This is a genomic window from Erwinia sp. B116 (genome assembly GCF_002865965.1).
In the GTDB taxonomy this organism is placed as follows: Bacteria; Pseudomonadota; Gammaproteobacteria; order Enterobacterales; family Enterobacteriaceae; genus Erwinia.
Genome location: NZ_JRZZ01000003.1, coordinates 217,439 through 302,116 on the forward strand (window position 1 = coordinate 217,439; position 84,678 = coordinate 302,116).

The window sequence follows — 84,678 nt, forward strand, 5'->3', positions numbered from 1 at the left end:
CTTGCGTTCCTCCTTGTGTTCCCCTCCCTGCCCCCGTATTCTCTGCCAGATGAAACCTCAACGACTTCCCATCGCCCTGCAGCAGGCCGTGATGCGCTCGCTGCGCGACAAGCTGCAGCAGGCCAACCAGCGGCTGGAGCGCAATTATCCGGAACCGAAGGTGGTCTGGCAGCAGCGCGGCACCGCCGCCGGTACCGCATGGCTGGAAAGCTGGGAAATCCGCCTGAACCCGGTGCTGCTGCTGGAAAACCAGCAGGCGTTTATTGATGAAGTCGTGCCGCACGAGCTGGCTCACCTGCTGGTGTGGAAACACTTTGGCCGCGTGGCACCGCACGGCAAAGAGTGGAAATGGATGATGGAGAACGTGCTTGGCGTTCCCGCCCGCCGTACCCATCAGTTCGCCATCAACTCGGTGCGCAGCAACGTGTTTCCTTACCGCTGCCGCTGCCAGCAGCATCAGCTCACCGTACGCCGCCATAACCGCGTGCTGCGCGGCGACAGCCAGTACCGCTGCCTGCAGTGCGGCGATATTTTACAGCCCGGCGAGTTTCCAAACGCGTAAACACGCCAGATAAATCCGTAATACAGACGAAAAATGGCTGATTTATAAGCCCATTATTCGCAATTTCCGGCACTTCTGTTACTCTCCAGCCCCCTTATGGATGACAGATTTTCCGGAATATGCTGCACAAAACAATCCTCCCGCTGGCGACCGTGCTGGCCTGTTTACCGGGGCTGAGCCATGCCCTGAACCCCGATAAATTTCAACAAAACAGCTTCAGCCAGGCCAAGGCCTATGCGGTAGAGATCAACGCCGATGCGCCGGGCAGCTTTTACTGCGGCTGTAAAATCAGCTGGACCGGTAAGAAAGGCACGCCTGACCTCGCCTCCTGCGGCTATCAGGTGAGAAAAAATGCACAGCGCGCCAGCAGGATCGAGTGGGAACACGTGGTCCCGGCCTGGACCTTTGGCCACCAGCTGCAGTGCTGGCAGGAGGGCGGGCGCAAAAACTGTGCGAAAGACGCCGGTTACCGCCGAATCGAGTCTGATTTACACAATCTGCAGCCATCGGTTGGCGAGGTTAACGGCGACCGTGCTAACTTTATGTACGGCCAGTGGCGCGGCGGCGAAGGTCAGTATGGCCAGTGCGCGATGAAGGTCGACTTTAAGAACAAGCTGGCGGAACCGCCGCAGCAGGCGCGTGGGGCGATTGCCCGCACCTGGTTCTATATGCGCGACCAGTACAAAATTTCTATGTCCAGCCAGCAGACGCAGTTGATGACGGCCTGGTCAAAGCTCAATCCGGTTAATAGCTGGGAGTGCGAACGTGATAAACGTATCGCCCGGGTTCAGGGCAATCATAACCCCTATGTACAGCAGGCCTGCCAGCGGTAGAATGGCTTAACCGCGCTGAACAAAGCGACTTTTTTAACTTTTACAGGACTTCCATGCGTATTCCCCGCATTTATCACCCCGAGCCGCTGCAGCCGGGTAGCGAAACGGCGCTCTGCGATGAGGCCGCTAACCACGTCGGCCGCGTGCTGCGCATGGTGCCAGGCCAGTTTCTGGAGTTATTTGATGGCTCCGATCGCGCCTTCAGCGCTGAAATCGTGCAGGCGGATAAAAAAAACGTGCGCGTGCGTATTGGTGACGTCCGCGCCGACAGCCGTGAATCGCCGCTGGATCTGCACCTGGGCCAGGTGATGTCACGCGGTGAAAAAATGGAATTTACCATCCAGAAAGCGGTAGAACTTGGGGTTAATGTTATCACCCCCTTGTTTTCTGAACGCTGTGGAGTAAAGCTGGACGCCGAACGTATGGCGAAAAAGCTGCAGCAGTGGCACAGGATCGCCATTGCTGCCTGTGAGCAGTGTGGCCGCAACCGCGTGCCGGAGATCCGGGAGGCGATGACGCTGGAAGCCTGGTGCAGCGAGCCGGAAGCCGGCCTGAAGTTAAACCTGCATCCGAGAGCCGAACACAGCATCAACACGCTGCCGCTGCCGGTGGAACGCGTGCGGCTGCTGATTGGCCCCGAAGGCGGGCTGACCGCGGCTGAGATTGCCATGACCGCCGGGCATGACTTTACCGATATTTTGTTAGGGCCGCGGGTGCTGCGAACGGAAACCACCGCGCTTACGGCCATTACCGCGCTGCAGGTTCGCTTTGGCGATCTGGGCTGAACACCGTTAATTTCATCAAATCTGAGCGTCAGAATACGCAAAGCGGAGAAAAGAATGATAAAGCTTGGCATCGTGATGGACCCGATCACGTCGATTAATATCAAAAAAGACAGCAGCTTTGCCATGCTGCTGGAAGCACAGCGCCGTGGTTATGAAATCCATTATATGGAGATGAACGATCTCTATCTGCGCGGCGGTGAAGGCCGGGCGCGCACCCGCCTGCTGAGCGTTGAGCAAAACTATGAGCAGTGGTTCACCTTCGGCAGCGAGCAGGATATTGCGCTGTCCGACCTGAACGTGGTGCTGATGCGTAAAGATCCGCCGTTTGACACCGAGTTTATCTACGCCACCTACATCCTGGAGCGCGCCGAAGATAAGGGCACGCTGATCGTCAACAAACCGCAGAGTCTGCGCGACTGTAACGAAAAACTGTTCACCGCCTGGTTTGCCGAACATACGCCGGACACGCTGGTGACCCGTAACGCCAGCCAGATCCGCGAATTCTGGCAGCAGCACGGCGACATTATCCTTAAGCCGCTGGACGGGATGGGCGGTGCCTCTATCTTCCGCGTGAAGAAGGAAGATCCTAACCTCTCGGTGATTATCGAGACCCTGACGGAGCACGGTAATTTCTACTGCATGGCGCAGAACTTCCTGCCGGCGATCAAAGATGGCGACAAGCGCGTATTAGTGGTTGATGGCGAGCCGGTGCCTTACTGCCTGGCGCGTATCCCTAAATCCGGCGAAACCCGTGGCAACCTGGCCGCCGGCGGCCGTGGTGAAGCGCGCCCGCTGAGCGAAAGTGACTGGGCGATTGCCCGCGCCATCGGCCCAACGCTGAAAAAGAAAGGGCTGATCTTTGTTGGCCTCGACATCATCGGCGATCGCCTGACGGAAATTAACGTCACCAGCCCGACCTGTATTCGTGAAATCGAAGCGGCCTTCCCGATCTCGATCACCGGTATGCTGATGGATGCCATCGAGAAACGCCTGGCCTGATAGCCGCCGTGGGGCCGGAGTTGCCCCTGTGCCCACCCCTTCACCGCCCGTCTGGTTTCAGCCGGGCGCTGGAACTGCAAGACGACTAAGTATGAATTTACAGCATCACTTTCTTATTGCTATGCCCGCGCTGCAGGACCCCATGTTCCGGCGCTCGGTGGTTTATATCTGTGAACATAACGATGACGGGGCAATGGGGCTGATCGTCAATAAGCCGATGGAGAACCTGACCGTCGAAGGTATGCTGAAGAAACTCAAGATCGACACGGACTCGCGCGATCCGGCCATTAAGCTGGATAAGCCGGTCTTTTCCGGCGGCCCGCTGGCGGAAGATCGCGGTTTTATTCTGCATTCGTCGCAGGGCAGCTTTGGTTCAAGCATTCGCGTGTCTGACAATACGGTGATCACCACCTCACGCGACGTGCTGGAAACGATGGGCACCGCGCAGCAGCCGCAGCAGGTGCTGGTGGCGCTTGGCTACTGCGCCTGGGAAAAAGACCAGCTGGAAGAGGAGCTGCTGGAAAACGCGTGGCTGACCGCCCCCGCCAACAGCAACATCCTGTTTCGCACGCCGATCGCCGAGCGCTGGCGCGAAGCGGCAAAAAGCATCGGCATTGATATCCACAATATTACCAGTGAAGCGGGTCACGCCTGATGAGCCATATGACGTTGTTAGCCTTTGATTTTGGCACGAAAAGCATCGGCGTAGCCATTGGTCAGCAGGTGACCGGTACCGCCCGTCCGCTGGCTGCGCTGAAGGCGCAGGACGGCACGCCCGACTGGGGCAAAATTGAGGCGCTGTTAAAAGAGTGGCAGCCCGATCGGGTGATAGTTGGCCTGCCGCTGAATATGGACGGCAGCGAACAGCCGCTGACCGCGCGTGCACGCAAGTTCGCTAACCGCATCCACGGCCGCTTCGGCGCACAGGTCGACCTGCATGATGAGCGGCTCAGCACCGTTGAGGCCCGTGCTGAACTGTTCGAACGCGGTGGCTTTAAGGCGCTAAGCAAGGGCAGCGTAGACTCGCTCTCTGCGGTGATCATTCTGGAAAGCTGGTTCGAGAATCACTACGCCTGAACACGCCGGCGGCTTGCTCAGACGTTGGTGATGATGGCATCCAGCGCCGCCACCACGCCAGCAATAGTTTTCGGCCAGGGATCCACGCTGTTGATCCATCACTTTTCTGATGCTGGTCATACAATAACCCCCGCTTTGCGCCGCTCCGCCAGGCTCTGCTCAAAGGTCTGCATGCCCTGCTGGCTGCCGGTTTGAATCAGCGCCGGCAGCTGATGGGTTTTGCCTTCACGGATCAGATTGGCCACCGCCGGTGTATTAACCAGCACCTCAAACAGCGCCACCCGGCCCTCAGGTGCCGCCACCAGCTTCTGCGCCAGCACCGCCTGCAGGCTGCCGGCCAGCTGGCTGCGTACCAGATTTTTCTCACTACCCGGAAACACGTCCACCAGCCGTTCCACCGCCTGCGCCGCGCCGCGGGTATGCAGCGTGGCCAGCACCAGGTGGCCGGTTTCTGCGGCGCTCAGCGCCAGCTGAATGGTCTCGGCATCGCGCAGCTCGCCCAGCAGGATCACGTCCGGATCTTCCCGCAGCGCCGCACGCAGCCCGTCGCTGAAGCGGCTGAAGTGCAGACCCAGCTCGCGCTGCTGGATCAGCGAACTTGCGCTGTGGTGAATAAATTCCACCGGGTCTTCCAGGGTCAGAATATGCCGCTGCTGCCGCTGGTTCATCGCCCCCACCAGCCCGGCCAGCGTGGTTGACTTGCCGCTGCCGGTCGCGCCGACGATCAGCACCAGCCCCTCTTCCTGCAGCAGCAGCGCGTCGGCTATCGCCGGCAGGCGCAGCGAAACCAGCGGCGGGCAGTCGCTGGCGATCAGCCTCAGCGCCAGCGACAGCCCCAGACGCTGGCGAAACAGGTTGGCGCGCAGCCGGGTGCCCTCCGGCAGCGTCAGGGCGAAATCCACCTGACCATGCAGGTGCAGCGCCTGATGCTGCGCCGTGCTCAGCCAGCGCATGGCGAAGGCCTCCAGCCCGTCGCCCGTCAGCGGCGGCCGCTCGCCAATCGGCTCCAGCCGGCCATGACGACGCCAGAACGGCGAATAACCACTGCAAAGGTGCAGATCCCCGGCATTTTGCTTTACACTGAGGGCCACTAACTCTTCAATATCCATATTAATTCCCTGACTATGAGTTCGACAGAGCACAACCTACAGCAAGTCCGCCAGCGGATCTCAGCGGCGGCACAACGATGCGGGCGCGATCCGCAGGAAATTACGCTGCTTGCAGTCAGCAAAACAAAACCTGCGAGCGCGGTTCAGGAAACCGTCGCCGCCGGGCAGCTGTGCTTCGGTGAAAACTACGTGCAGGAGGGCGTGGATAAGATCCAGCAGCTGGATAACCCGGCGCTGATCTGGCACTTTATCGGCCCGCTGCAGTCGAACAAAAGCCGCCTGGTGGCGGAGAACTTTGCCTGGTGCCACACCGTCGATCGTCTGCGCATTGCCGCACGGCTGAACGAACAGCGCCCGGCTGAACTGCCGCCGCTTAACGTGCTGATTCAGGTCAATATCAGCGATGAACAGAGCAAATCCGGCATCGCGCTGGCAGACCTGCCGGCGCTGGCCCAGGAGATTGCCCGGCTGCCGCGGCTGGCGCTGCGCGGGCTGATGGCCATTCCGGCACCGGAAGCCGACTATGACCGTCAGCTGGCGGTGTGCCGGCAGATGGCCGATGCGTTCCATCAACTGCAACAGGATTATCCGGACGTGGACACCCTGTCACTGGGGATGAGTGACGATATGGACGCGGCGATTGCCGCGGGCAGTACGATGGTACGCATTGGCACCGCCATCTTTGGCGCACGTGACTACACGGCGCGCAGTTAACCCCAACTACTAAGGAACCCCATGCTAGCGTTGAACTTTCTGGTCACAACGGTAATTGCTATCTACATCAAAGTGCTGCTGCTGCGCATCTGGATGCAGTGGGCGCGCTGTGACTTCTACAATCCGTTTTCACAGTTCGTGGTTAAAATTACCCAGCCGGTGGTGAAACCGCTGCGGCGCGTTATCCCGTCCATCGGGCCGCTGGATACCGCCTCGCTGCTGCTCGCCTGGGTGCTGGCGGTGCTGCTGGGGCCGATCACCCTGCGCCTGTACTATCCCGATCCGATCTTCCTCTATCTGGGGCTGGTGATCGTCGCCAAATCAGCCGGTATGCTGGTGTTCTGGGTGATCATCATTCGTTCACTGATGAGCTGGGTCAGCCAGGGTCGCAACCCGGTCGACATGGTGATGGTGCAGCTGACCGAGCCGCTGATGGCCCCGATTCGCCGCATTATTCCGGCAATGGGCGGCATTGATTTCTCAGCGATGGCGGTGATTTTGATCCTGTATATGCTGAATTTCATCGGACTCGAGTATATCCCCGGCTGGGCCCAGTTCTGATTTAACCGGCGTCTTTTCCGCCGTGGGTGCGTTGGCTGCCCTCGCAAACCCCGGTCACTTACTTGTGTAAGCCCCGGGGTTTACTCAGTTGCCGCCTTCCCACGACGAAAAATACTTGGTTAAATCTGTGCGAAATGCGCAATGTGACATGCTGAACGATTAAACGGTTGATTCAGGCGGATTTGGGGGGTAGGTAAATCTGTGCTGAAGGCATATTTTATATGGCGAGATGGGTGATGTTGCAGGTTGTTCGGCAGCAAGCCGATGCCAGATAACGATTTTCTGCAAAGCAGTGGGGGATCAGGCATTCATTGCCAGCCATGTTCTTTTACCGTTGCTGCATCTTTCACGTCCCCCTGGTTAAAGCTCTGCAAAATCCCCGCGTTTTCCGGTAAAATCGCCTTTATCACTCATATTTTTTGGTTTGCCCCCTGTCGTTTTGCGAAGGCGCGCTGAGCCGCTATCTGTTTACCAGCCTGGATTAACTATGCAAAAAGTTGTACTTGCCACCGGTAACCCCGGAAAGGTTCGCGAACTGGCCGACCTGCTGGCCAAGTTTGGTCTTGATGTTGTCGCGCAGACCGATCTGGGCGTGGAGTCCGCCGAAGAGACCGGCCTGACCTTTATCGAAAACGCCATCCTGAAAGCGCGCCATGCGGCGCAGATTACCAGTCTGCCGGCGATTGCCGACGACTCCGGGCTGGCGGTGGATGCGCTGGGCGGCGCGCCGGGCATCTACTCCGCGCGCTACGCCGGTGAAGACGCCTCCGACCAGCAGAATCTCGACAAGCTGCTGCAGGCGCTGGAAAACGTGCCGGACGGCGAGCGCCAGGCGCAGTTTCACTGCGTGCTGGTCTACGTGCGCCACGCCGCCGATCCGACGCCGCTGGTGTTCCACGGCAGCTGGGCGGGCGAAATTGCCCGCAGCAGCGCGGGCGCGGGCGGCTTTGGCTATGACCCAATCTTCTTTGTGCCGGCGCTGGGCAAAACCGCCGCCGAGCTAAGCAAGAGCGAGAAGCAGGCGGTTTCGCACCGTGGTAAGGCGCTGAAACTGCTGTTGGATGCAATGCAGAATGGTTAATCTGCCTCCGCTCAGCCTGTACATTCACGTGCCATGGTGCGTACAGAAGTGCCCCTACTGCGATTTCAATTCGCACGCGTTAAAAGGCGAAGTGCCGCACGAAGAGTACGTGCAGCACCTGCTCAACGATCTGGATGCCGACCTGCCGCTGACGGCAGGCCGTGAGGTGAGCACCATTTTCATCGGCGGCGGTACCCCCAGCCTGCTCAGCAGCGCCGCAATGCAGATGCTGCTGGACGGCGTGCGGGCGCGCCTGCCGCTGTCACCAACCGCTGAAATCACCATGGAAGCCAATCCGGGCACGGTGGAGGCTGACCGCTTCAGCGCCTACCAGCGCGCCGGGGTGAACCGTATCTCGATTGGCGTGCAGAGCTTCAGCCCGCAGAAGCTGGAGCGCCTTGGGCGCATTCACGGGCCGGAAGAGGCGAAGCGCGCGGCGAAGCTGGCCGAAGCGCTCGGCCTGCGCAGCTTTAACCTCGATCTGATGCACGGCCTGCCGGACCAGTCGCTGGAAGAGGCGCTGGACGACCTGCGCCAGGCGATTGCCCTTAATCCACCGCACCTGTCGTGGTATCAGCTGACCATAGAGCCGAACACGCTGTTTGCCTCACGGCCGCCGCGCCTGCCGGACGACGACGACCTGTGGGATATCTTTGAACAGGGTCACCAGCTGCTCAGCGCCGCCGGCTACCAGCAGTATGAGACCTCTGCCTACGCCAAACCCGGCTACCGCTGCGAGCATAACCTCAACTACTGGCGTTTTGGCGACTATCTCGGCATCGGCTGCGGCGCGCACGGTAAGCTGACCCAGCCGGATGGCACCATTATCCGCACCACTAAAACCCGCCATCCGCGCGGTTTTATGACCGGTAAATACCTGGATAAGCGTCATGAGGTGGCCGACAGTGAGAAGCCGTTCGAGTTCTTTATGAACCGCTTCCGACTGCTGGAAGCCGCGCCACGTGCCGAGTACCCGCGCTACACCGGGCTGGACGAGCGCAGCGTGCGCCCGCAGCTTGATGAAGCGCTGGCAAAAGGCTACCTGACGGAAACCGCAGAGCACTGGCAGATTACCGAAAAGGGCAAACTGTTCCTTAACTCGCTGCTGGAGCTGTTCCTGACGGAAGAGGAGTAAGGCGTCGCCGCCTTACTTCAGCCCCGCCACCAGCGCCTGGCGCTGACCTTCCAGCACCGTGACCCGGTTACAGACTTCATGGCCGAAGTTCTGGAAGTCCTGCTCCTGGTTGCTCCACTCGGCCTGAATTGCCTGCTGTAAGCCGCCAAGGTTGCCCATAATCGCCTGCAGCGGATTGTCGCCGCCGGTCTGGCGGGTGCCCATCTCGTTGAGGCTGTCCTGCACCACGCCACCCATGGCGTTCTGCACCAGCCGTTCACCGTCCTGGCGCACCTGCGCCACCGCCTTATGGTGGAAGGTGAGGCCGTCGCTGCGGTGCTCGATAATGCGGTTCATCTGCTGCTTAAGCTGGCCGTCCAGCGTGGTCAGGCGCTGGCGCACGTTGCTGTTCTGGCCGAGCTTCTGCACGATCACCCGGTCCAGCGCCACCCGCCCCTTCTCCAGCCGCTGCTTCGCGCCGTTATCAATCCACGGCAGGTCACGGCGCAGCGCGTTCTGGTAATCAATGGCTTTCTGCCGCGAGCTGGCGTCAACGCTGAGTGGCTGACCGTTGCGTTGCACGTCGCCACCCGGTGAAATGACCAGGTTACCGCTGGCCCCCACCACCTCAACCTGCTGGGGAGAGATGACGATATCGTCCTGGGGATTAACGCTGCACTGATAGTCAGCCAGAGCCGGGCCGGCGGCCAGCAGCAGTACCGTGGTGATAAGCGCCTTGCGCATAGTGACTTCTCCTTAAAAAAAAGGGCCACGCATGCGTGGCCCTGGCCATCAGCCACCCTGCGGCGAGCGCAGGAGAACTGACGGTGACATGGTCGGATGATTGTTTACTTAGTCATACCAGACGTCAAAAAGTTCGGTCACTTTCACGTCGTTCAGCTTGTGCGCTTCCAGCCACTTAGCGACCAGTTCACGGTGTTCGTCGGTGCACTTACCGGTGTGCTGCATGCAGACCAGGCCTTCCCACTGCAGGTAGCCGCTGGCGTCGAACGCCAGGCCGTTTGGCTCGATCACTTCGGCGATAAACGCATCGAGGGTGGTATCGATGGTTTCATCACTGGTACCTTCGGCAAAGGCAAAACCAACCGAGAAGCCCACTTCCTGGAACTCATCAATATGCATTTTTTTACGAAGACGACGACTGCGCTGTATAGCCATTATTTAACCCTCTCAAACATCAGATCCCAAACACCGTGGCCAAGACGCTGACCACGCTGCTCAAATTTTGTTAACGGCCGCGATTCCGGGCGCGGCACCCAGTTTGCCGTTTCCGACAGATTTTTGTAACCCTCAATGCTGCTCATCACTTCCAGCATGTGCTCAGCGTAGGCTTCCCAGTCGGTGGCCATATGGAATACGCCGCCCGGCTTGAGCTTGCTTTTAACCAGCTCGGCAAAGGGAAGCTGCACGATGCGGCGTTTATTATGCCGCGCCTTGTGCCACGGGTCCGGGAAGAACAGCTGCACCATGCGCAGCGAGTTATCCGGGATCATGGTGTTCAGCACTTCCACCGCATCGTGGCACATCACCCGCAGGTTGCTGACGCCGGCTTCTTCCGCACTGGCCAGGCAGGCACCGACGCCCGGTGAATGCACTTCAATACCGAGGAAGTTTTGCTGCGGATTGTTAGCGGCCATCGCCACCAGCGAGGCCCCCATGCCGAAACCGATCTCCAGCACCACCGGCCCTTCGCGGCCAAACAGTTCGGTGAAATCTACCGGCTGCGGCTGATACTCCACGCCCATCACCGGCCACAGCGTATCCAGCGCCTGCTGCTGCCCTTTGGTCAGGCGGCCCTGGCGGCGCACAAAGCTGCGGATGCGGCGCATAGCGCGGCCATTTTCATCAAACTCCGGTGAGATAACATCGTTTTTCATGTTTATGCCTGCGGCTGTGCTCTGTATAAAGCGGGCATTATGCCCTCAGGGTGGCAAAACTTAAAGGCCGGCCGATCCTGGCAATCAGTATAGACAGCATTTGGCCGCTTCCCGGCCCGGATTGCATTCCCCGGTAAATATGGGGTTTTTACTGCGCACCGGGTCAATGCAGCGATTATCCGGTTTACAGCCCCGATTGTCTGTGCTGGAATTCCTGCCTGATTTTTAGAGAAGGTTCGCAGTTCAATGATGCAGGCGTCGCAGTTTTCACAGCAGGTACTGGACTGGTATCAGCGTTTTGGTCGCAAAACCCTGCCGTGGCAGCAGGAAAAAACGCCCTATAAGGTCTGGCTGTCTGAGGTGATGCTGCAACAGACCCAGGTCGCCACGGTGATCCCCTATTTTGAACGCTTTATGGCGCGCTTCCCGACGGTGGCCGATCTAGCCGCCGCGCCGCTGGATGAGGTGCTGCACCTGTGGACCGGGCTGGGCTACTATGCCCGTGCGCGCAACCTGCACAAGGCGGCCCAAAAGGTGGTCGAGCAACACGGCGGCCGCTTCCCGGAGACCTTTGAACAGGTCGCCGACCTGCCGGGTATTGGCCGCTCCACCGCCGGCGCGGTGCTGTCACTCTCCTTAGGCCAGCACTTCCCGATCCTCGACGGCAACGTCAAACGCGTGCTGGCACGCTGCTACGCCGTTGACGGCTGGCCGGGCAGGAAAGAGGTGGAGAAACGCCTGTGGCAGATCGCTGAAGAGGTGACGCCGGCCGTCGGCGTCAGCCAGTTCAATCAGGCGATGATGGATCTTGGGGCGATGGTCTGCACCCGTTCGAAGCCGAAATGCGAGCTGTGCCCGGTTAACAGCGGCTGTATCGCTTACGCCCATAACAGCTGGGCCAGATATCCGGGTAAAAAGCCGAAGCAGACCCTGCCGGAGCGCACCGGCTGGCTGCTGCTGATGCAGCAGGGCCAGGACGTCTGGCTGGAGCAACGGCCCCCGGTCGGCCTGTGGGGCGGCCTGTACTGTTTCCCGCAGTTCGCCTGCGAAGAAGAATTACGCCAGATGCTGCGCCGCCGCGGCGTCGACGATCGCCCGTTGCAGCAGATGATCGCTTTCCGCCATACCTTCAGCCATTTTCACCTGGATATCGTGCCAATGTGGCTGGATCTGCCTTCTGCCCGTGCCGCAATGGATGATGGCCCGGGTCTCTGGTATAACTTAGCGCAGCCGCCCGCCGTAGGGCTGGCCGCGCCGGTAGAGCGCCTGTTGCAGCAGCTGCGTCACCCGCAGCAGAGAGCACTGAGCGCACGCGCCACAGAAGAAGAGGAAGAGTAATGAGCCGCACAATTTTTTGCACGTTCCTGCAACGTGATGCCGAAGGGCAGGATTTTCAGTTGTACCCTGGCGACACGGGCAAACGTATCTACAATGAAATCTCGAAAGAAGCCTGGTCGCAGTGGATGACCAAGCAGACCATGCTGATTAATGAGAAAAAACTGAGCATGATGAACCCGGATGACCGTAAGCTGCTGGAGCAGGAGATGATCAAATTCCTGTTCGAAGGCAAAGACGTGCATATCGATGGTTACACCCCGCCAGCAGAATAAGCACCGGGCCCCGCTGAGGGGCTCTTTACACCGTGGGCACTGCACGAAAAGATGAAGAAAAAACTGATAGGTTTGCTGATTATTGCTCCGCTGCTGGTTTCCTGTTCTGGTAAGAAACAGAACACCAACCAGGAAGCCTGGGTGAAAGATACCAACGGCTTTGATATTTTGATGGGACAATTTGCCCACAACATCGAAAATATTTGGGGAATCAACGAAGTTCTGATCGCCGGACCGAAAGATTATGTGAAGTACAGCGATCAATACTATACCCGCAGCCACATCAACTTTGAGGCGGGTAGCATCACCATCGAGACCATCGCGGGTACCGACCCGACCGCCAGCCTGCGCCAGGCGATCGTGACCACCCTGCTGATCGGTGAGGATCCGGGTAACGTCGATCTCTACTCCGACGCTAACGACATTCAAATCAGTAAAGAACCGCTGCTCTACGGCCAGGTGCTGGATAATACCGGCCAGCCGATCCGCTGGCAGGGCCGCGCGGGCACCTTTGCTGACTACCTGATCCAGAACAAGCTGAAGCGCCGCACCTCCGGCCTGCATGTGATCTGGTCGGTAACCATTCCGATGGTGCCGAACCACCTCGACAAACGTGCGCATAAGTATCTGCCGCTGGTGCGCCAGGCGTCCGAGCGCTACGGCGTCGATCAGTCACTGATTCTGGCGATCATGCAGATCGAGTCGAGCTTCAACCCCTATGCGGTCAGCCACGCCGACGCACTGGGCCTGATGCAGGTAGTGCAACACTCCGCCGGGGTGGACGTATTCCGGATGAAGGGTAAATGGGGTAAACCAAGCCGCAGTTATCTGCTGGATCCGGAAAACAACATCGACGCCGGTACCGCCTATCTGTCGCTGCTGCAGGGCACCTACCTGAGTGGCATCAGCAATACGACATCGCGCCGCTATGCGGTGATCACCGCCTACAACGGCGGTGCCGGTAGCGTACTGCGGGTGTTCTCCAGCGATAAGGATCAGGCGTTTAACCGCATCAACAACCTGTCGCCGGCGGAGGTTTATCAGCGGTTGACCAACAACCATCCTTCTGCCGAGTCCCGTCGTTACCTCTACAAGGTTAACAACGCGCAGAAGAGCTATCACCGCTACTAACCCTCCCCCGGGAAACGTCCCGGGGATCGGCAGGCCGGTTACGAAGCCCGTCATCCCGGCCTGCCGGTTACGAAGCCACGGCGACCAGGCCGCCGTTACCCTCACCGAGGCGCAGATTATCGGTTTCACCCTGCAGTTCATACACCTGGTGCTTCAGTGATTCCGAGGACGCCGACAGCGCACCAACCAGAGAAACATTACTCTGCGTCACCCCTTCCAGTTCAGACAAAGCAACATTAATTTGTTCGATACCTTTTTCCTGTTCATCAATGGATATCAGCATCTGTTCCATCAAGCTGTTAACATTGGCTGAGTTAGAAACAATGTCCAGCATGTTTTTCTCTGCATCCGACACCAGCTCCACACCCTGACGGATGTTTTTGTTGGTTATCTCAATCAGCGATTTGATATTTTTTGCCGATTCCGAACTTTTATGGGCAAGGTTTCTTACTTCGCTGGCCACCACCGCAAATCCCCGCCCATGTTCACCCGCCCTGGCCGCTTCAACGGCCGCATTAAGCGAAAGAATATTGGTTTGAAAAGCGATACTGTCAATCATGCCGATAATTTCATTCATCCTTCCGGCACAATCCATAATCGAGGTCATATTGCTCGTCAGATTTTTCATCAACTCGCCGCCGCGATCGGCAGAGGTATGCGACTGACTGGTAAAGCTTTTAAGCTGACGGGTATTCTCGACGTTGTTTTTGGTTCCGGCAGAAATCTGTTCCATGCTGGAGGCCGTCTGCATCAACATCGCTGACTGTTGCTCGGTTTTCGAGGAGAGGCTGGCGCTCTGGTTCTCCAGCGTTTCTGATAAAACAAATACTGATTTCGACGATGCGCGAATATTACTGACCAGATGGCAGAGCTTATCAGAAAGCTTGTTGATGCCTGAATTCAGCCGGCCGGCACAGTTGTTGCCAAACTCAGGGATCTTCAGCGATATCTCGCCAGCATTAATATTGTCTATCGCCACTTTTACCTGGGTAATCGGTACCACCAGATACACGGTGAGATAGACCCACAGGCCAATCAGCAACAGCAAACCTAACCCATTAAAGAGGTAAAAAGCCGATGCTTCCCGCACAAAAAAGTAGAAAGTGACGTTAACCACCATCAAAAATATCAACAGAAATACAGCGACAAGCGTTCTCACACTGGTGTTTTTGAACATTCTTCATCCCGCCTTATGTTTCGATGACCTTTCCATTTATCTACCATTTGTGCGGGAAGTCTACCGGGCAGAACAAAAAACAACCAACAGCGAACTTAACACAAATTACCGATATTAAACGCCAGTTAACGGGTGGTTTAGGGCGTTCATAAAACGTTGAGCATCCGCGCCTCTGCGACCTCCCCCGGACCAATCAAAAACCGGGCTTATTAATAGCTGATAAAAATCAGCAGGTTTCAGCCATCGTGCAGACCAGTTTCCCACAACCTTTTGCCCGGTAGCACACTATCCGCGGGGGATTCGTCATATCAGTAAAAGCACTAAATCAGTCACTAAACTTTAGTATCTGCAATTTAAGAAAAACAGATAAAAACAACGAACTTCCTCACTTTCTTTACGAAAAGACGAAAATATAACAATAAACAGTTGATTAATTTGAGTTAAGATCGAGAATAGTTAAGTATCAAGCAGAGGTTGTGTTGTTCACCATCACTTCAGCACCCAATCAATTGTTCAATAAAATGAATGAAAAGATCATGCGTGATATTCTGCTGAACGTGACTGACGGGAGAGAGGGTAAGCGCTGCTCCTGAAATCAACACTGGCAAACGGTGACAGGGCTGCCGGTACTATTCTCATACCGTAACAACTGTAAAGATGAGGTTATCGTGGAGCAAAGGGATCAGGCTAATGTGTTGAAACTGACATCAACACGGACAAGAACACGTCGCTTACTGATTGAAACCGCAATGAGGCTGTTTGACAGCGATGTTTTTCCATCTATCACCGAAGTGGCTCAGGAGGCACAACTGTCACGCGCCACCGCCTATCGCTATTTTCCTACCCAGAGCGCGCTGGTCTCGGCGGCAATGACGGAAATCCTTGGCCCGATAACCAGCTGGCAACCCAAATCGCAGGATGCCTCCGCGCGCGTTGACGAACTGCTGGGTTTTGCCTTCCCGCGGATGCTGCAGCATGAAGGTACCCTAAGGGCGGCTCTGCATCTTTCACTCAGCCAGTGGGCGCAGGCGCGTTCTGCTAACCCGATTCCGCTGAAGGAACGGCTGATACGAGGTAACCGTAAGGCGTCACTGGTGCAGGCGCTTGAGCCGCTAAGAAAAGAGATGCCCGCCCCGCTGGTCGAACGTGTATTACGTGCTTTATCACTGGTCTACGGATCGGAGATTTTTCTGGTGATGAAGGATATCTGGGGCTGCAATAACGATGAGCTGCAGGACATGAGTAAGTGGATCGCTAACGCTATTCTGCGCCAGGCACGTGAAGAGGCTCAGGTGGCGGCCGGGTAAACCCGCACCCGGAGCAGTACCAAGAGGTGAAGCGCAGCAACAGGGTGATAAACGCCCTGTTGCTGCCTGCGTGTTACCCGCCACTTAACGAGACAATACATAGCCCTGCAGATGCTTCACGCCCTGCGCATCGGTATCCACATACACGCCCTGCAGCTCGGGTGAGAAGCCCGGCAGCAGGTTGAGCCCCGCTTCCAGCGCGAGGAAGTAGCGCTGCACCGCCCCACCCCACACTTCACCCGGCACCACGCACAGCACGCCCGGCGGGTAAGGCAGCGCGCCTTCAGCCGCAATCCGTCCTTCAGCCTCGGCAATCGCCACCAGCTCGACGTTGCCACGAATAAATTCGCTGTTAGCATCCTGCGGGTTCATCGCCACCGTCGGCAGACTGTGCTGACGGAACATCGCCTTCTGCAGATCTTTCACGTCGTGATTCACGTACAGATCGTGCATCTCCTGACACAGGCGGCGCAGCGTGTAACCCGCGTAGCGCACCGCGTTTTTACGGTAGATGGTCGGCAGCACGTCGCGCAGCAGCGCATCTTCTTTAATATGCTGCTCAAACTGCGCCAGCTTCGCCACCAGCCGTGCCATCTTCTCTACGCTCTCCGCCGGGGTCAGCAGGAACAGGATCGAGTTAAGGTCGCACTTCTCCGGTACCACGCCGTTTTCACGCAGGTAGTTGGCGAGAATGGTCGCCGGAATGCCGAAGTCGGCGTATTTACCGCTGGCGGCATCGATCCCGGGCGTGGTCAGCAGCAGTTTGCATGGATCGACCAGATACTGATCCTGCTCATAGCCGGCAAAGCCGTGCCAGCGGGCACCGGGTTCGAAGCTGAACCAGCGCGGATCGCTGGCGATGGCCGCCGTGGGCGCATCCTGCCACGGCAGGCCATCAACCTCAGCGGGGATAAACGGTCGGATCAGCTCACAGCGGGCGAGGATCGCTTTACGTGCATCAATGCCCAGCACCACGCACTCGTGCCAAAGGCGGCGACCGGCCTCGCCCTGATGCATTCTGGCGTTGATATCCAGCGCGGCAAACAGCGGATAGAACGGGCTGGTGGAGGCGTGCAGCATAAAAGCGTTGTTCAGCCGCTTGTGGGGGCAAAAACGCGGCTGGCCGCGCAGATGGTTATCTTTCTTGTGGATCTGCGAAGTCTGCGAGAAGCCCGCCTGCTGCTTGTGTACCGACTGGGTAACAAAAATTCCCGGATCGGACGGCTTAAGATCGAGCAGCAACGGCGAGCAGGCCTCCATCAGCGGAATAAACTGCTCATAGCCGACCCACGCCGAGTCAAACAGAATGTAGTCACACAGGTGGCCAATGCTGTCGACCACCTTACGCGCGTTATACACCGTGCCGTCGTAAGTGCCCAGCTGGATAATCGCCAGCCGGAACGGCCGCTCCAGCTCTGCCCGTTCAGGAGCCACCTGACGGATCTGCTCACGCAGATACGCTTCATCGAAGCAGCGCGCGTCGATGCCGCCGATAAAGCCAAACGGGTTACGCGCGGTTTCCAGATAGACCGGCGTGGCGCCGGCCTGAATCAGCGCGCCGTGATGGTTAGACTTGTGGTTATTGCGGTCAAACAGCACCAGGTCACCGCGGGTCAGCAGCGCGTTGGTCACCACCTTGTTGGCGCTGGAGGTACCGTTAAGCACAAAGTAGGTTTTATCGGCGTTGAACACCTTCGCGGCAAACTTCTGCGCGTGCTTGGCCGATCCTTCGTGGATCAGCAGGTCACCGAGCTTCACATCGGCGTTACACATATCGGCACGGAACAGATTCTCACCGAAGAAATCGTAGAACTGCCGACCCGCCGGGTGCTTTTTAAAGAACGCCCCGCCCTGATGACCGGGGCAGGCAAAGGTGGTGTTATCCATCGCCACGTATTTGGTCAGCGTCTGGAAGAACGGCGGCAGCAGGTTAGCCTGGTAAGCGGAGGCCGCTTTTTCCAGCAGCGTGGCGTCATCGTCATCCCCGGTCAGCAGGCCGTCAGCCTGCGGCAGATCGTCAGCCTGTGACGCATCATCCAGCGCGATAAACACCGGCAGTTCAAAACCGGTGCGCTTAAGCAGCGTCAGAATGCCGCTGCGCGAATCGGAGACGGAGACCACCACCGCGGCAACGTCGGTGAAGTCGGTGTTATCCAGCGTAACGACTTCGCGCCCGGTGCGCAGGTGGATAGCGACGGTGGTGCTGGCTGCAATTTTCAGTGGGGTCATAACGCTAATCCTCAGGCGTCAAGGATAAGGGTGCCGGAGCACATTACAGGAACGCTGGCGATGCGCCGCACTCCCGACGAAAAGTCAGGCCTGGTGAGCAGAACGGAGTCCGGCTTCAACCGAAAGGCATGAGTAAAATCAGAACGGGTCTGTTCTTACTGATGGCCAACAGTTAAGCGTAATAAGACCTCACCGCACGGTGAGAGAGTGTATCGACGACGCGTGACAATGCGAGGGCAGCCGCGGGCGCAACATCAGCAGATGTTGGTGGCAGGTACTGACTGGCAACAGTAAACCTGGCATGGCGGTGGCCTCAGCAAAACGGGGATGGGACAGCAAATTTTGCGCAATCATGGCATTTTTTACCGGCAGGTTCAACCCATCCCGCGCGGTTAATTATGCATGATTATTGCTAAAAAATTCACTTCAGCCGGTAGCTGAACTGGCGTAATGCACCCGGTTTCGCCCGGCGTGTTTTGCCGCGTACAGCGCCACGTCAGCCTCGGCGTACAGCTGTTCAAAACGGCTGTGCTGCCCGCCCCAGCTGACGCCGAGGCTGACCGTCACCAGCCGCTCAGGCAGCACCGACAGCGGCGACATATTCAGCGAGGCGTGAATATAGCCCGCCACCACGCCCGCCTGCCCCAGCGTCGCCCCCGGCAGCAGGATGGTAAACTCTTCGCCGCCAACGCGGCCAACGCTGCCGCTGGCCGGTACCGAACGTTCAATACGGCGTATCAGCTCACCGATTACCGCATCGCCGGTCGGGTGACCCCAGGTGTCGTTAATCACCTTAAAGTGATCGATATCCAGCAGGATCAGCGCCGCTTCATCCTGCAGCAGCGCGCTGCTGATGCGGTTGATAATGGCGCTGCGGTTATACACGCCGGTGAGCGGGTCGTGGCTGGCTTCATACTCCAGCCGCTGCGCCAGTTCACGCAGCTGTTCATTCAGCAGGGTCAGCTCGCGTTCGGCACGGTCGCTGCGCGAGATCACCCGCCATGATTCGCGCATCAGCCGCTGATAGTGGCCGTTCAGCTCCAGCAGCGCGTTGCGGTAGGTTTCGGCGTCGCTGCCGGACCGCGCGGCGATCTCCCGTGAGCGTTCCAGAATGGCATTCTCATCCGTGAACAGCTCGGCCAGGCCGCTCATCCCGCTTCCCCCGGGTGGAAAATCACCTCTAGCGCCGGGAAATCGACGCTCAGCTCCTGACCAAACTCTTCCGCCACGTCATCTTCCGCGTCGTAATACCAGTGCAGCTCTGTCGGCTGCCTCCCCTCCGCCACGCCGTTCAGCAGCGCAAACAGCCCGAACAGCATCTTGGTGCTGGAGCTGTTGAAGTAGCTCAGCGCCACGTGAATGCTCAGCATCGGCTGCGGCTGCGGCTGCTCTGCCCAGCCCTCCACCGCGGCCAGCAGCGGGCGGTAAAAGGCCGCCGCGTTCTCCGGCCAGGACTCGCCGCTCAGCGACAGCCTTCCGGCGGAAAAATCAAACTCAACGGCCGGCGTGGTCGCCGTCGCCGGAATCGAAATTGTGTGCATAGTCAGACGGTTCCCCGTTTAAAGTATCGCCTTCAGCCAGAACGCGGAGAGATCCGTCGATTCCACCCGGCGAAAAGTAAACTCCAGCGGCTGGCTGGCATCGCGCGCCAGCGTCAGTAACCCGACGTGCGCCCCTTTACTCCAGGCCGGACTTTCGCTTTGTAGCGCGTGTTTATAAGCCGCCTTAATCTCTGCCGCATCCATCGCGAGGATCTCTTCCAGGCAGCGGGTCAGCCTCGCGGCCTCGTCGCTGCGGATCAGGTTTGCGCTCTCGCAAACGTAGCGCCCGTCACGGGTGCCGACGCAGATGGCACCAAAACGCAGCTGGTCGTTGTCGCGGCACAGCGCGCGGCTGTCCGACGAGTAACGCATGATATTCTGCACCATCTCAACAAAGGTGGAGAACAGCCGGCGGCGCAGTGGAAACGAGGCTTCATGCTTCTCCAGATACAGGCGGATCACTTCACCCATCGCCACCACCCCTGGCTGCGAAAAAAAACCGGTGTAGTGCAGTGCCACCGCGTCGTGTGGCGTATCCGCCAGCAGGCGGCTAAGGATTACATCGCTGGTTATCATGCTCGTTGCCCCGCGGCCCTGGTTACTCAGTATCGAAAGCCTAAAAAGGTCATATCATCACGCCGCGGCTGGTGCCCCTGCCAGCCGGCGTATGCCGCTTCTACCGCCTGCATCAGTTCACTGGCCGGGCGGTGGCGATGGGTTTCCAGCAGCTGCTGAATGCGTTTACGGCCAAACATAATGTTGCGATCGCCGCCAACCTGATCGCTCAGGCCATCGGTGAAGGTAAAAATCAGGTCGCCGGGGCGCAGCGGCCGCTCGTGACGCGTCCACTGGTAGTCGGCCGGGGTATCGGTGTAGCCGACGCCCATCCGGTCACTGCTCAGCCAGCAGGGTTCGCCGCCGTCCGCCGCCAGCACCAGCGCCGACAGACGTGCACCGGCCCAGATCAGCCGCTGCTGCGCGTTATCGATAAACAGCACCAGCGCGTCGCAGCCGTCGTTGGACAGCGAAGTCTGCTGCGCCGCCTGCTGCTGCCCCAGCGTCTGCTTGATGTAGCCGTTGATCTGCTGCAACAGCAGATCGGGCTGGTCCGGTCCGCAGCGGGTCAGCGCTTTTTCCAGCGCCGACGAGAGGATCACCGTCATAAAGGCACCGGGCACGCCGTGACCGGTGCAGTCACCCATCAGCAGCAGCCAGCCGTGCGTAAAGGGCTTAAAGGCATAGTAATCTCCGCCGACGCAGTCGCGCGGCTGCCAGCACAGGCAGCTGTCCCGCAGCTCGCGGCTTAACAGACGTCGCGACTGGTCGAGCATCGCTTCCTGGATCACCCGCGCGTACTCAATGCTCTGCATTATCTGCCGGTGCTGCTCCGCCTGCAGCCCGGAGACGGTCTTAATCAGATCGATGCCCAGCCCCATGCCGATATAGTCGCCGTTATCGGTGAGAATAAAGCCGTCGGTCAGCGACTTATCACCGGAGGCGACCATCTGCTGCGCGACGTTTTCCAGCGTGCTTTCGGCATCGATCACCAGCGGACTTTTGTCCATAAAGGCGATGCAGCTTTTACGATCGTAGAGTTCGTGAAAGAAGGGACGGGCCATCTGCGACAGAAACAGATGGCGGTTGATTAAACCAAACGGCCTGCCCTCTTCCACCACCGGCAGCGCGATCAGCCCGTGGTGCCCGGCAAACAGCGCCATCACCGTCAGATTATCGCTTTCCGGGGAAACAACGGGCACGCGAATGCACAGCTCACGCGCGGTGTGCGGGCGCGTAGCCGGGCGGCGAGGGTCAGTGTTGCCTGATGCTAAGTCCATGATCTGTTGCCGGTTGAACAAAGTGAGCACAGCCTGGCAGGCAAATGTGACACTTTTATATCAGCGCGGAAGAAAGTCGGGATTTACCCCGTTTATGCCGCCCTAACACCGAACGTCAGCAGATAACAGGGGAAATTTTGCGCACGCTGCATCAGCGACAGGCGACGGTACGACTGTGCGACGTTGCATAGGTACATAGGTACATAGGTACATAGGTACATAGGTGCATAGGTACATAGATACACAGGGAAAAGCATAAGAATCGTGCCTTCTGAGCAAAAAGAGTGCAAACGGTCGCGTTTTATAAAGAAAGCCGTTGACGCCCTACGCCGGTTACGGTTTAATGCGCCCCGTTGCCCGGATAGCTCAGTCGGTAGAGCAGGGGATTGAAAATCCCCGTGTCCTTGGTTCGATTCCGAGTCCGGGCACCACTATTTAAAGAAACCAGCCTATGGCTGGTTTTTTGCTTTTCTGCGATCCGGACTCGTCATCGAACGGCGTTCAATAAATCCCTTATGAAAGTGTAAATATTCTGGCACTTTAATAGCCATAAAGCTGAAATATTATCACCAGCCCTGCCCCACTGGTTTCTTTACATCGCCACAACTCAAAAAGTGTTAATATTATGGCGATAACCAAACCATAACGATAAAATACTTACACTATGGCGAAAAAAACGGCTCCACTACTTCCTCATACTGACCAGTTGCTTGCTGACTTTGGCGAACGACTCAAGCTGGCTCGCCTGCGGCGTAAACTGACGGCTAAACAGGTTGCTGAACGTGCAGGCATGTCGCCGATGACCCTGCGCTCACTGGAAGCCGGGGGTGCAGGCGTTACACTGGGGGCTTATGTAGCCGTTATGCAAATTTTAGGGCTGGAGAAAGATCTGAACAAACTGGCTGCCGAAGACGAACTGGGACGCCAGCTTCAGGATTCCCGGATGATAAAAAAAACGCCTGTCGCCCGTCCCCTGGCGGCGGGCAGGAAACGCGATACCGGAAATACGCCTGACGGTGCTGCAGATAAACAGCGCACCTTGAGCCTGCGGGAACCTTCTCACGCAGAAGTATCTTCAGAACACGTGCGGGCAGCACCATCGGGCATCACCTCTGAAGCGCTGGCAGCCCTGTTAAAACCGCTAAAGAAACCCTGAAAGGGAGCTTATGATGGCAACAATCAGCGTATATGCAGACTGGGAGGGGCTGCGGGGCCCAAGGCGAATTGGCTCACTGTAATGCACTCGATCTCGAACTGGCACGAGAAGTAGCCGGGTACTTTCGCATCAATCAGAAAGAGGCGAATGCGATTATTGCCAGTTTCTGCGGGATAGTCAGCCAGTGGCGAACGATTGCGGATACTTTACACCTGCAACCCCGGCAACAGGAGCAAATGGCTGATGCGTTCAGAGTGGCGGAAAGATAGCGTTTAGCATCTGGATAACTTGTTCAGGAACTCATGAAGGCGTTCGCCGTTGTATTAAGTAAGCCAGCGCTCTGTGATTTCCCTTGCTTCGTTCAGCGTTCTGTCCCCTGCGAAGAAAAATTCAGATAGCCAGCGGATATTCATTCCGGCTGCTGTCAGGCTACCCGATGAGGGATATGGGTGACATCGCCACGCCCTTCAAGCAATCCTGCAACAGAAATATCTTCGTCCAATGCATCCCAGTGGATACCCCGTGGGCTAAGCTCATAGCGGTTACGCTGTTCAGGTGAGGCATGCAACAGGCGGGGAAACCATGCCAGTGGCACACCAATTGTCCGGGCATCACTAAGTTCAACCCACATCGTGACCTCATCGAAGCTGACATTTTTAGCTGAAATAGTCATTCCAGGCCTCCAGAAACACCGTTTGGTTAACTTCAACGATTGCAGCCAGTTCTTTCAACGTTCTGGCGTTAAACCCATCGTTACTGGCTAGTGCCACTAAAGGCGTTAACCAGAACTTAGCTTCATTACCTGCTTTCATCACGTGAACGTGGGCAGGTTCGAGCGGATTGCCCTCGTTAGAGTAAAAAAAGAATCTGAAACCACTAATTCTCAGTATAACAGGCATGTCAGTTATCCTTAAATGCTGAACGGATCAGGCATGATTTCAGAGCAACCGGCCCGTTTCTCTCCCATACCTATACATACCTCATGTCTCACGCTGATGTCATTCCGCGCACCACTACTGCCCTTTTAAAATCCCAGCCGTTCGTGGCCGCCAGCCCCTTGTGCACTGACTGCTCCCAGCCCTCACCTCAGCTCAAATCCACCTGTCTGTGCCCGAAGAACCACGTCACCACAAAGCCGGCGATATAAGAGATCGCCACACCCGCCGCATACACCGCCATGCCGGCCCAGATCCCCTGTGCGGAGGTCATCAGCGGCAGCGACACCAGCCCGGACGGGCCAAACACGGTATTCAGGCCGACCGGCAGCCCCAGCCAGGCGACCAGGCCGATAAAGAAGCCGCCGCAGGCGCCGCCGATACAGGCGGTAACGAACGGCTTCACCCGCGGCAGCGTCACCGCGTAGATCAGCGGCTCCCCTACCCCCAGCAGACCGGGAATAATCGCCCCCTTCACCTGGTTGCGCAGCACGGATCCTTTTGCAGAACGGCAGTAGAGCGCCAGCGCCGCGCCGACCTGGCCGCCGCCGGCCATCGCCAGAATCGGGAACAGCGAGTTAAAGCCCTGCGCATCCATCAGCGCAAAGTAGACCGGGATAAAGCCCTGATGCACGCCGAACACCACAGCAATCAGAAACAGCCCGGCGAGAATGGCGGTGCCGAACGGATTGCCGTTGAGGTGCAGGAACAGCCACGACATGCCCTTAAACAGCTCGCCGCCAATCGGCATAATCAGCGTAAAGGTCAGCGCGCTGGTGATCAGCAGCGTCAGCGTCGAGGTAAGGATCATATCCAGGTTGTCCGGGATCACCTTACGTAGCTGGCGCTCCACCCAGGCGCCGAGAATGGCGGCCAGCAGTACGCCGATAATATTGCCGCGCGGATCGATGGGTAAACCGAAGAAGTTATCGGTGCCGGAGAAGATGCCGGTGGTGGCTGCCGGGTTGTAGCCGAGCAGGAACAGCGCGGCGATAATCGCACCGTTGACGCCGGAGCCGCCAAACGCCTTCTGCGCGTTATAGCCAATCAGGATCGGCAGGAAGGTAAACAGCCCCTTACCGAACAGCTTCATCCAGGCAACGATATGCACCACGGTGGCGTTGCGTTCGCTCTCCGCCACGCCGGCCAGCATCCCCTGCTCGATTAAGGTCGCGAAGCCCAGCAGCATCCCGGCGGCGATAAACCCCGGGATCAGCGGCGTAAAAATGGTGGCAAATTTAGCCAGGAACTGGTGCACCGCGCTGGTCTGCTTCGCCTTCATTTTCCGTCTGGACTCACCGGCCAGCGCCGCTGCGCTCAGCGGTTCACCGCCCGTTGTAGGGGTGCCGTCCTCGCCCCTGCCCCCTGCGGTGCCGTCATCCCCCTCTGCCAGCAGCGCGTTCATCATCTCCGCGGCGGTCTGCGCCTTGCCAGGGCCGAGGATAATCTGCAGCTGGTCGTCGCTGTTGATCACGCCCAGCACGCCCGGCAGCGCCTTGAGCTTATCCCGCCGGACTAACCGATCGTCACTGAGCGTCAGACGCAGGCGGGTCATGCAGTGGCCACAGAGGCGGATATTATGCTTGCCGCCTGTCAGCAGCAGAATGTCTGCCATAAGCTGCGGGTTGATCTTCGCCATTATTTACTCTCCGTTTATACCCGATCGCCGGATGTTAACAGCCAATCCCCACGTCAGTTCTGCCCGTTGCAGGCTGACCGGGGGCTAAACGTCGTCTGATGTTCTCACTGAGATCGTTTTACGATATGAGTTACCGGCACCCACACATTAATGGAATAATTGATTATCAAAAACAAAAAATAAAGGAATATTTTATTCACCCGCAAGAATTTGTGAACTGTATGCGGATCCTTCGTTAGCTGACGGGCTAAGCAGTCAGTGCCCTGTGACCGGGATCCCCCACAAGCCCGTAAGCACCTCCCGTGCTCAAAACCGGGTCCCGATGAGCCTGCGGGCCGGGGCGCTCCGGTTTCGTAGCAAAGCTCACCTTATCACCGGCAGGTTTCAACTATCATCCGCAAAACTTACAGGGATGAACGATGGCAAATTACACACTGCGTCAGCTGAGGTATTTCGTCACCACGGTGGAGTATGGCAGCGTGGCGGAAGCGTCGCGCAGGCTGTTTATCGCCCAGCCTTCTGTCTCAGCGGCGATCAAAACGCTGGAGGATAACTTTGGCGTGCAGCTGCTGATCCGCCACCACGCGCAGGGCGTCTCGCTAACCCCTTCCGGCAGCCGTTTTCACCGCAGGGCGGTAAAGCTGCTGCGGATGGCCCATGAGTTTGAACAGAACGCGCTGGCGGATAGCGATAGTGTGGCGGGTAAAGTTGACGTCGCCTGCTTTGAAACCGTGGCACCGCTGATTCTGCCGAGGCTGATCTGCGGTTTCAAAGCGCGCTATCCCGGCGTGGAGGTGATGATCCGCGACGGCGAGCAGGATGAGCTGCTACAGGGGCTCGCCACCGGCCGCTTTGACCTGGCGCTGCTGTATCAGCATGAGCTGGGCGACACCCTGACCATTGAACCGCTGGTTGCGCCGAGAAAGCCCTACATTCTGCTGCCTGCGAACCACCCGCTGGCAGCACGGTGCGAAGTGTCGCTGACCGATCTCGCCACTGAGCCGATGGTGCTGCTGGACGTACTGCCCAGCCGCAACTACTTCATCAGCCTGTTCACCCGGGCCGGTATCACACCGAATATTGTCTTCAGCTCCCCCTCCCTTGAGCTGGTGCGCGGCATGGTCGGCTGTGGTGCCGGCTTTGCCGTTCTGGTTACCCGGCCAGGCGGCGACCGCAGCTACGATGGCCAGCCGCTGGCGGTGGCAGAACTGCAGGATGAGGTGGAAGGCTCTGCCCTGGCCGCCGTCTGGCTGGCGGACGGGCGGCTGACCAAACCGGCTGAGCTGTTCGTGGCCTTCTGCAAGTCTGAGCTGCCGGGAATGCTGTAACTGTGTATTAAACATACTAACGTGGTTGTGCATGGGTTGGGTCACCGGTCAACTCCTGTAACGGGGGTATGAAAGGCCAGCGCAGGGATAGCCAGCGCAGAGCATTAACTGCCCGGATCAGGCTCGCCGTGCGGCCTGCGGCGGCGGGCGCTGCGTGCCAGCCGGTAATAGAGTGGTGACGTCACCAGCAGGCCGATAAGCCAGGAGAGATCGGCCCCGTGAACCCAGGCCGCTACCGGGCCGGTATACAGCGGCGTGTTCATAAACGGCAACTGCACCAGAATGCCGATGGCATAAGCCAGCAGCGCCTGCGGGTTGTAGCGGCCGTAGATCCCGCCATCGGCCTGGAAAATAGCGCTGATGTCGTACCGGCCCTGGTGAATGGCGTAGAAGTCGATCAGGTTTATCGCGGTCCAGGGCACCAGAACCACCAGCAGTGCCAGCACCAGGTTCACGAAATGGCCGATAAAATCCGTCGAGGCAAAGAGCGCCGCGACCGAACAGCCCGTCAGGGCGATGACCGACAGCACCGAGCGGCTTTTACCGCCGGGGATCCAGCGCCAGAAAAAGGTCTGCACCAGGGTGATTACCGACATCACTGCGCCATACAGATTCAGCGCGTTATGGCTGATAACGCTCAGCATAAACAGCACCAGCATCAGCGGCCCGATGGCCCCGGTGGCTATCCTGACGGCATCCATGGTCCCGGCCCCTGCGGGAACGGCCAGCACCGCGACGGCGCCAAAAATAAATGACAGGCTCGAGCCGAGCGTTGAGCCAAAATAGGTCGCCCGGAAGGTCGCTGCGACGGGCACTCCGGCAGGCAGATAGCGGGAATAGTCGGAAACATAAGGGGCAAAGGCGATCTGCCAGAGCGCCGCCAGTGATACCGTCGCCAGCCAGCCGTAGAGCGAAAAGCTGCCGCGCGTCAGAAAGTCGGCGCTGTGGATGTGGCTGAAGATATAGCCAAAACCGACAATAATACCGGTGCCCAGCACCCAGCTGGCAATACGGTTAAGCAGATGAATAATGCGGTAGCCAATCATGCCGATAATCCCGGAACCCACGGCGGCAAGAATAATGCCGGCAGGCAAAGGTACGCCGGGGGCAATACCGTGCAGCGATTCACCTGCCAGGACGATATTTGAGGTAAAAAAACCGATATACATCACCCCGGCAATAACCACCACCAGCAGCGCCCCCCGCGAACCGAACTGCGCACGGCTCTGAATCATCTGTGGAATACCCATCTGTGGCCCCTGGGCGGAATGCAGCGCCATCAGCGCGCCGCCTGCCAGCTGCCCCACAACAATCGCCACAATGCCCCACAGCAAATTCAGATTAAAAACCTGCACGCCAAGTGCACCGGTCACCACCGGCAGCGGCGCGATATTTCCGCCAAACCACAGCGTAAAAAGATCGCGGGTTTTGCCGTGGCGCTCGTTGAGGGGGACAAAGCCAATGGTGTGTTTCTCAAGCAGCGGCGGCGATGTTTCCGTTGTGGACATAGCAGGCTCCGGATTCAGAGAAAGTACAAAAAATAGCGGATGCTGGCGTAGCGTTATTGATGGCACCGATCATGCGCAGCGTTTTTTCGCCGGGTAAACCACTATATTTATGGTCAGAAATAATGAAAAAACTGGGAAGAAGAAGATAGGCTTGTCCATGATTCACACTTGCTTCACCTCAAACCCGGGTCTCATTGCACCATTTTAGTGCTTTCCCTCCAGGCCTGCCCCCGCTCCGCCCGGTTATCCCCTTGAGCCCACCTGATCCCGCCTAAGCCCACTCCCCTGGCACACTTTATGCAGCTGATTCTCCGGGCTCCTGGAACAAGGAAGGGATCATGAATAAGAACTATGAAACAGCGCCGCACTTTTATGATGAAATGGTGCTGAGCAATGGACAGTACCGCCCACATTACCGGGAATACTGGCAGTGGCTGCAGCAGGCTGACCGGCAGGCGGTGGCCCGCAAACGTGAAGAGGCAGAGCTGCTGTTTCACCGCCTGGGCATCACCTTTAACGTCTACAACGACGATGGCGGGGCGGAACGCTTAATTCCCTTCGACAGCGTACCGCGCATTATCCCCGCCAGCGAGTGGGCGATGCTGGATAAAGGCATCCGCCAGCGGGTGCAGGCGCTCAACGCCTTTCTGCACGACATCTACCATGAACAACATATCCTGAAAGCCGGCATCGTCCCCGCCGAACAGGTGCTGGTGAACGACCAGTACCAGCCCTGTATGCAGGGCATCAATCTGCACCGCAATCTGTATGCGCATATCGTCGGGGTGGATATGGTGCGTAACAGCGACGGTGAGTGCTACGTGCTGGAGGACAACCTGCGCACCCCGTCCGGCGTCTCCTACATGCTGGAAAACCGTAAGATGATGATGCGGCTCTACCCGGAGCTGTTCGCCGACCAGCGTATCGCGCCGGTAGAGCGCTACCCGTCGCTGCTGCTGCAGACGCTGCGCGAGAGTTCACCGGTCAACGATCCGGTGGTGGTGGTACTGACCCCAGGCCGTTTCAACAGCGCCTACTTCGAGCACAGCTTCCTCGCCCAGCAGATGGGGGTGGAGCTGGTGGAGAGCGCCGATCTGTTCGTGAAAGACGGCGCCCTGCTGATGCGCACCACGGCCGGCCCGTGCAAGGTGGACGTGGTCTACCGCCGGGTTGATGACGCGTTCCTCGACCCGCTGGCCTTCCGCGCGGACTCGATGCTTGGCGTACCCGGCCTGCTGTCGGTGTACCGCAGCGGCAACGTGGTGCTGGCTAACGCCATCGGCACCGGCGTGGCGGATGATAAGTCGATCTACCCCTATGTGCCGGACATGGTGCGTTTCTACCTGAATGAAGATCCGATCCTCAATAACGTACCCACCTGGCAGTGTCGCCGCCCGGATGAACTGTCGTGGGTGCTGGCCAACCTTGAACAGCTGGTGGTGAAGGAGGTGCACGGTGCCGGCGGCTACGGCATGCTGATCGGCCCGGTGGCCAGCCGGCAGGAGCTGGCAGACTTCCGCGCGCGCCTGCAGGCCAAACCGCACAACTACATTGCGCAAAACACCCTGGCGCTCTCCACCTGCCCGACCTTTGTTGACCAGGGGCTGGCACCGCGCCATATCGACCTGCGGCCGTTCGCCCTCAGCGGCGCGGAGATCCGGCTGGTCCCCGGCGGGCTGACGCGCGTGGCGCTGACCGCCGGTTCGCTGGTGGTCAACTCGTCGCAGGGCGGCGGCACCAAGGATACCTGGGTTCTGGAGGATGACGCATGCTAAGCCGCACGGCCAGTGGCCTGTACTGGATGGCGCGCTATTTAGAGCGCGCCGAGAATATTGCACGGGTGCTTGACGTCACCCACCGCCTCTCCCTGATGCCGGTTCGCGGCAGCCTTAACGATGAGCTGCGCGTGCCGCTGAACCTGACCAACACCAGCGACCTCTACTGGTCGGTCAACGATCGGCTGGCGATGCCGCAGCTGTTCAGCTTTTTTGCCCTCGACGATCGCAACCCCGGCAGCATCTACCACTGCTGGCAGGCCGCGTGGAATAACGCCCATGCGGTGCGCGGCAGCCTCTCTTCTGAACTGTGGGAGAGTATTAACGCCAGCTGGCTGGAGCTGCGCAAGCTACGGCGCGGAGGGATCGACGGCGGCGGGGCCGACGCCTTCTTTGACTGGGTCAAAGCGCGTTCACACCTGATCCGCGGCGCGATGTTCGGCACGCTGATGCGCGGTGATGCGATGAGTTTTATCCGCCTGGGCACCCTGCTGGAGCGGGCCGACTGTACCGCCCGCCTGCTCGACGTCTATCAGTACCTGACCGACGCGGATGATGACACGGTGCGCGAATACTACCGGCTGGATACGCTGCTGCGTTCGGTATCGGCGCGCGAGGCCTATCACACCATCTACAGGCAGCAGCTGGCCGCCGACGGCGTCAATGAGATGCTGATCCTGCGTGAGGAGAGCCCGCGGTCGCTGCGATCCTGCGTGGAGGAGATCGCCCGCCAGCTCGATCTGATCGGCGGCAGCGGGGACGATCGTCCGCGCTATCTGCTGACGGTGCTGCATGCCCGCCTGCGGTTCAGCAGCTGGCCGTCGCTGCAGAGCGACGGGCTGCACGTCTGGCTGCAACGTTTTCTTGCTGAGCTGGCAGAGATCGCCGACAGCATTCATCACACCTATCTTGAGGCGAAGTAAGATGAAACTGACCATTGAGCACAAGACCTGCTTCAGCTATCAGCATCAGGTTAAACAGAGCACCCAGTACCTGCGGCTGACCCCGCAGGACTCCAGCCACCAGCAGATACTCTCGTGGGAGCTGGAGCTTCCGGAGCAGGCGGTGTGCACCACCGATGCCTATGGCAACGTGCTGCACGTGCTGACCCTCGACCGTCCGCATCAGCAGATTGAGATCGCCGCGCGCGGCGTGGTGGAGATAATCGAAGGCGGCGATCGGTTTGCGCCAGCGGACGACAGGCTGTCACCGCTGGTGTTTCTGCGCCTCAGCCCGCTGACCCAGCCGGATACGGCCATCCGGGAATTTGCCTGCCGTTATTATCGCGAAGAGGCGCCGCTGGCCAGCCTTGAACGCCTGATGGGAGAGCTGCTGTTGAAGATGCCCTATCAGCCCGGCAGTACCAGGGTCACCGACAGCGCGGCCGAGGTGTTTGCCGCCGGCAGCGGCGTCTGCCAGGATCACAGCCACGTGTTCCTCGCCTGTTGCCGCAGCCTGCAGATCCCGGCGCGCTACGTCAGCGGCTATCTCTACAGCGATAATGTGGAACATGTCGCCACCCATGCCTGGGTGGAAGCGTGGCTGGATGGCCACTGGCACAGTTTTGATATTACCAACAACACCCGCGACGTCCGTCAGCACCTGCGGCTGGCGATCGGCGTTGACTATCTCGACGCCTGTCCGGTGCGCGGCATGCGCATCGGTGGCGGCAGCGAAGAGATGCAGGCCGTGGCTGCGGTGCAGCAAATGGCTTCCCAGCAGTAATTTTTATCGGATAAATTATGACCTACTGTGTGGCAATGCGTTTATCGTCAGGGATGATTTTCGTTTCCGACTCCCGCACCAATGCGGGCGTTGACCATATTTCGTCGTTTCGGAAGCTGCACGTTTTCCAGCGGGATGGAGAGCGGACGCTGGTGCTGCAGAGCGCCGGTAATCTCGCCACCACCCAGAGCACGCTCAGCCTGCTGCGGCGCGGCTGTGAAGATGACGGCGCGCCAAACCTGATGAACTGTACCAGCCTGTACGACGTGGCGCTGCTGGTCGGCGACACGCTGCGCGCGGTTATCCAGCGTGACGGCGAGGAGTTTGGCGGATCGCTGATGCTGGGCGGGCAGATCAAAGGGGAAGCCCCGCGGCTGTTCCAGATCTATCCGCAGGGCAACTTTATTGAAGCCAGTACCGACACGCCCTACTTCCAGATTGGTGAGAGTAAATATGGCAAACCGATTATCGATCGGGTGCTGCACTATCACACCCCGCTGGAACAGGCGATGCAGTGTGCGCTGATTTCAATGGACTCAACGCTGGCGAGTAATATCTCGGTGGGCCTGCCGCTGGACGTAATGATCTACGCCAGCGACAGCTTCAGCTGCGAGCAGCAGTACCACCTGACCGAGAAGCACCCCTACTTTTCACAGCTGCGTCAGCGCTGGAGCAGCGGCCTGCTCAGCGTCTTTTCACAGCTGCCGCCGTTAAAGCTGGAGGAGTAAGAGAGACAAGGTAAAGGAGGCAGAATTTCAGACCGTCTGAACGGGTATCTCCGACCGGAAATACCCGTTATTGATTAATCCGTTTACTCCACTTCGATCGAAGACAGCAGCGCGTTCTGAATAATGCGCTGCGCCAGCATCGCGTCCTGCTTATCCTGCGCGGCCTGCAGCGCCGGGATATCCAGCTTGTCCAGCGCGCGGTAGATATGCTTGAGGAAGCGGATCGACAGCTTGGCCGCCTCCACGCTGTCTTCACGGAACGGGAACTGATCGAGCTGCCAGACGCCGTCCCAGTTGTTGATCTTCAGCACGTAGAAGAACTCGAAGATCTCGGTCATATGCACGGTGCCGACCACCAGGTCATCGTCCCAGCCGCGCAGGTTGTCGTTGACGTCCATACCAAACAGGCGGCCGCGATCGATAATCAGCTGGGCGGAGTCCGCCGGTGACTCGCCGCCAAACAGCGCGTGGCCGAAATCGAGCAGCACGCCAACGTTATCCAGGCCAATTTCCTCAATGCCCAGCAGAGTGCGCGCCGCCGAGTCCCAGGTCATTTTGACGCGCGGTTCGCGCGGCTTGTACTCGATGGCAAACTTCACGTCCGGGTTGGCCGCCGCCAGCTCGCGCATGCCGTCCACCGCCAGCGCCCACAGCTGCTTGTGGTTGACCTGGAACGGATAGTCCCAGCCGTCCTGCCCCGGCCACACTTTCACGTAGCTGGCACCCAGCTCACGCACCACGTCCGCCGCTTCGTTCATCAGCTTCAGCGCGTCGGCACGGGCCACCGGGTCCGGGTTGGTAAAGGCACCGCGTGACCATTTACGCAGGTAGATCTCGGGGGTGATGCCGATCGCCTGCAGGCCGGCGGCGGCCAGCGCCTCTTTTACCTGAGCCACGGTCACGCCCGGCGAGAACGGATACGGCACATCGACGTAAGAGAGGTCGCCGACCTCCGCCGCCAGCGCGATCTGCTCCAGCGTGCTTAACGCCGGGCCGTAGCCATCCACCGCGTAACGGTCGATATAGTTGGCGAAATGCCATAAACCTGCGCCAAACTTCGGATAGTTGTAAGTGCTCATCGTGGTTCTCCATTAGCGGCTAAATGTGTTTGCCTCAGCGCAGCTGCGGCGTTATCAGTCTGTAGTCTGTTAGCAGTGTGCCGTTGCCCTGTTTTCTCAGCCCGGCCTTGCCGCCCCGCCCTCTTCAATCAGGGCCTTCTGCGCCACCACCGCGGCCTTCTGCTGCATGCGGTTCTGCATCTGGTCGATAATCACCGCAATAATGATCACGATGCCCTTAATCACCATCTGCCAGAACTCGCTGACCCCCATCATAATCAGGCCGTCGGCGAGGAAGCCGATGACAAAGGCACCGACCAGCGTGCCGAGGATGGTGCCGCGCCCGCCGGCCAGCGAAGTACCGCCCAGCACCACCGCGGCGATGGCGTTCATCTCAAACGAACTGCCGTTGGCCGGGTGGCTGGCCACCAGCTGCGAAGAGACCACAATGCCGGCGATGGCGGCACAGAGTCCGGAGAGCGAATAAACGAGAATTTTCACCCGCTTCACCCGCACGCCGGAAAGCTCTGCGGCACGTTCGTTATCACCGATGGCGTACACCTGACGACCAAACGGCAGGCGGCGTGCGATGTAGGCAATCACCAGCGCCAGCACGATCATCATCCAGATGGCGTAAGGCAGGCCGAGGAAGTAGCCGGCCCCGATCTGGTCAAAGCCGGTATTGCCCAGCTGCGGATTGCCCTGCAGGCCGGGGAAGGTTTCACCGCCGGAGGTGAGCATCGCCGCCCCGCGCAGGATGTACATGGTGCCGAGGGTGCAGATAAACGGCGCAACGTTATAGCGGGTAATGATCCAGCCGTTGGCCGCGCCGATCAGCCCACCGATCAGCAGCACGACCGGCACAATCACCCACACGCTGGGAAAAATAGCGATGCCGAACATCGGCAGCACGATGCCTTTGGTAATCATCCAGCCGGCGATCATCCCGCACAGCCCCAGCGTGGCACCGATCGACAGGTCAATGCCGGCGGTGATAATCACAAAAGTGATGCCCAGCGCGAGGAAGGCGTTGATGGCGATATGTTTCACCATAATCACCATGCTGCCGACGGCGAGAAAGTCCGGTACGGTGATGGCAAAAAAGCCGACGATCAGGAACAGGGCGATAAAGGTACGCATTTTTAACAGCAGCAGGATCAGACTCTCCCGCGAATTGAAGGCTTTTGCCGCCGACGCGGGCAGCGCGGTGCCTTGACTGGTTTTCATCTCAGAACCCCTTTGCACTTGCTTTAACCAGCGCCGATTCTTCAGCGGCGGCACGTGGAATATCGGCGGTCAGCTTGCCGCCTGACATCACCAGAATACGGTCGGAGACCGCCATGATCTCTTTCAGATCCGAGGTGGAAAACAGAATGGCGATCCCCTGCTGCGACAGCTGAACCATCATGCGAAACACGTCGGCCTTCGCCCCCACGTCAATACCGCGGCTGGGTTCATCCAGCAGCAGCAGATTGGGGTTGGTCAACAGCGAGCGGCCAATCACCACCTTCTGCTGGTTACCGCCGCTTAGCGCGTTGATGCTGACCTCCGGCGAGGAGACTTTGATCGAAAGATTGCTGACCGTCTCCGTCACCACCTCCTGCTCCTGCTGGCGCGAGATAGCAAAACGGTACTGCAGCCGCTGCCACAGGCTGCCGATGGTCAGGTTACTGGCCACCGACGACACCGGGAAAATGCCGGTACGCTTGCGGTCTTCCGGCACCAGGCTCATGCCCATGCGGATACGTTCGGCGGTATCCAGGCGCTGCGGCACCGGCTTGCTGTCCAGCCAGATCTTGCCCAGGTAGTTACGCTGGGTGCCGAGCAGGCACTCAAACAGCTCGGTGCGCCCGGCCCCCATCAGGCCGTAGATGCCGACGATCTCGCCGGCGCGCACGTTAAAGGAGACGTTATCCACCAGCGCATTGCCCGCAGGGCCGACGCAGGTAATATTTTCCGCCTCCAGCACCGGCGCGCCAAACTGGCGATCGTCGGTCAGGAAGCTGGTCACCGGCTCGCTGCCGAGCATCTCCCGCACGATCCACGGCACGTCGATCTCGCTGACCTGCGCTTCCGCCTGAAAACGGCCGTCGCGCAGAATGGTGATCACATCGCCGATCGCCATCAGCTCTTCCAGCCGATGGGAGATATAGATGATCGACACGCCCTGGCGGGTCAGTTCGCGGATCACCCGGAACAGGATCTCCACTTCGGTTTTGCTCAGCGCCGAGGTCGGTTCATCAAGAATTAAAATATCGGTGTTTTCCGCCAGCGCTTTGGCGATCTCCACCAGCTGCTGCTGGCCCACTTTCAGGTTCGCCACCAGCTCGCGCGGGGAGATCGCCTGGTCCAGCCGCTGCATCAGTTCGGCGGTGCGCGCTTCCTGGGTTTTTTCATCAATCGGCCGCAGCCCGCTTTGCAGTTCGCGGCCGAGAAAGATGTTTTCCGCTACCGACAGGTTCTCAAACAGGTTCAGCTCCTGGTGTACCATGCCGATCCCGAGCGCGGCCGCCGCCCGGGTGCTGTTCAGCTGCACCTGTTTGCCGTTAAGCCAGATCTCACCGCTGGTGGGCGGTTGTACCCCGGCGAGGATCTTCATCAGCGTCGATTTACCGGCGCCGTTTTCACCAATGATCACGTTGACCTTGCCGCGCCAGACGCGGTAGTCAACGCGGTCCAGCGCCAGCGTGCCGGGGAACAGCATCGACATCGCCCGCGCCTGCAGAATAATCGGATCGAGATCGCTCATTAGGGCGCTTCCTGTTTCATGCTGACGGCGACCACCTCAGGCGGCTGGTTCGGCTGCATCAGCACCGCCAGCACCAGCTGCACCGGTTTACCCACCCAGCTGGCGTCCACCTCAGGCAACTGTTTCACCGCCTGGCGATTCAGCGCTTTGGTCATCTGCGCAAACTGCACCTGGTTGGTGAACTCTTCAAAGCGAAAACCGGCCGCATCACGGATCGCGTTGCTGCGCACTACCGGCCCAATCATCACCGGCACCGACTCTCCGTTAATGGTCACCGTCAGTTTCCTCTCACGATCTTCCGCCGGGCTGACGGCGGTCACCGTGCCGCTAGCGCGAACAAAGACGCTTTCGCTGGTGCCCGTTTTTACCGTTGTGGATTTGGTTTTCATATCGGCCCAGCCCAGCGCACGATCGGCTGAGGCTTGCAGTACCCGCGGTTCCCAGTTCTCTTCGGCCACCTGTTGCGGCGTCTGGCTGCTGAATCCGGCTTTAGCGGTCGGATCCTTTGGAATGATCGGTTGCCCGTTCGCATCCAGATCGACCACCGTACAGCCGCTCAGCAGCACGGTAGCGACCAGCAGGCCGGCGAAGGAGAGTTTCATCACCATCATCGGCTCCCGGGTTATTTAGCGAGGTTGAAGACTTTCAGCTTGCTGGCGTTGCTTTCATCAATCAGCACGCAGTCCATCAGCTGCTTCTCTTCTTTCTGCGCTTTGCCATGGGTCAGGTAGTAGTCGGCCTGTTCAATCGCCATCTGCGCCTGCGCCCAGCCCGGCTGCAGCACCGTGGCCTTGATGTTGCCTTTGTTGATAATCGAGTCGCGCACGTAGTCGCTGCCGTCAAAGCCAACCACGATCACGTTGGTTTTGCCCGCGGCTTTCAACGCGGCTTCCGCGCCCAGCGCCATGGTGTCGTTACCGGAGATCACCCCAACGATGTTCGGGTTTTTCTGCAGGATGGTTTCCATGCGGCTGAAGGCTTCGGTCTGGCTCCAGTTGGCGCTCTGCTGCGCGACCATCTTCATGTCTTTGTAGTCATCCAGCACGTCGTGATAGCCCTGTGAACGCACGCCGGCGTTGGTGTCGGACTCTTTGCCCAGCAGCTCGACGTACTCCCCCTTACCGTTCAACAGCTTGGCAAACTTCTCCGCTCCCAGCTGTGCGCCCTGATAGTTGTTGGAGACGATCTGCGCCACCGCTACGCCGGTTTTGTTGATTTCGCGGTCGATCAGGAAAGTCGGGATGCCGGCATCTTTCGCCTTCTGCACCGGGCCAACCGTGGCGTCTGCCCCGGCGTTATCCAGCACGATGGCTTTGGCCTTACGGCCGATGGCGGTTTCAATCAGCTGGTTCTGTTTGCTCACGTCGTCATCGTGTGACGCCACCAGCGTGCTGTAGCCCAGCGCTTTGGCCTTGGCCGCCGCGCCGTCGGCTTCTGCTTTAAAGAACGGGTTATCGTGGGACGGGGTGATAATGACAATCAGCCCTTTGTCTGCCGCCAGGGCGGAAGCGCTGAGGGTCATGGCGGAAAGCAACAGGCCGGTAAGCAGGGTACGTTTCATTGACTATCTCCACTGTGAATAAATATTCATACGTGATTTATTATTCTTTCATCATTGGTGATTGCTCAGATTTAGTCCAGATGTTCAGATCGAAAAGGAGAAGAGGATCACAGGGGATTTAGTGATTATCTTACTTATCAGTAAGATAAAACTAACAAACCATTTTATATCAATGAGTTAAAAATGTGACGGAGATAACAATTGGCACGGTTTTTCGATAAATAGCGCTGTTTTTACAGGGAAAATTACGGTGGAAAAAGTGTTCTGAATCATCCATCGTGCAGGAAAAAATGAACGAGCAAAAAGGATATGGGGGTGATACGAGTGGAAGCAGAGTCGTTCATCGTGAATAAAAGCCTGATGACCTGCTGCGTCGGTTTTTGCCAAATCGTAGCCGGTTATCTCTCAACAATAACCGGCTACGCGTTTAGTCTGGTGACGTTACTGCTCGAAAAACTTGATATCGGTTGCCGTCGGGACCGTCACGACGCTGCCCGCTGGGATCAGTTCGCCGCTTTGCGCGTCAAAACTGAAGCGGCTGATGCTGTTAGAGAAGACGTTTGCCACGTACAGCGACTGGCCGCTCTGGTCAAACGCCAGGGCGCGCGGCTCGATACCGCCCGCAGCCACCGCGCCGTGCGGCTGCAGTTTCCCCTGCTCGTCGATACGGAATATCAGGATACGGTTATCCGCACCGCGATTCATTGCCAGCAGCCAGCGGCCGTCCGGGCTGAGAATAATCCCGGAACCGCTTTTAAACGCCGTCTCATTTTTAGCGTACAACAGCAGGTTCTGCTGCTGCTCCAGCCCCTCTGCGGTGACCGTAAAACCGACCACTTCGGCGGACATCTCGGTCACCAGCCAGGCAAAGCGGCCGTCGGCAGAGAACACCATATGCCGCGGGCCGCTGCCGGGCGGCAGCTGCACGTTGCGATCGGCGTCCGGCTGCAGCGGCAGCGCCTTGCTGGCCGCGTAACGGTAAGCGTGCAGCAGATCACCGCCGAGATCGGCGACGTACAGCATGCTACCGTCCGGACTGAACGTCACCGAGTGGGCGTGGCCGCTGGCCTGGCGATCGGCCACCGCGCCGGAACCGGCGGCATAAGGGAACTCCTGCACCGACTCAGACAGCGCGCCGTTGTTCGCCACCGGGAACACGGCGATGCCGGCACCACCTGGCGCGACCGAGTAGTTGGCGACGATCAGAAAACGGCCGTCCGGGCTGAGCGCCGCGTGGGTGGGCTGCTGCCCGGGGCTGCTGACCGAGTTAACTACCGAGAAACGTCCGTTTGCGTCACGCGCCAGCGCGGTCACCGCGCCGTTGACCTCTTCGTTGGTGACCCAGGCAAAGCGGCCGTCCGGCGAGCTGGCGATCCACGACGGGCTCTTCATCTTCAGTACGCCGTTTATCTCCAGCGAGCCGTCGGGGTGGCGGGTGAGCTGGTACAACCCCTCGCTGGGTTTTTCCGGTTGCTGTACCCGCGGATCGTCCGGCACCGAGGTCCAGCTCCCTGCCAGTGCGCTTTGCGTTGTCATTATGGGTGTTTCAGCCTGCACGCTCTGCGCGTGGGTTACAGCGGTTGCCGTTGTCATGATCATCATTACCAGTAAGCCTGTTCTGCCGGGTGATAAACTTGGAGACATTGTAACACCTCACCATCAATGAATTATTTCATCCCTCCATATCGTCGGCTGGCAATGACCAGACCATTAAACGAGGGTATCATTCAGGGTAGAAGATATCTGTTTTTCAACGAAGAATTAAGTGCAGGAAGGAGACCCAGGGCACAAAAAAATCTGACTGGCGAGGTCAGGTTTTTTATTTTCCCACTCATCCTGTAATGCTCGCGCCGGTGTCAGCCCCCCCCTTCCTCACCAGTCAGACAGGTTACTGAAATATATATTTCCATCTTTTTCACAAGAGCGTTATCACTACGTTTTGGCAGAAAAAATTAATTAACCTGTTACACGAAGAAATAATAAGACCGCTGTTACACGCAGGAATAATAAGACCGTGGTTTTTATATTTTACAATGCCCTTCTGATGCTACTTCCTGATGCGCCAGATAATTAAACTGCTGCAACCCGCCATCTGTGACCAACAGCGCAATATAAACAATTATCCACTCTGTACCATTATTTCCGCAAATTATGTACAAAAAATACTCTGCACACAGGGCTACCATCGCCGGGTAATAGCGTTTTCTGAATATTAATCCGCTAAGGAGAGTCAGCAATGGCCAAAAATATCGATAAAAAGAGAGTAATTAATGACGCCAGCATCGAAGAAAAAGTCAGCCTGCTCTGTGGCAAAGGCTTATGGCGTATGGGGCAGATCCCCCGCTTCGCGACACCCGACGTGGTGATGACGGACGGCACCTACGGCGTGCGCTACAGCGAGTCGCAGATAGACCAGGGAGAGGGGCTCTCCTGTCGCGAATTTTTCGAAGTGGTCGCGCAACGGCCGGTCGGCAGTGAGCCACAGCGTGGTGCGGAAGCGTCGGCACAACAGGGCAACGATCCCGGCCTGCAGCTGTTCGGCACCAGTAAACCGGCTACCTGTTTTCCTAACGGGGCCAGCGTGGCCTGCAGCTGGGATACTGAACTGATGAGAAAAATGGGCGTGGCGCTGGCCGAAGAGTGCCTGGAGATGGGCGTCAGCATTTTGCTCGGCCCCGGGATCAATATCCGCCGCACGCCGCTGGCCGGGCGTGCGTATGAGTACTACTCAGAAGATCCCTTACTGAGCGGAGAGCTGGCGGCGGCACTGATCGACGGCCTGCAGAGCCAGGGGGTGGGGGCCTGCCTGAAACACTTCGCCTGCAATAACTCAGAGATCCGTCGCACCCAGATGGATTCGGTCGTCGACGAGCGGGCGCTGCGGGAGATTTACCTGGCCGGTTTTCGCCGGGCGATTGAAAAATCCGATCCGTGGATGGTGATGACCTCCTACAATCTGCTCAACGGCGTGCAGACCTCCGCGAATCCCTGGCTCACCCACCAGGTGCTGCGTGACGAGTGGCAGTATCAGGGTATTGTGGTATCTGACTGGTATGCGGTGAAACACCGTCCGGCGTCACTGCTGGCCGGTAACGATCTCTCCATGCCGGAAACCCAGACTGACAAAACCGAGCTGGCGGCAGCCGTGGCCAGCGGGCAGGTCCCCCTCAGCCAGCTCGATTTATCCGTAAACCGGGCGCTCGATCTGCTGGAAAAAGCAGAACAAAATAAACGCCCCGGCTTTAAGGCCGATTTTGAGCAGCATCATAAACTGGCGCAGCAAATTGCCGCTGAGAGCCTGGTGTTGCTGAAAAATGAGGGGCAGATCCTGCCGCTTAACGCTGCCCGGCATAAAAAAATCGCCGTAATCGGCCACCCGGCTACCCGGCCGGTGATTCAGGGCAACGGTTGTGCCACCACCCATCCCTGGAAGCTCGATACCCCGCTGGATGAAATCATGCAGCTGGCGGGAGATTTTGATGTCAGCTGGGCACCCGGTACCGCCAGCAATGACAGCAGCGATGCCAGCGCTCTGCGTACCGCCACCGAGGCAGCGGCCAGTGCCGATCTGGCCATTCTGTTTGTCAGTACCCCGATTGGTGAAGATGGCGAGAACAGTGACCGCGAACATCTGTCCATCCAGCCACAGCATGAAGAGCTGTTGAATGCCATCGCCCGCGTGCAGCCGGAACTGGTGGTGGTGATCGCTAACAGCGAATCGGTGGTCATGCCGTGGCTGGCGAAGGCCCGTGCCGTTATTGAACTGTTTTTTGCCGGCCAGGGGATGGGTAAAGCGGTTGCTCAGGTGCTGCTGGGCGAGGCGAATCCCTGCGGCAAGCTGACGGTCACCGTGCCGAATACGCTGGAAGAGACCCCCGCTTTTCTGACCTATCCCGGTGATAATAACCGCCAGTACTACTCAGAGGGGCTTTACGTCGGCTATCGCTATTACGACAGGCGTAAAATAGAGCCGCTGTTTCCGTTTGGTTTTGGCCTGAGTTACACCACCTTCAGCTATGAAGAGATCGCCCTTTCCACGACCCGGCTGCGGCCGGATGAGACGCTGACGGTAAGCGTCACGCTGAAAAACAGCGGAGACCGGGACGGGAAAGAGATTGTACAACTGTATGTCGCCCCGCCGCACGGCAGGCTGGCACGGCCGGAGCAGGAGCTGAAAGGCTTTGCCAAACTGGAGATCGCTGCCGGTGAGCGCCGGACCGCCTCGATTGAACTGGCCGCGCGCGACCTGGAAATCTGGGATCCGGCTTCAGAGCAGTGGAGAATTGAGCCAGGTGTCTACCGCCTGCTGGCCGGGAAATCATCCCGAGATATCGCCCTGGTCGCCACCCTCACCGTGATGGCTGACCGCCTGCCCGCGCCGCTCAGAGAAGACTCTTCACTGACTGATTTGCTTGAACACCCTGCCGCTTTTGAACGGGTTTGCCAGCTGTTCAGCCGAAAAAGCGGCCGATCGCTGCATGAAGCGAGGAAAACGCTGGAACTGAACGCACCGGACCTGTTTACCAGCGTATTTATCAGCCTGGCGACCATTTTTGAACTCGATATCTCACGCGATGAGCTCAACGAGGTGATTAATGGCTGAGCATCATCCGGTCAGTGCTGCCCCCGAAGGGGGCAGCCAGCGGACAGCCGACCCTCTGTCGCAAAACCTCCCGACGATCGCGCTCAGGGAAAAGCTCAGCTATGGCTGCGGCGATCTGTCATCCAACCTGATGTGGGGGGTAACCGCTTCATTTATCCTTTACTACTACACCGACGTCTATCAGATTGCCGTGGAGCGGGTTGCCCTGATGCTGCTGGTGGTCAGGGTGATCGATGCCTGTTTTGATCCGCTGGTAGGCTGGCTGATTGACCGCAGCCGTGATGCGGATATGGTCAGGCGGCTGATCGCCTGGCTGGCGGTGCCGTTCGGGCTGATTGCCTTACTGGCTTTTCTGCCACTCCCGCTGTCCGACAACGGCAAGCTGGCCTGGGCCACGCTGACGTACACCTTACTGGGTGCCATTTACGCGGGCATCAATACCCCCTACGGCATCCTCAGCAGCCTGATGACGCCCCATCCGCAGCAGCGGGTGGTGCTGAATGCCTTCCGCGCGATGGGATCGCAGAGCGGCATGCTGCTGATCGCATTGCTGACCCTGCCCGCCGTTCACTGGCTGGGCGGCGGTAGCAGCCAGCAAAATGAGCTGAAAGGATTTCCGCTGTATATGGCCGGCGTTGGCGCGTTGGGCTGCGGGCTGTGGTTTGTCACCCTGAAGGGCTGTGTTATCCGCTATCGGCCGGAACCACACCGCTTTCCGCTGAAAATCCTGCTCGGGGCGCTGCTGAAAAACCGGGACTGGCTGCTGTGTACCCTGGCCTTCGGGCTTTACTACATTATTCTCAGCGCATTTTACTCCTTCGCCCTCTACTTTGCCCGTGGCGTACTGATGCAGAGCACGGCGTTTGGGGGGTATATCCTGACGCTGATCACCTTCTTTTCGGTAACGGGCAGCGCCTGTGTTCCCCTGCTGATCCGCTACGTCAGCCGCAGAACGCTGTTGCTGGCGGGCTATGTTTGTCAGGCCGCGCTGCTGATACTTATCGGCCTGATTCCGCTCACCCCCCTGCTTTTTATGCTGTTGTTTCCACTGGTGGCGCTGCAGCTGGGAGTTAACTCGCCGATCTACTACTCCATCATCGCCGACAGCATTGACGCAGGGATGGCGAAAACTGGCGTACGTACGGCAGGTCTTGCCTGGTCGCTGAATACCCTGATGACCAAAGTCGCTTATGCCGTAGGCGGCTCTCTTCTTGCAATGATGCTCTCTCTCGGCCATTACGATCCCCAGGCGCTGATCCAGAGCGAACTGACCGCCCGTTATGTAAAAATAGGCTTTATCTGGATGCCGCTGATGGTCTACCTGATCTCGTTGCCGGTGATCTGGCGGTTGCCTCGCGATCGGCAAACTGCCAGCAATAAGTGATTTTGTGCACAGTTTTGCGTACTGAGGCTTGAGCTGAACGCTACTAATGTAACAAATTGGTTAACGGTCTGATGCTCCTGCCCGTTCCGCATGGGCATCCGGTCTGCAATATGGACAAAGTCAGGAAGTGATGTGTAAACATCACTTTTTTTTGCGCCAAATGGCCTGACCATTAGACCTGTAAAAAGTGCAATCTTCCGTCATCTGCCTGAACACAACATGACAATAACGAGAAACAGAGGGTACGTATGTCTTCAACATCAGAGGTTTTGCCTGAAACCACCCGCAGAGTGCTGGGGCTGCCTGCATCATTCTTCCTGCTCGGCATTTCATTAATTTCGATTATTCTCGGTTACACCATTCTCGGCATTAAGCTGGAGGCGCTGCTGTGCATCACTGCGGTGCTGAACGCCTTTGTCGCCATGTGGCTGGGCTACAGCTTCCAGGACATCATTGATGAAATCGTGAAGAAATTCTCTCAGGCGCTGCCGTCACTGATGATCGTGATGTGCGTGGGTGGGGTGATTGGCGTGTGGATGAGCTCCGGCACCATCCCGTACCTGATCACCATCGGCCTGAAGATTATTAACCCGCAGTATCTGGTGCTGATTACCTTCCTGGTCACCAGCATCGTCGCCACCTGTACCGGCACCTCGTGGGGCTCGGCGGGCACCATCGGCGTGGCGCTGATGGGCGTGGCGCACGGGCTGGATGCCAACCTGGCGGCGGTGGCGGGTGCCGTGGTCGGCGGTGCTTACTTCGGCGACAAAATTTCCCCGCTCAGCGGCTCCTCCAACTTTGCGGCGATCGTTAACAACCTCGACCTCTACGATCACATCCGCCACCTGTGCAAGACCACGATCCCGGCTTACCTGATCTCTGCGGTGATCTACTTCTTTATCGGTTTCTGGAGCCAACCGGGCAGCGGCAGCCTCGCTTCCGCACAGCAAACCGTCGATCAGATCCACCAGCTTTATCACACCAGCTGGATCCTCGCGCTGCCGATCTTTATCGTGCTGGCCGGTGCGCTGTTGAAAAAACCGGTGATCCCGGTTCTGCTGTTTACCACCGCCATCTCAATGCTGATCGCCTGGTTTACTCAGGGCATCGGCCTGATTGAAAACCTGAATATCTGGGTTTCCGGTTTCAGCGTCAGCACCCTGACCGATAACCCGGAAGCGGTACCGGCCAGCATTCGTCTGCTGCTGGAGCGCGGTGGCGTGGCCTCGATGATGTCGCTGATTCTGGTGATCCTCTGCGCCTTCTCGTTCGCCGGCCCGCTCACGCTGACCCGCGCGCTGGATATTATCATCGGCTACTTCACCCGCATCGTCACCAGCGCCGCAGGTCTGATCTTCTCGACTATTGCCGCCTGCGTGGCGCTGATAGCCGCCACCGGTAACAACAATATCGCCTGCCTGCTGCCCTCAGAACTGTTCAGAAAAGCCTATGAACAGAACGGGCTGCACCGTAAAAATATCTCCCGTACCGTGGAAGACGCCGCCACGGTGATTGAACCACTGATCCCGTGGACCGCGGCCGGGGTGTTTATGGCCGCGACGCTGAACGTGGCGACGCTGGATTATGCCCTGTGGGCCGTGCAGTGTTACGCCGGCTTAATCATTGCCGCTTTCTACGCCGTCACCGGGCTGTGCATTGCGAAAATCGACCCAACCGAAGAAATTAAGGACTAAACGTGAGCAATACAACCTATCTCCCGAGCTGGGACAGCCTTGACCAGCGCCAGACGCCGGCATGGTTCAACCAGGCAAAATTCGGCATCTTTATTCACTGGGGGGTGTTCTCCGTACCCGCCTGGCGCAAAGTGGATAACTCGCTGTTTGGCTCTTACGCCGAGTGGTACTACGCCAGCGTTTACGGTAGCTATCGCAATAACGACGATGATTTCCATGCAAAGCATTACGGCAGTGATTTCCTGTACCGCGACTTTGCGCCGCAGTTTAAGGCAGAGCTGTTTGATGCCGATGCCTGGGCGGCGCTGTTTAAGGCCTCCGGCGCGAAATATGTGGTGATGACCACCAAGCACCACGACGGCTACTGCATGTGGCCGACCACCAACGCCCACAAGAAAAACTGGAACAGCGCTGACGTCGGGCCGCAACAGGATCTGCTGGGTGCCGTCACCACGGCGGTACGCGACAGCGGGCTGAAGATGGGGATCTACTACTCGATCATCGACTGGGAGACCAACTGGAGCCACCGCGCCGAGGGTGGTTACTTTGTGCCGGAAAAAGATCGCCTGAAGTTCGGTATCGATGAACAGCGTTATCCACAGGAGATCCTGCTGCCGCAGCTGAAAGAGCTGGTGAAAACCTATCAGCCCTGCCTGATCTTCTCCGACGGCGGCGAGTGGGATCTCAGCGAGGAGTTCAGCCAGACCAAAGAGTTCCTCGCCTGGCTGTATAACGACGCGCCAAACAGGGATGAAGTGCTGGTGAACGACCGCTTCTTTAGCGGCATGCCGGGCAATCACGGCGACTACTACAGCACCGAATACAACGATAAAGAGGGCTTCGGCAAAACCCATCCTTGGGAAGAGAGCCGCGGCATTGGCAAATCCTACGGCTTTAACCGCGCCGAACAGCTGGAAGATTACTGCACCTCGCAGCAGCTGGTAGAGCAGCTGATCGGCATCGTCTCCAAAGGCGGCAACTTCCTGCTTAACGTGGGCCCGACCGCCGACGGCCGCATTCCGACGCTGCAGCAGGAGCGCCTGCGCGATATCGGCCGCTGGATGGACGTTAACGGCGAGGCTGTCTATGACAGCCAGATCGGCGGCCATCTGCAGAGCGACGATGCACGCTGCGCCTTCACCCGCGTGGCGGAGGCTGACTATCTGATCGTTAACAAGTGGCTGAGCGAACCGCTGACGCTGAACCTGCAGGCGGGCTACCGGCCGGCTGCCTGTCAGCTGCTGTGCAAGGGTGAGGCGGTCGAGGTACCGTTCTCCATCAGCGACAACACCCTGACGCTGCAACCGCTACCGTATCAGTTCGACCGCGGGCTGGAGTACGCCTTTACCTATAAGTTTACCGCGTAAACCGGCATAACGGCCAGCCAGTCTGGCCGTTACCACAGCCGGTGCTGCTCTGCCCTGCTTGCCCCTGTTCTGAGCGGATGCCGGGTAGCCTGCTGTACGACGGCTTTTTTACCTGCCTGCTGACTCTCTGACTGTCCCTGATGCTGACCTGACTGCCATGACGGTGCGGAGCAAGGGATTTTACCGGGTTATTAATGAGATCTTAATCACACAATTCAGCCACTTAGCCGCGCGGTAAAACCGCTTACCGCCGCCAGTCGCCGCTTACCCGCCAATATCACCGCTTAACGACAATTCCCGCCTTTCAACTGGGATTTCCGTCACCCTGAGCGGGCATAAAAATATCATCCTTTTACCCTACTCAGCCTCACCGGCCGCCTGCGCCGGACGCGCTGAAAACCAGGTTACTTATGAATAAAAATACCGCTCTCCGGCACCTGCCGTGGATGTTACTCGGCATACTGGGTGCCTGCTGCCTCGCCGTGGTGGCGCTGCGCCGCGGCGAACATATCAGCGCGCTGTGGATCGTCGTCGCCTCGGTGTCGGTCTATCTGGTCGCCTACCGCTACTACAGCCTGTATATCGCCCGGAAGGTGATGAAGCTTGACCCGACCCGTTCCACACCGGCGGTGCTGAATAACGACGGGCTGAACTACGTACCGACCAACCGCAACGTGCTGTTTGGTCACCACTTTGCGGCGATCGCCGGGGCCGGACCGCTGGTCGGCCCGGTGCTGGCGGCGCAGATGGGCTACCTGCCCGGCGTGCTGTGGCTGCTGGGCGGCGTGGTGCTGGCCGGGGCGGTGCAGGACTTTATGGTGCTGTTTATCTCCTCGCGCCGCAACGGCGCCTCACTGGGGGAGATCATCAAGAAAGAGATGGGCCCGGTGCCCGGCACCATCGCGCTGTTCGGCTGCTTCCTGATTATGATCATCATCCTCGCGGTGCTGGCGCTGATCGTGGTGAAAGCGCTGGCGGAGAGCCCGTGGGGCGTGTTTACCGTCTGCTCAACGGTGCCGATTGCGCTGTTTATGGGCATCTATATGCGCTTTATCCGTCCGGGCCGCGTCGGGGAAATCTCGGTAATCGGCGTGCTGCTGCTGATCCTCAGCATCTGGTTTGGCGGTATCGTCGCCCACGATCCGTACTGGGGCCCGGCGCTGACCTTCAAGGACACCACCATCACCTTTACGCTGATCGGTTACGCCTTTATCTCGGCGCTGCTGCCGGTGTGGCTGATCCTTGCGCCGCGCGACTACCTGGCCACCTTCCTGAAAATCGGCGTGATCGTCGGGCTGGCGATCGGCATCGTGATCCTTAACCCCGAGCTGAAAATGCCGGCCATCACCCCGTATATCGACGGCAGCGGCCCGCTGTGGAAAGGCGCCCTGTTCCCGTTCCTGTTTATTACTATCGCCTGCGGCGCGGTCTCCGGCTTCCACGCGCTGATCGCTTCCGGCACCACGCCGAAGCTGCTGGCCTGTGAAACCGACGCGCGCTTTATCGGCTACGGTGCGATGCTGATGGAGTCCTTTGTGGCGGTGATGGCGCTGGTTGCCGCCTCGATTATCGAGCCGGGCCTCTACTTTGCCATGAACACCCCACCGGCCGGGCTGGGCATCACCATGCCGAACCTGCACGAGCTGGGCGGCGAGAACGCGCCGCTGATTATGGCGCAGCTGAAGGACGTTACCGCCCAGGCGGCGGCCACCGTCAGCTCGTGGGGCTTTGTTATCTCACCTGAAGAGATCCTGCAGACCGCGAAAGATATCGGCGAACCTTCCGTACTGAATCGTGCCGGCGGTGCGCCGACGCTGGCGGTGGGCATCGCCCACGTGTTCGACAAAATCATGCCGGTGGCCGATATGGGCTTCTGGTACCACTTCGGCATCCTGTTTGAAGCGCTGTTTATCCTTACCGCGCTGGACGCCGGTACCCGCTCCGGCCGCTTTATGCTGCAGGATCTGCTGGGTAACTTCGTGCCGTTCCTGAAGAAAACCGACTCACTGGTGGCCGGGGTTATCGGCACCGCCGGCTGCGTCGGCCTGTGGGGCTATCTGCTTTATCAGGGCGTGGTCGATCCGCTGGGCGGCGTGAAGAGCCTGTGGCCGCTGTTCGGCATCTCCAACCAGATGCTGGCCGCCGTGGCGCTGATCCTCTCCGCCGTGGTGCTGGTGAAGATGCAACGCACCCGTTACGTCTGGGTGCCGCTGCTGCCCGCCATCTGGCTGCTGATCTGCACCACCTGGGCGCTGGGCCTCAAGCTGCTCAGCAACAACCCGCAGCTGGAAGGCTTCTTCTTTATGGCCGGCGAGTATAAGGCGAAGATGGCGGCGGGCAGCGACACGCTGACCCCGCAGCAGCTGAGTAATATGCAGCATATTGTCATTAACAACTACACCAACGCCGGGCTGAGCATTCTGTTCCTGATCGTGGTGTACAGTATCCTGTTCTACGGCTTCCGCGCCTGGCAGAAAGCCCGCCGCGCGGATGCCCGAACCGACTGTGAAACGCCTTACGTCGAGGTGCCGAAAGAGGGGATCAAAACCGTCTCCGGCCACTAAAGGCTCAATCCGGGCGGTGCCGTTAACGGCACCGCTTTTTTCGTTACGGAGAGGAATATGTTTGATAACTTAGGCGCGGCAAAAAAGTATCTCGGCCAGGCCGCGCGGATGCTGGTCGGCATCCCCGACTACGATACCTACGTTGCCCATATGCAGGCCAATCATCCGGACCAGCCGGCGATGACCTATAAAGAATTTTTCCGCGAGCGCCAGCAGGCGCGCTACGGCGGCGATGGTAAAGGCGGCATGCGCTGCTGTTAAGGAACGTTATGAACCCGATTGCAGTTACGGTACTGACCGGTTTTCTCGGTGCCGGTAAAACCACCCTGTTACGCCATATTCTGCACGAACAGCAGGATTACAAAATTGCCGTGATTGAGAACGAGTACGGCGGCGTGGCGATCGACGACCAGCTGATTGGCGACCGCGCCACGGAAATCAGAACCCTGACCAACGGCTGCATCTGCTGTTCGCGCGCTAACGATCTGGAGGATGCGCTGCTCGACCTGCTCGACGGGCTGGATAACGGCACGCTGGCGTTTGACCGGCTGATTATCGAGTGCACCGGCATGGCCGATCCCGGCCCGATTATTCACACCTTCTTCTCGCACGAGGTGCTGTGCCAGCGCTACCTGCTGGACGGCGTGATTACCCTGGTGGATGCGGTGCACGCCGCTGAACAGCTGGGGCGCTTCAGCCTTGCCCAGGCGCAGGTCGGCTACGCCGACCGTCTGCTGCTGAGCAAAACCGACGTGGCCGGCGACAGCGCGGAGCTGGTTGAACGCCTGCAGCGCATCAACGCCCGCGCCCCGGTCCATCCGGTGGTTAACGGCCAGATCGATCTGGCGCTGCTGTTTGACACCCGCGGCTTTATGCTGGAGGAGCAGGTGGTGCAGCCCGCGCCGCGCTTCCGCTTTATCGCGCCTGCCCAGCCGATGATCGCCTCTCTGGTGGTTGAGCTGGACTACCCGGTGGAACTGGCGGCGGTGTCGGCGGCGATGGAAGAGCTGCTCGGCGGCTTTGCCCAGGATCTGCTGCGTTATAAGGGCATGCTGTGGATCGCCGACCAGCCGTGCCGGCTGCTGTTCCAGGGCGTGCAGCGTCTGTACAGCGCCGACTGGGACCGCGAGTGGCAGCCGGAAGAGACGAAGCGCAGCACACTGGTGTTTATCGGCCAGCAGCTGCCGGAATCGCAGATCCGCGGCACCTTCGAGGCGCTGCGGCCGCGTTAACCCCTGGGCTGTTACAACCCCAGCCGCTCCTTCAGCGGCTTCAGGTAACGGCGGCTGACCGGCACCGTCTGGCCGTTGCGCAGCAGCAGCTCCGCCTGGCCGTTATCCTCCAGGCGGATCTCGCGCAGGTGCGCCATGTTCACCAGGTGCTGACGGTGGCAGCGCACCAGCGGCGTGCGGTTCTCCAGCGTGCGCAGCGTCAGCTCGGTAAAGCCCTCCCTGCCGTCCTGACTGGTGACGTACACGCCGCTCAGCCGGCTGCTGACAAACGCCACCTCCTCCATTGGCAGCAACCAGATACGGCTGTGGCCGGTGCAGGGGATAAACTTCAGCGGCTCCGGGCCTTCCAGCGCGGCGATATTCTGCAGCGGCCGCACCTCGCGCAGGCGGGCGAGGGTTTTTTCCAGCCGGGCGGGATCGACCGGCTTAAGCAGGTAATCAAACGCGTGCTCCTCAAACGCCTTCACCGCGTACTCATCAAAGGCGGTCAGAAACACGATCCAGGGGCGCTGCTGCGGATCGAGCATACCGGCCATCTCCAGCCCGCTGATGCGCGGCATCTGAATATCGAGGAACACCACGTCCGGCCGCAGCCGGTTGACCGCGCCCATCGCTTCAATGGCGTTGGCGCTCTCCCCCACAATGGTAATATCGGCCCGATCCTGCAGCAGCACGCGCAGGTTCTCGCGCGCCAGCGGCTCGTCATCGACGATCAGTACATTCAGCATAGGTTTTTTCCTCAGGCGCTCATCGGCAGGCGCAGGGTGATGCGCGTATAGCGCTCCGGCTCGCAGCTGACGCTGATGCCGCAGTCGTCGCCAAAGCGGCCGCGCAGGCGCTTGTCGACCAGGCTCATACCGAGGCCACTGCCGTCCGCGCCGGGTAGATAGAGTCCGGCATTATCCTCGACGGTCAGCAGCAGATGTTCACCCTCGGTGCGGGCGTCAATGGCGATCACCCCGGTCCCCAGCAGCTGTGAAGTACCGTGCTTGATGGCGTTCTCGACGATCGGCTGCAGGGTGAATGCGGGCAGCCGCAGCTGCGCCAGTGACTCCGGTACCCGCAGATCGACCCGCAGCTGCGAACGGAAGCGGGCCAGCTCAATCTGCAGATAGGCGTTAACGTGCTCCAGCTCGTTGGCCAGCGTCACCACGTCGCCCGGTCGCTTGAGGTTTTTGCGGAAAAAGGTCGACAGATACTGCACCAGCTGCGCGGCCTGCGTGCTGTCATGACGGATCACCGCCACCAGCGTATTCAGCGCGTTAAACAGGAAGTGCGGATTGACCTGCGCGTGCAGCAGCTTGATCTCCGACTGCACCAGCAGCGCCTTCTGCCGCTCAAACTGCCCGGCAAGGATCTGCGCCGACAGCAGCTGCGCGATGCCTTCGCCCAGCGTGCGGTTGATCGAGCTGAACAGCCGGTTACGCGGCTCATAGAGCTTGATAGTGCCGATCACCCGCTGATTTTCACCGCGCAGCGGGATCACCAGCGTCGAACCCAGCTTGCAGTTATCATGCAGCGAACAGCGGTAAGGCACCTCGTTACCGTCGGCGTAGACCACCTCACCGCTCTCAATCGCCCGCCAGGTATAATCCGAGGCGATCGGCGTGCCGGGCAGGTGATGATCGTCACCGGTGCCGGTAAAGGCCAGCAGCTTGTCGCGATCGGTGATCGCCACCGCGCCGATATCCAGTTCGCGATAAAGCACCTGCGCCACCTTCATGCTGTTCTCTTCGTTAAACCCCTGGCGCAGGATCCCCTCGGTTTCTGCCGCCAGCCTCAGCGCGGTGGCCGAGAAGGCCGAGGTGTATTTCTCAAACATCGCCCGCTTGTCGAGCAGGATGCGCATAAACATCGCCGCGCCGACGGTATTGGCGACCATCATCGGCGCGGCGATGTTTTTCACCAGGTGCAGCGCGTCCTGATACGGGCGGGCGATCAGCAGAATAATCGCCATCTGCACCAGTTCCGCCACCAGCGTCACGCCGCCGGCGGTCAGCGGGCTGAACACCCGGTCGGGGCGGCCGCGTTTAAGCAGGTAACTGTGCAACAGGCCGCCGAGCAGCCCTTCGGTAAAGGTGGAAAGCATACAGCTCAGCGCGGTCATCCCGCCCAGCGAATAGCGGTGCAGGCCGCCGGTCAGCCCCACCAGCCCGCCGACCACCGGCCCGCCAAGCAGGCCGCCCATCACCGCGCCGATGGCGCGGGTATTGGCAATCGAGTCTTCGATATGCAGGCCGAAATAGGTACCGAGAATGCAGAAGATTGAGAAGGTGACATAGCACAGCAGCTTGTGCGGCAGGCGGACGGTCACCTGCATCAGCGGGATAAACAGCCGGGTTTTGCTCATCAGCCAGGCGATCACCAGGAACACGCACATCTGCTGCAGCAGCTGTAACACCAGAGTAAAATCGACCATCCTGCCTGCCCGTTCGCCCGTATTGCGGGCACCCTACTCTGTTACGCCGCCGGTTTCAGCGCGCTGATCTTAAAAACGCGATCTGGCGCGCATTTTTCTGCTGAAGCCCGCTCTCCGTTCACCGGCCCCCTGGCGGTTATATCAGGGACCGGACAGACGGACGAGTTAAGAGTCAGGCGAGTTAACAGGCGGTCAGGCAGTCAGGCAGTCAGGCAGTCAGGCAGTCAGGCAGTCAGGCAGTCAGGCAGTCAGGCAGGCTAAGTCACATCAGCCTGCACTGGCTATCTGTACTATGCGTCACCCTGTGCCGATATCCCCATCGGCTGCACCACCGGGTTACCGGCCCGGTCATGCAGGATCTCGACTTCGACGCCGTAAGTGTCACCGATCAGCTGCGCGTTAATCACTTCGCGCGGCCGCCCCGCGGCCTGCAGCTGACCACCGGCCACCACCAGCAGGTTGTCCGCGTACTGGCAGGCGAGGTTGAGATCGTGCAGCACAATCACCGTTACCCAGTTGCGCGCGCGGGTTTCGCGCCGCACCAGGTTGAGCAGCGCCAGCTGATGTTTAAGATCCAGCGCGCTGACCGGTTCATCCAGCAGCATCACCTCAGGCTCACGCATCATCACCTGGGCAAACAGCACCATCTGCCGCTGCCCACCGCTAAGCGAAGCGATATCGCGTTCGGCCAGATGGCCGATTCCGGCCTGCTCAAGCCGCTGCATCGCCGCGTCCAGCGTCTCGTCATCGATATGCAGCGACAGCCTGCCCAACCGCCCGAGCACCACCACCTCCAGCACCGTCAGGCCGATATCCGCCGTGCTGTCCTGCGGCAGGTAGGCGATGGCATCGCGCCACTGCTGCAGCGTTTTTCCGCGCGGCTTGCCGGTGGTTAACTCGCGTTCTCCACAGCGGATCGCGCCGGTCGCCAGCGGCAGCTCGCCAAACAGCGCGCCGAGCAGCGTGGTTTTTCCGGTGCCGTTGGGGCCGATAATCACGTGGATCTGTCCGGCGGCCAGCGACGTGCTGAGGTTATCAATAATGATGCGGCCAGCGCGCTGCACCTGAATGCCGTCGAGGGCGATCATAAGGCGCTCCTGCGCGGGGCAAAGATCAGCCACAGTAAAAACGGCACGCCAACGATCGCGGTCACAATGCCGACCGGGAACAGCGCGCCGGGCACGATAGATTTCGACAGCACCGACGCCGCCGACAGCATCATCGCGCCGCTCAGCACCGACATCGGCAGCGAGAAGCGCTGATCCTCACCCACGACCATCCGCGCAATATGCGGGGCCACAAGGCCGATAAAGCCGATCACTCCGACGAAGCTGGTGGCGGTGGCGGTCATCACCGCCACGATCACCAGCACCTTCATGCGCAGGCGCCGCACGTTCACGCCGAGGCTGCGCGCGCGGGTTTCGCCCATGCGCAGCGCCGCCAGCTGCCACGAGTCGGCCAGCAGCAGCAGGCAGCAGACCAGCGTCACCACCGTGGTAAGGAGCAGCGTCGGCCAGGTGGCCTTGGTCAGGCTGCCGAACAGCCAGAAAAGGATCTGTTGTGACAGCTCCGGCGCGGAGAGAAACTGGATCAGCGACAGCAGCGACTGGAACAGGAACAGCAGCGCGATGCCGCCGAGAATAATGGTTTCGGTGCGCACCCGGCGCATCGAGGCCAGCATAAACAGGAACAGCGCGGCGATCATCGAAAACAGAAACGCGCCGATCGGCACGGCGAACATCGGGTTCAGCCCGAAACCGCCAAACGCCAGGCTGAGCGCGGCACCAAAACCGGCCGCCGCCGCCATCCCCAGCGTGTAGGGGCTGGCCATCGGGTTGTTCAGCAACGTTTGCATCTGCACGCCGCCGGCACCGAGCGCCGCGCCGACCACCAGCGCCATCAGCGCCATCGGCAGCCGCAGTTCACGCACGATGGCGTCGGTCATCGCCGCGCGTTCGCCCAGCCCGGTCAGCGAGCGGATCACCTCAGAGGGTGAGAGCATCGACGGGCCGGTGGCGATATCAAACACCAGGCTGACCGCCGTAATCATTAAAAACAGCAGCACGTAACGCCAGCGCTTACGTTCGCGCGCGCGGTGCGCGGCAATGGCGTTGCGGCTGGCTGAGGAAAAGGTCATGGGCGTATCCGGAAAATCACGCGCAGCAGCAGCGGCGCGATCGAGACAATCGGTGGGCGGCCCGCCTTATCCGCGGGCCACCGGGGGAAGATCGTTACTTAACGCCGACCACAAAGGTGCCTTCCGGGGTGACCGGCAGGTATTTTTTGTAGAAGTTGAGGTAGTTAGCCAGCGGGTCAACGTCTTTGAACTGCTCAGGATAGAGCTGTTTGGCCATATACTGCACCATCGCGAAGTCAGACAGGGTACGGGATGCGCCCTGATAAACGCCATAGACCTTGCCGTTTTTCACCGCCGGCAGTCCGCTCCAGCCGGCACGCTGCTCAAAGCCCTTCAGCTTCGCGCGCGCGTCGTCAATTTTTACCCCCTGCCCCATCGGCAGCGCATTGGGGTTGGCGTTGTTCTCACGCCCGGCGATGAAAATAGCGTCCGGCTGCGAGGCCAGCACCTGCTCCGGGTTCAGCGGGCCCCACCACTCAACAAACGGCGTGGCGATATTGTTGCCGCCGGCCGCGGTGGCCATCGCGCCCCACATGTTCTTGCCGTAGGTGAAGGAGTACTCTTCCGGGCCTTTATTGCCAAACTCGACGTAAACCTTTGGCTGCGGCTTGCCGGAGGCCTTCACGCGATCGGCCACCTGTTTCAACGACGCCGCATAAAGATCGGCGATTTCTGTCGCCCGCGCGTCCTGACCGGTCAGCGTGCCCAGCACGCGGGCGGATGCCACGTGGCGCTCAACGGTCTGCGCGTTAAAGTCGACCACCGCGATCGGAATACCCTGCTTCTCGATACGCTTGATATCGGCACCCAGCGCCTGATACTGCCAGTCGGCGAGGATCAGCAGGTCCGGGTTGAGGCTCAGCACCTTCTCCACCGAGAAGTTCTGCGCCTCCACTTCACCCACGTCAGGAATGTCTTTCAGCGACGGGCGGTGCGCAACGTGCATCGCCCAGTTAGCCGGCACCCAGCCTTCCCACGCTTCACGCGACAGGCCAACCACCGAATCAAAGGCTTTCTCACCGCCCACGGCCATATAATCTTCAAAGTAGAAACCCAGCACCACGCGCTTGGCAGGCAGGTCGACCTTCACCTGACGGCCGATGACGTCGGTCAGGGTTTTGATTTCAGCCAGGGCTGAGGTGGCGGTTGCCAGCAGGGCAAGCGCCAGCGCACCGGCAACAGCACGGCGTTTAAAGACAGATGAGGACATTGTTTTTTCCCGAGGTAAGAGAGTCAAATCAGACCGGCTAAATTTAAATGATAATCACTCAACATTGATACATTTATTTACATTACCTGACGATTTCATGGCAAAGGCTCCACATTTGCCGTTTTTTTTGCGCGAACCACCTGCCGCTCACGCGCCGTTCTGCCTTTGGGCAACGCGTTGTGCGACAGCAGGGACGGGAATCAAGTAAACTCAAGGGTACTACGGACATGACTGACGTATCGCCAACGCCATGCGCCTGCGCCCGCCGCCTGATCCACTGCACAAGGAACCCGCAATCATGTTGCCACGCTTATCCCCGCTCTCTACGCTGCTGCCGCTGCTTGCCTGCGCGCTCAGCGCACCGACCGCTGCCGCACAGGCCATCGATATTCAGGACGAGCGGGTGCTGCTTTCACCACCGGAAATCAGCGTGCGTAACGGTACGCTCTACTACGATGGCCAGATTATTACCGGCTCGGCAGACAAGGTGATTGACCAGCTAAAGATGCGGCGGGTGGAGAAGATCTCCCTCAACAGCATCGGCGGCGACGTCGTGGAAGCGATGAAATTAGGCCGTGAGATCCACAAGCGCGGCGTTGACGTTGAGGTGAGAAACGTCTGTGCGTCCGCCTGCGCCAGCTACCTGTTCCCCGCAGGCAAAAACAAATATATTGGCCAGAACAGCTACCTGCTGTGGCACGGCAGCCTGCACAGCCCGGCCAGCGAGATCGCGATGGAAAACAGCGAAGACGGGATGACGGCGCAAAAGTTTGTCACACAGCCCGAATTTATCGCGCTGGCACAACAGGAGAGCCAGTTTTACCAGACGATCGGCGTCAGCGAAAAGATCGCTTATTGCCCACAGCTGCTGGCGGATTACCGGCAGAAATTCCCGGAGAAGTGGTTCTCCTGGTCGCAGGCGGAGCTGGCACGTTTCGGCGTTAAGTCCGTCTACTGGACCACCAGCGCCGCCCGCTGGCAGCGTGAGATGAGCGCGCGCGGGGTAATTTTTGCCGGGGCCTGTGGATGAATGGCGAGCAGAGTCTGAACCGCCATCGATAGCCTGAACAGGGACGAAAAAAAACCGACTTTACCGTCGGTTTTTTTTCGTTACCTGAGCATTCTCGTTGTCGCAATACACTTTACTAAGCCTTATAAGGCCTCAACGCAAACTGAATTAAGGCAAGGTAACCAGCCTGCCCTAATCCGCCCCATTTTCAGGTTGGTAGCCCTGCAACGGAACAATACCTGCTGTATCACTAAGCCAGATAATGTTATCACCCCCTGCCCTGCGGTCAATAAGCAACCGCCTGAAAAACGCACAATATGTGGTTCGAGCTTAAGCTTCGAATGCTTATAATCGCGAAGCTTAATGATTACACGAAGCTGTCTCTGGCAGGTTGCTGAAAAGGATTTGAAAATTTCCCGGTCGGAAACAGATGGTGCTGCCCGGTTTGCCTTAACCTGCAGAGTGCCTGTTGTTTCACTAAGCCAGAAACGCGCCGCGAGGGAAAACCCAAAGGCATAAGCGGCGGGTGGTGCTCTGTTCAGATAAGGAGCGCACCGGTGATACTGCTGGGAAGCATTCTGCTGATACTGCAAATTCTGCACGTCAGCCTTAGCATTATCGTTGTCGCAAGACAACTTGCCGCAAGACCGTAAGGAGCAGCGGTAACCTGAATCAAGGCGGGGTTTCACCACCCGCCTTTTTTCGTGGCAGCCCGTTAACAGCCGCAGCTTTACCGGCACCCAGCGTAAAGAAGCGCAAATTTCGTCACTTTACGTTATGAACCAGGCTAGGATCCGCGGGTGTACAACAACTGAGGACAATTTTCTTTCCGCACCGACGAGAAGCAACAACGCGGATAAGTTGTAAATTATATGGATACTTTGTTCAGAAACGAACGCTTCTGCTTTACCTCAACACGCACCTTCAGCGCCCTCATTACCGGTGAACAACACTGGCGTAACGCACTTTAGTCCTGCTCTTCCGCCTGCGGCATAACGCATTTCTGCGTGGCTTTGCCGACTCTGTTTTCTGCTTTCAGCCCCGTAGCCTCGCGCAAACGGTGGGCTGGCGCACGATGATGACTCTCTTGTGGAAGAGATATTATGCGTTACTGGTTCCTGCTGGCTCTGGCCATTGCTTTTGAAATTACCGGCACCCTGTCGATGAAATGGGCAGATGTAAATGACCACCACGGCGGCTATCTGCTGATGCTGGTGATGATCGCCCTGTCCTATATTTTCCTCTCCTTTTCTGTAAAAAAAATCGCTCTCGGCGTGGCTTACGCCATGTGGGAAGGGGTGGGGATCCTGTTTATTACCCTGTTCAGCGTGCTGTTGTTTGATGAGTCCGTATCACTGATGAAAGTCGCCGGACTGGCCACGCTGATAGCCGGTATCGCCCTGATTAAAACGGGCACCCGCAGTAAAACCCCACGAGCCGCACAGACGCAGGCAGGGGGGCATCATGCAGGCGTTTGAATGGGTACATGCTCTCTGGCTGCTGGTGGCCATTCTGCTTGAAATTGCCGCTAATATCCTGCTAAAACTGTCGAACGGCTTTAAACGTAAGGCTTACGGCGTACTCTCCCTGCTGGGCGTGCTGGCCGCATTCAGCGCATTATCGCAGGCCGTGAAAGGCATCGATCTTGCGGTTGCCTACGCCCTGTGGGGTGGCTTCGGCCTGATAGCGACGATTGCAGCGGGCTGGGTGATGTTTAGTCAGCGCCTGAACCGCAAAGGCTGGCTGGGTCTGCTGTTGCTGCTGGCCGGAATGGTGATGATTAAGCTGGCCTGAGCAGAAATGAGGGCGAAAAAAAACCGACGATGACGTCGGTTTTTTATCTCTTTTAGCGATTGGTAGCCGCATAAAGAATCGTACCACCTGAAGTGTGAAGCCATGAAATCGTATCACGTCAACAGGTAAGGTCAATGTCACTCAGTACAGAATACGCACGATTTGCAGGTTATCACATCCCTTTCCCCCATTATAATCAGCCTGCTCACAGCAGTATCAGGTTACCTCTTGCCGGTAGCTGAAAGGACTCATCCCTGGTTTTTCCCAACCGGTAACAGATGGTGCTGCCCGGTTTGCCTGAACCTAAAAGAGTGCCACCTGAATGTGAAGCAGAAATGCGTCGTGAGGGAAAACCCAAAGGCATTAACGGCGTGTGGTGCTCTGGCTGGATAAGGAGCGCACCGGTGATACTGCTGGGAAGCATTCTGCTGATACTGCAAATTCTGCACATCAGCCTTAGCATTATCGTTGTCATCAGACAACTTGCCGCAAGACCCTAAGGGGTAACGGCAACCTGAAGCAAGGCGGGGCTAACCACCCTGCCTTTTTTCGTTCTGCCAGAACGCTGATTATTGTGTATCTGCGCCAGCCAGCCCACATTGATGCATAAATTTCGCCCTTTCAGCCACTGGCAAAGAGAGTGTAAAACCGGTACTTTGTACTTTTGTACTAGCTACAAGGATCAACATGAATATCGGTAACTCCCTCGACGAACTCCGCCGGCAAATCGACACCCTTGATAGTGAACTGGTGAAACTGATCGCGAAACGCGCGGCCTGTGTTAAGGCGGCGGCCGCCTTTAAAAAAGACAGCGCTGCCGTGCGCGCGCCGGACCGCGTGCAGCAGGTGGTGGATAAGGTTCGCCTGCAGGCCAGTGAGCAGGGGCTGCCGCCGGAGATTGCAGAAAGCGTCTGGCGGGCGATGATTGGCGCATTTATCGACTATGAACTGCAACAGCATCAGCAGCTCACCGTCGGTAAGTCCGGCTGATAACCAGCAGTATCTGACACCACAGCGTAATTTGCCGCCTCGCTCACAATTCCCATACACGATTCGGTAATCTCATTGCCTTTCCCCCTCTGCCGCTATAGAACTGTGGGCAGGCGTGTCACTGGTATCAACCAGGCAAGACCTGAAGCTCCCTTAAACCGGGGCTTCAGGTCTTTTTTTTTGGGAAAAATAAGGGGTGTCAGATGAGCTATCTGGAAACGGCACAAACAATAATTAACCTGGTTGGCGGTGTGAATAACATCGAACATATCGAGCACTGTTCAACCCGGCTGCGGCTGAGCCTGGTGGATAACGCGCGGGTCAACCAGCCAGCGCTGGAAAAAGTGCCGGGCGTGCTGGGCGTGCGGGTCAACGTCCAGTGTCAGGTTATCATCGGCAAAGAGGTGATTGAGATCTACGAGGCGGTGCGCCAGCTGGCAGAAGGCCGCCAGCCTGACGCGGCCAGACCCGGCGCACGTCGCCAGTGGGGGCCGTATCTGATTGACTTTGTGATCAGCATTTTCCAGCCGCTGATCCCGGCGATTGCCGGCGGCGGCGTGCTGAAATCGCTGCTGCTGCTGCTCGACGTAATGGGCTGGCTGACCCGCGATAACTCCACCTGGAAGGTGCTCGACGCCATCGGCTCCGCCCCGCTCTACTTCCTGCCGATTCTGGTGGCGATCACCACCGCCACCAAACTGCGGGTTAATATTCTGGTGGCGGTCTCGGCGGTGTCGGTGCTGGTGCTGCCGGCGATGTCGAAACAGCTGGCGGAGGGGGCACAGTTCCTGTCGTTCGATCTGCTGAATATCGCCTACGCCTCGCAGGTGTTCCCGGCGATCCTCTGCGTGCTGTTCTACGCCCAGACCGAGAAGTTCTTTAACCGCTACTCGCCGTCGGCGCTGCGGGTGTTCCTGTCACCGATGCTGTCGCTGCTGGTCACCGTACCGGTGACGCTGCTGCTGCTCGGCCCACTCGGCTTTGAACTGGGTTCCGGCATGGCCACGGTGATCCTCTGGCTGTACGGCAAGCTGGGCTTTGTCGCCACCGCGCTGCTGGCTGCCGTGCTGCCATTTATGGTCGCCTCCGGTATGCACAAGCCGATGATCCCCTACGCCGTGGCTTCGATGTCGCAGTTCGGCCGCGAGATGCTCTACCTGCCCGCGTCGCTGGCGCACAATATTGCCGAAGCGGCCACCTGCTTTGCCATCTACTTTAAAAGCCGCGACAGGGTGAAAAAGTCCACCGCGCTGTCGGCCGGTCTCTCCGCGCTGTGCGGCATTACCGAACCGGCGCTGTACGGCATTACGCTGCTGAATAAGAAGGCGCTGTATGCGGTGATTATCGGCAGCGTGATCGGCGGCGGCTTTATCGGCTGGATGGCGGTAGAAGCGTTTGCGCTGGTTGGCCCGGGCCTCGCCAGCATCTCAATGTTCGTCTCACCGACCAATCCGGCCAATATTCTCTGGGCGCTGGCCGGTGCCGGGCTGGCCTTTGTGGTGACCTTTGTTGTCACCCTGGCGATCTGGCATGAGGAGCCGCAGGCAACCGCCACCACGCCGACGCGGGTCAACGCGTTCGATCTCAACAGCCCGGCGGAGGGCAAGGTGATCCCGCTCTCCTCGGTCAACGATGAGGTGTTTTCTGCCGGTATTATGGGTGACGGCATCGGCGTTATCCCCACGCACGGATCGCTGTATGCTCCGGCGGACGGCACCATCAGCAGCCTGTTTGAGAGCGGCCATGCGCTCAGTATGCTCACCGACAGCGGAGCTGAGATTATTTTCCACATTGGCATTGATACCATCAAGATGGAAGGCCGCAACTTCTGGCCTGAAGTCACTGAAAATCAGCACGTTAAAGCCGGCGATCTGCTGGTCAGGTTTGACCTTGAAGCGATTACTGCCGCCGGCTTCGATCCGGTGGTGGTGATGGTCGTCACCAACAGCGACCGCTTCGAGGTGCTCTCCCCTTCGTCCGACGCTGCCGTCGGCACTCATCACGTGATGACCTTAAAGGAGTCAGTATGAAACAGAATATCCCGGTATTTCCGCAGAACTTTTTATGGGGCGCGGCCATCGCCGCTAACCAGGCGGAAGGCGCCTGGAACGTGGCGGGCAAAGGCCCGTCCGTAGCCGATGCGATTGCGCATAAGCCGAATATGGACGTAAAGGACTACAGCGGCCATATGGCGCTGAGCGACGAAAATATTCAGGATGCGCTGAACGGCCTGAACGATGAGAAATACCCAAAACGTCGCGGCATCGACTTCTATCATCGTTATAAAGAGGATCTGGCGCTGTTTGCTGAGATGGGTACCAAAGTGCTGCGCGTCTCCATCGCCTGGTCACGCATCTTCCCCTCCGGTGAAGAGGCGCAGCCGAACGAAGCCGGCCTGCAGTTTTATGACGATCTGTTTAGCGAGATGCGTAAGCACAACATTGAGCCGCTGGTCACCCTCTCCCACTACGAGATGCCGCTGATCCTCAGCGAAAAGTACAACGGCTGGGTGCACCGTAACGTGGTCGATGCCTTCGTCCGTTACTGCAACGTCTGCTTCCATCGTTATAAAGACCTTGTGCGTTACTGGCTGACCTTCAACGAGATCGACAGCATCCATCGCCACCCGTTTACCACCGCCGGGATCCGCGAAGAGAAGTGCGCACCGGGCCATGCCCGGCAGGATATCTATCAGGGCCTGCACCACCAGTTTGTCGCCTCGGCGCTGGTCACCCGCGACTGCCACGCGATTATTCCGGGCAGCCAGGTAGGCTGCATGCTGACCAAACTGACCACCTATGCGCGCACCTGTCACCCGGATGATGTGCAGGCAACGCTGAAGAAAAATCTGGAAAACTACTTCTACGCCGACGTGCAGGTAAACGGCGCCTACCCGCCGCTGATCCTGCGTGACCTGGAGCTGCGCGGCATCCGTCTTGAGATGCAGCCGGACGATCTGGATATTCTGCGCAACCACACCGTCGACTTCGTCTCCTTCAGCTACTACATGTCGCTGACCGAATCGACGCAGCCGGACGCCGAGCGCATCCCGGGCAACACCGTGCTGGGGGTAAAAAACCCCTACCTGCCGGCGTCCGAATGGGGCTGGCAGATCGACCCGGTCGGGCTGAAGATCTCCCTGCTGGAGCTGTATGACCGTTACCAGAAGCCGTTGTTTATCGTGGAGAACGGCCTCGGCTCGCGCGACGAAGTGGTGGACGGAAAAATCCACGACGGCTACCGCATTGACTACTTCAGATCACACTTCGAGCAAATGCTGGCGGCGATCCACGAAGGCGTTGAGCTGATGGGCTTTACCAGCTGGGGAACAATTGACATTATCAGTGCCGGTACTTCACAGATGTCCAAGCGTTACGGATTTATCTATGTTGATCAGGATGATGAAGGCCACGGCTCGCTTGCCCGCCTGCGTAAAGACTCATTCTGGTGGTATCAGAAAGTGATCGCCACCAACGGCAGCGATCTCAGTTAAGTCATCAGGCCGCGGGAAACGCATGTGATAAGAGTTAAGAAGTCGCTGAATAACAGTATGCTGCTGGTTGAACAGGAGGGTCGCGAGATGATCCTGTTTGGCAAAGGCCTCGGCTTTGGCACCAAACCCGGTGCGCTGGTTGACGCCAGTCATATCGAGCAGGTGTTTATTCCGCTGGAGAGCTACAAAGCGCAGCACTTTCTTTCTCTGACCGACAGCGTGCCGGCGGCCTTTTTTGACGTTACCCACGACATCATCGCCGTGGCACAGCCGCAGTACGCTGAGAAGCTGAACAGCGTGCTGCTGTTCACGCTGGCCGAACACCTGTTCTTCGCCGTTGAGCGCAGTAAAAGCGGCATGAACGTGGTGAACAAACTGAGCTGGGAAGTGAAACGCTACTACCCGCGCGAGTATGAACTGGGCCTGCGTGCCACGGCGCTGGTGAACCAGCGCTTTCGCATCACCCTGCCCGACGACGAAGCGGTGCATATCGCCTTTCACCTGATTAACGCCTCAGGTGAGAGCGACAACGGCGACGCCCACCAGCAGGTCCAGCTGGTGAACCGCATTGCCGAAATCGTTCGCTACAAGCTGAACCGCAACCTGGATATCACCACCATCAACTACAACCGCTTTATCACCCATCTGCGCTACTTTGCCGAACGGGTGCTGGCGGGCAAGATCGTCAGTCGCAACGGGGATGATTTCTATCAGGAAATGGTGCGCTTTCACCCACAGGCGATGCAGGTCGCCTGGGCTGTGCGTGACTACGTTGAAGAGAAGCACCAGCTGGTGCTGCCCAACGACGAGCTGACCTGGCTGAGCATTCATATCAGCCGGCTGGCGCAGGGCGAGGTGGAGTAATCAGTAACCAACAGAGCCTGAACGGATGGCACTATCATTCGTTTCAGCGGTTTCCGACTCCCTTGTGACCGGCTGTACGTTCTCACATCGTCGTTGTAACGCACCGACGGCACAGCAATAATCAGCAAATGCCGTATCTTCCTGTGATTCCCCTCCCTGCGTGTCTGATGAAAGGAAGCATAATGACAGTCACCCTGCGGGCCTTATGCTGGCTGACGGCCGCAGCGTTCAGCAACAGCGTCTGCGCCCTCTCTCCGGTCCTGCTCAAACAGGGAATAAATCCTCTGGATATCAATGATGACGGGCGACAGGATTATGTCGTGGTCGCGCAATTCGATAACAACACTTCCCACCCTAATCTTGGTTTGACCTTCTTCGTCGATCGCGGCGACGGCGGCCTCAGCATTATGCCGGTGGCAAACAGCGAGCGGTTTACCTGGTTTGACTACCGCCTGTCGGCGGACGCGGAGTTTCTGGTCGAGGATAATCAGCTGTTTCGCCGCGGCAACACTTTCTGGCTGATCAACGCAGAGAAAAAGGGCGAGAGCCCTTATGACCGCAACCCGTTCCAGCTCTCCTACTATCGGTTTACCCAGTCCGATGACGATCCGGGCGTCCCGCTTTATCAGTGGTCACTGATGAAAAAGACGATCACCCAAAACAGCTACGACTCCGCCACTCAGGCCTGGGCCGAGGTGGATGAGCGGGATCTGCAGCCGTGAAATTGAAGGAAAGCGAGCTGCCGGATAAATAAAAGCCCCGAACTACGGGGCTGCGGGGCTGTTGGCTGGATATTTTTCAGATCGGCGTTGACGGCGTAGCGCAGGCTCATCTGATTTTGCTACCTTACAGCGCGGCAGCCGTGGGTGAATGCTTCGGCCTGCTTCCATCAGCGAGGCGGGGATCCCCTCCGCCCGCGCGGGGAAATAATGGCAGAGGGTTGAGTGGAAATAACAGCAAAAAAGGCAACGTCAATCGGGCTGATTGCTATCGTCCTGTGGAGCGCCATCGTCGGGCTGATCCGCAGCGTCAGCGAAGGGCTGGGGGCGATTGGCGGGGCGGCGATGATCTACAGCCTGGCATCGCTGGTGCTGCTGCTGACCCTTGGTTTTCCCAAAGTAAAAACCTTCCCGCGCGCCTACCTTATTACCGGCAGCCTGCTGTTTGTCTGCTACGAGCTGTGCCTGTCGCTGTCGCTGGGCTTCGCCAGCACCGGCACCCAGGCGATCGAAGTCGGTATGGTTAACTACCTGTGGCCGGGCATGACCATTCTGCTGTCGGTGATCGTTACCAGGCAGAGATGCAGCCTGCTGATTATTCCCGGCATGCTGGTATCGATCGCCGGCATCTGCCTGGTGCTGGCCGGCGACCGTGCATTCTCCTTCAGCGAAATTGCGGCCAGCGTCGCCTCCAATCCGCTCAGCTACGGGCTGGCGTTTAGCGGCGCGGCGATCTGGGCAATCTACTGCGTGGTGACTAAAAAGATTGCCAACGGCAGCAACGGCATCACCCTGTTCTTTATCCTGACGGCGCTGACGCTGTGGGTGAAATTCCTCGCCGCGCCGCAGCCGGAAATGGTCTTTACTCTGCGGGTGGGGGTGAACCTGCTGCTGGGCGCGATGGCGATGGGCTTCGGCTACGCGGCCTGGAACATCGGGATCCTGCACGGTCACGTTACGCTGCTGGCCACCGCCTCCTACTTTATTCCGGTGATCTCGGCGATGCTGGCGGCGGTGGTGCTCAACGCCAGCCTGTCGGTCAGCTTCTGGCAGGGTGCCGCGATGGTCAGCCTCGGCTCGCTGCTGTGCTGGTGGTCAACCCGTCAGCGATAATAAATGGCAATATGCTGGCCGTTAATCTGCTCGATGCTGACCAGTACAGCCGCCCCGCCCGGGGCGGCGAACATTAATTCCGCTGCTCGATCACCCCATACCAGCCCAGCCCGTCATAACTCTCGTAGCCCGGGGTCAGCGCGAAGGAGACGGTTCGTCCTTCATCCGGCTGAAAGAAACCACTGCTGCGCCCGTCGGTGTGCAGCGGAAACCGCTCGCCCAGCCTGGCGCTGGCATCGCTGCTGGCCAGGATCCGGTGGTGCGAATCGAGGATCATACAGCGCGTGCGCGACCACTCCTCCTCACTGAGCCGCACCCCGCTGACCACGGCCGTGGCCTGCGGTGCCCAGTCAAAGAAAATCATCAGCGCCCCGATTGGCTTGCCGTGCGCCTCCCCCTGCTCACGGATCGCCGTGGCGTAGGTTGCCACCGACGCATTGTGCAGCTGTGGCAGCTCTGCCACATCGCTGCTTACATAGTCATCGCCGCTGCGGGTCGCCATCGCCTCACTGAATGCCGCCAGATGGCGAACGTTTTGCCCGCTGACTGGATAGCGATCGCCCCGTCCGTTAGCCAGTACGTTGCCCGCAGCATCGGCGATCCAGATATCCAGGTAAACGGTATAGCTGCTGAGGATCACCGCCAGCCGGCGGGCGGCATGCTGACAGGCCGCCGCGTCCGCCGCGCTGACGCAGGCAACCACTGCCGCATCGGTCGCCCACCAGCGCACGTCGCAGGAGCGTTCGTACAGGTTACGATCGATAATGTCGATGGTATTCAGCGCCAGATCGACACAGCGCTGCCCCTGATGATCCCGTAAGCGGGCAATCATGCTGTCACCCAGCGCCGTCAGCTCAGAGAGCGCTCCCGCCAGCTCTTTGTTCAGGCTGGTGGTAATATCCGCGATAACGCCAGAGACGTGTTTCACCTGATTCGCCACCACGGCGAAGCCGCGTCCGGCCTCACCCGCGCGGGCTGCCTCAATCAGCGCATTCAGCGCCAGAAAGGTGGTTTCGCGGTTGATATCATTAATATCGGCAATTTTACCTTCAGCCATTTTGCGAATGTGTTTACTCAGATCGACGATCTCATGCGGATTGGACATCGTTATCAGGGGGCTCCGGCCAGGTGATAGGCGTATCGGCTACCGCCACCGGCAGCACGTCACAAAGCACAAAGTGTAGGGTGGGAAAGTGCGTGCTGTCACCAGCCTGTAACAGACGAAATCACTAATTTGACTTAATTTTCATGACGTTAAGCATAAGCAATTGAATCGCAAACCTTTAGCCAGCCATAGGAAAATATGATGACCACCGCCTGTCACCGCGCCTGGTTATGGTCCTACCACTTCGCTAAAAAACTGTACCCTGCCCGCAAAAAAGCAAAATAGTCGCGTCGAAGATTGTTTTTAAATAACAAAATATTAACCATATGTGCAGCAGGCAGGCTGAATCCCTGAACGGTCCTACCAGTTATCAGTCGGGTGACTCCTCTGCGCAAGCCCCCTCCCGCTTCTTCAGGCCAGCAGGTGAAGACCATGAACATCCCAGTACCACCGGCCGCGCTCTCGTTGTCGGCCCGGCTCAGAGAGCAGATCCAGCAGCTTGAGCTGGCGCCCGGCGCACGCCTGCCTGCCGAGCGTCGGCTGGCGGAAGTGCTCGGGGTATCGCGTTCGTCGCTGCGCGAGGCGCTGCGCACGCTGATTGCCGAAGGCGTACTCTACAGCCGCCACGGCGGCGGTACCTGGCTTTGCGAAACGGACGACAGCGCACGCTGGTCACAGCAGCGTATCGTACAGCCGCTGAAGGCGCTTGTGGCGGGCGACCCCAGCTACCGTGACGATATTCTTGAAGCGCGTCACGCCATTGAGGCCAGCACCGCCTGGTATGCGGCGCTGCGTGCCACCGAAGAGGATAAGCAGAAGCTGCAGGGCTGTTTTGATGCCCTCTGCCAGCAGGAAAGCCGCTCCGAAGAGATGGCTGCCCAGGCCGACGTGCGTTTTCACCTGGCGATCGCCGAGGCCTCACACAACGTGGTGTTACTGCAGACCATGCGCGGCTTTTTCGATCTGCTGCAAACTTCGGTGGCGCACAGCCGCCAGCGGATGTACAGCGCCCCGGACATCCACGCCCGGCTGACCGAACAGCACGCTGAACTGCTGCAGGCGATCCTCGCGGGCGATGCCGAACGCGCGCGCCGCGCAGCACAGCAGCACCTCGGATTTGTGCACGCCACGCTGAAGACGCTGCAGGAAAATGCGGCCCGGCAGGAGCGTATTTCGCGCCTGCCGGGCGACGAAGATAAGTGGATAAAGGAAGAAAACCGATGATCATTTCAGCCGGCAGCGACTACCGCGCCGCCGCCAGACGCATACTGCCACCGTTTCTGTTTCACTACATTGACGGCGGTGCCTACAACGAGCATACGCTGCGCCGCAACGTCGATGACCTGGCGCAGATCGCGCTGAAGCAGCGGGTGCTGAACGATATGTCTGAGCTGGACCTGCGGACCAGGCTGTTTAACGAAGAACTGTCGATGCCGGTGGCGCTGGCCCCGGTCGGCCTGTGCGGCATGTATGCCCGCCGTGGCGAAGTGCAGGCGGCACGGGCAGCTTCGGCGAAAGGCATCCCCTTCACCCTCTCCACCGTCTCGGTGTGCCCGATTGAAGAGGTCGCCCCGGCGATGGACCGGCCGATGTGGTTCCAGCTCTACGTGCTGAAGGATCGCGGCTTTATGCGCAACGTGCTGGAACGCGCCAAAGCGGCCGGCTGCTCCACGCTGGTGTTTACCGTGGATATGCCGGTTCCGGGTGCCCGCTACCGCGACGCGCACTCCGGCATGAGCGGCCCGAACGCGGCGCTGCGCCGCTACCTGCAGGCGGTCACTCATCCGCAGTGGGCATGGGACGTCGGCCTGCACGGCAAGCCGCACGACCTCGGCAATATCTCCGCCTACCTCGGCAAACCCACCGGGCTGGAGGACTATATCGGCTACCTGGCGAAGAACTTCGATCCGTCAATCAGCTGGTCCGATCTGGAGTGGATCCGCGAAGCCTGGGACGGCCCGATGGTGATCAAAGGCATTCTCGACGCCGATGACGCCCGCGATGCGGTGCGCTTCGGCGCCGACGGCATCGTGGTCTCTAACCACGGTGGCCGCCAGCTGGACGGCGTGCTCTCCAGCGCCCGCGCCCTGCCGCGCATCGCCGATGCGGTCAAAGGCGATATCACCATTCTGGCCGACAGCGGCATCCGCAACGGGCTGGACGTGGTGCGGATGATCGCGCTGGGCGCGGACAGCGTGCTGCTGGGCCGCGCGTACCTCTATGCGCTGGCTACCGCCGGGCAGGCGGGCGTGGCGAATCTGTTAAGCCTGGTGGAAAAAGAGATGCGCGTAGCGATGACCCTGACCGGTGCCAAAAATATCGCCGCCATCTCACGCGATGCGCTGGTCGACGGTGGGCTGGCGTAATACCGCGCCGCTGGCCTGCGCCAACACCGTTGAGCGGCAGGCCACGTCCAGCCGCTCAACGGGCATCCCTCTCCCCCGGCAGCCGCAGGGATTAAGCCGTTCAGGCGGAAATCCGGGGGCTGAAGGAGGCAGACAGCCATCTGCGCGGTGTTACCGGTACAGCGACAGATTCCCCGTCAGGCGGGTAATCTTCTTTTTCGGTCCGATCAGGCCGATCGCCACCAGCGCGATCTGCGGGCTGCTGACCGACGAGATACGCTCGCCGTACTCGTCATAGGTTTTGCACGACTGCGCCAGCGCGCTGAACGGCATCACGTAAATCTCGTCATCCTGCTGCGCCGTCTGCAGCAACGCCTGCAGATAGCTCCCTTCCGCCCTCAGCACCGGCAGTGGGGCATAAATCACCCCCGGATAGCTGACCCCGTCTGCGCTGTGCAGATCCGGCCCCACCAGATTATCCACCGTGCGGCCGAAGCTGATGCCGATCACGCTGGCGGCATTCATCGCCAGCCCCGGAGCAAGCTGGGCGTCCACCACGATGGTACAGCGTTGTTGCGTTGCATCAAATTTCATCATCATTCCTGTTCTAATGTGCCGTCGGAGCAATAGTATCGCCCGTTCCACCTGGAAAAGGTGGTCTGAATTGTTTGTAAAAACAGTAAAAAAGGGCAAAATTTACCTGATAACCGCCATCAAAAGACAGGAAATGACCTGATGACCTTAAGCCCCAGTGAGATGCACATTCTCACCCTGCTACAGAACGACGCGCGCATCACCAATCAGGCGCTGGCCGACGAAATCGGCCTGTCCGCCTCGCCCTGCTGGCGCAAAGTGCGCAGGCTGGAGGAGGAGGAGGTGATTCAGGGCTACCGTGCGGTGCTGAATCGCCGCAAAATCGGGCTGGGCGTGATGGTGTTTGTGCGGGTGAGCATCGACAGCCACAGCGAAGCCGATGCGAAAAAGTTCGAACAGCAGGTGACCGCGCTGGATAACGTAGTGGCCTGCTACAGCATCGGCGGCGATGCCGACTTCCTGCTGCAGGTGGTGTCACGGGATCTCGACGCCTTTGCGGAGTTTTCCATGACGGTGATCCGCCGCCTGCCAGGTATAAAAGAGATGCAAAGTATGTTTGTACTGAAGGAAATTAAGCCGCTGGTGGGCTATCCGTTACAAAAATCACGCTGAACCCTTAGCGATGACGAACAGCACCGCTTACCTGTTAGCGGCAGAAGGGCCGATCTCTGGCCGTAAAAGATTAATTTTTTCACACCATACTTTTTTTCCGGTTAGCGACGGAAGTTGCGGGACTCTGCCGCGCCAATAACGTCCTGTTGCGCGGTTCAACGCTGCAATTCAGCCGCGAGAAGGGTGCGTCAGGCGGGCATCTGTTCACCTGCCCGTCGACCCCCTCCCCTCTTTTGACCTGTGAATAGTCTTAAATTTAAGGAGAAACCTGTAACCTAAGTATATTCTTAAAAACTCTGCAACCTGCGGTAATTAAAACAAAACCGTCACGCGTGACGCTGATATTTCCCCTCAAAGTAAACCCTTATTACAAAATCAAATCATTCAGTTCCTTAATGCTAATTGACTGGCTAAAAATTTGTCTTAAGATGAGAGCTGTCTCCTCGCTGAATCTGGCGTTACGTAACGTATCCCGGTAAAGCAGTGCCTGACGTACTGGCTGTAAAACGGGCTTCAGACCTGTTGCAACAGCGCCTCTCTTCAGCACGGCGACAGATAAGTAAGGCTTGATAATTAGTGTGTTATAGGTCGTTATATGGGAAATGAGGGGTAAGTACTTTTACCTTTGGTTTTCCCATGCATCTCTGTTTACATTTACCGGGGAAAATGAAATGGGTGACATCGTCCTTATGAGCATGGCATTCATGCTCATTGCAGTCTCTGCATACAGCTTGATTTCATATATTCGCGACAGAAGAAACTCTTCTTTCCCGAAGAAAAAAAGATAATCCCCTGTTTTACTGGCGGGCTATCCACTTTCCGGCGAGCCATCTGGCTCGCCGGAGATGACGCCATTATTAAGATAAATCTGTAGTCCGCCACTGACAACAAAGGGAGATATGTCTTATTCCCCCAGGAATAATTTAACGTATTATTGACCCATAGCAGCGAAATCCAGTGAGTACCTGATGGCTAAATACTAGGATTAATCGCATACCAATCACGTTAAATAGACCGGGTATCATTATGAATGACTATTTCCTTATTAGCATGGCGACTTTACTGATTGCGGTCTCCGTCTGGAGCCTTCACTCGTGGCTGCACGATGTTAAAAAGAAGTCCTTACCCAGGACCAGGCGCTAATTGAGCACCTGCCGGTCAACACCCGGCGGCCTTTACTGCCGCCAGCCCGTCCCGCCTCCTTTTGTTCCTGCCTTTTTACCGCTTGTTAGCGTTATGCTCTCTCTTCGGCCATTCTGAGCCCTCAGCCTACGACCGGCAGCCTGCTGCACCCACCATCGCGGTGAACATTCAGCCCCCTGTCCCGAAAGCATCATGACAAATGAGCGCCGCACGACGGTCAACTCAAGCCTGAATTTTTCAGATTGCGTCCTTTTTAGCAGCCGTGTCACTATCAGCCCTGATCAGAATCCGCCGTTTTGACGGTGGAGCAAGCGATGATTTCACGTTACCGATTGAGAGTAAAACGATGTCACAAAGCTTCAGCAGGCGCGTCCACTTCTACTACTGCATCCTGGTTGCGCTCAGGATGTATGGCAAAAAGCAGCCGGGGAACGCCAGGGGGAAGAATAATTTCCTGCTGAAATGGTTGCGTAACGCCGAGAACGGTAACCTGTTTCCGCCAGAAATCAGCAGTGAAATCACGTGGCTGCGCGGCAAAATCATCAGCGCCGGCCCCGACGCCAATCTGGAACCGATGCTCGATTATGTTTACCGGACCGCACGCCGGGCAGAGGGGATGAAGGATCGCTAAAATACCCCAGAGCACATACCCGGCATGACGTCGTTTTACCGTCAGCGGGTCAGCTCTCGTCTTCAACATCAACAGCAGCACTGCGGCAAGGTAGTGATTCGCGTCTCAACCTTATGAGGTAGCGGATGGACTAATCAGGCTATTTATCAAGATTTAGCGGAATGATTGCCAGCGCCATCTGAAGTAGGCTTTCCATTGACCAGTTTACTTTCACAATGGACATGCCATGAACCAGAGCCCAACCCGGTTAGCTCCCCCTGCCCTGCAGCTGAGTGTAATAATCGGCATGCTGGAGCATCTTAGCGATCCCTGGGGGATCAAAGATGCGCAGTCTCGTCATCTGTATATGAACAAAGCGGCCTGTCTGTACACCGCTACGCCCGCAGGTTTCAGCCTGGAAGGCAGGCTGGACGGCGAGTTTCCCGCCGCCTGGGCCGAGTGCGAAGACGACTTTATCGAACACGATCGCCGCGCGCTGGCCGCTCAGGGGCGCGTGGCGGTGATCGAGACCCACCACTGGTTCGGGCTGCCGGAGCTAACCCCCTGTATCAGCGAGAAGATCCCACTGTTTGACAACGACGGTAAATTTATTGGCGTCGTCTGGAACGCCCGTCGGCTGAATACGCTGTCGCCGCTCAGGTACATCGATAAGCAAAAACCCAGCGTACTGACCACCGAAGCCGGCAGCACGCTGTTCACCCGCAGCGAACTCGATACCTTGTTCCTGTTACTGCAACGTTGCACAACCAAAGAGATTGCCAGGGCATATGGCCTCAGCCATCGCACCGTGGAAGATCGCGTTTACAACCTCTACCAGAAGGCGGGCGTACATAGCCTGCGCCAGTTCGAAGAGTATTGCCGTGAGGCAGGTCTGGATAACTACATCCCCCCGCGCCTGCTGGAAAAAGGAATTCAGTTTATCTGACCACAAGGAGCCCTCTGATGCAGATCGAAGATTATCCCCTCAGCCGTGTGCCGCCTGACCGGCGCGTCTCTTTTCTCAGCGTGGCGGTGGTGCATATGGGTATGCTCACCGCGCTGGACCAGTTTATGCTCGGCGCGGTGCTGGGCAACGGCATGAGCATTGCCAGTGCGCTGATGGCGATCCTGGCCGGCAGCGTTATTTTTGGCGCGATCACCTTCGGGCTGGGTTACGCCGGGATGAAAGAGGGGTTGTCCGGCAGCCTGCTGGCGCGCTGGTGTGGTTTTGGTCGCGTGGGATCGATCCTGATTGGTCTGATCGTCGCCATCAGCCTGCTCGGCTGGTTCGGCGTGCAAAATGCGATCTTTGCCCGCTCGCTGAACTTCGCGCTGGGCGGCGGCCCGGGCTTCGCGCTATCGGCCACCCTCTCCGGGCTGCTGCTGACACTGCTGGTAGCGTTTGGCTTTAAGGCGTTACGCTTTACCGCGCGCATCGCCGTGCCGCTGTTTGTTGGCCTGGTCGCGCTGATTGCCTGGCAAACGCTGTCCGGCCAGCAGGTGCCGCCGCTGCTCAACGTGGCAGACAGCGTCACGCCCCTGACCATTAGCGCCGCGGTCACCCTGGTGGTCGGCGGGGCCATCGTCGCCAGCCTGATGACGCCGGACCTGACGCGCTACTCGCGCAGTACAAGGCACGTGGCGGGAACGGTGCTGCTCACCATTATCGCCGGAGAGTTCGTGATTAACGGCCTGGCAATCATGATTTCCCATACGCTGCACACCGCGGATGTGGTCACCATTATGTCGCAGGCGACGGGCGGCATCGGGCTGCTGCTGGTGGTCTTCTCCACCCTGCGCATTAACGACCTCAACCTCTATTCGTCCGCGCTGGGGGTGATTAACGCGGTGGAAGGCCTCTGCGGTAAAAAGCTGCGCTATCGCAGCACCACGCTGGCTATTGGCGTGCTGGGCACGCTGCTGTCGGTGCTGGGGATCCTCGATCGTTTCGTTGATTTCCTGACCCTGCTGGGCGTGGTGTTCCCGCCGATCCTCGGCATTATGCTGGTGGACTATTTCCTGCTGCGCAGCCAGCGGGCGGTGCTGGAAAGCAGCCGCAGGCAGGGTACGTTACCCGGCGATGCTGAAACACCCACCTGCGGCTGGCCAGCCATCGCCGCGACGCTGGCCGGCAGTACGGTGGGCCTACTCAGTGAATGGGGCGTGCCGACGCTCAACGCCCTGGTCAGCGCCTGCCTGCTCTATGCCCTGCAGAAACAGTTCCAGAATCGCGTTAGGCCGGCGGCCTTTACGGGTCACCAGCGCGATCCGTGAGTCAAAGCAGAAGCGCTGCGGGGCCAGCGCGCGCATCATGCCCCGCGTCACCCAGTGGCTGGCGTAGTGATCCGGCAGAAAACCCACGAACTGGCCGGTAAGGATCAGAAACGCGATGCCTTCCCGGTCGCTGGCGCTGGCGCTGCAGTTAAACAGCTGGTGCAGGCCGATGGTTTCGGCGGTCATGCGCGAGCCGGGCGCCACCGCATCCAGCGTCTGCAGCTGCGCGTCGTCCGGCAGGGTAGCGCTGCCGAACAGCGGATGCGTATGGCTGCAGTACAGCGACGATCGCTCGGTGTACAGCGGCTGATAGTCCAGCCCGGAGAGCGGCACGGTCAGCGGCAGCGCCCCCACCTGGATACGCCCGTCCAGCAGCCCGCGCTCAATATCGGCCGGGGTGCTCATACTCAGATTGATGCGTACCTCCGGCGCCCGGCGGCGCATCTCCGCCAGCGCGTCGGTAATCTGCATCTGCGGGGTGGTCACCAGATTATTGATCAGCGCGATGCTGAACTCACCGCGCAGCTGTTTATGCAGCTGATTGACCTGCTGACGGAAGGATTCCATCGACGCCAGCAGCGTGTCGCTGAGCCGCAGGATCTCCCGCCCCTCATCGGTCAGCGAAAAACCGGCACGGCCACGCTGGCACAGTCGCATGCCGAGACGCTTTTCCAGATCGCTCATGTGCAGGCTGATCGCCGAGCGGGTGATCCCCAGCAGGCTTTCTGCCGCCGAGAAACTGCCGCACTCTGCCACTGTCTTAAACACACGCAATAGTTTCAGATCAAAATCGCTGACCTGACCAAGAGATTTGCCGCTCATTAGGTGAGTAATTCCTTAACTGATGATGAGTTAATCAGTATTTAACTCACCCATTACTTCGGTGCAAACTGTTTTACCCCCTGTTACCCGGAGATGTGCCATGTCTGTCGCCGATGAAATCAGCCAGCTTAATCTGCAAAGCCACTGGATGCCGTTCAGTGCCAACCGTAACTTCCACCAGGACCCGCGCTTTATCGTGGCGGCCGAAGGCCAGTGGCTGGTGGACGATAAAGGACGCCGTATCTACGACAGCCTCTCCGCACTGTGGACCTGTGGCGCAGGCCACACCCGCAGTGGGATCCAGCAGGCGGTATCACGCCAGCTGGGCACCCTCGACTACTCGCCGGGCTTCCAGTACGGCCATCCGCTGTCATTTAAGCTGGCGGAACGCATTGCCGGGCATCTGCCGGGCGACCTCAGTCACGTGTTCTTTACCGGCTCCGGCTCTGAATCCGCCGATACGGCAGTGAAGATGGCCCGCGCCTACTGGCGCGCCAAAGGTCAGCCGACCAAAACCAGACTGATTGGCCGTGCGCGTGGCTACCACGGCGTCAACGTTGCCGGTACCAGCCTTGGCGGCATCGGCGCTAATCGCAAGATGTTTGGCCAGCTGATGGACGTTGACCACCTGCCGCACACCCTGCAGCCGGGTATGGCCTTTACCAGAGGCATGGCAGAAACCGGCGGCGTGGCGCTGGCCGACGAGATGCTTAAGCTGATTGAGCTGCACGACGCATCGAATATCGCCGCGCTGATCGTCGAGCCGCTCTCCGGATCGGCCGGGGCGATAATTCCACCGGTGGGTTATCTGCAGCGGTTGCGCGAGATCTGCGATCGGCACGATATTCTGCTGATCTTTGATGAGGTGATCACCGGCTTCGGCCGCATGGGCCGCTGGAGCGGTGCTGAATACTTTGGCGTAACGCCGGATATCCTCAACTTTGCCAAGCAGATTACCAACGGCGCGATCCCGCTGGGCGGCGTGGTGGCAACCAGCGAGATCTATCACACCTTTATGGCACAGAACCTGCCACTGCACGCGGTGGAGTTCGGCCACGGCTATACGTATTCTGCCCACCCGGTGGCCTGTGCCGCCGCGCTGGCAACGCTGGATATTCTGGAAAACGAGCAGCTGATTGAGCAGTCCGCCAGCCTGGCACCGCACTTTGAACAGGCGCTGCACGGCCTGAAAGGCAGCCCGCACGTGGTGGATATCCGCAACTGCGGCCTGGTCGGTGCGATCCAGCTGGCACCGCGCGGTGCCGACCCGAGCATCCGGCCATTTGATGCCGGAATGGCGCTGTGGCGCGCCGGTTTCTACGTGCGTTTCGGCGGCGACTGCCTGCAGTTTGGTCCGATGTTTAACGCGCAGCCGGACGATCTCGACCGTCTGTTTAACGCCGTGGGCGACGCCCTGCATCACACTGACTGAGGCTACACAGATAGCCGGTACCGCACTCTATAGACGGCGCGACGGGACAGGCGCGGCCTGCCGGTCTCCGGTCATAAACAGGACGTATTTTTAACGCTCGTCGCCCGGCGAACTGTGTCGCCGGGCCGGTTACTCTGCAACCCTCCTGCTTGTTTGCCAGCAAGATGTGATTATGCAGGCAGTTCCGTAAAAATTATTGGTTATATTCCGTTACTACGCACCAGCAGCAATTGACAGCATGCTTTGTACTGGCCTAATTTCTGGCCGGCAGGCCTGCGGTTATTGCTGTGATAACAGGAATTAATAATGATAATCGAGCGAATACTGAATAATAACGTGGTTATTAGCCTCGACGACCACCGTCAGGAAATGGTGGTCATGGGTAAAGGCATCGCCTTCAATAAAAAGATCGGTGATACTACCGACCCCGACAAAGTAGAGAAAATCTTTTCCCTCAACACGCCTTTCACTGAACAGTTTAAAGCATTACTTAATCTGGTTCCGGCAAGCTGTATTAGCGCTACCGAAGCGATTATCGCTCTGGCTAACGACAACCTGCCCGGTAAATTACACCACAGCCTGTTAATCTCCCTGGTCGACCATCTGTATTATGCGCTGCAGCGCTTTTCGCAGAATATTCATATCCCTAACGCCCTGCAGTGGGAGATTAAAAAACTTTACCCGCAGGAGTTTGCGCTGGGCATCCAGGCGCTGCAGATTATTGCCGAACATACCGGTTCGCAACTGCCGGAAGATGAAGCCGGCTTTATTGCGCTGCACCTGGTGAATGCCCAGCTTAACGACAATATGCAAAACACCGTGCAGATCACCCGTTTTATGCAGGACATTCTGAGCCTGGTACAGTATCACTTTGACCTGGTTTATGAGGAAGAGGGGCTACGCTACCAGCGTTTTGTCACCCACCTGAAATTTTTTGCCTGCCGGGTGCTCGACCATCAGCATATCGACGGGGACGATCCTGCGCTGGCACAGCTGGTGCAGCAGCAGTATCCGGCGGCGCAACGCTGTACCGATAAAATCAACTAGTATACAGAATTACATCACGATCACAGCCTCACTCAGGATGAACGCATGTTCCTGACCATTCATATTGAGCAGCTAAGAAAGTAACCGTTGCCGCGCGCACGGCTATGGACAGATTACGATACGTGAAGCGCTTCACAGATTAAAGACAATCCAAAAACAACGCTTGAGTGCGCCCGACATTAGGCTTATAGATATACGCCATAGCAGGATTGTGATCTTCACGCTAATTATCGCGTGCAGAGCAAAACCTAACTGACCCCGCGCGGATCGTCTTATCCCCGCCGGAAGAAGTTAGGTTTTTTTTTGCCTTTAATTTACCGACCAGAATATACGAACCAAGCTGAGCCAATGGGATACGCCAGTTTATGCAGAGAAATAATTAACGGCGTCGGTGGCCGGGATAATATTGTCAGCGTGACCCATTGCGCCAACCGTTTACGTTTTAAAAGGATCACCGATGAAAACCCAGTTTCCGAACGATTTTCTGTGGGGTGGCGCGGTCGCTGCTAACCAGGTCGAAGGCGCGTATAACGCCGACGGTAAAGGGCTATCCACTTCCGACTTCCAGCCACACGGCCTGATGTACCCGCCAGGCGAACGGAAGCCGGGCGAGTTCAATCTGAAAGATGTCGCCATCGATTTCTACCATCACTATCCGCAGGACATCGCACTGTTCGCCGGGATGGGCTTTAAAACCCTGCGCACCTCGATTGCGTGGACGCGCATCTACCCGAACGGCGACGAGCAGCAGCCTAACGAGGCCGGTCTGGCGTTCTACGATGCGCTGTTTGACGAGATGCTCAAAAACGGTATCCAGCCGCTGATCACCCTCTCCCACTACGAGATGCCTTACCATCTGGTACAGCACTACGGCGGCTGGGGCAACCGGCAAACTATCGCCTTCTTCGAACGCTACGCCACCACGGTGTTTGAGCGTTATCAGCACAAGGTGAAGTGGTGGCTGACCTTTAACGAGATCAACTGCGCGCTGTTCTCCTGCTTTACCGCGCTGGGCCTGCCGCCGGGCAGCAGCCCGCAGGTGGTTTATCAGGCCATCCACCACCAGCTGGTGGCCAGCGCCCGGGTAGTGAAGGCCTGCCACCGGATTATTCCCGATGCGAAAATCGGCAATATGGTGGCGGCGATGCCGTACTACCCGCTGACCTGCCACCCGGACGACGTGCTGGAAGCGCAGCGCAAAGAGCGTGAATGGCTGTTCTTTTTCGACGTGCAGGCGCGCGGCGAGTACCCGAGCTATATGCAGCGCCGCTTTGATGAGCAACATATCCTGCTGCAAATCAGCGCGCAGGATCGCGACGATCTGCAGGAGACCGTCGACTTCCTGTCGTTCAGCTACTACATGAGCAGCTGCGCCAGCGCCGATCCGCAGAAGCAGCAGGCCACCGGCAATATCCTGAATATGATCCACAACCCGTACCTTAGCGCCTCCGACTGGGGCTGGCAGATTGATCCGGCCGGGCTGCGCCATCTGCTGAATATGCTGTGGGATCGCTACCGTAAACCGCTGTTTATCGTCGAGAACGGGCTGGGGGCCAAAGACCAGATCGAGGAGGACGGCACCATCCGCGATGACTACCGCATCGCCTACCTCAACGATCATCTGGTGCAGGCCGGGGAAGCCATCGCCGACGGCGTGCAGCTGCTGGGTTATACCAGCTGGGGGCCGATCGATCTGGTCAGCGCCTCGACGGCGGAGATGTCCAAGCGCTACGGTTTTATCCACGTTGATCGCGATGACGAAGGTAACGGCACGCTGGAACGCCGCCGCAAGAAAAGCTTTACCTGGTATCAGCAGGTGATCGCCAGCAACGGTGGCTCGCTGGTGAAGCCGGAGATGGACGGCCGCTGAGGGCATCTGAATTCCGCATGAACGACAGAACCCTGGCAGAGCCGTGACGATAAAGTTAAGCCGCACTGGCTCAGCCGTGTTCCCCGCCGATTTTCCGCTCATCAGCGGCGGAGATTTACTGCCTCTCTTGCCGCACGGCGTAGCCTGCTGTGCGCTTTCGTGACCCCCGACTCAAAAAACGAACAAAAAACAGACACCGCATTAACAAGCCTTGAGCCTGCCTCCTCCCCGGCCGGAAGATACCCCGCAACGACCTGACAGACTTTCCGCAGCACGTCAGCACGTCAGCACGTCAGCACGTCAGCACGTCAGCACGTCAGCACGTCAGCACGTCAGCACGTCAGCACGTCAGCATGTTGAACATCAGTACGTCGGTACGTCACCTGTTATTACGTAGCAGGTCAGTTTGCCAGCACGGGAGGGAACCATGGATTACAGCGCACTCTGTGCCGCCATTATTCAGGGGGTAGGCGGGCAGGATAACGTTATCAAGGTGTTTCACTGCGCCACGCGCCTGCGCTTTACGCTGAAAGAGAACCAGCGTGCCGATTCGGCCGCGCTGAAGCAGACCGCCGGGATCATCACCGTGGTGGAGAGCGGTGGCCAGTATCAGGTGGTGATTGGCACCCACGTCGGCGAGGTCTGTCAACAGCTGATCGCGGAGGGGTTGGGCGATCCGCCACCGCCGGTCACCGGTGAAAAGGGTCAATCAGCACCACGCGCCGCTGGCTGTGGCAGAGCGCTGGTCAACAGCGCAATCGATATTATTTCCGCCATCTTCGCACCGCTGCTGCCGCTGCTGATCGCCTCAGGGCTGATGAAAGGGGTACTAACGATCGCCACCCTGCAGCACTGGCTGGATAAGGGCAGCGGGACCTGGACCCTGCTGTATGCCGCCAGCGACGCGATGTTTTTCTTTATGCCGGTGCTGCTCGGCTACACCGCCGGCGGCCGCTTTGGCGGTAACCCGCTGCTCACCATGGTGCTGGGGGCGGCGATGGTACATCCGTCGCTGATTGCGCTGTTCCATGCCAGCCAGCACAACCCGATGCTGCACGTGCGCTTTATGCTGCTGCCGCTGACCCTGATTAACTACAGTTCGACGGTGATCCCGGTGATCCTCGCGGCTGCCTTTTGCTGCTGGCTGGAAAAACGGCTGAACCGCTGGCTACACGTATCGATACGCGCTTTCTTCACTCCGTTCCTCTGCCTGCTGATCGCCCTGCCCGTTACCTGTCTGCTGATTGGCCCGCTGGCTACCTGGCTCAGTAACGCCATCGGCAACGGCTACAACCAGCTTTGGCTGCTTAGCCCGGTCGCCGCCGGGGCCATTCTTGGTGCCGCCTGGCAGGTCCTGGTGATCTTCGGCCTGCACTGGGGGCTGGTTCCGCTGATGCTGAACAACGTTGCCACGCTGGGCTTTGACACTATCTCGCCGATCACCAGCGCCGCCGTCTGGGCGCAGTCCGCGGCTACCCTCGGCATTCTGCTGCGCACCCGCGACCCGCGGCTCAAAACGCTCGCTGCACCGGCGTTTGTCTCCAGCGTGTTCGGCATTACCGAACCAGCCATCTACGGTGTCAACCTGCCGCTGCGCCGGCCGTTTGTCATCGGCTGCATCTGTGGCGCACTGGGCGGCATGGTCGTCGGCTGGTTTCACGGCATGGCACATAACATCGGTGCACTGGGCATCTTCGCCTTTCCGGCCTTTTTATCGCCGGCGGGGCTCGATCGCGCCTTCTGGGGCACGCTGACCGGCTGCATCGTGGCTTTCGGCTGCGCGTTTGTCAGCAGCTGGCTGTTTGGCATTCCTCACCCCGACCGCAAGGAGAGCAATCATGAAACTTAAACACCTGCTGCCCGGCACACTGCTGCTGCTCGGCAGCCCGCTGGCGCTGGCCGACAGCGGCTGCAACGCCTATGACCGCCTGTTGCCGAGGGGCCCTGAAACGCCGTCAATTGGCTCCGCCTGCGACACGCTGTTTCCCGAGTGGGGCGGCGCACGGCGTAAAATGGCCGACTACGGTTTCTACGCCCAGGCCCAGCTGCTGACCAATCTGACCTATGACGTGGCGGGCAACCGCCGTCACAAACCCAATTACGTCGGGCAGCGGCCGACCACCGGTAACTTTATCCAGTTTGATATGACCTACGATCTGGACCGGCTGGGGCTGCCGGATCGGAGCCAGCTGCACCTGCAACTCGGCTATTCGTATAACAATTACCGTGGCAACGGCCAGGACGGCCACCCCTCGGTGATGGACCTGTCGGTGTACCAGCCGCTGTTCAATCAGCGGGTGATCCTGCATTACGGCTATTCCGACTGGCTGAACCACTTTTACGGCCTCTATCTGGGTGCCAGCACCGCCTCCTCCGCGCTCGGCCCGACCAGCGTGATGCTCAATCAGGCCGGACTGACCAGCCTCAAGCCCAGCCCGGGGCTCGACGTGCGGGTTCTTAGCGCCGATCGTCGCTGGTACGATCATATTGGCGTGGCGCGCAGCCAGAGTTCAGACGGGCTGCAGGCCGATTCGCATTACAACCTCTACGGCCTGCGCTGGAAGGAGCCGCACGCAGGTACCCTGTTGATCAATGAAGTGGGTTATCGGGTAAACGCCGCCAACAGCGACAGGATGACGTGGATCAGGGGCGGATCGGTGTATAACAAAACCCCGTACCTCAACTACAACTCAGGCCGGTACAACAGCGAAACCTGGTCGCACTATCTCGCCGCCACCCACCAGCTGACCCAGCCCGATCCCAGCCAGCCCGATCGCGGCTGGTATATCGACGGCAAAACCAACTACGCGCCGGAGAACCGTAACCTCTATATGGCCGACGCCTCGCTAACGCTGTTCAGCATCGGCCCGTTTAAACAGCGCCCGGCGGATATGGTCTCATTCGGGGTGTCTTACAATAAATTCAGCGATGACGCGAAGCACTACTTTCAGCGCAAGGGCCAGTCCGCCGACGGCTTCAGCACCACCGGCTCGGTCGCCTATACGTTACGGGTGATGCACGGCATCTACTGGACCAATCAACTCTCCTGGACGCACCATCCGGCCATCACCCCGCACGAGGACGATGCCTGGAACCTGGAAACGCAGATGGTGGTGAATTTGTAACGTCAGAGGTTGGTGACTAACGCTATGCTTAGCGGCCAAACAGCTCGCTGTGGGTGCCGAAACGAATCCAGGTGAGCAGCGTTCTTTCAGCGTTAAAGCGGTAAATTAGCAGGTGATCGCCGCCAACATGAAGCTCGCGCTCACCGTTCTGATAATCCTTTCCTTTAAGAGGATGGATTATCCATCATCTCGTTGATTGTGCTGTATCCGTCAGCATCATTTTGACGATTGCTTGCATAACTCTCTCCACACACGACGTTGTAGTCACATTGCAGCCACAATATCGATTAAAAGACAGTCACCGCCAGTGTCTGTCCTGCCTGCGATAACGCCGCCACACTCTATCCCCCGGCTGGGACAAAACATGCACAAAAAGGGCGGATTGCGTCATCGCACCACGCACATCGGCCGGGCGCTGATCGGGTCGGGATGGATTTCGGCGTCGATGCTGAATACCGATCGCAGCAGGTCGGGTGTCATCACCTGCCGTGGGCTGCCGCTGGCGACGATACGCCCGGCGGCCATCAGCACCAGATGGTCGCAGTAGCGGCTGGCCTGGTTGAGATCGTGCAGCACGGTGACCACCGTTTTGCCCTGCTGCTGCTGACGGTGGAGCAGCGCCATCAGCTCCACCTGGTGATTGATATCCAGATAAGTGGTCGGTTCGTCGAGGAGCAGCAGCGGCGTCTGCTGCGCCAGCGCCATCGCCAGAAACACCCGCTGCCGCTGGCCGCCGGAGAGTTCGCTGACCTGCCGGTCGGCCAGCCCGTCGACCTGGGTTTCCGCCATCGCCGCCGCTACCTGCTGGCGATCCAGCCCGCTGAGCCGGCCAAACAGGTTCAGCCACGGGCTGCGGCCGTAGCCGACCAGCTCAGCCACGGTGATGCCTTCCGGGGTCACCGGCTGCTGCGGCAGCAGCGCCAGCTGGCGGCCGAGCTGGCGCGGCGTAATGTGGCTTAACGGCGTGTCGTTCAGGCGGATCTCCCCGGCACGCGGGGTAAGCAATCCGGCCAGGCAGCGCAGCAGCGTGGATTTGCCACAGCCGTTCGGGCCGAGCAGCGCGGTAATCCGCCCGGCGGGCAGGGTCAGGGAGAGATCGTGCAGGATCGGCGTGCTGCCGTAGCCCGCGCGCAGCCCGGAAACGGTCAGTTGCGTCATCAGCGAGTCCTCATTAACAGCCAGAAAAACCACGGCGTACCGATAATCGCGGTCAGAACACCGGCGGGCAGCTCCAGCGGCGGGTGCAGGGTGCGCGCCAGCAGGTCGGCCAGCAGCAGCAGCAGCGCCCCCACCGCCATCGCGGCGGGCAGCAGCAGCCGGTGGCGGCCGCCGACCAGACGCCGGGTCAGGTGCGGAGCCACCAGGCCGATAAAGCTCAGCGG

General features: G+C 58.8%; 80 protein-coding genes, 1 tRNA gene and 1 pseudogene. 50 read left to right on the forward strand and 32 right to left on the reverse strand.

The window, feature by feature from the left end; genetic code table 11:
* The first annotated feature begins 49 nt into the window (after positions 1-49).
* The 6 genes from NV64_RS03790 to ruvX all read left to right on the forward strand — a co-directional run bounded on the left by NV64_RS03790 (position 50) and on the right by ruvX (position 4,256).
* Positions 50-562 carry a SprT family zinc-dependent metalloprotease gene (locus NV64_RS03790; RefSeq protein WP_101505350.1) on the forward strand — a complete coding sequence of 171 codons (513 nt, stop codon included), beginning with the start codon at positions 50-52 and terminating at the stop codon, positions 560-562.
* Between the two features lie 119 nt (positions 563-681).
* Positions 682-1,395, forward strand: a complete 714-nt coding sequence (gene endA, locus NV64_RS03795) for a deoxyribonuclease I (protein ID WP_056231781.1) — start codon at positions 682-684, stop codon at positions 1,393-1,395.
* A gap of 53 nt (positions 1,396-1,448) precedes the next feature.
* A complete protein-coding gene (rsmE, locus tag NV64_RS03800) occupies positions 1,449-2,180 on the forward strand; it encodes a 16S rRNA (uracil(1498)-N(3))-methyltransferase (protein WP_101505351.1) in 732 nt (243 codons plus the stop codon).
* Positions 2,181-2,234: 54 nt separating this feature from the next.
* Positions 2,235-3,179, forward strand: coding sequence for a glutathione synthase (gene gshB, locus NV64_RS03805; protein WP_056231776.1), 945 nt, complete (start codon positions 2,235-2,237; stop codon positions 3,177-3,179).
* A 91-nt stretch (positions 3,180-3,270) separates the two neighbouring features.
* On the forward strand, positions 3,271-3,834 hold the full coding sequence (locus tag NV64_RS03810) for a YqgE/AlgH family protein (RefSeq protein ID WP_056231773.1): 564 nt from the start codon (positions 3,271-3,273) through the stop codon (positions 3,832-3,834).
* Positions 3,834-4,256, forward strand: a complete 423-nt coding sequence (gene ruvX, locus NV64_RS03815; protein WP_199177616.1) for a Holliday junction resolvase RuvX — start codon at positions 3,834-3,836, stop codon at positions 4,254-4,256. Before NV64_RS03810 ends, ruvX begins: the two co-directional genes overlap by 1 nt.
* 116 nt (positions 4,257-4,372) lie before the next feature.
* Here the strand turns inward: ruvX and NV64_RS03820 are convergent, their stop codons facing one another.
* On the reverse strand, positions 4,373-5,365 hold the full coding sequence (locus NV64_RS03820) for a type IV pilus twitching motility protein PilT (RefSeq protein WP_101505352.1): 993 nt from the start codon (positions 5,363-5,365) through the stop codon (positions 4,373-4,375).
* Between the two features lie 15 nt (positions 5,366-5,380).
* Between NV64_RS03820 and NV64_RS03825 the strand changes: the two genes are divergently transcribed.
* The 4 genes from NV64_RS03825 (at position 5,381) to hemW (ending at position 8,856) form a co-directional block, all read left to right on the forward strand.
* Positions 5,381-6,079 (forward strand): YggS family pyridoxal phosphate-dependent enzyme, encoded by a 699-nt coding sequence (locus tag NV64_RS03825; protein ID WP_056231765.1) that lies wholly within the window; start codon positions 5,381-5,383, stop codon positions 6,077-6,079.
* Positions 6,080-6,100: 21 nt separating this feature from the next.
* Positions 6,101-6,640, forward strand: coding sequence for a YggT family protein (locus NV64_RS03830; RefSeq protein ID WP_056231762.1), 540 nt, complete (start codon positions 6,101-6,103; stop codon positions 6,638-6,640).
* Positions 6,641-7,127: 487 nt separating this feature from the next.
* On the forward strand, positions 7,128-7,721 hold the full coding sequence (locus NV64_RS03835; protein ID WP_056231757.1) for an XTP/dITP diphosphatase: 594 nt from the start codon (positions 7,128-7,130) through the stop codon (positions 7,719-7,721).
* Positions 7,714-8,856 carry a radical SAM family heme chaperone HemW gene (gene hemW / locus NV64_RS03840; RefSeq protein WP_056231755.1) on the forward strand — a complete coding sequence of 381 codons (1,143 nt, stop codon included), beginning with the start codon at positions 7,714-7,716 and terminating at the stop codon, positions 8,854-8,856. The genes NV64_RS03835 and hemW overlap by 8 nt, the downstream gene beginning before the upstream one ends.
* Before the next feature lie 12 nt (positions 8,857-8,868).
* On the opposite strand, the gene NV64_RS03845 is transcribed toward hemW, so the two are convergent.
* The 3 genes from NV64_RS03845 to trmB all read right to left on the reverse strand — a co-directional run bounded on the left by NV64_RS03845 (position 8,869) and on the right by trmB (position 10,733).
* A complete protein-coding gene (locus NV64_RS03845; RefSeq protein WP_101505353.1) occupies positions 8,869-9,579 on the reverse strand; it encodes a DUF2884 domain-containing protein in 711 nt (236 codons plus the stop codon).
* A 108-nt stretch (positions 9,580-9,687) separates the two neighbouring features.
* Complete coding sequence (locus tag NV64_RS03850; RefSeq protein WP_056231750.1) at positions 9,688-10,014, reverse strand: YggL family protein; 327 nt, start codon at positions 10,012-10,014, stop codon at positions 9,688-9,690.
* Positions 10,014-10,733, reverse strand: coding sequence for a tRNA (guanosine(46)-N7)-methyltransferase TrmB (gene trmB / locus NV64_RS03855; RefSeq protein WP_101505354.1), 720 nt, complete (start codon positions 10,731-10,733; stop codon positions 10,014-10,016). The genes NV64_RS03850 and trmB overlap by 1 nt, the downstream gene beginning before the upstream one ends.
* A 249-nt stretch (positions 10,734-10,982) precedes the next feature.
* Between trmB and mutY the strand changes: the two genes are divergently transcribed.
* Genes mutY through mltC form a run of 3 tightly spaced genes read left to right on the forward strand, consistent with a single transcriptional unit; the run spans position 10,983 to position 13,474 of the window.
* Positions 10,983-12,071 carry an A/G-specific adenine glycosylase gene (mutY, locus tag NV64_RS03860; RefSeq protein ID WP_199177618.1) on the forward strand — a complete coding sequence of 363 codons (1,089 nt, stop codon included), beginning with the start codon at positions 10,983-10,985 and terminating at the stop codon, positions 12,069-12,071.
* Positions 12,071-12,343, forward strand: coding sequence for an oxidative damage protection protein (locus tag NV64_RS03865; protein WP_056231741.1), 273 nt, complete (start codon positions 12,071-12,073; stop codon positions 12,341-12,343). The genes mutY and NV64_RS03865 overlap by 1 nt, the downstream gene beginning before the upstream one ends.
* A gap of 51 nt (positions 12,344-12,394) precedes the next feature.
* Entirely contained in the window at positions 12,395-13,474 is a 1,080-nt protein-coding gene (mltC, locus tag NV64_RS03870; RefSeq protein ID WP_056231739.1) for a membrane-bound lytic murein transglycosylase MltC, read from the forward strand.
* A 67-nt stretch (positions 13,475-13,541) separates the two neighbouring features.
* On the opposite strand, the gene NV64_RS03875 is transcribed toward mltC, so the two are convergent.
* Positions 13,542-14,651, reverse strand: coding sequence for a methyl-accepting chemotaxis protein (locus tag NV64_RS03875; RefSeq protein ID WP_056231736.1), 1,110 nt, complete (start codon positions 14,649-14,651; stop codon positions 13,542-13,544).
* A gap of 668 nt (positions 14,652-15,319) precedes the next feature.
* Here NV64_RS03875 and NV64_RS03880 point away from each other — a divergent pair.
* Positions 15,320-15,958 carry a TetR/AcrR family transcriptional regulator gene (locus NV64_RS03880; RefSeq protein WP_101505388.1) on the forward strand — a complete coding sequence of 213 codons (639 nt, stop codon included), beginning with the start codon at positions 15,320-15,322 and terminating at the stop codon, positions 15,956-15,958.
* 84 nt (positions 15,959-16,042) lie between these two features.
* Here NV64_RS03880 and NV64_RS03885 read toward each other — a convergent pair whose 3' ends face one another.
* The 5 genes from NV64_RS03885 to NV64_RS03905 form a co-directional block, all read right to left on the reverse strand.
* On the reverse strand, positions 16,043-18,187 hold the full coding sequence (locus NV64_RS03885) for an ornithine decarboxylase (protein ID WP_101505355.1): 2,145 nt from the start codon (positions 18,185-18,187) through the stop codon (positions 16,043-16,045).
* Between the two features lie 426 nt (positions 18,188-18,613).
* A complete protein-coding gene (locus NV64_RS03890; RefSeq protein WP_101505356.1) occupies positions 18,614-19,339 on the reverse strand; it encodes a GGDEF domain-containing protein in 726 nt (241 codons plus the stop codon).
* Entirely contained in the window at positions 19,336-19,728 is a 393-nt protein-coding gene (locus tag NV64_RS03895; protein WP_101505357.1) for a DUF1987 domain-containing protein, read from the reverse strand. The genes NV64_RS03890 and NV64_RS03895 overlap by 4 nt, the downstream gene beginning before the upstream one ends.
* Before the next feature lie 18 nt (positions 19,729-19,746).
* Positions 19,747-20,304, reverse strand: coding sequence for a SiaB family protein kinase (locus NV64_RS03900; RefSeq protein WP_101505358.1), 558 nt, complete (start codon positions 20,302-20,304; stop codon positions 19,747-19,749).
* A gap of 26 nt (positions 20,305-20,330) precedes the next feature.
* Positions 20,331-21,563, reverse strand: coding sequence for a SpoIIE family protein phosphatase (locus tag NV64_RS03905; RefSeq protein WP_056231725.1), 1,233 nt, complete (start codon positions 21,561-21,563; stop codon positions 20,331-20,333).
* A gap of 355 nt (positions 21,564-21,918) precedes the next feature.
* Between NV64_RS03905 and NV64_RS03910 the strand changes: the two genes are divergently transcribed.
* A tRNA-Phe gene (locus NV64_RS03910) sits at positions 21,919-21,994 on the forward strand.
* Between the two features lie 233 nt (positions 21,995-22,227).
* On the forward strand, positions 22,228-22,719 hold the full coding sequence (locus NV64_RS03915) for a helix-turn-helix domain-containing protein (protein WP_101505359.1): 492 nt from the start codon (positions 22,228-22,230) through the stop codon (positions 22,717-22,719).
* A gap of 424 nt (positions 22,720-23,143) precedes the next feature.
* On the opposite strand, the gene NV64_RS03925 is transcribed toward NV64_RS03915, so the two are convergent.
* The 3 genes from NV64_RS03925 to murP all read right to left on the reverse strand — a co-directional run bounded on the left by NV64_RS03925 (position 23,144) and on the right by murP (position 25,293).
* Positions 23,144-23,392 carry a DUF2442 domain-containing protein gene (locus NV64_RS03925; RefSeq protein WP_101505360.1) on the reverse strand — a complete coding sequence of 83 codons (249 nt, stop codon included), beginning with the start codon at positions 23,390-23,392 and terminating at the stop codon, positions 23,144-23,146.
* Positions 23,376-23,618 (reverse strand): DUF4160 domain-containing protein, encoded by a 243-nt coding sequence (locus NV64_RS03930; RefSeq protein ID WP_101505361.1) that lies wholly within the window; start codon positions 23,616-23,618, stop codon positions 23,376-23,378. Before NV64_RS03930 ends, NV64_RS03925 begins: the two co-directional genes overlap by 17 nt.
* A 187-nt stretch (positions 23,619-23,805) precedes the next feature.
* A complete protein-coding gene (gene murP / locus NV64_RS03935; RefSeq protein ID WP_101505362.1) occupies positions 23,806-25,293 on the reverse strand; it encodes a PTS N-acetylmuramic acid transporter subunit IIBC in 1,488 nt (495 codons plus the stop codon).
* A 419-nt stretch (positions 25,294-25,712) separates the two neighbouring features.
* On the opposite strand from murP, the gene NV64_RS03940 reads away from it, so the two are divergent.
* Positions 25,713-26,621 (forward strand): LysR family transcriptional regulator, encoded by a 909-nt coding sequence (locus NV64_RS03940; RefSeq protein WP_101505363.1) that lies wholly within the window; start codon positions 25,713-25,715, stop codon positions 26,619-26,621.
* A 104-nt stretch (positions 26,622-26,725) separates the two neighbouring features.
* On the opposite strand, the gene NV64_RS03945 is transcribed toward NV64_RS03940, so the two are convergent.
* Together NV64_RS03945 and NV64_RS23345 are read right to left on the reverse strand one after the other, a co-directional pair.
* Entirely contained in the window at positions 26,726-28,129 is a 1,404-nt protein-coding gene (locus tag NV64_RS03945) for a cytosine permease (RefSeq protein WP_101505364.1), read from the reverse strand.
* Positions 28,095-28,295 (reverse strand): hypothetical protein, encoded by a 201-nt coding sequence (locus tag NV64_RS23345; protein WP_158239873.1) that lies wholly within the window; start codon positions 28,293-28,295, stop codon positions 28,095-28,097. The genes NV64_RS03945 and NV64_RS23345 overlap by 35 nt, the downstream gene beginning before the upstream one ends.
* 172 nt (positions 28,296-28,467) lie before the next feature.
* Here NV64_RS23345 and NV64_RS03950 point away from each other — a divergent pair, with 172 nt between their 5' ends.
* Genes NV64_RS03950 through NV64_RS03965 form a run of 4 tightly spaced genes read left to right on the forward strand, consistent with a single transcriptional unit; the run spans position 28,468 to position 32,357 of the window.
* Positions 28,468-29,904, forward strand: a complete 1,437-nt coding sequence (locus NV64_RS03950; RefSeq protein ID WP_199177617.1) for a circularly permuted type 2 ATP-grasp protein — start codon at positions 28,468-28,470, stop codon at positions 29,902-29,904.
* A complete protein-coding gene (locus NV64_RS03955) occupies positions 29,898-30,827 on the forward strand; it encodes an alpha-E domain-containing protein (RefSeq protein WP_101505366.1) in 930 nt (309 codons plus the stop codon). Before NV64_RS03950 ends, NV64_RS03955 begins: the two co-directional genes overlap by 7 nt.
* A 1-nt stretch (position 30,828) precedes the next feature.
* Complete coding sequence (locus NV64_RS03960; RefSeq protein WP_101505367.1) at positions 30,829-31,629, forward strand: transglutaminase family protein; 801 nt, start codon at positions 30,829-30,831, stop codon at positions 31,627-31,629.
* A 17-nt stretch (positions 31,630-31,646) separates the two neighbouring features.
* Complete coding sequence (locus NV64_RS03965) at positions 31,647-32,357, forward strand: proteasome-type protease (RefSeq protein ID WP_101505368.1); 711 nt, start codon at positions 31,647-31,649, stop codon at positions 32,355-32,357.
* An 83-nt stretch (positions 32,358-32,440) separates the two neighbouring features.
* Here NV64_RS03965 and NV64_RS03970 read toward each other — a convergent pair whose 3' ends face one another.
* The 6 genes from NV64_RS03970 to NV64_RS03995 all read right to left on the reverse strand — a co-directional run bounded on the left by NV64_RS03970 (position 32,441) and on the right by NV64_RS03995 (position 39,261).
* Positions 32,441-33,436, reverse strand: a complete 996-nt coding sequence (locus NV64_RS03970; RefSeq protein WP_056231694.1) for a sugar phosphate isomerase/epimerase — start codon at positions 33,434-33,436, stop codon at positions 32,441-32,443.
* Positions 33,437-33,532: 96 nt separating this feature from the next.
* Positions 33,533-34,642, reverse strand: a complete 1,110-nt coding sequence (locus tag NV64_RS03975) for an ABC transporter permease (RefSeq protein ID WP_101505369.1) — start codon at positions 34,640-34,642, stop codon at positions 33,533-33,535.
* A gap of 1 nt (position 34,643) precedes the next feature.
* On the reverse strand, positions 34,644-36,164 hold the full coding sequence (locus NV64_RS03980) for a sugar ABC transporter ATP-binding protein (protein ID WP_056231689.1): 1,521 nt from the start codon (positions 36,162-36,164) through the stop codon (positions 34,644-34,646).
* Positions 36,164-36,775, reverse strand: coding sequence for a DUF2291 family protein (locus NV64_RS03985; protein WP_233208913.1), 612 nt, complete (start codon positions 36,773-36,775; stop codon positions 36,164-36,166). Before NV64_RS03985 ends, NV64_RS03980 begins: the two co-directional genes overlap by 1 nt.
* 11 nt (positions 36,776-36,786) lie before the next feature.
* The gene (locus tag NV64_RS03990) at positions 36,787-37,725 is read right to left on the reverse strand and encodes a D-ribose ABC transporter substrate-binding protein (protein WP_056231686.1); all 939 of its coding nucleotides are present in this window, start codon (positions 37,723-37,725) and stop codon (positions 36,787-36,789) included.
* Between the two features lie 441 nt (positions 37,726-38,166).
* Positions 38,167-39,261, reverse strand: a complete 1,095-nt coding sequence (locus NV64_RS03995) for a lactonase family protein (protein ID WP_101505370.1) — start codon at positions 39,259-39,261, stop codon at positions 38,167-38,169.
* A 700-nt stretch (positions 39,262-39,961) separates the two neighbouring features.
* On the opposite strand from NV64_RS03995, the gene NV64_RS04000 reads away from it, so the two are divergent.
* The 7 genes from NV64_RS04000 (at position 39,962) to yjiA (ending at position 50,569) form a co-directional block, all read left to right on the forward strand.
* Entirely contained in the window at positions 39,962-42,328 is a 2,367-nt protein-coding gene (locus tag NV64_RS04000) for a beta-glucosidase (RefSeq protein WP_101505371.1), read from the forward strand.
* Entirely contained in the window at positions 42,321-43,712 is a 1,392-nt protein-coding gene (locus NV64_RS04005; protein ID WP_056231680.1) for an MFS transporter, read from the forward strand. The genes NV64_RS04000 and NV64_RS04005 overlap by 8 nt, the downstream gene beginning before the upstream one ends.
* A 248-nt stretch (positions 43,713-43,960) precedes the next feature.
* Positions 43,961-45,406, forward strand: coding sequence for a Na+/H+ antiporter NhaC (nhaC, locus tag NV64_RS04010; protein WP_072166253.1), 1,446 nt, complete (start codon positions 43,961-43,963; stop codon positions 45,404-45,406).
* Positions 45,407-45,408: 2 nt separating this feature from the next.
* Complete coding sequence (locus tag NV64_RS04015) at positions 45,409-46,773, forward strand: alpha-L-fucosidase (protein WP_101505372.1); 1,365 nt, start codon at positions 45,409-45,411, stop codon at positions 46,771-46,773.
* 410 nt (positions 46,774-47,183) lie between these two features.
* On the forward strand, positions 47,184-49,337 hold the full coding sequence (locus NV64_RS04020) for a carbon starvation CstA family protein (protein WP_101505373.1): 2,154 nt from the start codon (positions 47,184-47,186) through the stop codon (positions 49,335-49,337).
* Positions 49,338-49,394: 57 nt separating this feature from the next.
* Complete coding sequence (locus NV64_RS04025) at positions 49,395-49,598, forward strand: YbdD/YjiX family protein (RefSeq protein WP_056231673.1); 204 nt, start codon at positions 49,395-49,397, stop codon at positions 49,596-49,598.
* Positions 49,599-49,606: 8 nt separating this feature from the next.
* Positions 49,607-50,569 (forward strand): GTPase, encoded by a 963-nt coding sequence (gene yjiA / locus NV64_RS04030; RefSeq protein WP_056231671.1) that lies wholly within the window; start codon positions 49,607-49,609, stop codon positions 50,567-50,569.
* Positions 50,570-50,580: 11 nt separating this feature from the next.
* Here yjiA and btsR read toward each other — a convergent pair whose 3' ends face one another.
* The 5 genes from btsR to NV64_RS04055 form a co-directional block, all read right to left on the reverse strand.
* Positions 50,581-51,297 carry a two-component system response regulator BtsR gene (gene btsR, locus NV64_RS04035; protein ID WP_056231668.1) on the reverse strand — a complete coding sequence of 239 codons (717 nt, stop codon included), beginning with the start codon at positions 51,295-51,297 and terminating at the stop codon, positions 50,581-50,583.
* An 11-nt stretch (positions 51,298-51,308) separates the two neighbouring features.
* Positions 51,309-52,988 (reverse strand): sensor histidine kinase, encoded by a 1,680-nt coding sequence (locus NV64_RS04040; RefSeq protein ID WP_056231665.1) that lies wholly within the window; start codon positions 52,986-52,988, stop codon positions 51,309-51,311.
* Positions 52,989-53,278: 290 nt separating this feature from the next.
* Positions 53,279-54,076 carry an ABC transporter ATP-binding protein gene (locus tag NV64_RS04045; protein WP_101505374.1) on the reverse strand — a complete coding sequence of 266 codons (798 nt, stop codon included), beginning with the start codon at positions 54,074-54,076 and terminating at the stop codon, positions 53,279-53,281.
* A complete protein-coding gene (locus tag NV64_RS04050) occupies positions 54,073-55,125 on the reverse strand; it encodes an iron ABC transporter permease (RefSeq protein ID WP_101505375.1) in 1,053 nt (350 codons plus the stop codon). Before NV64_RS04050 ends, NV64_RS04045 begins: the two co-directional genes overlap by 4 nt.
* A gap of 94 nt (positions 55,126-55,219) precedes the next feature.
* On the reverse strand, positions 55,220-56,335 hold the full coding sequence (locus NV64_RS04055) for an ABC transporter substrate-binding protein (protein WP_101505376.1): 1,116 nt from the start codon (positions 56,333-56,335) through the stop codon (positions 55,220-55,222).
* Positions 56,336-56,633: 298 nt separating this feature from the next.
* Here NV64_RS04055 and NV64_RS04060 point away from each other — a divergent pair, with 298 nt between their 5' ends.
* The 9 genes from NV64_RS04060 (at position 56,634) to yddG (ending at position 66,317) form a co-directional block, all read left to right on the forward strand.
* Positions 56,634-57,365, forward strand: a complete 732-nt coding sequence (locus NV64_RS04060) for a hypothetical protein (protein WP_056231659.1) — start codon at positions 56,634-56,636, stop codon at positions 57,363-57,365.
* A gap of 1,082 nt (positions 57,366-58,447) precedes the next feature.
* A complete protein-coding gene (gene mdtJ, locus NV64_RS04065) occupies positions 58,448-58,822 on the forward strand; it encodes a multidrug/spermidine efflux SMR transporter subunit MdtJ (protein ID WP_056231657.1) in 375 nt (124 codons plus the stop codon).
* Positions 58,809-59,138, forward strand: a complete 330-nt coding sequence (gene mdtI, locus NV64_RS04070; RefSeq protein WP_056231656.1) for a multidrug/spermidine efflux SMR transporter subunit MdtI — start codon at positions 58,809-58,811, stop codon at positions 59,136-59,138. Before mdtJ ends, mdtI begins: the two co-directional genes overlap by 14 nt.
* A gap of 687 nt (positions 59,139-59,825) precedes the next feature.
* Positions 59,826-60,128, forward strand: coding sequence for a chorismate mutase (locus tag NV64_RS04075; RefSeq protein ID WP_101505378.1), 303 nt, complete (start codon positions 59,826-59,828; stop codon positions 60,126-60,128).
* Between the two features lie 203 nt (positions 60,129-60,331).
* Positions 60,332-62,158, forward strand: a complete 1,827-nt coding sequence (locus NV64_RS04080) for a beta-glucoside-specific PTS transporter subunit IIABC (protein ID WP_056231648.1) — start codon at positions 60,332-60,334, stop codon at positions 62,156-62,158.
* Positions 62,155-63,621: a glycoside hydrolase family 1 protein gene (locus NV64_RS04085; RefSeq protein WP_056231645.1), complete on the forward strand. Its 1,467-nt coding sequence runs from the start codon at positions 62,155-62,157 to the stop codon at positions 63,619-63,621. Before NV64_RS04080 ends, NV64_RS04085 begins: the two co-directional genes overlap by 4 nt.
* A gap of 24 nt (positions 63,622-63,645) precedes the next feature.
* A complete protein-coding gene (locus NV64_RS04090; protein WP_056231643.1) occupies positions 63,646-64,485 on the forward strand; it encodes a PRD domain-containing protein in 840 nt (279 codons plus the stop codon).
* Positions 64,486-64,667: 182 nt separating this feature from the next.
* On the forward strand, positions 64,668-65,207 hold the full coding sequence (locus NV64_RS04095) for a hypothetical protein (protein ID WP_056231642.1): 540 nt from the start codon (positions 64,668-64,670) through the stop codon (positions 65,205-65,207).
* Between the two features lie 228 nt (positions 65,208-65,435).
* On the forward strand, positions 65,436-66,317 hold the full coding sequence (gene yddG / locus NV64_RS04100; protein ID WP_101505390.1) for an aromatic amino acid DMT transporter YddG: 882 nt from the start codon (positions 65,436-65,438) through the stop codon (positions 66,315-66,317).
* A gap of 73 nt (positions 66,318-66,390) precedes the next feature.
* Here the strand turns inward: yddG and NV64_RS04105 are convergent, their stop codons facing one another.
* Positions 66,391-67,422 carry a methyl-accepting chemotaxis protein gene (locus tag NV64_RS04105; protein ID WP_056231640.1) on the reverse strand — a complete coding sequence of 344 codons (1,032 nt, stop codon included), beginning with the start codon at positions 67,420-67,422 and terminating at the stop codon, positions 66,391-66,393.
* Positions 67,423-67,854: 432 nt separating this feature from the next.
* Between NV64_RS04105 and lldR the strand changes: the two genes are divergently transcribed.
* The gene (gene lldR, locus NV64_RS04110) at positions 67,855-68,646 is read left to right on the forward strand and encodes a transcriptional regulator LldR (RefSeq protein WP_056231637.1); all 792 of its coding nucleotides are present in this window, start codon (positions 67,855-67,857) and stop codon (positions 68,644-68,646) included.
* Positions 68,643-69,788, forward strand: a complete 1,146-nt coding sequence (gene lldD, locus NV64_RS04115; RefSeq protein ID WP_056231635.1) for an FMN-dependent L-lactate dehydrogenase LldD — start codon at positions 68,643-68,645, stop codon at positions 69,786-69,788. The genes lldR and lldD overlap by 4 nt, the downstream gene beginning before the upstream one ends.
* 150 nt (positions 69,789-69,938) lie before the next feature.
* Here lldD and NV64_RS04120 read toward each other — a convergent pair whose 3' ends face one another.
* Complete coding sequence (locus tag NV64_RS04120; protein ID WP_056231633.1) at positions 69,939-70,361, reverse strand: DUF2000 domain-containing protein; 423 nt, start codon at positions 70,359-70,361, stop codon at positions 69,939-69,941.
* 141 nt (positions 70,362-70,502) lie between these two features.
* Here NV64_RS04120 and NV64_RS04125 point away from each other — a divergent pair, with 141 nt between their 5' ends.
* From NV64_RS04125 to NV64_RS04140, 5 genes are all read left to right on the forward strand, one after another.
* Entirely contained in the window at positions 70,503-70,973 is a 471-nt protein-coding gene (locus tag NV64_RS04125; RefSeq protein WP_056231631.1) for an Lrp/AsnC family transcriptional regulator, read from the forward strand.
* Positions 70,974-71,662: 689 nt separating this feature from the next.
* A complete protein-coding gene (locus NV64_RS24450; RefSeq protein WP_369878856.1) occupies positions 71,663-71,761 on the forward strand; it encodes a small membrane protein in 99 nt (32 codons plus the stop codon).
* Between the two features lie 701 nt (positions 71,762-72,462).
* Positions 72,463-72,747, forward strand: coding sequence for a hypothetical protein (locus tag NV64_RS04130; protein WP_056231628.1), 285 nt, complete (start codon positions 72,463-72,465; stop codon positions 72,745-72,747).
* Between the two features lie 226 nt (positions 72,748-72,973).
* On the forward strand, positions 72,974-73,672 hold the full coding sequence (locus NV64_RS04135; RefSeq protein WP_101505379.1) for a helix-turn-helix transcriptional regulator: 699 nt from the start codon (positions 72,974-72,976) through the stop codon (positions 73,670-73,672).
* A gap of 14 nt (positions 73,673-73,686) precedes the next feature.
* Positions 73,687-75,000 (forward strand): cytosine permease, encoded by a 1,314-nt coding sequence (locus tag NV64_RS04140; protein WP_101505380.1) that lies wholly within the window; start codon positions 73,687-73,689, stop codon positions 74,998-75,000.
* Here the strand turns inward: NV64_RS04140 and NV64_RS04145 are convergent.
* Positions 74,929-75,822: pseudogene (locus NV64_RS04145) on the reverse strand (LysR family transcriptional regulator); the annotation flags it as partial. The gene NV64_RS04140 and the pseudogene NV64_RS04145 sit on opposite strands and share 72 nt — an antisense overlap.
* A 100-nt stretch (positions 75,823-75,922) precedes the next feature.
* Here NV64_RS04145 and NV64_RS04150 point away from each other — a divergent pair.
* From NV64_RS04150 to NV64_RS04175, 6 genes are all read left to right on the forward strand, one after another.
* On the forward strand, positions 75,923-77,254 hold the full coding sequence (locus NV64_RS04150) for an aspartate aminotransferase family protein (protein WP_101505381.1): 1,332 nt from the start codon (positions 75,923-75,925) through the stop codon (positions 77,252-77,254).
* Positions 77,255-77,560: 306 nt separating this feature from the next.
* Positions 77,561-78,301 (forward strand): BglG family transcription antiterminator LicT, encoded by a 741-nt coding sequence (licT, locus tag NV64_RS04155; protein WP_369878854.1) that lies wholly within the window; start codon positions 77,561-77,563, stop codon positions 78,299-78,301.
* Between the two features lie 348 nt (positions 78,302-78,649).
* Positions 78,650-78,811: a PTS transporter subunit EIIB gene (locus tag NV64_RS04160; protein WP_082502257.1), complete on the forward strand. Its 162-nt coding sequence runs from the start codon at positions 78,650-78,652 to the stop codon at positions 78,809-78,811.
* The gene (locus tag NV64_RS04165) at positions 78,759-80,171 is read left to right on the forward strand and encodes a glycoside hydrolase family 1 protein (RefSeq protein ID WP_056231616.1); all 1,413 of its coding nucleotides are present in this window, start codon (positions 78,759-78,761) and stop codon (positions 80,169-80,171) included. Before NV64_RS04160 ends, NV64_RS04165 begins: the two co-directional genes overlap by 53 nt.
* 427 nt (positions 80,172-80,598) lie before the next feature.
* Positions 80,599-82,020, forward strand: a complete 1,422-nt coding sequence (locus tag NV64_RS04170; protein ID WP_056231612.1) for a PTS transporter subunit EIIC — start codon at positions 80,599-80,601, stop codon at positions 82,018-82,020.
* A complete protein-coding gene (locus NV64_RS04175) occupies positions 82,010-83,296 on the forward strand; it encodes a carbohydrate porin (protein WP_101505382.1) in 1,287 nt (428 codons plus the stop codon). The genes NV64_RS04170 and NV64_RS04175 overlap by 11 nt, the downstream gene beginning before the upstream one ends.
* A 28-nt stretch (positions 83,297-83,324) precedes the next feature.
* Here NV64_RS04175 and NV64_RS04180 read toward each other — a convergent pair whose 3' ends face one another.
* The 3 genes from NV64_RS04180 to NV64_RS04190 form a co-directional block, all read right to left on the reverse strand.
* A complete protein-coding gene (locus tag NV64_RS04180; RefSeq protein ID WP_082502266.1) occupies positions 83,325-83,477 on the reverse strand; it encodes a type II toxin-antitoxin system mRNA interferase toxin, RelE/StbE family in 153 nt (50 codons plus the stop codon).
* A gap of 206 nt (positions 83,478-83,683) precedes the next feature.
* Positions 83,684-84,454, reverse strand: coding sequence for a Fe(3+) dicitrate ABC transporter ATP-binding protein FecE (gene fecE / locus NV64_RS04185; RefSeq protein ID WP_056231606.1), 771 nt, complete (start codon positions 84,452-84,454; stop codon positions 83,684-83,686).
* Positions 84,454-84,678: iron chelate uptake ABC transporter family permease subunit (locus NV64_RS04190; RefSeq protein WP_146005444.1), on the reverse strand; the 225-nt coding region annotated here is incomplete at its 5' end. The genes NV64_RS04190 and fecE, both read right to left, overlap by 1 nt.

Coding starts and splice junctions, on each gene's coding strand:
- gshB (WP_056231776.1), top strand. CDS start 2,235: ATGATAAAGCTTGGCATCGTGATGGACCCGATCACGTCGATTAATATC.
- NV64_RS04160 (WP_082502257.1), top strand. CDS start 78,650: ATGGGATACGCCAGTTTATGCAGAGAAATAATTAACGGCGTCGGTGGC.
- NV64_RS03960 (WP_101505367.1), top strand. CDS start 30,829: ATGAAACTGACCATTGAGCACAAGACCTGCTTCAGCTATCAGCATCAG.
- NV64_RS03790 (WP_101505350.1), top strand. CDS start 50: ATGAAACCTCAACGACTTCCCATCGCCCTGCAGCAGGCCGTGATGCGC.
- NV64_RS04055 (WP_101505376.1), bottom strand. CDS start 56,335: ATGTCCTCATCTGTCTTTAAACGCCGTGCTGTTGCCGGTGCGCTGGCG.
- NV64_RS03970 (WP_056231694.1), bottom strand. CDS start 33,436: ATGAGCACTTACAACTATCCGAAGTTTGGCGCAGGTTTATGGCATTTC.
- lldR (WP_056231637.1), top strand. CDS start 67,855: ATGAACATCCCAGTACCACCGGCCGCGCTCTCGTTGTCGGCCCGGCTC.
- mltC (WP_056231739.1), top strand. CDS start 12,395: ATGAAGAAAAAACTGATAGGTTTGCTGATTATTGCTCCGCTGCTGGTT.
- rsmE (WP_101505351.1), top strand. CDS start 1,449: ATGCGTATTCCCCGCATTTATCACCCCGAGCCGCTGCAGCCGGGTAGC.
- NV64_RS03900 (WP_101505358.1), bottom strand. CDS start 20,304: ATGATAACCAGCGATGTAATCCTTAGCCGCCTGCTGGCGGATACGCCA.
- NV64_RS03995 (WP_101505370.1), bottom strand. CDS start 39,261: ATGACAACGCAAAGCGCACTGGCAGGGAGCTGGACCTCGGTGCCGGAC.
- NV64_RS04105 (WP_056231640.1), bottom strand. CDS start 67,422: ATGTCCAATCCGCATGAGATCGTCGATCTGAGTAAACACATTCGCAAA.
- NV64_RS03820 (WP_101505352.1), bottom strand. CDS start 5,365: ATGGATATTGAAGAGTTAGTGGCCCTCAGTGTAAAGCAAAATGCCGGG.
- NV64_RS04075 (WP_101505378.1), top strand. CDS start 59,826: ATGAATATCGGTAACTCCCTCGACGAACTCCGCCGGCAAATCGACACC.
- NV64_RS03865 (WP_056231741.1), top strand. CDS start 12,071: ATGAGCCGCACAATTTTTTGCACGTTCCTGCAACGTGATGCCGAAGGG.
- NV64_RS03885 (WP_101505355.1), bottom strand. CDS start 18,187: ATGACCCCACTGAAAATTGCAGCCAGCACCACCGTCGCTATCCACCTG.
- NV64_RS04000 (WP_101505371.1), top strand. CDS start 39,962: ATGGCCAAAAATATCGATAAAAAGAGAGTAATTAATGACGCCAGCATC.
- NV64_RS03835 (WP_056231757.1), top strand. CDS start 7,128: ATGCAAAAAGTTGTACTTGCCACCGGTAACCCCGGAAAGGTTCGCGAA.
- NV64_RS03965 (WP_101505368.1), top strand. CDS start 31,647: ATGACCTACTGTGTGGCAATGCGTTTATCGTCAGGGATGATTTTCGTT.
- NV64_RS04170 (WP_056231612.1), top strand. CDS start 80,599: ATGGATTACAGCGCACTCTGTGCCGCCATTATTCAGGGGGTAGGCGGG.
- endA (WP_056231781.1), top strand. CDS start 682: ATGCTGCACAAAACAATCCTCCCGCTGGCGACCGTGCTGGCCTGTTTA.
- mdtJ (WP_056231657.1), top strand. CDS start 58,448: ATGCGTTACTGGTTCCTGCTGGCTCTGGCCATTGCTTTTGAAATTACC.
- nhaC (WP_072166253.1), top strand. CDS start 43,961: ATGTCTTCAACATCAGAGGTTTTGCCTGAAACCACCCGCAGAGTGCTG.
- NV64_RS04135 (WP_101505379.1), top strand. CDS start 72,974: ATGAACCAGAGCCCAACCCGGTTAGCTCCCCCTGCCCTGCAGCTGAGT.
- NV64_RS03985 (WP_233208913.1), bottom strand. CDS start 36,775: ATGATGGTGATGAAACTCTCCTTCGCCGGCCTGCTGGTCGCTACCGTG.
- NV64_RS03825 (WP_056231765.1), top strand. CDS start 5,381: ATGAGTTCGACAGAGCACAACCTACAGCAAGTCCGCCAGCGGATCTCA.
- NV64_RS03845 (WP_101505353.1), bottom strand. CDS start 9,579: ATGCGCAAGGCGCTTATCACCACGGTACTGCTGCTGGCCGCCGGCCCG.
- licT (WP_369878854.1), top strand. CDS start 77,561: ATGATAATCGAGCGAATACTGAATAATAACGTGGTTATTAGCCTCGAC.
- NV64_RS04150 (WP_101505381.1), top strand. CDS start 75,923: ATGTCTGTCGCCGATGAAATCAGCCAGCTTAATCTGCAAAGCCACTGG.
- NV64_RS03895 (WP_101505357.1), bottom strand. CDS start 19,728: ATGCACACAATTTCGATTCCGGCGACGGCGACCACGCCGGCCGTTGAG.
- NV64_RS04080 (WP_056231648.1), top strand. CDS start 60,332: ATGAGCTATCTGGAAACGGCACAAACAATAATTAACCTGGTTGGCGGT.
- NV64_RS03955 (WP_101505366.1), top strand. CDS start 29,898: ATGCTAAGCCGCACGGCCAGTGGCCTGTACTGGATGGCGCGCTATTTA.
- fecE (WP_056231606.1), bottom strand. CDS start 84,454: ATGACGCAACTGACCGTTTCCGGGCTGCGCGCGGGCTACGGCAGCACG.
- NV64_RS04130 (WP_056231628.1), top strand. CDS start 72,463: ATGTCACAAAGCTTCAGCAGGCGCGTCCACTTCTACTACTGCATCCTG.
- NV64_RS03925 (WP_101505360.1), bottom strand. CDS start 23,392: ATGACTATTTCAGCTAAAAATGTCAGCTTCGATGAGGTCACGATGTGG.
- NV64_RS04085 (WP_056231645.1), top strand. CDS start 62,155: ATGAAACAGAATATCCCGGTATTTCCGCAGAACTTTTTATGGGGCGCG.
- NV64_RS04175 (WP_101505382.1), top strand. CDS start 82,010: ATGAAACTTAAACACCTGCTGCCCGGCACACTGCTGCTGCTCGGCAGC.
- NV64_RS03850 (WP_056231750.1), bottom strand. CDS start 10,014: ATGGCTATACAGCGCAGTCGTCGTCTTCGTAAAAAAATGCATATTGAT.
- NV64_RS04095 (WP_056231642.1), top strand. CDS start 64,668: ATGACAGTCACCCTGCGGGCCTTATGCTGGCTGACGGCCGCAGCGTTC.
- NV64_RS03950 (WP_199177617.1), top strand. CDS start 28,468: ATGAATAAGAACTATGAAACAGCGCCGCACTTTTATGATGAAATGGTG.
- NV64_RS03990 (WP_056231686.1), bottom strand. CDS start 37,725: ATGAAACGTACCCTGCTTACCGGCCTGTTGCTTTCCGCCATGACCCTC.
- mutY (WP_199177618.1), top strand. CDS start 10,983: ATGCAGGCGTCGCAGTTTTCACAGCAGGTACTGGACTGGTATCAGCGT.
- NV64_RS03830 (WP_056231762.1), top strand. CDS start 6,101: ATGCTAGCGTTGAACTTTCTGGTCACAACGGTAATTGCTATCTACATC.
- NV64_RS04165 (WP_056231616.1), top strand. CDS start 78,759: ATGAAAACCCAGTTTCCGAACGATTTTCTGTGGGGTGGCGCGGTCGCT.
- NV64_RS04050 (WP_101505375.1), bottom strand. CDS start 55,125: ATGACCTTTTCCTCAGCCAGCCGCAACGCCATTGCCGCGCACCGCGCG.
- NV64_RS03915 (WP_101505359.1), top strand. CDS start 22,228: ATGGCGAAAAAAACGGCTCCACTACTTCCTCATACTGACCAGTTGCTT.
- NV64_RS03975 (WP_101505369.1), bottom strand. CDS start 34,642: ATGAAAACCAGTCAAGGCACCGCGCTGCCCGCGTCGGCGGCAAAAGCC.
- NV64_RS04005 (WP_056231680.1), top strand. CDS start 42,321: ATGGCTGAGCATCATCCGGTCAGTGCTGCCCCCGAAGGGGGCAGCCAG.
- NV64_RS04040 (WP_056231665.1), bottom strand. CDS start 52,988: ATGGTCGATTTTACTCTGGTGTTACAGCTGCTGCAGCAGATGTGCGTG.
- btsR (WP_056231668.1), bottom strand. CDS start 51,297: ATGCTGAATGTACTGATCGTCGATGACGAGCCGCTGGCGCGCGAGAAC.
- NV64_RS03905 (WP_056231725.1), bottom strand. CDS start 21,563: ATGGACTTAGCATCAGGCAACACTGACCCTCGCCGCCCGGCTACGCGC.
- murP (WP_101505362.1), bottom strand. CDS start 25,293: ATGGCGAAGATCAACCCGCAGCTTATGGCAGACATTCTGCTGCTGACA.
- NV64_RS03810 (WP_056231773.1), top strand. CDS start 3,271: ATGAATTTACAGCATCACTTTCTTATTGCTATGCCCGCGCTGCAGGAC.
- NV64_RS24450 (WP_369878856.1), top strand. CDS start 71,663: ATGAGCATGGCATTCATGCTCATTGCAGTCTCTGCATACAGCTTGATT.
- NV64_RS03980 (WP_056231689.1), bottom strand. CDS start 36,164: ATGAGCGATCTCGATCCGATTATTCTGCAGGCGCGGGCGATGTCGATG.
- lldD (WP_056231635.1), top strand. CDS start 68,643: ATGATCATTTCAGCCGGCAGCGACTACCGCGCCGCCGCCAGACGCATA.
- NV64_RS03875 (WP_056231736.1), bottom strand. CDS start 14,651: ATGTTCAAAAACACCAGTGTGAGAACGCTTGTCGCTGTATTTCTGTTG.
- NV64_RS04045 (WP_101505374.1), bottom strand. CDS start 54,076: ATGATCGCCCTCGACGGCATTCAGGTGCAGCGCGCTGGCCGCATCATT.
- NV64_RS04060 (WP_056231659.1), top strand. CDS start 56,634: ATGTTGCCACGCTTATCCCCGCTCTCTACGCTGCTGCCGCTGCTTGCC.
- NV64_RS03940 (WP_101505363.1), top strand. CDS start 25,713: ATGGCAAATTACACACTGCGTCAGCTGAGGTATTTCGTCACCACGGTG.
- NV64_RS04125 (WP_056231631.1), top strand. CDS start 70,503: ATGACCTTAAGCCCCAGTGAGATGCACATTCTCACCCTGCTACAGAAC.
- NV64_RS03890 (WP_101505356.1), bottom strand. CDS start 19,339: ATGAGCGGCCTGGCCGAGCTGTTCACGGATGAGAATGCCATTCTGGAA.
- yjiA (WP_056231671.1), top strand. CDS start 49,607: ATGAACCCGATTGCAGTTACGGTACTGACCGGTTTTCTCGGTGCCGGT.
- mdtI (WP_056231656.1), top strand. CDS start 58,809: ATGCAGGCGTTTGAATGGGTACATGCTCTCTGGCTGCTGGTGGCCATT.
- trmB (WP_101505354.1), bottom strand. CDS start 10,733: ATGAAAAACGATGTTATCTCACCGGAGTTTGATGAAAATGGCCGCGCT.
- hemW (WP_056231755.1), top strand. CDS start 7,714: ATGGTTAATCTGCCTCCGCTCAGCCTGTACATTCACGTGCCATGGTGC.
- NV64_RS04020 (WP_101505373.1), top strand. CDS start 47,184: ATGAATAAAAATACCGCTCTCCGGCACCTGCCGTGGATGTTACTCGGC.
- ruvX (WP_199177616.1), top strand. CDS start 3,834: ATGAGCCATATGACGTTGTTAGCCTTTGATTTTGGCACGAAAAGCATC.
- NV64_RS04120 (WP_056231633.1), bottom strand. CDS start 70,361: ATGAAATTTGATGCAACGCAACAACGCTGTACCATCGTGGTGGACGCC.
- NV64_RS03930 (WP_101505361.1), bottom strand. CDS start 23,618: ATGCCTGTTATACTGAGAATTAGTGGTTTCAGATTCTTTTTTTACTCT.
- NV64_RS03945 (WP_101505364.1), bottom strand. CDS start 28,129: ATGTCCACAACGGAAACATCGCCGCCGCTGCTTGAGAAACACACCATT.
- NV64_RS04025 (WP_056231673.1), top strand. CDS start 49,395: ATGTTTGATAACTTAGGCGCGGCAAAAAAGTATCTCGGCCAGGCCGCG.